This is a genomic window from Stenotrophomonas sp. a6, from assembly GCF_030913325.1.
Lineage (GTDB): Bacteria > Pseudomonadota > Gammaproteobacteria > Xanthomonadales > Xanthomonadaceae > Stenotrophomonas > Stenotrophomonas maltophilia.
This window is the reverse complement of record NZ_CP133161.1, coordinates 1,202,264-1,314,750: the sequence shown is the minus strand read 5'-3', so window position 1 is coordinate 1,314,750 and position 112,487 is coordinate 1,202,264. Positions and strand designations below refer to the sequence as shown.

The 112,487-nt window shown below is 66.8% G+C and carries 109 protein-coding genes and 1 tRNA gene (2 of these 110 running past the window's edge); 54 read left to right on the top strand and 56 right to left on the bottom strand.

All coding sequences use genetic code 11. The features are described 5' to 3' along the window. On the top strand, positions 1-592 hold the 3' portion of the coding sequence (locus Q9Q79_RS06140; RefSeq protein ID WP_005408604.1) for a DUF937 domain-containing protein. Its footprint begins 11 nt before the window's first position; the window shows 592 of its 603 coding nt (coding positions 12-603); its start codon lies beyond the left edge, outside the window; the stop codon is at positions 590-592. A 38-nt stretch (positions 593-630) separates the two neighbouring features. Here Q9Q79_RS06140 and Q9Q79_RS06135 read toward each other — a convergent pair whose 3' ends face one another. Further along, the gene (locus tag Q9Q79_RS06135; RefSeq protein WP_024956742.1) at positions 631-1,038 is read right to left on the bottom strand and encodes an RNA-binding S4 domain-containing protein; all 408 of its coding nucleotides are present in this window, start codon (positions 1,036-1,038) and stop codon (positions 631-633) included. A gap of 9 nt (positions 1,039-1,047) precedes the next feature. Next, the gene (locus Q9Q79_RS06130; RefSeq protein WP_201864046.1) at positions 1,048-1,287 is read right to left on the bottom strand and encodes a hypothetical protein; all 240 of its coding nucleotides are present in this window, start codon (positions 1,285-1,287) and stop codon (positions 1,048-1,050) included. A 62-nt stretch (positions 1,288-1,349) separates the two neighbouring features. Here Q9Q79_RS06130 and Q9Q79_RS06125 point away from each other — a divergent pair, with 62 nt between their 5' ends. After that, a complete protein-coding gene (locus Q9Q79_RS06125) occupies positions 1,350-2,810 on the top strand; it encodes an MATE family efflux transporter (protein ID WP_172711860.1) in 1,461 nt (486 codons plus the stop codon). A 117-nt stretch (positions 2,811-2,927) separates the two neighbouring features. Here Q9Q79_RS06125 and Q9Q79_RS06120 read toward each other — a convergent pair whose 3' ends face one another. The 10 genes from Q9Q79_RS06120 to ffh all read right to left on the bottom strand — a co-directional run bounded on the left by Q9Q79_RS06120 (position 2,928) and on the right by ffh (position 9,947). Then, positions 2,928-3,338, bottom strand: a complete 411-nt coding sequence (locus Q9Q79_RS06120) for a DUF1801 domain-containing protein (RefSeq protein ID WP_012479533.1) — start codon at positions 3,336-3,338, stop codon at positions 2,928-2,930. A gap of 38 nt (positions 3,339-3,376) precedes the next feature. Further along, positions 3,377-3,811 (bottom strand): DUF1801 domain-containing protein, encoded by a 435-nt coding sequence (locus tag Q9Q79_RS06115; protein ID WP_005412655.1) that lies wholly within the window; start codon positions 3,809-3,811, stop codon positions 3,377-3,379. An 80-nt stretch (positions 3,812-3,891) separates the two neighbouring features. Next, a complete protein-coding gene (locus tag Q9Q79_RS06110; protein WP_012479532.1) occupies positions 3,892-4,272 on the bottom strand; it encodes a DUF6404 family protein in 381 nt (126 codons plus the stop codon). An 82-nt stretch (positions 4,273-4,354) separates the two neighbouring features. Beyond that, positions 4,355-4,756 (bottom strand): 50S ribosomal protein L19, encoded by a 402-nt coding sequence (gene rplS, locus Q9Q79_RS06105; protein WP_005408597.1) that lies wholly within the window; start codon positions 4,754-4,756, stop codon positions 4,355-4,357. Between the two features lie 154 nt (positions 4,757-4,910). Beyond that, positions 4,911-5,669, bottom strand: a complete 759-nt coding sequence (gene trmD, locus Q9Q79_RS06100) for a tRNA (guanosine(37)-N1)-methyltransferase TrmD (RefSeq protein WP_012479531.1) — start codon at positions 5,667-5,669, stop codon at positions 4,911-4,913. An 8-nt stretch (positions 5,670-5,677) separates the two neighbouring features. Then, the gene (rimM, locus tag Q9Q79_RS06095) at positions 5,678-6,190 is read right to left on the bottom strand and encodes a ribosome maturation factor RimM (protein WP_005408595.1); all 513 of its coding nucleotides are present in this window, start codon (positions 6,188-6,190) and stop codon (positions 5,678-5,680) included. 44 nt (positions 6,191-6,234) lie between these two features. Then, on the bottom strand, positions 6,235-6,495 hold the full coding sequence (rpsP, locus tag Q9Q79_RS06090; protein ID WP_005408594.1) for a 30S ribosomal protein S16: 261 nt from the start codon (positions 6,493-6,495) through the stop codon (positions 6,235-6,237). A 98-nt stretch (positions 6,496-6,593) separates the two neighbouring features. Continuing rightward, on the bottom strand, positions 6,594-7,406 hold the full coding sequence (locus Q9Q79_RS06085) for an aminotransferase class IV family protein (RefSeq protein WP_201864045.1): 813 nt from the start codon (positions 7,404-7,406) through the stop codon (positions 6,594-6,596). Continuing rightward, on the bottom strand, positions 7,403-8,479 hold the full coding sequence (locus tag Q9Q79_RS06080; RefSeq protein WP_049397947.1) for a nitronate monooxygenase: 1,077 nt from the start codon (positions 8,477-8,479) through the stop codon (positions 7,403-7,405). The genes Q9Q79_RS06085 and Q9Q79_RS06080 overlap by 4 nt, the downstream gene beginning before the upstream one ends. Positions 8,480-8,570: 91 nt before the next feature. Further along, positions 8,571-9,947 (bottom strand): signal recognition particle protein, encoded by a 1,377-nt coding sequence (gene ffh / locus Q9Q79_RS06075; protein WP_005408591.1) that lies wholly within the window; start codon positions 9,945-9,947, stop codon positions 8,571-8,573. A 122-nt stretch (positions 9,948-10,069) separates the two neighbouring features. On the opposite strand from ffh, the gene ccsA reads away from it, so the two are divergent. Next, positions 10,070-10,864, top strand: coding sequence for a cytochrome c biogenesis protein CcsA (gene ccsA / locus Q9Q79_RS06070; RefSeq protein ID WP_065183100.1), 795 nt, complete (start codon positions 10,070-10,072; stop codon positions 10,862-10,864). A gap of 100 nt (positions 10,865-10,964) precedes the next feature. On the opposite strand, the gene Q9Q79_RS06065 is transcribed toward ccsA, so the two are convergent. From Q9Q79_RS06065 to radA, 4 genes are all read right to left on the bottom strand, one after another. Next, positions 10,965-11,429 (bottom strand): hypothetical protein, encoded by a 465-nt coding sequence (locus Q9Q79_RS06065; protein WP_005408589.1) that lies wholly within the window; start codon positions 11,427-11,429, stop codon positions 10,965-10,967. Positions 11,430-11,521: 92 nt separating this feature from the next. After that, positions 11,522-13,828 (bottom strand): tetratricopeptide repeat protein, encoded by a 2,307-nt coding sequence (locus tag Q9Q79_RS06060; RefSeq protein WP_099524808.1) that lies wholly within the window; start codon positions 13,826-13,828, stop codon positions 11,522-11,524. Between the two features lie 48 nt (positions 13,829-13,876). Further along, on the bottom strand, positions 13,877-15,733 hold the full coding sequence (locus Q9Q79_RS06055; RefSeq protein ID WP_005408587.1) for an ATP-binding protein: 1,857 nt from the start codon (positions 15,731-15,733) through the stop codon (positions 13,877-13,879). 121 nt (positions 15,734-15,854) lie between these two features. Next, positions 15,855-17,231: a DNA repair protein RadA gene (gene radA / locus Q9Q79_RS06050; RefSeq protein WP_005408586.1), complete on the bottom strand. Its 1,377-nt coding sequence runs from the start codon at positions 17,229-17,231 to the stop codon at positions 15,855-15,857. A gap of 150 nt (positions 17,232-17,381) precedes the next feature. Between radA and Q9Q79_RS06045 the strand changes: the two genes are divergently transcribed. After that, complete coding sequence (locus Q9Q79_RS06045; RefSeq protein ID WP_005412645.1) at positions 17,382-19,439, top strand: bifunctional diguanylate cyclase/phosphodiesterase; 2,058 nt, start codon at positions 17,382-17,384, stop codon at positions 19,437-19,439. Between the two features lie 657 nt (positions 19,440-20,096). On the opposite strand, the gene cyoD is transcribed toward Q9Q79_RS06045, so the two are convergent. The 4 genes from cyoD to cyoA are packed head-to-tail and all read right to left on the bottom strand — an operon-like array spanning position 20,097 to position 24,113. Continuing rightward, positions 20,097-20,438: a cytochrome o ubiquinol oxidase subunit IV gene (cyoD, locus tag Q9Q79_RS06040; protein WP_005408584.1), complete on the bottom strand. Its 342-nt coding sequence runs from the start codon at positions 20,436-20,438 to the stop codon at positions 20,097-20,099. Beyond that, positions 20,438-21,076, bottom strand: a complete 639-nt coding sequence (gene cyoC, locus Q9Q79_RS06035) for a cytochrome o ubiquinol oxidase subunit III (protein WP_005408583.1) — start codon at positions 21,074-21,076, stop codon at positions 20,438-20,440. Before cyoC ends, cyoD begins: the two co-directional genes overlap by 1 nt. Next, positions 21,073-23,070 (bottom strand): cytochrome o ubiquinol oxidase subunit I, encoded by a 1,998-nt coding sequence (gene cyoB / locus Q9Q79_RS06030; RefSeq protein WP_005408582.1) that lies wholly within the window; start codon positions 23,068-23,070, stop codon positions 21,073-21,075. The genes cyoC and cyoB overlap by 4 nt, the downstream gene beginning before the upstream one ends. A gap of 2 nt (positions 23,071-23,072) precedes the next feature. Further along, positions 23,073-24,113, bottom strand: coding sequence for a ubiquinol oxidase subunit II (gene cyoA, locus Q9Q79_RS06025; protein ID WP_005408581.1), 1,041 nt, complete (start codon positions 24,111-24,113; stop codon positions 23,073-23,075). 353 nt (positions 24,114-24,466) lie between these two features. Between cyoA and Q9Q79_RS06020 the strand changes: the two genes are divergently transcribed. Genes Q9Q79_RS06020 through Q9Q79_RS06010 form a run of 3 tightly spaced genes read left to right on the top strand, consistent with a single transcriptional unit; the run spans position 24,467 to position 25,812 of the window. Beyond that, positions 24,467-25,078, top strand: a complete 612-nt coding sequence (locus Q9Q79_RS06020) for a GyrI-like domain-containing protein (RefSeq protein WP_012479522.1) — start codon at positions 24,467-24,469, stop codon at positions 25,076-25,078. A gap of 39 nt (positions 25,079-25,117) precedes the next feature. Continuing rightward, positions 25,118-25,462 carry a hypothetical protein gene (locus Q9Q79_RS06015; RefSeq protein WP_062606749.1) on the top strand — a complete coding sequence of 115 codons (345 nt, stop codon included), beginning with the start codon at positions 25,118-25,120 and terminating at the stop codon, positions 25,460-25,462. A gap of 23 nt (positions 25,463-25,485) precedes the next feature. Then, complete coding sequence (locus tag Q9Q79_RS06010; RefSeq protein WP_005408578.1) at positions 25,486-25,812, top strand: hypothetical protein; 327 nt, start codon at positions 25,486-25,488, stop codon at positions 25,810-25,812. Positions 25,813-25,838: 26 nt separating this feature from the next. On the opposite strand, the gene Q9Q79_RS06005 is transcribed toward Q9Q79_RS06010, so the two are convergent. The 6 genes from Q9Q79_RS06005 to Q9Q79_RS05980 all read right to left on the bottom strand — a co-directional run bounded on the left by Q9Q79_RS06005 (position 25,839) and on the right by Q9Q79_RS05980 (position 32,127). Continuing rightward, positions 25,839-26,435, bottom strand: a complete 597-nt coding sequence (locus Q9Q79_RS06005) for a hypothetical protein (RefSeq protein WP_062606747.1) — start codon at positions 26,433-26,435, stop codon at positions 25,839-25,841. Then, positions 26,436-26,795: a TonB family protein gene (locus Q9Q79_RS06000; protein WP_024957469.1), complete on the bottom strand. Its 360-nt coding sequence runs from the start codon at positions 26,793-26,795 to the stop codon at positions 26,436-26,438. It lies immediately after the preceding gene. Then, entirely contained in the window at positions 26,796-27,776 is a 981-nt protein-coding gene (locus tag Q9Q79_RS05995) for an RHS repeat-associated core domain-containing protein (RefSeq protein ID WP_224481940.1), read from the bottom strand. It lies immediately after the preceding gene. 252 nt (positions 27,777-28,028) lie between these two features. Further along, positions 28,029-28,104, bottom strand: a tRNA-Thr gene (locus Q9Q79_RS05990). 50 nt (positions 28,105-28,154) lie between these two features. Further along, positions 28,155-29,159, bottom strand: coding sequence for a 2-hydroxyacid dehydrogenase (locus tag Q9Q79_RS05985; RefSeq protein ID WP_060379975.1), 1,005 nt, complete (start codon positions 29,157-29,159; stop codon positions 28,155-28,157). A 97-nt stretch (positions 29,160-29,256) separates the two neighbouring features. Then, complete coding sequence (locus Q9Q79_RS05980) at positions 29,257-32,127, bottom strand: autotransporter outer membrane beta-barrel domain-containing protein (RefSeq protein WP_201863647.1); 2,871 nt, start codon at positions 32,125-32,127, stop codon at positions 29,257-29,259. A 286-nt stretch (positions 32,128-32,413) separates the two neighbouring features. Here Q9Q79_RS05980 and Q9Q79_RS05975 point away from each other — a divergent pair, with 286 nt between their 5' ends. From Q9Q79_RS05975 to Q9Q79_RS05955, 5 genes are read left to right on the top strand one after another with little or no spacing between them, the layout of a single operon-like run. Then, positions 32,414-32,893, top strand: a complete 480-nt coding sequence (locus Q9Q79_RS05975) for an RNA polymerase sigma factor (RefSeq protein ID WP_229295556.1) — start codon at positions 32,414-32,416, stop codon at positions 32,891-32,893. Then, the gene (locus Q9Q79_RS05970) at positions 32,890-33,858 is read left to right on the top strand and encodes a FecR domain-containing protein (RefSeq protein WP_005408571.1); all 969 of its coding nucleotides are present in this window, start codon (positions 32,890-32,892) and stop codon (positions 33,856-33,858) included. Before Q9Q79_RS05975 ends, Q9Q79_RS05970 begins: the two co-directional genes overlap by 4 nt. A gap of 14 nt (positions 33,859-33,872) precedes the next feature. Beyond that, complete coding sequence (locus Q9Q79_RS05965) at positions 33,873-36,659, top strand: TonB-dependent receptor (protein ID WP_201863648.1); 2,787 nt, start codon at positions 33,873-33,875, stop codon at positions 36,657-36,659. Positions 36,660-36,705: 46 nt separating this feature from the next. Further along, on the top strand, positions 36,706-37,662 hold the full coding sequence (locus Q9Q79_RS05960) for a hypothetical protein (RefSeq protein ID WP_065183108.1): 957 nt from the start codon (positions 36,706-36,708) through the stop codon (positions 37,660-37,662). Further along, a complete protein-coding gene (locus Q9Q79_RS05955) occupies positions 37,659-38,378 on the top strand; it encodes a hypothetical protein (protein WP_012479510.1) in 720 nt (239 codons plus the stop codon). The genes Q9Q79_RS05960 and Q9Q79_RS05955 overlap by 4 nt, the downstream gene beginning before the upstream one ends. Before the next feature lie 82 nt (positions 38,379-38,460). On the opposite strand, the gene Q9Q79_RS05950 is transcribed toward Q9Q79_RS05955, so the two are convergent. The 7 genes from Q9Q79_RS05950 to murJ form a co-directional block, all read right to left on the bottom strand. Continuing rightward, entirely contained in the window at positions 38,461-39,126 is a 666-nt protein-coding gene (locus Q9Q79_RS05950; RefSeq protein WP_099530003.1) for a lysoplasmalogenase, read from the bottom strand. After that, entirely contained in the window at positions 39,123-41,006 is a 1,884-nt protein-coding gene (locus Q9Q79_RS05945; RefSeq protein WP_201863650.1) for a M61 family metallopeptidase, read from the bottom strand. The genes Q9Q79_RS05950 and Q9Q79_RS05945 overlap by 4 nt, the downstream gene beginning before the upstream one ends. Before the next feature lie 243 nt (positions 41,007-41,249). After that, on the bottom strand, positions 41,250-42,200 hold the full coding sequence (gene ispH / locus Q9Q79_RS05940) for a 4-hydroxy-3-methylbut-2-enyl diphosphate reductase (RefSeq protein WP_005408565.1): 951 nt from the start codon (positions 42,198-42,200) through the stop codon (positions 41,250-41,252). A 27-nt stretch (positions 42,201-42,227) separates the two neighbouring features. Continuing rightward, positions 42,228-42,752 (bottom strand): signal peptidase II, encoded by a 525-nt coding sequence (gene lspA / locus Q9Q79_RS05935; RefSeq protein WP_005408564.1) that lies wholly within the window; start codon positions 42,750-42,752, stop codon positions 42,228-42,230. After that, positions 42,752-45,583: an isoleucine--tRNA ligase gene (gene ileS / locus Q9Q79_RS05930; protein ID WP_076738842.1), complete on the bottom strand. Its 2,832-nt coding sequence runs from the start codon at positions 45,581-45,583 to the stop codon at positions 42,752-42,754. Before ileS ends, lspA begins: the two co-directional genes overlap by 1 nt. After that, positions 45,580-46,527, bottom strand: a complete 948-nt coding sequence (locus Q9Q79_RS05925; RefSeq protein ID WP_012479506.1) for a bifunctional riboflavin kinase/FAD synthetase — start codon at positions 46,525-46,527, stop codon at positions 45,580-45,582. Before Q9Q79_RS05925 ends, ileS begins: the two co-directional genes overlap by 4 nt. Before the next feature lie 75 nt (positions 46,528-46,602). Further along, positions 46,603-48,207 (bottom strand): murein biosynthesis integral membrane protein MurJ, encoded by a 1,605-nt coding sequence (murJ, locus tag Q9Q79_RS05920; protein ID WP_024957498.1) that lies wholly within the window; start codon positions 48,205-48,207, stop codon positions 46,603-46,605. Positions 48,208-48,324: 117 nt separating this feature from the next. On the opposite strand from murJ, the gene rpsT reads away from it, so the two are divergent. Next, positions 48,325-48,594: a 30S ribosomal protein S20 gene (gene rpsT, locus Q9Q79_RS05915; RefSeq protein ID WP_005408560.1), complete on the top strand. Its 270-nt coding sequence runs from the start codon at positions 48,325-48,327 to the stop codon at positions 48,592-48,594. Between the two features lie 203 nt (positions 48,595-48,797). On the opposite strand, the gene cgtA is transcribed toward rpsT, so the two are convergent. From cgtA to rplU, 3 genes are all read right to left on the bottom strand, one after another. After that, complete coding sequence (gene cgtA / locus Q9Q79_RS05910) at positions 48,798-49,850, bottom strand: Obg family GTPase CgtA (protein WP_099527509.1); 1,053 nt, start codon at positions 49,848-49,850, stop codon at positions 48,798-48,800. Between the two features lie 177 nt (positions 49,851-50,027). Then, positions 50,028-50,291, bottom strand: coding sequence for a 50S ribosomal protein L27 (gene rpmA, locus Q9Q79_RS05905; protein WP_005408558.1), 264 nt, complete (start codon positions 50,289-50,291; stop codon positions 50,028-50,030). An 18-nt stretch (positions 50,292-50,309) separates the two neighbouring features. Next, positions 50,310-50,618 carry a 50S ribosomal protein L21 gene (rplU, locus tag Q9Q79_RS05900; RefSeq protein WP_005408557.1) on the bottom strand — a complete coding sequence of 103 codons (309 nt, stop codon included), beginning with the start codon at positions 50,616-50,618 and terminating at the stop codon, positions 50,310-50,312. A gap of 317 nt (positions 50,619-50,935) precedes the next feature. Here rplU and uvrA point away from each other — a divergent pair, with 317 nt between their 5' ends. From uvrA to Q9Q79_RS05885, 3 genes are all read left to right on the top strand, one after another. After that, positions 50,936-53,929, top strand: coding sequence for an excinuclease ABC subunit UvrA (uvrA, locus tag Q9Q79_RS05895; protein WP_024957497.1), 2,994 nt, complete (start codon positions 50,936-50,938; stop codon positions 53,927-53,929). Then, positions 53,929-54,336, top strand: a complete 408-nt coding sequence (locus Q9Q79_RS05890) for a thioesterase family protein (protein ID WP_060380351.1) — start codon at positions 53,929-53,931, stop codon at positions 54,334-54,336. The genes uvrA and Q9Q79_RS05890 overlap by 1 nt, the downstream gene beginning before the upstream one ends. Before the next feature lie 97 nt (positions 54,337-54,433). After that, positions 54,434-55,159 carry an enolase gene (locus Q9Q79_RS05885; protein ID WP_076738843.1) on the top strand — a complete coding sequence of 242 codons (726 nt, stop codon included), beginning with the start codon at positions 54,434-54,436 and terminating at the stop codon, positions 55,157-55,159. Positions 55,160-55,231: 72 nt separating this feature from the next. Here Q9Q79_RS05885 and Q9Q79_RS05880 read toward each other — a convergent pair whose 3' ends face one another. Continuing rightward, a complete protein-coding gene (locus tag Q9Q79_RS05880; RefSeq protein WP_012479450.1) occupies positions 55,232-55,678 on the bottom strand; it encodes a copper chaperone PCu(A)C in 447 nt (148 codons plus the stop codon). Positions 55,679-55,712: 34 nt separating this feature from the next. Here Q9Q79_RS05880 and Q9Q79_RS05875 point away from each other — a divergent pair, with 34 nt between their 5' ends. The 4 genes from Q9Q79_RS05875 to Q9Q79_RS05860 all read left to right on the top strand — a co-directional run bounded on the left by Q9Q79_RS05875 (position 55,713) and on the right by Q9Q79_RS05860 (position 59,482). Next, the gene (locus Q9Q79_RS05875) at positions 55,713-56,489 is read left to right on the top strand and encodes an enoyl-CoA hydratase/isomerase family protein (protein ID WP_012479449.1); all 777 of its coding nucleotides are present in this window, start codon (positions 55,713-55,715) and stop codon (positions 56,487-56,489) included. A gap of 141 nt (positions 56,490-56,630) precedes the next feature. Next, on the top strand, positions 56,631-57,539 hold the full coding sequence (tesB, locus tag Q9Q79_RS05870) for an acyl-CoA thioesterase II (RefSeq protein ID WP_005412623.1): 909 nt from the start codon (positions 56,631-56,633) through the stop codon (positions 57,537-57,539). Positions 57,540-57,543: 4 nt separating this feature from the next. Next, on the top strand, positions 57,544-58,056 hold the full coding sequence (locus Q9Q79_RS05865) for a hypothetical protein (RefSeq protein ID WP_012479448.1): 513 nt from the start codon (positions 57,544-57,546) through the stop codon (positions 58,054-58,056). Positions 58,057-58,264: 208 nt separating this feature from the next. After that, positions 58,265-59,482 (top strand): sigma-70 family RNA polymerase sigma factor, encoded by a 1,218-nt coding sequence (locus tag Q9Q79_RS05860; RefSeq protein WP_049395529.1) that lies wholly within the window; start codon positions 58,265-58,267, stop codon positions 59,480-59,482. 51 nt (positions 59,483-59,533) lie between these two features. On the opposite strand, the gene Q9Q79_RS05855 is transcribed toward Q9Q79_RS05860, so the two are convergent. Continuing rightward, positions 59,534-60,094: an EF-hand domain-containing protein gene (locus Q9Q79_RS05855; protein WP_005412620.1), complete on the bottom strand. Its 561-nt coding sequence runs from the start codon at positions 60,092-60,094 to the stop codon at positions 59,534-59,536. 156 nt (positions 60,095-60,250) lie between these two features. Between Q9Q79_RS05855 and Q9Q79_RS05850 the strand changes: the two genes are divergently transcribed. Beyond that, positions 60,251-61,006 (top strand): arginyltransferase, encoded by a 756-nt coding sequence (locus tag Q9Q79_RS05850; protein WP_005408547.1) that lies wholly within the window; start codon positions 60,251-60,253, stop codon positions 61,004-61,006. Positions 61,007-61,044: 38 nt separating this feature from the next. After that, positions 61,045-62,259, top strand: coding sequence for an endonuclease/exonuclease/phosphatase family protein (locus tag Q9Q79_RS05845; RefSeq protein ID WP_201863652.1), 1,215 nt, complete (start codon positions 61,045-61,047; stop codon positions 62,257-62,259). A gap of 72 nt (positions 62,260-62,331) precedes the next feature. Here the strand turns inward: Q9Q79_RS05845 and purT are convergent, their stop codons facing one another. Beyond that, complete coding sequence (gene purT, locus Q9Q79_RS05840) at positions 62,332-63,519, bottom strand: formate-dependent phosphoribosylglycinamide formyltransferase (protein ID WP_087802922.1); 1,188 nt, start codon at positions 63,517-63,519, stop codon at positions 62,332-62,334. 137 nt (positions 63,520-63,656) lie between these two features. On the opposite strand from purT, the gene Q9Q79_RS05835 reads away from it, so the two are divergent. From Q9Q79_RS05835 to Q9Q79_RS05815, 5 genes are read left to right on the top strand one after another with little or no spacing between them, the layout of a single operon-like run. Then, positions 63,657-64,538 (top strand): SPFH domain-containing protein, encoded by an 882-nt coding sequence (locus Q9Q79_RS05835; protein ID WP_005408544.1) that lies wholly within the window; start codon positions 63,657-63,659, stop codon positions 64,536-64,538. Between the two features lie 45 nt (positions 64,539-64,583). Then, positions 64,584-64,763: a hypothetical protein gene (locus Q9Q79_RS05830; protein ID WP_005408543.1), complete on the top strand. Its 180-nt coding sequence runs from the start codon at positions 64,584-64,586 to the stop codon at positions 64,761-64,763. Continuing rightward, entirely contained in the window at positions 64,760-64,939 is a 180-nt protein-coding gene (locus Q9Q79_RS05825; RefSeq protein WP_005408542.1) for a DUF4177 domain-containing protein, read from the top strand. The genes Q9Q79_RS05830 and Q9Q79_RS05825 overlap by 4 nt, the downstream gene beginning before the upstream one ends. Positions 64,940-64,942: 3 nt before the next feature. Beyond that, positions 64,943-65,536, top strand: a complete 594-nt coding sequence (locus Q9Q79_RS05820) for a PH domain-containing protein (protein WP_024956285.1) — start codon at positions 64,943-64,945, stop codon at positions 65,534-65,536. A gap of 9 nt (positions 65,537-65,545) precedes the next feature. Further along, entirely contained in the window at positions 65,546-66,355 is an 810-nt protein-coding gene (locus Q9Q79_RS05815; protein WP_099530014.1) for a M15 family metallopeptidase, read from the top strand. Positions 66,356-66,749: 394 nt separating this feature from the next. On the opposite strand, the gene Q9Q79_RS05810 is transcribed toward Q9Q79_RS05815, so the two are convergent. The 4 genes from Q9Q79_RS05810 to Q9Q79_RS05795 all read right to left on the bottom strand — a co-directional run bounded on the left by Q9Q79_RS05810 (position 66,750) and on the right by Q9Q79_RS05795 (position 70,371). After that, positions 66,750-67,121 carry a DUF423 domain-containing protein gene (locus tag Q9Q79_RS05810; RefSeq protein WP_005412612.1) on the bottom strand — a complete coding sequence of 124 codons (372 nt, stop codon included), beginning with the start codon at positions 67,119-67,121 and terminating at the stop codon, positions 66,750-66,752. 104 nt (positions 67,122-67,225) lie between these two features. Then, positions 67,226-68,299: an SRPBCC family protein gene (locus Q9Q79_RS05805; protein ID WP_005408538.1), complete on the bottom strand. Its 1,074-nt coding sequence runs from the start codon at positions 68,297-68,299 to the stop codon at positions 67,226-67,228. A gap of 234 nt (positions 68,300-68,533) precedes the next feature. Next, positions 68,534-69,175, bottom strand: a complete 642-nt coding sequence (locus Q9Q79_RS05800) for a response regulator transcription factor (RefSeq protein ID WP_005408537.1) — start codon at positions 69,173-69,175, stop codon at positions 68,534-68,536. Next, positions 69,175-70,371, bottom strand: a complete 1,197-nt coding sequence (locus Q9Q79_RS05795) for a sensor histidine kinase (protein WP_005408536.1) — start codon at positions 70,369-70,371, stop codon at positions 69,175-69,177. The genes Q9Q79_RS05800 and Q9Q79_RS05795 overlap by 1 nt, the downstream gene beginning before the upstream one ends. 150 nt (positions 70,372-70,521) lie before the next feature. On the opposite strand from Q9Q79_RS05795, the gene Q9Q79_RS05790 reads away from it, so the two are divergent. Genes Q9Q79_RS05790 through Q9Q79_RS05770 form a run of 5 tightly spaced genes read left to right on the top strand, consistent with a single transcriptional unit; the run spans position 70,522 to position 73,545 of the window. Continuing rightward, positions 70,522-71,118: a GNAT family N-acetyltransferase gene (locus Q9Q79_RS05790; RefSeq protein ID WP_005408535.1), complete on the top strand. Its 597-nt coding sequence runs from the start codon at positions 70,522-70,524 to the stop codon at positions 71,116-71,118. After that, positions 71,064-71,909, top strand: a complete 846-nt coding sequence (minC, locus tag Q9Q79_RS05785; protein WP_043034132.1) for a septum site-determining protein MinC — start codon at positions 71,064-71,066, stop codon at positions 71,907-71,909. The genes Q9Q79_RS05790 and minC overlap by 55 nt, the downstream gene beginning before the upstream one ends. 37 nt (positions 71,910-71,946) lie before the next feature. After that, entirely contained in the window at positions 71,947-72,756 is an 810-nt protein-coding gene (minD, locus tag Q9Q79_RS05780; protein WP_005408533.1) for a septum site-determining protein MinD, read from the top strand. Positions 72,757-72,758: 2 nt separating this feature from the next. Next, the gene (gene minE, locus Q9Q79_RS05775) at positions 72,759-73,019 is read left to right on the top strand and encodes a cell division topological specificity factor MinE (protein ID WP_005408532.1); all 261 of its coding nucleotides are present in this window, start codon (positions 72,759-72,761) and stop codon (positions 73,017-73,019) included. A gap of 46 nt (positions 73,020-73,065) precedes the next feature. Next, the gene (locus tag Q9Q79_RS05770; RefSeq protein WP_005412610.1) at positions 73,066-73,545 is read left to right on the top strand and encodes a hypothetical protein; all 480 of its coding nucleotides are present in this window, start codon (positions 73,066-73,068) and stop codon (positions 73,543-73,545) included. 71 nt (positions 73,546-73,616) lie between these two features. Here the strand turns inward: Q9Q79_RS05770 and Q9Q79_RS05765 are convergent, their stop codons facing one another. From Q9Q79_RS05765 to Q9Q79_RS05755, 3 genes are all read right to left on the bottom strand, one after another. Further along, positions 73,617-74,846: a DUF819 family protein gene (locus Q9Q79_RS05765; protein WP_012479439.1), complete on the bottom strand. Its 1,230-nt coding sequence runs from the start codon at positions 74,844-74,846 to the stop codon at positions 73,617-73,619. Positions 74,847-74,987: 141 nt separating this feature from the next. Then, positions 74,988-77,066 carry a S9 family peptidase gene (locus Q9Q79_RS05760; protein WP_043034135.1) on the bottom strand — a complete coding sequence of 693 codons (2,079 nt, stop codon included), beginning with the start codon at positions 77,064-77,066 and terminating at the stop codon, positions 74,988-74,990. A gap of 226 nt (positions 77,067-77,292) precedes the next feature. Then, complete coding sequence (locus tag Q9Q79_RS05755) at positions 77,293-79,257, bottom strand: oligopeptide transporter, OPT family (RefSeq protein ID WP_005408528.1); 1,965 nt, start codon at positions 79,255-79,257, stop codon at positions 77,293-77,295. Positions 79,258-79,534: 277 nt separating this feature from the next. On the opposite strand from Q9Q79_RS05755, the gene Q9Q79_RS05750 reads away from it, so the two are divergent. From Q9Q79_RS05750 to Q9Q79_RS05740, 3 genes are all read left to right on the top strand, one after another. Continuing rightward, entirely contained in the window at positions 79,535-80,077 is a 543-nt protein-coding gene (locus Q9Q79_RS05750; protein WP_236672424.1) for a hypothetical protein, read from the top strand. 91 nt (positions 80,078-80,168) lie between these two features. Further along, entirely contained in the window at positions 80,169-81,317 is a 1,149-nt protein-coding gene (locus Q9Q79_RS05745; protein WP_111196865.1) for a heparan-alpha-glucosaminide N-acetyltransferase domain-containing protein, read from the top strand. Between the two features lie 79 nt (positions 81,318-81,396). After that, on the top strand, positions 81,397-83,151 hold the full coding sequence (locus tag Q9Q79_RS05740; RefSeq protein ID WP_111196867.1) for an oligopeptide:H+ symporter: 1,755 nt from the start codon (positions 81,397-81,399) through the stop codon (positions 83,149-83,151). 54 nt (positions 83,152-83,205) lie between these two features. Here the strand turns inward: Q9Q79_RS05740 and Q9Q79_RS05735 are convergent, their stop codons facing one another. Beyond that, on the bottom strand, positions 83,206-85,173 hold the full coding sequence (locus tag Q9Q79_RS05735; RefSeq protein ID WP_099498125.1) for a prolyl oligopeptidase family serine peptidase: 1,968 nt from the start codon (positions 85,171-85,173) through the stop codon (positions 83,206-83,208). Positions 85,174-85,340: 167 nt separating this feature from the next. After that, complete coding sequence (locus Q9Q79_RS05730) at positions 85,341-85,976, bottom strand: LysE family transporter (RefSeq protein ID WP_005408523.1); 636 nt, start codon at positions 85,974-85,976, stop codon at positions 85,341-85,343. A 138-nt stretch (positions 85,977-86,114) separates the two neighbouring features. On the opposite strand from Q9Q79_RS05730, the gene Q9Q79_RS05725 reads away from it, so the two are divergent. The 13 genes from Q9Q79_RS05725 (at position 86,115) to Q9Q79_RS05665 (ending at position 100,577) form a co-directional block, all read left to right on the top strand. Continuing rightward, positions 86,115-87,020 (top strand): LysR family transcriptional regulator ArgP, encoded by a 906-nt coding sequence (locus Q9Q79_RS05725; RefSeq protein WP_005412604.1) that lies wholly within the window; start codon positions 86,115-86,117, stop codon positions 87,018-87,020. A gap of 169 nt (positions 87,021-87,189) precedes the next feature. After that, on the top strand, positions 87,190-87,636 hold the full coding sequence (locus tag Q9Q79_RS05720; protein ID WP_165710260.1) for a GNAT family N-acetyltransferase: 447 nt from the start codon (positions 87,190-87,192) through the stop codon (positions 87,634-87,636). A 229-nt stretch (positions 87,637-87,865) separates the two neighbouring features. Further along, positions 87,866-89,554 carry a malate dehydrogenase (quinone) gene (gene mqo / locus Q9Q79_RS05715; RefSeq protein WP_087802937.1) on the top strand — a complete coding sequence of 563 codons (1,689 nt, stop codon included), beginning with the start codon at positions 87,866-87,868 and terminating at the stop codon, positions 89,552-89,554. A gap of 354 nt (positions 89,555-89,908) precedes the next feature. Next, positions 89,909-92,101: a TonB-dependent siderophore receptor gene (locus tag Q9Q79_RS05710; RefSeq protein ID WP_076738855.1), complete on the top strand. Its 2,193-nt coding sequence runs from the start codon at positions 89,909-89,911 to the stop codon at positions 92,099-92,101. Between the two features lie 190 nt (positions 92,102-92,291). Continuing rightward, positions 92,292-93,935, top strand: coding sequence for a malonate decarboxylase subunit alpha (gene mdcA / locus Q9Q79_RS05705; protein ID WP_165710259.1), 1,644 nt, complete (start codon positions 92,292-92,294; stop codon positions 93,933-93,935). Positions 93,936-93,945: 10 nt separating this feature from the next. Continuing rightward, entirely contained in the window at positions 93,946-94,266 is a 321-nt protein-coding gene (gene mdcC, locus Q9Q79_RS05700; protein WP_099524220.1) for a malonate decarboxylase acyl carrier protein, read from the top strand. Continuing rightward, on the top strand, positions 94,263-95,171 hold the full coding sequence (locus tag Q9Q79_RS05695; RefSeq protein WP_099524219.1) for a biotin-independent malonate decarboxylase subunit beta: 909 nt from the start codon (positions 94,263-94,265) through the stop codon (positions 95,169-95,171). Before mdcC ends, Q9Q79_RS05695 begins: the two co-directional genes overlap by 4 nt. Before the next feature lie 2 nt (positions 95,172-95,173). Beyond that, the gene (mdcE, locus tag Q9Q79_RS05690) at positions 95,174-95,878 is read left to right on the top strand and encodes a biotin-independent malonate decarboxylase subunit gamma (RefSeq protein ID WP_099524227.1); all 705 of its coding nucleotides are present in this window, start codon (positions 95,174-95,176) and stop codon (positions 95,876-95,878) included. Beyond that, positions 95,871-96,512, top strand: a complete 642-nt coding sequence (gene mdcG, locus Q9Q79_RS05685; RefSeq protein ID WP_005408513.1) for a malonate decarboxylase holo-[acyl-carrier-protein] synthase — start codon at positions 95,871-95,873, stop codon at positions 96,510-96,512. The genes mdcE and mdcG overlap by 8 nt, the downstream gene beginning before the upstream one ends. After that, positions 96,509-97,363, top strand: coding sequence for a triphosphoribosyl-dephospho-CoA synthase MdcB (gene mdcB, locus Q9Q79_RS05680; RefSeq protein WP_111118486.1), 855 nt, complete (start codon positions 96,509-96,511; stop codon positions 97,361-97,363). Before mdcG ends, mdcB begins: the two co-directional genes overlap by 4 nt. Then, complete coding sequence (gene mdcH / locus Q9Q79_RS05675) at positions 97,360-98,280, top strand: malonate decarboxylase subunit epsilon (RefSeq protein WP_099524216.1); 921 nt, start codon at positions 97,360-97,362, stop codon at positions 98,278-98,280. Before mdcB ends, mdcH begins: the two co-directional genes overlap by 4 nt. Before the next feature lie 104 nt (positions 98,281-98,384). After that, positions 98,385-99,752 (top strand): SLC13 family permease, encoded by a 1,368-nt coding sequence (locus Q9Q79_RS05670; RefSeq protein WP_005412592.1) that lies wholly within the window; start codon positions 98,385-98,387, stop codon positions 99,750-99,752. A gap of 105 nt (positions 99,753-99,857) precedes the next feature. Then, the gene (locus tag Q9Q79_RS05665) at positions 99,858-100,577 is read left to right on the top strand and encodes a GntR family transcriptional regulator (RefSeq protein WP_005408509.1); all 720 of its coding nucleotides are present in this window, start codon (positions 99,858-99,860) and stop codon (positions 100,575-100,577) included. Between the two features lie 71 nt (positions 100,578-100,648). Here Q9Q79_RS05665 and Q9Q79_RS05660 read toward each other — a convergent pair whose 3' ends face one another. Next, the gene (locus Q9Q79_RS05660; RefSeq protein ID WP_043034145.1) at positions 100,649-100,981 is read right to left on the bottom strand and encodes a hypothetical protein; all 333 of its coding nucleotides are present in this window, start codon (positions 100,979-100,981) and stop codon (positions 100,649-100,651) included. Positions 100,982-101,132: 151 nt separating this feature from the next. Here Q9Q79_RS05660 and Q9Q79_RS05655 point away from each other — a divergent pair, with 151 nt between their 5' ends. Further along, entirely contained in the window at positions 101,133-102,080 is a 948-nt protein-coding gene (locus tag Q9Q79_RS05655; protein ID WP_004147861.1) for a nucleoside hydrolase, read from the top strand. Positions 102,081-102,084: 4 nt separating this feature from the next. On the opposite strand, the gene Q9Q79_RS05650 is transcribed toward Q9Q79_RS05655, so the two are convergent. The 6 genes from Q9Q79_RS05650 to Q9Q79_RS05625 form a co-directional block, all read right to left on the bottom strand. After that, positions 102,085-103,344 (bottom strand): MFS transporter, encoded by a 1,260-nt coding sequence (locus Q9Q79_RS05650; protein ID WP_201862482.1) that lies wholly within the window; start codon positions 103,342-103,344, stop codon positions 102,085-102,087. A 78-nt stretch (positions 103,345-103,422) separates the two neighbouring features. Next, on the bottom strand, positions 103,423-104,436 hold the full coding sequence (locus tag Q9Q79_RS05645; RefSeq protein ID WP_201862480.1) for a hypothetical protein: 1,014 nt from the start codon (positions 104,434-104,436) through the stop codon (positions 103,423-103,425). 125 nt (positions 104,437-104,561) lie between these two features. Next, positions 104,562-105,875, bottom strand: a complete 1,314-nt coding sequence (locus Q9Q79_RS05640; RefSeq protein ID WP_201862478.1) for a HAMP domain-containing sensor histidine kinase — start codon at positions 105,873-105,875, stop codon at positions 104,562-104,564. Next, positions 105,872-106,612 (bottom strand): response regulator, encoded by a 741-nt coding sequence (locus Q9Q79_RS05635; protein ID WP_005408504.1) that lies wholly within the window; start codon positions 106,610-106,612, stop codon positions 105,872-105,874. The genes Q9Q79_RS05640 and Q9Q79_RS05635 overlap by 4 nt, the downstream gene beginning before the upstream one ends. Positions 106,613-106,669: 57 nt before the next feature. Further along, positions 106,670-107,215 (bottom strand): redoxin domain-containing protein, encoded by a 546-nt coding sequence (locus tag Q9Q79_RS05630; RefSeq protein ID WP_049460064.1) that lies wholly within the window; start codon positions 107,213-107,215, stop codon positions 106,670-106,672. Between the two features lie 3 nt (positions 107,216-107,218). Continuing rightward, entirely contained in the window at positions 107,219-108,013 is a 795-nt protein-coding gene (locus Q9Q79_RS05625) for an alpha/beta hydrolase (RefSeq protein WP_062606698.1), read from the bottom strand. A gap of 342 nt (positions 108,014-108,355) precedes the next feature. Here Q9Q79_RS05625 and Q9Q79_RS05620 point away from each other — a divergent pair, with 342 nt between their 5' ends. The 5 genes from Q9Q79_RS05620 (at position 108,356) to Q9Q79_RS05600 (ending at position 111,923) form a co-directional block, all read left to right on the top strand. Further along, complete coding sequence (locus Q9Q79_RS05620) at positions 108,356-109,000, top strand: DoxX family protein (RefSeq protein ID WP_201862476.1); 645 nt, start codon at positions 108,356-108,358, stop codon at positions 108,998-109,000. 95 nt (positions 109,001-109,095) lie between these two features. After that, on the top strand, positions 109,096-109,572 hold the full coding sequence (locus Q9Q79_RS05615; RefSeq protein WP_062606695.1) for an EF-hand domain-containing protein: 477 nt from the start codon (positions 109,096-109,098) through the stop codon (positions 109,570-109,572). 56 nt (positions 109,573-109,628) lie between these two features. Then, positions 109,629-110,474, top strand: coding sequence for a DUF692 domain-containing protein (locus tag Q9Q79_RS05610; RefSeq protein ID WP_076738858.1), 846 nt, complete (start codon positions 109,629-109,631; stop codon positions 110,472-110,474). After that, positions 110,467-111,201 (top strand): putative DNA-binding domain-containing protein, encoded by a 735-nt coding sequence (locus Q9Q79_RS05605; protein ID WP_201862474.1) that lies wholly within the window; start codon positions 110,467-110,469, stop codon positions 111,199-111,201. Before Q9Q79_RS05610 ends, Q9Q79_RS05605 begins: the two co-directional genes overlap by 8 nt. Before the next feature lie 83 nt (positions 111,202-111,284). Then, on the top strand, positions 111,285-111,923 hold the full coding sequence (locus Q9Q79_RS05600; RefSeq protein WP_043034153.1) for a ferric reductase-like transmembrane domain-containing protein: 639 nt from the start codon (positions 111,285-111,287) through the stop codon (positions 111,921-111,923). 56 nt (positions 111,924-111,979) lie between these two features. On the opposite strand, the gene Q9Q79_RS05595 is transcribed toward Q9Q79_RS05600, so the two are convergent. Then, on the bottom strand, positions 111,980-112,487 hold the 3' portion of the coding sequence (locus Q9Q79_RS05595) for a metallophosphoesterase (RefSeq protein WP_201862465.1). The gene runs 629 nt beyond the window's last position; only the last 508 of its 1,137 coding nucleotides appear in the window; its start codon lies off the right edge, out of view; it ends in the stop codon at positions 111,980-111,982.

The window sequence follows — 112,487 nt, the reverse complement described above, 5'->3', positions numbered from 1 at the left end:
CGACGAACTTCTCGCCAAACTGCAGGGCGCACCGCTGCAGCAGGTGTCGCAGCAGCTCGGCATCAGCGACACCCAGGCTTCCGGCGCGATCAGTGCCGCGCTGCCGGTGCTGATGGGCGCGCTGGGCAACAACGCCTCGCAGCCGCAGGGCGCGCAGGCGCTGCTCGGCGCGCTGCAGAACAACCACAGTGGGCTGGACCTGGGCAGCGTGCTCGGTTCGGTACTGGGCGGCGGTGGCGGTGGTGCCGCCAGCGATGGCGCCGGCATCCTCGGCCACATCTTCGGCGGCAACCAGCAGAAGGTGGAAACCGGCCTGGCCCAGGCCACCCAGCTCGACAGTGGCCGCACCAGCCAGCTGCTGCAGATCCTCGCACCGATCGTGATGGCTTTCCTCGCCCAGCGCCTCGGTGGCGGCCAGGCCGACGCCGGCTCGCTCAGCCAGGCCCTCGGCCAGGAAAAGCAGCAGGTGCAGCAGCAGGGCGGTCTTGCCGGTGGCCTGCTCGGCAGCCTGCTGGACCAGGACGGTGACGGCCAGCTCGGCGTGGGCGATCTGCTGAAGATCGGCGGCAGCCTGCTGGGCGGCAAGCGCTGAGCCAAGGGGGCGCCGGATCCGGTCTGGCGCCCTGCTGCTTACAACGCGTCGATATCGCCGAGCGCGCGGATCAACCGCCGTGCGCGCTTGTCCGGCTTGTGCTCCGGCGGCTGGAAACCATCGCGCGCCGCGATGCGCAACGCGCGCTGTTCGGCACGGCGCGCCTTGGAGGCCTCACTCTCGGCATACAACTGCTGCGCCGTCGGCGCCGGCCCGCGCTGGTCGCTCAGGCCCAGCACCTGGATCTCGAAATGCTCTTCGCCGCGGTCGACCTGCAGCTGCTCACCGACGCGCACTGCGCGTGAGGATTTCGGGCGCTGCCCGGCGACGCTGACCTTGCCGGTTTCGATGGCCTGCTTGGCCAGGCTGCGGGTCTTGAAGAAACGGGCCGCCCACAGCCAGATGTCCAGGCGGACACTGGGCGACAGCGCGGAAAGCTCGGTCATCGGCAGGGACTACTCCGTTCGCTTGTTCAGGGGACGCGGGTTGTCGGGGTCGGTGCGGCAGCCGCTGCCCCCGATCAGGGTGGGAACGCTGGCGGAAAGATCCTGGCGCTGGCTGCCGACCAGGCACTCGGGGCGGTCGGTTGGCCGCACCTGGGTATCGCCCAGCCGGTCACCTGTCGAACATGCGGCCAGCGCGGCGCCGATCAAGGCCAGCGCCAGCCTTCGCTTCACCTGCAGTCGTTGACGCATTGCCACATCCCGCAAACCGGCTTGGTGCTAGTGTGCGCCTCCCGGGATTCGATCACCACTCCATGGCCAAAGCGCCGCTTGACCTGACCTCCGGCCCGATCGGCCGCAATCTCCTGTTGTTTTCCCTGCCGATCCTGGCCGGCAACATCGCGCAGTCGCTGAACGGTTCGGTGAATGCGGTCTGGGTCGGGCGCTTCCTCGGCGAGGCGGCACTGACCGCCACCGCGAACGCCAACAACATCATGTTCTTCCTGATCGGCTCGGTGTTCGGCTTCGGCATGGCCTCGACCATCCTGATCGGCCAGGCGATCGGCGCGCGCGACATCGCGCAGGCGCGGCGCGTGGTGGGTACCAGCGCCACCTTCTTCATCGGCCTGTCAGTGATCATCGCCATCGCCGGCTGGTTCATGGCCCATCCGCTGCTGGCGGCGATGGGCACGCCGGCCGCCTCGCTGCCATTGGCCGAGGCCTACCTGCAGATCATCTTCCTGGCGATGCCGACGCTGTATGCGTTCGCCTTCCTCACCGCCGCGCTGCGCGGTGCCGGTGACTCGCGCACGCCGTTCCGTTTCCTGATGGTGTCGGTGGCACTGGACATCGTGCTGAACCCGGTGCTGATCTTCGGCATGGGGCCGTTCCCCGCGCTGGGCATCGCCGGCTCGGCCTGGGCCACGCTCGTCGCGCAGACGCTGTCGCTGGCCGGCCTGCTGCTGTACATGCGGCACAAGCGCCACACGTTGTGGCTGGGCCGCGCCGACATGCGCCTGTTCAAGCTCGACCTGACCATCCTGAAAGCGCTGGTGCTCAAGGGCGTGCCGATGGGCCTGCAGATGGTGCTGATCTCGCTGTCGGTGATCCTGCTGATGACCATGGTCAACCAGTACGGCACCGACACCGCCGCCGGTTACGGCGCTTCCCTGCAGCTGTGGAACTACCTGCAGATGCCGGCGATGGCGATCGGCGCGGCGTGCTCTTCGATGGCGGCGCAGAACGTCGGTGCACAGCGCTGGGACCGCGTACGCGGCACCGCACGCCAGGGCGTGCTGTTCAATTTCCTGCTGACCGGCGCGCTGATCCTGCCGCTGGTGCTGTTCGATCGCCAGCTGCTGGCGCTGTTCCTGCCGCCGGCCAGCCAGGCGCTGGACATTGCCCGTCACCTCAACCACGTGGTGATCGGCTCGTTCCTGTTCTTCGGCGTCAGCTTCGTGATCTCCGGCGTGGTGCGCTCCACCGGCGCGGTGATCCCGCCGCTGCTGATCCTGGCGGGTTCGCTGTGGGGCGTGCGCGTGCCGTTCGCCGAGCTGCTGCAGCCGCATTGGGGCGCCGATGCGATCTGGTGGAGTTTCCCGGTCAGCTCGCTGGTGTCGATGCTGCTGTCGTTGGCGTATTACCGCTGGGGCGGCTGGCGCAAGGCGAAGATGATGGGCAAGCCCTCGCACGCCGAGGAACTGGCCACGCCGTCGGAAATTCCGGCCTGCCCGCCGTCGCCGGTGGCCGACCCGGATGCCGCACCGCTGCGGTAGTGCCGGCCGCTGGCCGGCAACCTCATGGGCCAGTGAACGCCACGGTAGTGCCGGCCGCTGGCCGGCAACCTCACACCTCTCCAGCAGCATCGCGGCACAGCCGGCCAGCGGCCGGCTCTACCGCTTCTTCTTCTTCGCCGCGTTGAACATGGCCGCCGCGCGCATCAGCGCCTTGAACGCGGCGGCATCCGGCATCGCGCCTTCATGGATATCGATCGCGCGCCGCGTGTTGCCCTCAAGGCTGGCGTTGAACAGTCCCTTCGGATCGGCCAGCGCCGCGCCATTGGCAAACGTCAGCTTCACCGCCTGCTTGTAGGTCTCGCCGGTGCACAGGATGCCGTTGTGCTCCCACACCGGTGTACCCCGCCATTTCCAGGTTTCCTGCACGTCGGGCAGCGCCTCATGGATCAACGCACGCACGCGTGCCAGCGCTTCGCCACGCCAGTCGCCCAGTTCGGCGATGCGCGCATCGATCAGCTCGGCGGCCGGGGTTCCGGCATCGGCCGGGTTGGGTGCATGCGTGGCCATCAGCGGCTCTCGTCGGCAAGGAGATCAGAACGGTGGGCTTACATGTGTTCGCCGGGCAATGCCGCGGCCTGGCGCACCCAGTCAAGAAACCGGGCTTCATCCAGTACGCCATCCTGTGCAATGTGCAGGTAGCGCGTATCGGCACTCCTGGACGGCTCCGGCGGCACCGGTTTCAGCGCAGCGCCGCGGAAGAACGCCACCTTGATATAGCGGGTGAAGCAATGGAAGCTGAGAAACCAGCCTTCGCCCGCGGCCACCGCATACATCGGCGAGTTCCACTTCACCGCCTTGTGCACCCCGGGTACGGCCTGTTCGACCAGCGCATCCAGCCGTGCGCCGATCGGCCGCTTCCAGTCCGGCATCGCCGCGATATAGGCCTGTACCGTGGCATCGCCCTCGCCCTTGGCGATCTGCGGATTACCGCCTGACAACAGCTTGGGCGCAGCGGAAGGTGCGGTTCGCTTGGCAGGCATCGCACGGCACGTCCATCGGGATGATGCCGGCAGCCTACCGCGGCCTGTGCCGGGCGGTCACGGCGCAGTGCGCCATCGGCTCAGTCCGCCTGCCCCGCGCGGAACTGGCGCCACTCCGGTAATTTGCGGTGACGGCGCAGCGAGCGCATCAAGCCGGCCATCACCACGCCGAACAGCGCACCAGCCAACAGGCCGGCCGCCAGCAGCAAGGCCAGCGGACGCTCACTGCCCTGCCACAGCATCAGCCACATCAGTGCGGTCCAGAACAGCCCGAACAACAGGCCCTGCACCAGCGCATTGGTACCGAAGCCGGCCAGGATTGGCGGTGGCAGTGCGATGCCCATGCGCCACAGCAGGCGATGCAGCAACGGCGCCGACTGCACACGCGCCAGCCCCTTGCCGTCGAGGAAGCGCAACGCCGACTGGATCACGGCGGGATAGCGCGGGTTGATGTCGTTCATCACCTGATCGTGGCCGATGCGATGCCGGAAACGCAAACGGCCACCCGAAGGTGGCCGTCGCGGCAACAACCGAAGTTGTTTATCAGGCCTTTTCGGCCAGACGGGCAGCCTTGGCGGCAGCAGCGGCAGCCAGGTCTTCCTTGATGCGGGCAGCCTTGCCTTCCAGGCCACGCAGGTAGTACAGCTTGCCGGCGCGGACCTTACCACGACGCTTCACTTCGACCGAGTCGATGATGGCGCTGTGGGTCTGGAACACGCGCTCGACGCCGTAGCCGTGCGAGATCTTGCGCACGGTGAACGAGGAGTTCAGGCCGGCGTTCTTGGTGGCGATGACGACGCCTTCGTAGGCCTGCACGCGCTCGCGGCTGCCTTCCTTCACCTTCACGTTGACGACAACGGTGTCGCCCTGGCTGAACTTCGGCAGTTCACGGGTGATCTGGGCGGATTCGAATTCCGCGACGATGGACTTGTTCAGCTTGCTCATGGGTTACACCGATTCTTGTTCGGGTGGGCGTGTCATGTAGACAACGTGGGCTCATGCAGTCACCGGACTGTGCTGCACGTTTGTTGTGGATACTGCGCGCGCCGGCCTGGGCTGGCGGTAATTGGCCATGATAGCCGATAAAGCCGGCCCTGCGCTAGGGGTCGGCCTTCTGTTTCTGGACCTGACGGCCCTGTTCCAGCAGCGTGCGGTCGGCCTTGCCCAGCGCCTGTTCATCCAGCAGGTCCGGGCGCCGCTGGGCGGTACGGACCAGCGACTGCTGGCGGCGCCACGCGGCGATGGCCGCATGGTTGCCTGAGCGCAGCACGTCCGGCACGTCGCCCAGAGGGTGCTGGGCCGGCTGGCTGTAGTGCGGACAGTCGAGCAGGCCCAGATCACCTTCGAAGCTGTCCTGGGCCGCTGATTCAGCGTCATTCAGGGCCCCGTCCTGCAGGCGGGCCACGGCGTCGATGATGACCGCCGCACCCAGCTCGCCACCCGACAGCACGTAGTCGCCGAGGGAGATTTCCTCGTCGACATTGGCTTCCAGGAAACGCTCGTCGATGCCCTCGTAGCGGCCACAGAGCAGGACCATGCGCGGCAATGCCGCCAGTTCCCGCACCTTGGCCTGGGTCAACGGCGCCCCCTGCGGGCTGAGATGGATCACCCGCGCCGGGGTCGGATCAGCATCGCGGATCGCCTGCAGGCAGGCCTGCAACGGCTCGATCAGCATCACCATGCCCGGGCCGCCACCGAATGGACGGTCGTCCACCCGGCGGTAGTTGCCTTCGGCGTAATCACGGGGATTCCAGCCATGCAGGCTGAACAACCCCTTCTCCTGCGCGCGCCCGACCACGCCCAGTCCAGCGGACTGGGCGAGGAACTCGGGGAACAGGGTGATGACGTCGAAACGCATGCTCACACTCAGAACTCGGGATCCCAGTCGACCACGACCAGGTTGGCCTCAAAATCGACCGACTTGACGAAGTCCGGCTGCACGAACGGGATCATCCGCTCGCGGTCACCTCGGACCACCACCACGTCGTTGGCGCCGGTGCTGAACAGGTGCGAGACCTGGCCCAGGGCAACGCCCTCGGTGGTCTTCACGTCCAGGCCTTCCAGGTCCACCCAGTAATACTCATCGGGCTTCGGCGGTGGCAGGGCACTGCGGGCCACGTAGATCTCGGTGCCGCGCATCGCTTCGACGGTATCGCGGTCCTCGACGCCGGGGAACCGGGCGACCAGGTGCTTGCCACTGTCGCGGCCACGCACACCTTCAATCGTGGTTTCCACGCCGGACGGGCTGCGCACGATCCACGGCTGGTAACGGAAAATGGCGGAACGTGGCTCGGTCCAGGACTCGAGCTTGATCTCGCCGCGCACACCAAAAGCGCCGACAACCCTGCCCAGCAGGATGCGGCGCTCGATATCTTTCATCTGCTTCAACCAAGAGGGCCACGCCGAAGCGTGGCCCGTCAGGATCAGGCCGCAGCGGCCTGGGACTTGGTCGCTTCCTTGATCAGGTTGCGGACCTTGTCGGTCGGCTGGGCGCCGTTCTTGACCCAATGGTCAACGCGGGCCAGGTCCAGCTCGATGCGCTTCTCGCCGCCCTGGGCGACCGGGTTGTAGAAACCAACGCGCTCGATGTTGCGGCCGTCGCGCGCACTGCGCACGTCGGTGACGATGATGTGGTAGAACGGACGCTTCTTGGCGCCGCCGCGGGTCAGTCGAATCTTGACCATGGTGTTTTTCCTATTGCCCAGTCGCCAGGATGGCGAGGTAAGCGGGCGATTATAGCGGCAGAGTCCGGCCGAGCCAACCCCGGGGGGTTCGCTTGGGGTCAGATCCCTTTTGCGGCGCAAAAGGGATCTGGCCCCAGCCCCTGCCAAGCCACCGCCGCCAGCACCGCCCTGCCCTGTTCAGCCAGCGCCTGCGAGCTTGGCAGGAGATGCCCGTCGATGGCCTCCAGCGCCCACAGGCCGCTGGCGTTGCAGGCAAAAGCGGCCTTCACACTGCCCAGTTCAGCCAGCGCCAACGGCCGCGTCAACTGCGCATCGGGCCAATGCCGCTTCAGCAGCGCTTCGGCCGTACCGCGCAGGGCCGGCGCCTGCGGCCAGAGCAGCCGTTCACCATCGTGCACGGCCAGATTCCAGGTGCTGCCTTCACTCACGTCGCCATCAGCGGTCACGAACAGCACATCGTCGAATCCTTCGGCCATCGCCGCTCGGCGCTCGGCGAACAGGCCAAACGTGCCCACGTGCTTGATCTGCGGCATTTCGCGCTGCCAGACCACGCTGCGCACGCGCTTGGGCGCGACCAGGGCCACCGGCGCTGATACTGCCACCAGCACGTCCACCGGCACCGCCGCCAGCGGGTTGCGGAAATCGAACCGGCGCGAGTACACCGTCACCCGCAGCGAGGCATCGGCCAGGCCGGCCAGTTGCAGGGCCTGTGCCATCCAGGTCTGTACCTGCACCGTATCCAGCTCGCTGCCGAACAGTGCACGCGTCGCCTGTGACAGCCGCGCCAGATGCAGGTCCAGTCCCTGCACCGCGTGGTCGCGCACCTGCAGCGAGGTGAAATGGCCGTAGTTGACCAGCGCCGGCAGCAGATCCTCGACCTGTGCCGGCAGGCCGTTGCAGGTCACCGTCATCGCAGCAGCGCCTGCGCCTGGCTCCACATGCCGCGCAGCACGTCGGCGGCCGGCTGTGCCGGCGCCATCCACGCCGACTGCCCGGCCCAGGCCTGCATCGCCGCCAGGCGGTTTTCCTGCGCGGCCTGCTTGCGCATCGGCGCGGTCAGCCCGCGCTGCACCGGGTACGGGCGTGGCGGCGGGGCGCCTTCTGCGGCAGCGGCGCGCACATAGGCGGTCGCCAGGCCGCGGCCCAGGCGGCCGCTGAAAGCGCGGGTCGGCCAAGTGTCTTCCGGTTCGCTGGCGGCCAGCCCATCGGCCCACGCCGAGGCGATCGCGGCTTCGGGCGTGCGCAGGAACGCGGTGCCGATCTGCACCGCGCTGGCCCCCAGCGTGAGCGCGGCCGCGATACCGCGGCCATCGGCGATACCGCCGGCGGCAATCACCGGGATCTGCAGGTGATCGGCCAGGCGCGGCAGCAGCGCGAACAGGCCGACCAGCTGGCGCTCGGCCATCGCCGGATCGAACGCACCGCGATGGCCGCCCGCTTCCATGCCCTGCGCCACCACCGCATCGGCACCGGCGTCCTGTGCTGCACGCGCTTCGGACAAGGTGGTCGCGCAGGCGATCCAGGCAATGCCGGCATCCTTCAACTGCTGCACGTAGCGCGGCAGCAACACACCCATGATGGTCGAGGCCACCGCCGGGCGTGCGGCCAGCAGTGCGGCGAACTGTTCTTCGAAGTCGGCGGGCGTGGCATCGGCGGCGCTGGCCGGCACGTCCGGGCCCCACTGCGCCAGGAAGGCGCGGCTGGCAGCCTCGGCGGCAACGTCACGGGTCGGCACCGGATCCGGCACCCACAGGTTCACCTGCGCCGGGCCGGTCGAAGCGGCGCGGAAATCGTCCATCCAGCGACCGATATCGGCCGAAGAGGACAACACCGCGCCCATCGCGCCCATGCTGCCGGCATTGGCCAGCGCGGCCGACAGCGGCACCGGGCAGGCACCGGCCATCGGTGCCAGCAGGATCGGAAGCTGCAATGAAAAACGCCGACAGAAGGTGTCGGCGCGTTCAAGAATCGGCGATGCATTCACGCGACATACCTGTTGGAGAAGTCGCCATCCAGCATACGCCAGTCATTGTGACCGGGCCCGCGTCGCAATGCGCGCCGGCCCCGTCGCTGCATCAACGGAACGGCATGCCGCGGCCGCCCATGGCGCCCATCATGCCCTTCATGCTGCGCAACATGCCCTTCATGCCGCCGCCGGCCATCTTGCTCATCATCTTTTCCATCTGCATGTACTGCTTCATCAGCTTGTTGACGTCAGCCGGCGTCACGCCCGAGCCCTTGGCGATGCGCGCGCGGCGCGAGCCGTTCAGCAGGTTCGGGTTGCGCCGTTCCTTCTTGGTCATCGAGCTGATGATGGCGATCATGCGCGGCACTTCCTTGCCCTGGCTGACCTGCTGCTTCAGATGGTCGGGGATGTTGCCCAGGCCCGGCAGCTTGTCCATCAGGCCGCCGATGCCGCCCATGTTCTGCATCTGCTCGAGCTGGTCACGCATGTCGTTCAGGTCGAACTTCTTGCCCTTGGCGACCTTCTCGGCCAGCTTGGCCGCCTTGTCCTTGTCGACCTGCTGCTCGACCTGCTCGACCAGCGACAGCACGTCGCCCATGTCGAGGATGCGGCTGGCGATACGGTCCGGGTGGAACACGTCCAGGCCTTCCGGCTTTTCGCTGACGCCGACGAACTTGATCGGCTTGCCGGTGATGTAGCGCACGCTCAGCGCGGCACCGCCACGGGCGTCACCGTCGGTCTTGGTCAGCACCACGCCGGTCAGCGGCAGGGCGTCGCCGAAGGCCTTGGCGGTGTTGGCCGCGTCCTGGCCGGTCATGGCGTCGACCACGAACAGGGTTTCGGCCGGGTTCACCGCAGCGTGCAGGGCCTTGATCTCGGCCATCATCGCTTCGTCGATGGCCAGGCGGCCGGCGGTATCGACCAGCAGCACGTCGACGAACGACTTGCGCGCGTCGTCGATGGCGGCACGGACGATGGCTTCCGGCTTCTGGTCGGCACTGGACGGGAAGAACAGCACGCCGACCTGCTCGGCCAGGGTCTTCAGCTGTTCGATCGCGGCCGGACGGTAGACGTCGGCCGAGACCACCATCACCTTCTTCTTGCGCTTTTCCTTCAGGTGCTTGGCCAGCTTGCCCACCGTGGTGGTCTTGCCGGCGCCCTGCAGGCCCGCCATCAGGATGATGGCCGGCGCGGGCACATTGAGGTTCAGGTCGCTGGCTTCGGCGCCCATCACCGCGGTCAGCTCGTCGCGCACGACCTTGATCAGGGCCTGGCCCGGGGTCAGCGACTTCAGCACTTCCTGGCCGACCGCTCGTACCTTGATGCGCTCGATCAGGGCCTGCACCACCGGCAGCGCAACGTCGGCTTCGAGCAGCGCGATGCGCACTTCGCGGGTCGCCTCGCGGATGTTCTCCTCGGTCAGGCGGCCACGGCCACGCAGGCGCTCGATGGTGCCGGAAAGGCGCTGGGTCAGGGACTCGAACATGCGGCGCAACCTGTCTGAAAGCGGGGGACAATAAGGCAGACAGTATAACGGGTCCGGCTGTCTCCCCGGACTGCGGCCACGGGGCCGTCGCCACCACCGCAGGGGTATGCGAAACTGCAACGATGACAATCGTTCTCATCGCCGTCCTGCTCTACCTGGCTGCCAGTGCCCTGCTGGTGCGCGCGCTCGGTCGCGATGAAACCACCGGCTCGCCCACCTGGCTGTGGCCGGCCCTGCCGGCGATGCTGCTGCATGGCAGCTACCACGTGATGGTGGCGATGCGCACCAACGGCGGGCCGGACATGCACTTTTTCGCCGCGCTGTCGCTGGTCGGCCTGGGCATGGCCTGGCTGACCTCGCTGGTCGGCGCGCGCGGGCGGATGTCGGCGCTGGGCGTGGTGGTGTTCCCGCTGGCTGCCGTGCTGCTGCTGGCCTACCACGGCTACGGCCACGAACCGAGCAAAGTACTGGGCTGGCGCCTGGCCAGCCACGCCTGGCTGGCGCTGCTGGCCTACGCCACGCTGAGCATCGCCGCGCTGCTGGCAATCATGCTGTGGCTGCAGGAACGCGCACTGCGTCGCCGCGAGTTCCGGCCTTGGCTGCGGGCGCTGCCGCCGCTGGCCGACCTGGAATCACTGCTGTTCCGGGTGATCACCGTCGGCTTCGCGCTGCTGACCCTGACCCTGGTCACCGGCGTGCTGTTCGTCGACGACCTGCTGGCACAGAAGCTGGTGCACAAGACCGTGCTGAGCGTGCTGTCCTGGATCGTGTTCGGCGTGCTGCTGATCGGCCGCCGCCGCTACGGCTGGCGGGGCATGAAGGCGGTGCACTGGACGCTGGCGGCAATGCTGTTGCTGCTGCTGGCGTTCTTCGGCAGCCAGTTCGTGATCGAACTGGTGTTCGGGCATTCCCGATAGCGGCGTGCCGACCAACGGTCGGCATCCACCCCAACATCACCCGGTAGTGCCGGCCGCTGGCCGGCAACTGGACCGCACCCTGCGTGGATGCTGCCGCCGATCAGGGCACCGGCTGCGCCAGGATCTTCCGCACCGAACGGCCGCTGTTGGTGAGGATGTCATCGACCTGCCAGCAGCCCTGGCCCTGGCGCACCATCGGCAACCGGGTCACGTAGGCCTTCTTCCAGACCAAATAGCGCATTTCTACCTGGCCGGTGGTCGCCGAGGCCTCTTTCCAGCTGTAACGCACGGGGCTGTCGATGTCGCCATCCTGCGCATCCAGCCACGGATCGGAATCGATCGTGCAGATGCCCTCCTCGCGCTGCTGGCAGGCACGCTCATCACGCAGCGCCTTGCCGAAGGCCGCGCTGACCAGCGCGGCCGGCGGATCCAGCAGATCACCGTTGCCAGTCGTCGCCTCGTAGAAGGCGCGGGCCACAGCCGCAGGCTCCCGGCAGGCGGGAGCAGCCTGCACGGTGGGGGCCAGCAGCAGCCCGGTGATCACGAGCATCCCTGTCTTTCGCATGTATTTCTCCTTGAGGGAGTGCCGGCCGCTGGCCGGCACTACAGGATATCCCGGTGCTGCCGGCCAGCGGCCGGCACTACCCGATACCCGGCTTACAACCCGTAACGCTCGATCACGTCCAGGTGCGGCTGGCGATCCTGGTTGCAGGCTTCGGCCAGGCGCAGCCAGCAATGCGGATGCGGCCACGTCGCGGTCTGCTGCTGGAGGAAGCGGTGCAGCGCCAGCGGTGCATGGTCCTGCGGCTGGGCCACGGTGAACAGCAGGCCGGGCAGCGTGCCGTCTTCCACATCGGGGTCGGTGACGGTGTAGTCCGGGCGGCTGTGCGACCACACCTTCCAACCCTGTGCTTCGGCCGCCTCGACGAAGACGTTCCAGGCCTCTTCGCCCGGGTGCGCGCCATCGATCATCCAGCTGCGGGCGTAGCCGCCGCGTTCCAGCACATGCACCTGCGCATAGGTCGGGATGAAATGCTCGCGTGCTTCCTCCTCCTCGGGTGCCGGATGCACCAGCGCGGCATCGAACACCACCCAGTCGCCCACCTGCTGGGCGCGGTTGGAAGGCGCGTTCTCGACGATGCGCGCGGTCACCGGCCCGCTGCGACGGGCGTAGTACTCCATCGGCTCACCGTTCTCTTCGCTGCGGATGATCACCCAGCCCCACGGCTCTTCGACCACGCCTTCCAGGCTGGACAGCTCCATGCCGATCGCCTTCGCCGAGCGACGCACGGCGTCCCAATCCCGCGCCGCGCTGGCGGCACTCATGTGGTCCCAATGCGCGGCATTCGGATCTTCCAGCAATTCAACCAGCTGCGCATAGCAGGCCTGTGCTTCGCTGAAGCGGCCGGTTTCCATGTACATGCGCGCCAGCGTGCCGCGCGCGCCGTGCGAGCCCGGAGACAGCTCCAGCAGGGATCGGGCCGCCTGCTCCAGCGCCGGCCAGTCGGACACGCGGCGTGCACGCTGCACCTCGCACCAGTGCGCGAACACCGGCACGCTGCCGCGATAGAGATCGGCCAGCTGGCGCAGGCCATCGTCGTCGCCCTGTTCGGCCAGCCAGCGCATCAACGTGTAGGCCGCGGGACCATCGTTCTGCGCATGGCTGCGTACGAACCGCCACAGCAGCGCGCGCGCCTCGGGCTGCGCGCCGCAGGCATTGAGTGCGCTGGCCGCCATCTCGGCCAGCGCCTCGTCATCGGGCAACTCGGCATGCGCCTGCAGCAACCACTGCGCTTCGCGCTCGGGATCGCGCGACTGGTTCTGTTCGCCCTGCGCGTCCAGCCATGCCAGCAGCTCGCCCGCCGGCACCGGCAGCGGTGCGACATCCGGCAACGCGTCGATGCGCGCGGCCAGGCCGGCCACCAGCGCCGCAGCACCACGATCCTGGCGCAGCTGCGCCAGATGCGTGCGGGCCAGTTCCAGCTGCCGCAGTGCCACCCAGCGCGCACCACGCTGCAGCGCCAGCTCCAGGCTCAGCGCTGCCACTTCGATCAGCAGGCGATGCGATCCGACCCGGGCAAAGTGCTCGATGATCGTGTTGAAGCGCGTGCCCAGATCCCAGGTATTGCGCGCAGGATCCCGCTGGCAGAGCGCGGCGGCGGTGTTGGCCCACAGGCGCCAGTAGTTCGGAGTCAGCTCGCTCCACGGCACCAGCTGCTGCAGCGCCTCTTCGTCGCGGCCCAGCTGGGCCAGCGCCCAGGCCTTGGACAGGCGGCGCGGCACCGTGCAGTTGGCCGGCTCGTATTCTCCGGACGCAGCAACTTCGGCCTCCCGCTTTTCGATCAGTGCCAGTGCCTCATCGGCACGGCCCATTCCCAGCAGGATCTTGATCTGCATCTCCGGGAAGCTGTCGAACACTTCCTTGCCACAGGCCTCCACGGCATCGGCCTGCGCCTGCAGGTAATCCAGCGCCGCCTGGCCACGACCATCATCGAGCAGCGCATCGGCCTTCTCGCAGCTCAGGCACTGGAAACAGGCCCAGCTCGGGTCGATGCGACCCAGTGTTTCATCGCAGACCTCGATGCGCTCGGGCACCCAGCCCGGGCCATCGATGTTGCCATAGCAGGCAGCCAGATCCTGGGTCACGCAGATCGACTGCGGGCATTCCAGCGTGTCCTCACGGTGCGCACGTTCGAACAGCGCCACCGCTTCGCCCAGCGCGCTCTCGCCTTCGACGCGGTTGCCGACGCGGTTGCGCAGCGCCCAGTGGCCGACATAGACGTCGACCCACGGGTTGTCCAGCGCCTTGCCCAGCGCACGCGCTTCGGGCAGCAATGCATCGACGCGGTCGATCTGCAGTTCACTCACCTCGTCGGCGAGACGGTTCAGCAGGTGCGCGTTCTGCGCCTGGCCGGCCTGGCGCAGGTCACCCTGCAGTTTTTCGACCCAGTTCCAGATGTCCATGGGGTAAGTGCTCCTGTCTAGCAAAGGCTGGATGAGAAGGTACGGTGCTCAGCGCAGCATCTGCTGCAGGGCACCGGCAATATCGGTAAAGGCGCCGTTGAGATCCGGGCCGGGCGTAGCGTTCGCGCGTGCCAGCGGGCGGCCCTGCGCGGCGACGATGATCTTCAGTGAGCGCAGCAGACGGGCTGCGGCTTCGGCCTGTGGATGCCCCTCGCGCTGGGCGCGCAGCAGCGCCTGCACTGCCGGGTTGTCGAGATTGAGGTACAGCCGCGACGGCGCGCGCGACTCGATGCGTGCGGTGAACTGCCGGGCCAGGCGCAGCGCGGCCATCGACACGCGCTTGTCGTTCTCGTCGTCTTCCAGGCGCTGCTTCAGCTCGGCTTCGCGGTCGGGCACCACCACCACCGGCAGCGACTCGGGGCTGAAGCGTGCCGGCAGCAACTGTTCGCCGTCGCCCAGCTGCTCGCGCAGCCATGCCAGCTGCGCCTCGTCGAGGCTGTCATCGCTTCGGAACAGTGCACGGTTACCCTGCTCGGTCCCCAGTTCAACCAGGCGCAGGCCCTTGGCCTGGGCCCAGCGACGCAGGAACGGCACGACTGCATAGCGGTGGCCATGCGCGACCGGTACCCCCATCGCGCGGAACAGCATCTCCTCGAAGCCACCGCCATTGTCGAGAATCACATGCACGGCACCACGCGCCGGCAGCGCACTGGCCGGCAGGTCGCCCTGCGAAGTCGGCACGCGCACGTGCTCCAACAGCAGGTCGAACAGGCGGTCATCGCACAGCGCCGCGCCCAGCAAGGCCTCATTATGGCGCGTGAGAACGCGTCGCCAGGCTTCCGGCTGCTGCCGTGCGACGTCGGCCAGGCCATCAATCAGCGCCTCCAGCAGCGCGTGCTGCACGGCCCGGTACTGGTCATCGCGCTGCAGGTCTTCGCGGCTGGCGGTGGGCGTCAGCCGCGAGGATTCGATCACCCCGCCGATGAAACCGGCCCACGGCGGCAGCAGGTCGCGCGCATCGTCGTCCAGCAGCATGCCGCGCACGAACACCGAAAGATTGCGGTTGTCACTGGTGCCGTAGGTAGCGCCATCCTGGACCCACAACAGGCCGGTGGCATCGCTGTCGCCATCCGCGCGCAGTGGCACGGTGACGATCGGCTCGAAATCGTGCTCGAAGCGCGCAGCGAACTGCAGCGCCTGGCGACGCGCCTGTACCGGATGCACGACGACGTCACCCTGGCTGCGCCACGGCGGCGGCTCGGGGTTGAGCGCCTCGGCCGCAGCACCAATGAAGATCGGCTCGGACAGCAGCGCGCAATAGCGGCCCAGCACCTCGTGCAGGCGCGCCTCGTTGGCCAGCGGCAGGAAATCCGAATGCAGCTCCAGTTCCACCTCGGTGCCAACCGCGCGCGCCGGCATTTCGCTGACGGTGTACTGCTCGGCATTGCTGGACACGTACAGATGACCCAGTTCCGGCGTCTGGTACGAGGTGGTACGCACGCTGACCCTGCGCGCCAGCACGAAGGCCGACAGGAACCCGAGGCCGAACATGCCGATCAGGCCTTCATCGTCCTCCCCGCCCTGGCGCAGGCCCCGGGTGTAGCCGACGCCCACGGTAGCCAGGTAGTCATGGATTTCCTGGCGGGTCAGGCCGGCACCGGTATCGGTGATGCGCAGCACGCCGGCAGCGGCATCGACCTGCACCGAGATGCGCGACGGCACTTCGATGCCAGGCTGCTCGATGCGGCGACGGATGATCGAGTCATGCGCGTTCTGCACCAGCTCACGCAGCGCCACCACCGGGGTGGAATACAGGTGCTTGCCCAGCACCGTCATCAATCCATTGAGATCGACCCCTGCGCGACGGATTTCGGCGTTGGGGGCGGTGAGCGTGGTGTCCTGCATGTAATCGTTTACTCCTGGGCACGGAAAGACGCCAGAGGGCGCCTTCGTCGAGCGGGAAAAACTAGCACAGGCAGGCTGACCGTTGCCGTATACGACGCTTGTAGAGGCAGAGCCCCGCGCATCACGCCGCGTCGATGGCCTCGGACAGGCGCTCCACCGCGATCACTTCCATGCCCTTCACCGAACCGCCCTTGGGCGCGTTGGCCTTGGGCACGATGGCGCGCTTGAAACCATGGGTGGCCGCCTCGCGCAGGCGGTCCTCGCCGTTGGGCACCGGGCGGATCTCGCCGGACAGGCCAACCTCGCCAAAGGCAATCGTCTTTTCCGCCAGCGGCCGGTCCTGCAGCGAGGACAGCACCGCCAGCAGCACCGGCAGGTCGGCCGCGGTCTCCTGTACGCGGATACCCCCGACCACATTGACGAACACGTCCTGGTCGCCGACCAGCACGCCGCCGTGACGGTGCAGCACGGCCAGCAACATGGCCAGGCGGTTCTGCTCCAGGCCGACCGCGACACGGCGCGGGTTCGACAGCGGCGATGCATCGACCAGTGCCTGCACCTCCACCAGCAGGGGCCTCGTGCCCTCGCGGGTGACCATCACGCAGCTGCCCGGCTGATGGGTGCTGCCGCCGGACAGGAAGATGGCCGATGGATTGGAGACTTCCTTCAGGCCCTTGTCCCCCATCGCGAACACGCCCAGTTCGTTGACCGCACCGAAGCGGTTCTTGAACGCGCGCAGCAAACGGAAGCGGCTGCCGCTCTCGCCTTCGAAGTACAGCACCGCATCGACCATGTGTTCGAGCACGCGCGGGCCGGCGATGCCGCCCTCCTTGGTCACGTGGCCGACCAGGAACACGGCGGTGCCGGTCTCCTTGGCGAAACGCACCAGCCGCGCCGCGCTCTCGCGCACCTGGCTGACCGAACCCGGCGCGGCGGTCAGGCTCTCGGTCCACAGGGTCTGCACCGAATCGGCCACGATCAGCCGCGGGCCCGCCCTGGAGGCATGCTGCAGGATCGACTCGACGCCGGTCTCGGCCAGCGCGTTGACCCCATCCAGTGGCAGTTCCAGCCGGTGCGCACGACCGGCCACCTGCGCCAGCGACTCCTCGCCGGTGACGTACAGCACCGGCAGTTCGGCCGCCATCTTTGCCACTGCCTGCAGCAGCAGGGTCGACTTGCCGATGCCCGGGTCACCGCCGACCAGCACCACCGCGCCCTCGACCAGGCCACCGCCGAGCACGCGGTCGAACTCGCCGATGCCGGTGCTGACCCGGCGGTGCTCGGTCTGCTCCACGTCCTTCAGCGCGGTGATCTTCGGCGGATCGATCTTGCCCGCCCAACCCGCCCGGCGCGACGCCGGCGCCTTGGCCGCCGCCGCGCTCTCCAGCACGATTTCCGACAGCGAGTTCCAGGCGTTGCACTCGGTGCACTGGCCCTGCCACTTGCTGAATTCGGCGCCGCATTCATTGCAGACGTAGGCGGTGCGGGCTTTGGCCATCGGATGATTTCCAGCAACGGGAACAGGCGTGGCAGGATAGCCGAGCCGGGTCGCAGGTGCTGCGACCGCTCAAGTCCCGCCTGCCCGCGCCGATAGCTGTCGCGGGCGTGCGCCTTGCGGGCGCCCCCTCCCTCCCCCTCTGGATTCAACATGACTGGCAGTTACAGTCAGAGCCTGGTCGCCATCTCCCTGCTGGTGGCCATTCTTGCTTCGTACACGGCGCTGGACATGGCCGGCCGCCTGGCCACCGCCGAGGGCCGCGTGGCCCGCTGGTGGCTGGCCGGCGGCGCGGCGGCGATGGGCCTGGGTATCTGGTCGATGCATTTCATCGGCATGCTGGCCTTCGACCTGCCGATTCCGGTCGGCTACGACCTCGGCATCACCCTGTACTCGCTGGCCGTGTCGATCGGCGCCTCGGCCTATGCGCTGTGGCTGGTGTCGCGGTCCAGCCTGCCCTGGCGACGTCTGCTGGCCGGCGCCGTGCTGATGGGCCTGGGCATTGCCACCATGCACTACCTGGGCATGGCCGCGATGCGCATGCAGCCGGGCATCGACTATCACCCGGGCTGGTTCGCTGCCTCCATCGCGGTTGCCATCGGCGCCGCCGGTGCGGCGCTGTGGATTGCCTTCCGCCTGCGTGCCGAGCAGCGCAACACCACGCGCCTGCGCCTGCTCGCCTCACTGGTGATGGGCCTGGCCATCGTCGGCATGCACTACACCGGCATGGCCGCGGCGCGCTTCCCGGAGGGCAGCATCTGCGGCGCGGTCGGCAGCGGCGGCATCGACACGCGTTGGCTGGCGGTGCTGGTGATCGTCACCACGGTGGCGACCCTGGGCATCGCCCTGGTGGCCTCGCTGTTCGACCGGCAGATGCGCGTGCGCACCGGGCTGCTGGCCGATTCACTGGCACACGCCAACGACAGGCTGATCCAGGCCGCCCTGCACGACCCGCTGACCCAGCTGCCCAACCGCATGCTGCTGCAGGACCGCATCGAGCAGGCCATCGAGAAGGCGCGGCGGCGCAACCAAGCGGTGGCGGTGATGTTCTGCGACCTGGACGGCTTCAAGGCGGTCAATGATGCGTACGGACACCAGCTGGGAGATCGCCTGCTGGTGGCGGTGGCGCAGCGTATCGGCGGCCTGCTGCGGCCACAGGACACCTTCGCCCGCCTCGGCGGCGACGAGTTCGTGATCGTGCTGGCCATCGATGTTCCCGACGATGCAGTGGTGGTCGCCGAGCGGATCATCGCGGCGGCGGGCGAACCGTTCCTGCTGGATGCAGCCGAGCTGCAGGTCAGCGCCAGCCTGGGCATCGCCCTGTATCCGGCTGATGCCGGCAACGAGCGCGAGCTGATGGCACACGCCGATGCGGCGATGTACCACACCAAGGAGACCGGCCGGAACGGCTATACGTTCTTCACCCCCTCGATGCAGCTCAGTGCCAACCGCCAGCTGCGCCTGCTGCAGGACCTGCGCAAGGCCATCGCCCGCGACGAGCTGGTGCTGCACTACCAGCCCAAGTTCCCTGCCGCCGGCGCACCGGCCACCGGCGCCGAAGCGCTGCTGCGCTGGCAGCATCCCGAGCTGGGCCTGCTGGCGCCGGATGTGTTCATTCCCATCGCCGAACGCAGCGGTCTGATCCTGCCGATCGGTGACTGGGTACTGGACCGTGCCTGTGCACAGCTGCGCGCGTGGCACGATGCCGGACATTCCGAATGGTCGATGGCGGTGAACCTGTCACCGTTGCAGTTCGCCTCGCCGGCGCTGCTGGACAGTGTGCGCGAAGTGCTGCAACGGCACCGCATCGAGCCGGCGTGCCTGACCCTGGAGATCACCGAGACCACGGCGATGAAGGACGTGGACGCCAGCCTGGCGATTCTCAACGACCTGACCGCGATGGGCGTGCACATTGCCATCGACGACTTCGGCACGGGCTATTCCAGCCTGCTCTACCTGAAGCGCATGCCTGCCACCGAACTGAAGATCGACCGCGCGTTCGTGCACGATCTGGAATGCAATGAAGAGGATGCCGCCATCGTCTCGTCGATCATCGCGCTGGGGCGCACCCTGCAGTTGCAGGTGGTGGCAGAGGGTGTGGAGACGCAGGCACAGCGCGAGTACCTGAGCGAACTGGGGTGTGATCAATTGCAGGGTTACCACCTGGGCCGACCGATGGACGCCGAGGAATTCCTGCGCCGGGTGGGGTGAGACCCCATCCACGCATGGCGTGGATCTCCTGGTAGAGCCGGCCGCTGGCCGCCTTCCCGCAATTGCCGGCCAGCGGCCGGCACTACCACCCTGTGCCGGCCATGCCAGGTGGGATAAGGCCGATGGCTTTGGGGTCGGATCCCTTGCTGCAGGCAAGGACTCTGACCCCATCCCCGTACAGCGTGGATCTCCTGGTAGGGCCGGCCGCTGGCCGGCTTCCCGCAATTGCCGGCCAGCGGCCGGCACTCCCCCCCGTGCCGGCCATGCCAGGTGGGATAAGGCCGATGGCCTTGGGGTCGGATCCCTGGCCGCAGGCAAGGGCTCTGACCCCATCCACGCATGGCGTGGATCCTGGTAGAGCCGGCCGCTGGCCGGCTTCCCGCAATTGCCGGCCAGCGGCCGGCACTACCACCCTGTGCCGGCCATGCCAGTTGGGATGAGGCCGATGGCTTTGGGGTCGGATCCCTTGCTGCAGGCAAGGACTCTGACCCCATCCCCGTACAGCGTGGATCTCCTGGTAGGGCCGGCCGCTGGCCGGCTTCCCGCAATTGCCGGCCAGCGGCCGGCACTACCACCGCGCGTGCCATTCCCGGTGGGCGCGACAAACAAAAAGGCCGCCCGAGGGCGGCCTTTCTGCGTGGCAACGTCGCGCGGACGTCAGTGCATCATGTGCACGTTCATGTTGTGCATGACCCACAGGGTACCGACCACGATGATGCCGATCACCACCACGGTGAAGGCCGCAGCGTTGACGTTCCAGCGGCTTTCCGAAGAACGGTCCAGGTGCAGGAAGAACACCAGGTGGACCAGCATCTGCAGCACCGCGGTGATGGCGATGACCACACCGTTGACGGTGCGCGAGAAATCACCCGACATCACCATCCAGAACGGGATGACGGTCAGCACCACCGCCAGCACGAAGCCGATCAGGTACGACTTCACGGTGCCATGGCTTTCGCCGCCGGTGCCGTGGTCGTGTGCATGGTTGTCATGTGCCATTACAGGGCTCCATTGAGATAGACGACGGAGAACACGCCGATCCAGATCAGGTCCAGGAAGTGCCAGAACAGGCTCAGGCACGCCATGCGGGTCTTGTTGGTCGGGGTCAGGCCGTACTTCTTCAGCTGCACGAACATCACCAGCAGCCACAGCAGGCCGGCGCTGACGTGCAGGCCGTGGGTACCGACCAGGGCGAAGAACGCCGACAGGAAGGCACTGCGGTCCGGACCGTAGCCCTGGTGGATCAGGTGCTGGAACTCCCACACTTCCATGCACATGAAGCCGAAGCCCAGCAGCCAGGTGATGCCCAGCCACAGGTACATCTGGCCCATCTGCTTGCGGTGCATGGCGATCATGCCCAGGCCGAAGGTCAGCGAGGAGGTCAGCAGCAGCGCGGTTTCCCATGCCACGAACGGCAGTTCGAACAGGTCCTTCGCGGTGGGGCCACCATCGGTGCCGCCTGCCAGCACCACGTAGGTGGCGAACAGCGAGGCGAAGATGAGGCAGTCGCTCATCAGGTACACCCAGAAACCGAAGACGGTGTTGCCGCCGGTGTCGTGGTGCTCGTGGTCGTCATGGCCATGGGCCGCCGCATGCGCGGCGTGCCCGTGGCTCAGGGTCGAGGTATTGGTGCTCATGCCTTCAGCTCCGACTTCACCAGGCCCTGGGCTTCCAGGTGCTTGCGGTGTTCGTTCTCGATGCGTTCCACCTCGGCGGCCGGGACCCAGTAGTCCACGTCCTGGTCGAAGGTGCGGTAGATGAACGTGGCGATCATGCCGACGAAGCCGACGATGGCCAGCCACCAGATGTGCCAGATCATCGCGAAGCCGAACACCAGGCTGAAGGCACCGATGACAACGCCTGTGCCGGTGTTGCGCGGCATGTGGATGTCGGTGTACTTGGCCGGCTTCGGCCAGGCTTCACCACGCTGCTTGCGCTCCCAGAAATCGTCCAGTTCGGTGACTTCCGGCAGGGTGCCGAAGTTGTAGAAGGCCGGCGGCGAAGAGGTTTCCCACTCCAGCGTACGGGCATCCCACGGGTCGCCGGTCAGGTCGACGGTCTTCTTGCGGTCGCGGATCGACACGGCCACCTGGATGATCTGGCACAGGATGCCGGCACCCACGATGAAGGCACCTGCGGCGGCGATCAGCAGCAGCGGCTCGTAGGCCGGGTTGACGGTGCTCTGCAGGCGACGGGTCATGCCCATGAAGCCCAGCACGTACATCGGCATGAAGGTCACGTAGAAGCCGATGAACCAGCACCAGAACGCGCACTTGCCCCAGAACTCATTGAGGCGGAAGCCGAACATCTTCGGCCACCAGTAGGTGATGCCGGCGAACATGCCGAACACCACGCCGCCGATGATGACGTTGTGGAAGTGGGCGATCAGGAACAGGCTGTTGTGCAGCACGAAGTCGATGGCCGGGATCGCCAGCATCACGCCGGTCATGCCGCCGATGACGAAGGTGACCATGAAGCCGATGGTCCACAGCACCGGGGTGGTGAAGTGCACGCGGCCGCGGAACATGGTGAACAGCCAGTTGAAGATCTTCACGCCGGTCGGGATCGAGATGATCATCGTCGTGATGCCGAAGAAGGCATTGACGTTGGCACCCGAGCCCATGGTGAAGAAGTGGTGCAGCCACACGATGAACGACAGCACGCCGATGCAGGCGGTGGCGTAGACCATGCCCTTGTAGCCGAACAGCGCCTTGCGCGAGAAGGTCGCGATGACTTCGGAGAACACACCGAACGCCGGCAGGACCAGGATGTACACCTCCGGGTGGCCCCAGATCCAGATCAGGTTGATGTACAGCATGGCGTTGCCGCCACCGTCATTGGTGAAGAAGTGCGTACCCAGGTAACGGTCCAGGGTCAGCAGCACCAGGGTGATGGTCAGCACCGGGAAGGCAGCGACGATCAGCACGTTGGTCACCAGGGCGGTCCAGGTGAACACCGGCATCTGCATCAGCTTCATGCTGGGGGTACGCATCTTCAGGATGGTGATGAAGAAGTTGATACCGCTCAGCGTGGTACCCAGGCCTGCGACCTGTAGACCCCAGATGTAGTAGTCCATGCCGACGCTTGGACTGTATTCGATGCCCGACAACGGTGGGAACGCCAGCCAGCCGGTGGCAGCGAACTCACCGATCCACAGCGACAGCATGATCAGCACAGCGCCCGACACGAACAGCCAGAAGCTGAGCGAGTTGACGAACGGGAACGCGACGTCGCGCGCACCGATCTGCAGCGGCACGGCCAGGTTCATCAGGCCGGTGATCAGCGGCATCGCCACGAAGAAGATCATGATCACGCCGTGGGCGGTGAAGATCTGGTCGTAGTGGTGCGGCGGCAGGTAACCCTCGGACCCGCCGACGGCGAGCGCCTGCTGGGTACGCATCATGATGGCGTCGGAGAAGCCGCGCAGCAGCATGACGAAGGCGACGATGAGGTACATCACGCCGATCTTCTTGTGATCCACCGAGGTGAACCACTCCTTCCACAGATAGCCCCACAGCTTGAACTTGGTGATCAGGGCCATGACGCCCAGGCCACCCAGCACCGCGCCGACCAGGGTGGTCAGCACGATCGGATCGTGGGGGATCGACTCAAGAGAGAGTTTTCCCAACATGTTCATTCTCCCGAACCCGCGTGGCCAGCATGGCCAGCGTGTTCGTGTTCGGTGGCATCCAGGTTTTCACCCGATTCCTTGGAATCATGCGCGTCACTGGGGGCATGCCCCTCGTGCGCTTCATGGCTGGCGGCATCGGCAGCGGCGGCACCGGCGTGCGAGTGCTTCATGCCGTAATGCTTGTTGTCGCCCATGTGCTTGGCGATGACCCAGTCGAACAGGCCTTCTTCGGTCTTGCCGAAGTAGGTGACCGGATACCACTCGGCGTTGCGTGCTTCACCCAGGGCCTTGAACGAGGCCTTGTCCAGGGTCTGCTCACCGGCACGGACCTGGTCCAGCCACTGGCGGTATTCGGCATCGGTGACCGAGTAGGCGGTGAAGTGCATCTTGGCGAAGCCTGCGCCACTGTAGTGCGAGGACATGCCCGGGAATTCACCGGTCTCGTTGGCGATCAGGTGGAGCTTGGTCTCCATCGCAGCCATCGAGTAGATCATGCTGCCCAGGTGCGGGATGAAGAAGGCATTCATCACCGAATCGGACGTGATCTTGAAGTTCAGCGGCGTGTTGACCGGGAACTTGATTTCGTTGACGACCGCCACCTTCTCTTCCGGATAGATGAACAGCCACTTCCAGTCCAGCGAGATCGCCTCGATGGTGACCGGCTTGACGTCCGATTCCAGCGGACGATACGGGTCCAGCGCGTGCGACGAACGCCAGGTCAGGACCGCCAGCACCAGCACGATCATGCAGGGAATGGACCACACCACCACCTCGATCGCCGTCGAGTGGGACCACTTCGGCTCGTAACGGGCCTTGGTGTTGGAGGCGCGATACTTCCACGCGAAGGTCAGGGTCATGATGATGACCGGGATGACGACCAGCAGCATGAGCACGGTGGCCGTGATCAGCAGGGTCTTCTCATCCTGGCCGATCTGGCCCTTCGGACTGAGGATGGCCACGGCATCGCAGCCGGTGAGCATCACCAGCAACGACAGCAGCAGGCCCGGGCGCAACCAGCGCCCAAGGGTTTTCAACGGAATCATCGGTCGATCCAATTGCGAGGGAATGCCGTTCCCCGTCCTGCCTGTTCCGGCCAAAGCCGGTCCCACCGGTCCGGAAGACAGGTAGGGAGGTGGGTCGAGTCAGCCTTTCAATTTTAGGCCGTCACCCACCATTTAAGAAAGGCATTGACATTGATCGAGCGCAGGAAAGGCCCGATTCTGGCTGCGACACGTTGTCGCACCGCGCGGGCATGACGGGGCGCATGACCCAGGGCGGCATTCCGGCCCTGGACGTTCGCGGGCCGTTCGCCCTCGTTCGGCAAAGTCACCTGAATCGGTTCAGGCGTGCTGACGGGTGCCTGGCATGGGATGCTCGGCACAGGAGGAAGGCCCCGATGGACAAGATCGACTTCAAGAAGCGCGACCGGGCACTCTATCACCCGCCCGCCGGCCAGTTCGTACCGGTCGATGTACCGCCCCTGCCCTACCTGATGGTCGATGGTCGCGGCGACCCGAACACTGCCCCGGCCTACCTGCAGGCGGTGCAATGGCTGTACTCGGTGAGCTATGCACTGAAGTTCGCCCTGAAGGCCGGAGGCCAGGACTACGTGGTGCCACCGCTGGAAGCGCTTTGGACCGCCGAGGATCCGTCGAGCTTTGTGGCACGCCGCAAGGATGAGTGGAGGTGGACGGCGATGATCCGCACGCCGGATGGGATCAGTCCAGCGCAGTTGGAGGCTGCCATTGCCAAGGCGGCGAAGAAACTGGGCGACGTTCCAGCCAGCCTTCGCCACGAAATTCTCGAAGAAGGCCTCTGCCTGCAGACGCTGCATGTAGGCGCCTACGATGACGAGGGTCCGGCCCTGGCCCATCTGCACGACGAACTGATGCCCGCACTGGGTTACACCTTTGCCGGCCCCCATCATGAGATCTACCTGAGCGACCCGCGCAGGACCGACGCGGCGCGGTTGAAGACCGTGCTGCGGCAGCCCGTCCGCGCGGAATGACCGCCTGCGAGCACCGCTCTGACAAGGAGCAGAAGATTCATGCCCCTGATTGATCGTTTACTGCGCTGGACCACCCTGCCCACCGGGCGCCGCGCCTTCGCGCTGCTGTGCAGCGTGTTGTTGCTTGTACTGGCCTGCAATCCCGACCTGCTGCCGCTGCTGTCGCTGATCGATGCACTGGGGATGGATGTGGTGATGTTGCTGCTGGCTGCACAGGTAACGGTGGTACTGCCCTGGCTGCGGGAACGCGCCGGGCGATGGTTCCGGCTGGCCATGCGGATCGCGGCCGGGGTGCTGGCCGGGGTGATCGGCGGCTATCTGCGGCAACTGGTGATGCTCGTGCTCATCAGATCCGGCACCTGCTGCGCTATATATAGGGCTTGATGCCCCGGGCCTGCAGGGAAGACATGAAACAGCTCGCTATCACACTCGGTGCACTGCTGCTGTCCGGCAGCGCATGGGCCGATACACACCAGACCGGAAAAATCACCAAACTGGTTGTCGAATCCACGTTCGTTTCCGTGTGGCTGGAAGGCCAGCCCACCAACAACGAGTGTGCTTCCGACGGGCGCTGGACAATCGATCTTGCCAGCGACAAATCCGGACGGGAAAAGTACGCGGCCATCCTGTCGGCGGCGTCATCGCGGACACCGATCGGCTTCCACGCACTCACCAGCGAAGGTTGCGGCGTGTTCGGAGCAAAGAAGATCTACTATTTCGACCTTGCCTATTGAGACAGCACTCCGCGCAGACGTGCTGCTCAGCGCCTCGGGGCCGGATCTGCGATGCAGACCTTCTCCCCAAGGCGCAGGGACTTGCCGTCCCCGTGCCCTGCCGATGAACGATCAAGCGGCCAAAAGCAGACACTGATACCGGAAAGGTCATTGCCATAGTCTTCGGGGATGCCGGTCATGGCAATGCCCATGACTTCATTCCAGCCCGGCGCGCCACACTTCAGGCAAGCTGCCGCGCTCGCCTTGGCTTTGCCTGGTGTCCATCGCGCGGGCGGAAGGCCCATTCGCCCGGCTTTCCATTCGACATACCGGGAATGGAAGCCAATTGAAAATCCACGCCCCATGTCCACCGTTGTCGTCGAGGCGTCTGCGGGAACCGTCGATTCAACCCGGATCGTCACCGGCCGGTCGGGCAACGTGGCTCCGACCTCAATGCAGTAGGTCGGCGCGCAGGCCTGCGGCACAGAGACAGGTGGCGCAGCGGATGCTGCAGCCGGCAGCGAGGCGGCCAGAATGACGACTGAAGAAGCAATCCGCATGATCATTTCCTCTTGTCGTCCTCGATGAGGGTCTTCAACACCTGCTCGCTGCCGTTGCTGTTTCAGCAGGTTGACCGGGCTCATTCAATCCAGACGTTGGAAATCGAATGTGACCTTCCTGGTGCAGCGGGATGGGACCGGAGGGAAACGCCACTTCGCCACGGCAACCAAGGCTGCGCGCTCATAAGCAGCATTGTCGACCCTCCCCCGGTCCAGCGCTTCAAACTGTGACCGCGTGATGACGGGATTTGTCACCCGCCCATCCTCTTCAACGACGACGGTCGCCACGACAGAGCCACGCACCTGCATCTCAGTCGCGGCGGAAACGACCGGCGCAATGGACTCCACCGGACTGCTTGCCGCCTGGCAAGGCCCAGGGAGCTCCTCACCGGCGCGACATGAGGCACTGGACAAGGCCAACGCAAGCATCAGAACGCGGTTCATTCAACACTCCCGATTGCTGGTGGGGGAGCAGACATTAACCGTGCCGTTCGTGTCGCTGTAGCTCTTCCGGGCAGGCTCCCCCAGCTCACGCGCGGCCCGGGTCTCCACCCCCGTAGCCCGCGCCTCCTCCGAAGATACGCCGACTCGGATCTGCATCACGCCGTTGCTCTCCGAGTTGGACTGTGGCGCAACAAGCGAAGCCTGGAAAGCGGACAATCCAACCCGATCATGCTGGGCAGCATGGCTCACCTCGTGACCGCCCCCCAGAGCAGGAGACTGGATCTCCCCGGAGGATTTGACGCGAAGTCCAGAGGTGACATCAATGCTGATGATTCTTTTGTTCTCGTCATATCCAAAATCACCATTGCGATTGAACTGTATGGTGTAGGTCTCATCGGATAGGAGAATCTGCTTCAGTTCAGAGCTGATGGTTTCTGACTTCATCCAATGGTTGAGCACGGCAGCACCATCACGCAGCGTCGCTCCGCCTTCAAATGCGTACTTGACGATTCGCCCATCTGGATCCGTGAACCTGTAAGGATTCCCGTTCGCATACTTATACCGGTTGAACTGCCCCACCGGCTGCTCATACGCCGTGACCGGATCAACCGACAGGAACACCCCCAACTGCGGATCCATGTAGCGCTGCTGCATGTAGATCAGGCCCGTTGCCGAGTCGCTCACGTGCCCGGTATACCCCGGCCCGTCCGTGACCTGACCTCCCACCACGGCCCCGTACGGCTCGTAGTCATAGCGCTTGATCACATTGCCGTTGGCATCGCTCTCAGCCACGACCGAGCCCAGGGCGTCAGTGTGGATGTACGTCACAGTGGTCTGGGCGACTGCGGTTGGCGACAGGCCAAGGCCGATCAGCAGCACACAACACAGCCAGGCGCCTGATGCCCCCAGCTTGCGAATTCGATCTCCACATCTCCTGAAGCGGGTAAACACGCCGCCTGCAGTTCCCCCGAACCTGCGCATCCTTCCAATCTCTAAAAGAGCCTTGAAGCAAGGCTGGGTATTCATAGCACAGGAATGACCGGCTGCAGTTGCCAGGTCAGGAACTGTGCAAGGAGCCAAGCGCCTGGGAAGCCGGAGGGGCGGGTAGATCGCGAGACTCAGAAATCGCGACCTGCCAGCCATGGGCTGGCACTCCTGGGGTTGCCGGCCAGCGGCCGGCACTACCAGAGCATAAAAAAAGCCCCGACCAAGGCCGGGGCTTTTCATTACAACTGGTGCCGGAAACAGGAGTCGAACCTGCGACCTACGCATTACGAATGCGCCGCTCTACCAACTGAGCTATTCCGGCGGAGCCCGCGATTTTACGGGCTGGGCGCCCCGGCGGTCAATCCACCCGGCTCAGTCCGCCTCTACCCGGTTGGCACACACCCGCCCAGCCGCGAAATCCTGCAGGTTCCCCAGCGTGATCGCCGAGATCTCCTGCAGCGCCTCCACGGTGAAGAAGCCCTGGTGGCCGGTCACCAGCACGTTGGGGAAGGTCATCAGGCGCTGGAAGGCCTCGTCGTCGATGATCTCGCCGGACAGGTCCTGGAAGAACAGCGCGCTTTCCTGCTCGTACACGTCGATGGCCAGGTGGCCGAGCCGGCGCGACTTCAGCCCGCGGATCACTGCATGGGTATCCACCAATCCGCCGCGCGAGGTGTTGACCAGCATCGCGCCCGGCTTCATCCGCGCCAGCGAGGCGTCATTGATCAGGTGCTGGGTATCGGGCGTCAGCGGGCAGTGCAGCGAGACGATGTCAGCGCGCGCCAGCAGTTCATCCAGCGCCACCATCTCGCCGATACCCGCGAAGGCCGGCAACGGGTACGGGTCGTGCCCCAGCACCGTGCAGCCCATACCCTTGAAGATGCGCGCGGTGGCCAGGCCAATCTTGCCGGTGCCGACGATGCCGACCGTGCGTCCATGCAGGGTGCGCCCGAGCAGGCCATCGAGCATGAAGTTGCTTTCCCGCACGCGGTTGTAGGCGCGATGGGTCTGCCGGTTGAGGGTCATCACCAGCGCCAGCGCATGCTCGGCCACGGCCTCGGGCGAATACGCCGGCACCCGGGCGACGAACAGGCCCAGCGCTTTTGCAGCGGCCAGGTCCACATTGTTGAAGCCCGCACAGCGCAGCAGCACCGCACGCACGCCCAACGCGTGCAGCGCACGCAGCACCGCCGCATCCAGCCGGTCGTTGACGAACACGCAGACCGCGGCGCAATCCTGTGCCAGCGCTGCGGTATGCACATCCAGCGCGGCGTCGAAGTAGACGAACGTATAACCCTGCCCCGCCGCATCGCGCTGGTTGGCTTCGTCCAGGAAGCGGCGGTCGTAGGGTCGGGCGCTGAAGACGGCGATCTGCATGGAAGAACCTGGATGGAATGCCATGCCGACCATACCGCAGCCACGCGTCCGTGGGGATGGCACCGGCGATGCGAACATCGCCGGTGCCCTGTGCCACTCAGAACTTGTAACCCAGCCCCAGCATCACGCCGTTCTGGATCTGCCCGTCACGACGCTCGCCCACGTAGTCGGCCATGATCGACAGGCGTTCGCTGGCGCGGCTGGTCACACCCAGGTTCCAGGCCAGCACCTGCTCGCCCACGGCCTGGCTGCTTGCCCCGAACACCAGATCCGGTGCTGCGGCGAAGCCGGTGCTGTAGCGCGCCTGCGAGTCGCCCAGTTCCTTCTGCCAGACCACGCGGGCACGCGGGGTAATGCGCTCGCCGTTGTTGCCTTCGAAGGTCCTGAACAGCTGCAGGCCGGCGCCCACGCGGATGCTCTCCAGGCTGCCGCTGCGACCGACCAGTGCACCCGCACCCTGCCCTTCATTGAAGCGCGTGGCCGAGGTACGCGCGTAGTCCACCACCGGCAACAGCGGCTGGATCACCAGGCCCTTGCCCGTGGTGAATGAGAACGCGTGCTCCACCCGCGCGGAGATCGCATCGTTGCTGTACTTGGCACGCAGCGGCTGCTGCAGGCCATCGATACCGCTGACGCTGCGGCGGGTGTCGTGACGCAGGTCTGTGTAGCGCACCGCCGCCGACAGATAGCCGCGCGAATAGGTCGCGTCCAGGTAGCCGCCCACGTCCAGCGCGCGCACGTCACCACTGAAGTCGGAGCCGTCGCGGCCCTTGGTCGACATATCCGCCGCTGCCACGCTGACGCCCAGGGTGACGCGGTCATCGGCAACGCGGGTATCGGCGCCGACGACGATGCCGCCGATGTTATGGCTCAAGCCTGCCACGCCACCGTCGGCATCGATGCGGCCGTGGCTGGCGAAACCGCGCGCCCACAGGCCATGGTTGCGACCAGAGCCACTGCCTTCACCGCCACCCGCCGCCGGCTCGACCAGATGCATGGCCAGTTGGTTGAACAGGCTGCCGTGGCGCATGCCCGGCTGCGCCGACACCGATTGCGCGGCCTGCGAGGCCAGGCCGTCGGCATCACCACCACTGCGCATCGCGGCCTGGTGCTGCTGCACCACGTTGCCGATGCTGCCCACCAATGCGTTGTCGGCCAGGCGCAGGGTCGCGTGCGCGTCACCGCGCAGGGCACCGGCCTGCTGTGCGATCACGTCACGGTCGGCGAACTGCAGGGCGCCAAGCAGCGACTTCAGGCCACCATCCCTGCGATCGGAAGCGGCCGCCAGCGCGCGGCCCAAGCCATCGCCGGAAGTGCCGTTGGTGAACAGGCCCAGCTGGTCGAAACCCGGGTTGGCGGTCAGCCACAGGCCGTCAGCGGCCTGCTTCACGTTGAAGCTCAGCAGCGAGTTGTGGCGCGGGCGGAACACTTCGCCGCCGGTAATGCTGGCGCTGTAGCCGGTGTCACCCAGACGCACGACCTCTTCGAAGCCGCCCTGGTATATCGGGCCCTGCACCAGGTCACGGCGGAAGTCCTGGCCGTAGTAACCCTGCGCCACGTTCAGTTCGAGGAAGGCCCCTTTGGAGATCACCAGCGCGCCGTCGGTCTGCTTGCTGTCGAAGAAACTGCCTACGCGCAGGCGGCCACTGCCCGCCCCGCCGTTCTCGGTCACATCGAACAGCACCTTCCCGCCCGGCATGATGTTGACGTAGCCATGGGTGACCAGATCGCCGCCGCGCGGCATCAGGGTCCCGTACACACGCAGGCGGTTGAAGCCGTCCTCGCGCCAGGACGGGCGGGTACCGCTGGCCAGCGCACTGAGATCCATAGCGGTGCCGGCCACGTCACCATTGCCGACCAGCATGCCTGCGCCCATTACCCGCACCTCCGAAGCGCGCAGGGCGCCGCCTTCCAGTGCGATGGTGCCGTTGTCGACCAGCATGAAGTCGGCACCGGTGGTCGCGGAGGTCCGCCATGTCGCGCCGCTGGTCACGCGGATCACGCCCATGGAGTTGTCCAGCGTGGACGCATCCAGGTCGCCCAGGCGCAGCTTGGACAGCAGCAGGGCCTTGTATGTGGGATCGTTCTGGTAGTCCTGTACCGAGTTCGCGCCGATGCCCTGCGGACCATTGCTGGACGCGTTGTAGATGCTCTGCGCCAGGTTGATGTAGCTGGACTGCCAGTTGGTGTTCCAGCGCGCGAAGTCATCATCGACGAAGGTCTGCAGCTGGCGACCGGTGCGCAGGTAGCCCGGGTTGATGTCGCCGCTCACGTTGGCGGTGACATTCAACGTATCGCCCGGATCGCGGTAGCCCTTGGCGGTGATGACCCTGTTGCTGTAGATGTCCTGCCCCGGGAACGACTCCAGCTTGCTGCCGCTGCCATCAGGATCGAAAGTGACCGAGGCACCCGTGGTGCGCGCCGGATCGCGGAACACCAGCAGGCCGTTGGGCTGCACGACTTCATACATGGCCTTGTGCAGCAGCCCGGCATCGATGCCACCGCCGTAGTTGCCGGTGTAGATCTGGGTCATCCGCGGCGACGGCGTGTAGATCACTTTGCCGCTGTTGCTGGCCGCGTGGATCTGTACCGAATCGACGATCGGCAGATCACCGGCCAGATAGCGTTCGACGCCACCGGACTGCATGATCGAGCAGGACGAAATGCAGTGGCCGGACACGATGGTGTTCAGGCCGGACGTGCGGATCACGCCCTGCAGCCACTCGCCGGCGATCAGCGCGCCACCATTGGAGGTGCGCAGCACCACTTCGCGGATCGGCCGGCCCTCGGCCTGTGCCTTGGCCAGCAACGCGGGCAACGACACCACATCGGCGTAGGTCACCCCGCCGCTCAGGAAGATGCGATCCCCCTGCACGTGATAACTCATTGCCATGACGTCATCAGCCGCCGCGATGGCGCCAACGGCGATCAGCCCGGCCAGGGCCAGGCTCAACTTCGAATGCTTCATACGTTCTCTCTCTCCACCCGCAACACGCGGGTAAGGAGTCAAACGGCAAAGCGCCGGAATCTCCCCCAGCCCGGTCGGCCGGAAAAAATGAATGCATTCACAATGAGAGAGGGGGCACCACACACTCTTCCCCATCCGGTCATCGTCGCGTAAAACTCGAAGGCGCACCCGTCAACGTCAGCCGAGGCCAGCCCTGTCCGTTCCGTCCCCCCTGATCCACCACGCGCCGGAGCCACCCGCGCCTGCGGACGCCTTCATCGCGTTCGTACGCGAGGAACGCGCGCCACTGTGCGCGTTCCTGCGCACACGGGGCGTCGGGCCGGAGGATGCAGAGGACATCGCGCAGGACTGCATGGAGCGGCTGATCCGCTATCGCGCGCACGGCACCGACGAACTGCGCCTGCTGCTGTATCGTATCGCGCGCAATCGCCTGGCCGATCGCGGCCGATCGCCGCAGTCGCGACCGCACCTGTCACTGGCCGAGCATGATGGTCACGACGAGCCCACCAGCCCGTCGCCGGACCCCTTGCGCCAGGCAGAGTCCGGGCAGATGTTGTCCCTGCTGCGGCAGGCCCTTTTCAAATTGCCCGAGCGTGCGCGCGAGGTGTACCTGCTCAACCGGATCACCGGCATGAGCTATACGCAGATCGCGCGGCACTGTGGAATTACAGCCAAGACCGTGGAAAAACACATCGCCCGCGCCCTGCAGGGCCTGCGCCAGGAGTTGGGACCGGATCCGCTGCACAACGACGGGGATACCGAATGAGCAGCCACCGGCACACGGAAGACGCCTCGCTGTTCGCACGCGCCAGCGCCTGGGTAGCGCGGTTGGAGGCCCCGGACTGCACCCCTGCCGAACGCGAGTCGTTCGAAGACTGGCTGGCTGAAGACCCTGCCCATGTCAAAGCCTGGGCGCAGGCCGAAGATCTTTTCCAGCAAGGCCAGGGCCTGGCTGCGGACCCATGGCTGCGGACGGCTGCGGCGCGTGCGGCACGGCCTGCCCGACGCCGCTGGCTGCCTGCCGCGGCCGCGGCCGCTGGTATCTGCCTGGCCATCGGCGTGGGCTGGATGGTAGCGGTGGATGGCAACCCAGCCCCGCAGCGCTTTGCCAATGACACGCATCAGGCGCAGCGGCTGACCCTGCCCGATGGCAGCGTAGCCATGCTCGATGCCGGCACGACGCTGCACGCACGCTTTGGCTGGCGCCACCGCGAGCTGGACCTCGAACGCGGCCGCCTGCAGTTGCAGGTCGCGCCATCGAACAAAGCACTGCAGCTGCGCGCCGGCACCAGCACCATCCGCGATATCGGCACCACCTTCCAGGTCGAGCGCCTGCACGATGGCCTGGTCGAGGTCGCGCTGCTGGAGGGTGCGGTGGAAGTCAGCAACGGCGCCGCCCAGCACACCCTGGCCCCTGGCCAGCAACTGCAGGTACTCCCCTCCGGGCGCATCCAGCCCGGTCCAGCGCTGTCCTCCACGGCAGCCGCCGAGGGCTGGCTGCATGGGCAGCTGGTCTTCGATGCCACCCCGCTGTCGATCGTGGTCGAACGCATGAACCGCTATGGCCATGCACCGCTGGTGATCGCCGACCCGGAGATCACCGATCTGGCAGTCAGCGGCACGTTCCGCGCAGGCGACGCACAGGAGTTGCTGTCCGCGCTGGAACTTGGCTGGTCCATTGCTGGCCAGACGCGCCCGGATGGCGCGCTGGAACTGCGCCGCACGTACTGAGGAGGCCTGCGGTGATGGCAGGACCAGGCGCGCTGCGGTGGGGGCTGCTCCGCCCCCTGCTGTGCCTGGCGCTGCTGGTCGCCGCGCCGCCTGCCGCCCTCGCAGGCGATCCGGCTGCCACCCACGACTACCGCATCAACGCTGGCCCGTTGCCCTCGGCATTGCAGCAATGGGCACGGCAAAGCGGCATCGCTCTGGTGTTCGATGCCCGGGAACTGGCGGGGCTCCATGCCAACGGCACCCATGGCCAGGCCGATCCAGCATCGGCCCTGAAACAACTGGTCGCCGGCATGCCGGTGACCATCCTTCGAACACCGTCCGGTGGCTTCGTGGTCCGCCGCATCCGCGTCGCGCCCGCCGTCGCGCCGCCGGTTCCGGCAACGGTGGCGCCGCGCCCGCGCATGCCCCCGCAGTCGCCCCCCCAGGTGGACCTGGCGCCGATCCATGTCACCGGCAGCCGGTTGCCGCGCACCTCCGTGCAGACCACCCTGCCGGTGACCACGATCGATCGCGCAGATATCCTGCGCAGTGGCTACGGCAGCCTGTTCGACCTGCTGCGACACCTGCCCGGCATGAACGGGCTGCCAGCGATGAGCAGCGCACGCAGTGGCGATTCGCAGTACCTGCCTGTCGGTGCGGCCGCCACCACCAGCCTGGATGGCATGGGACCGCGCGCCACCCTGTTCCTGGTCAATGGCCGGCGCCTGCCCCGTTATCCAATGGTGTCCCTGGAACAGGGCGGGCTCACCGACCTGGGCGGCATTCCACTCAGCTTTGTCGAACGCATCGAACTGGTGCGCGGCGGTGCTTCGGCCATCTACGGTGCCGATGCCATGTCCGGCGTGGTCAACATCATCCTCCGCGACCAGGCCGACGGCCCGGAGGCAACGCTGCAGACCGGTCTGAGCAGTCGTGGCGACGCTGGCCAGTACCGCGTGCAGGCCGCCACCGGAGGCCTGCGCGGGAGCGGCGACCGCTGGTTCGCAGGCATCGACCTGCATCGCGTCGATCACCTGGCGGGGGACCAGCGTGACTGGCACGCAGAGACGTCGCAGTACCTGATCGGCGCCTTCCGCGATAGCGACTACTGGCCCGCTACGCGCTGCGACGGACCATTGAAACGACGCAATGGCGCCTGCTGGTTCGACAGTTCGCGCCCTCGTTCGCTTCAACCGGCCTCCGATACCGCCTCGGCCTATCTGCGCTACCGGCATGAGCGTGGCCAGGGACGCTACGTCTATGCCGAAGCCCGCGCCAGCCACAACCGGCAGCGTTTCGATCTGGGCCCGACCGCCGTCGCCCTCGGCCTGTACGGCTACACCTTCAACAGCGTCCTGCGCGAAGCCGGCAATGTGCGTCCCCAGGTACGTGCCACCGACGCCGATCTCACCCTGGGCATCGGCCGGGACCAGGGCAGCCACAGCTGGGACGCCGGCATCAGCGCGCAGCGCAGCGACGTCACCCTGGCCACGCCGGGCACCGTGCGCGCCGAACCGTTCATCGAGGCGGCGCAGTCGCTCAGGTTCCTGCCAGGCTTCGATGCATTGCCCGCCGATGAAGCCACCTCGCTGTTCCCATCGATCCGCAACCGTGGACTTACCGAGCAGTGGCAGGGCTGGTGGGGCATACAGCGCGCATTGATGCCGATGCGGGGCGGCAATGCGCAGCTGGCTACCGGCATCGATCTGCGCCATGAACGCTGGACGTCGCACCCGGACACCCTGCTGAGCCAGGGCGATCTGGCACTGGGGCTGCCGCAGCAGCAGCGGCGCCTGTCGCGGCAGAGTGGCGGCGCGTATGCGGAACTGGGCCTGCCACTCACGTCGGAACTGCGCATGGACCTGGCCGCGCGCTGGGACTACGACGGCGACTACACGGCATTCTCGCCCCGTGCCGGCCTGCGCTGGACGCCAACACCGCACTGGTCGTTCCTGCTGGCCAGCGGCCGCGGCTATCGCGCGCCCAGCCTGTTCGAACAGCGCCGCCCGCCAGGACAGTTCGGCACCCTTACCCTGCCCGTCTCAAGCGCACTGCCACCTTGTGCACAGAGCGAGCCGGACGGCCGCTGCGTGGTCACTGCGGATGTGGAGGAGAACAACGCGCTCAAGGCCGAGAGCTCACGCAGCCATTCGCTGGCGGCGACCTGGTCACCCAGCGATGCGTTCTCGCTTTCGCTGACCCACAACATCGTCGAGCTGCGCAACGAGATCCTCGCGCTGCAACCGGCCGATGCCGTGTGGAACCGTGACACCTGGCAATTGGATGAGGATGGCAACCTGAGCAGCCTCCGCCTGTCGTTCGACAATATCGGCCGCACCACTTCCCGCAACTGGGTGCTGCGTGGCGAATACCGGGTCGACACCGGCAGCACCGGCCAGTGGTTGTTCTCGCTGGACGCGCTGAAGCAGCAGGAGCTGCGCCGCCGTCGGGACCATGAGCCGGCGATCGACCTGCGCGGGCATGTCACGCCCGAGATGGCGGCGGTCCTCAACGTGCAATGGCAGAACAGCAACTGGGACATCGCCCTGCGCGGCAACCAGGTGGGCCGCACCCGCGCATGGCTGCCCGGCGCCGAGTGCCCGCAGCGGCAGATCGAACAGAACCACTGCATGAATCCGCGCCAGCTGCGCTGGAACCTGCACCTGGCGCGCCGTCTGGGCACACGCGTCATCGCGGCGCTGGACGTGCACAACGTGCTTGATGCGCAACCGGTGAACTACCTGGTCGGCAATGGTGGGCAGATGCCGGGGCTGGACGATCCACTGGGTCGCTACTACCTGCTTACCCTGCAGTTCCGCTGAGCGTAGTACGCTACGCGGCCTGTTCCACCGGTCTGCCACCTTCCCCATGAAAGCCTATCTCTGGTTCTGGGGCGCGTTCCTGCTGTTCTTCGCGTTGCCCTTCCCCTGCATCCTCTATTTCGGAACCTCCTGGCCGGTGGCGCTGGCTGATCGCAGCGCGCCATGGCTGTCCCTGCTGCTGCTTGTGCTGTCGCTGGCTGCATGGCTCTCTCTGCTGTTCGCGTTCCTGCATTTCCTGCTGCTCGGCCCACCGCGCGCCTTGCATCGCGTCCGCTCGATCCTCGCCGATGGCGAGCCGCGCGATGCGCTGATCGAACACGCTGAACAGACCGGCGTACAGGTGCGTGGCTTCGCGCAATGGAAACTGCAGCTGTCCTTCAAGAACCTGTCCGGCACGCCGATCCGCGAACAGCTGCTGGTGGTCGACAGCAAGCCGCAACTGCAGCGCTTCGGCGTCGGCAGGCACGTCGATGCACGCCTGAGCCAGGTGCCGGGCGCGTTCCCGAACGTGGTACTGGACGGTGCCCAGCCCGAACTGGATGTCGCCAGCCTGTGGCGGCGAAGCATCGGCGCAGCGCTCTGCATCTTCCTGGTAGCCGCTGCCTATGTGGCGGCCTACCGGCTGCAGAGCGAGGGTCTTGGCTGGACCTTCCTGTCCTTCGGCCACCCGCTGCTGGTGTGCCCGCTGGTGCTGTGTGGGTACATCTTGGGGCTGCGCCTGCTTGGCCGCCTGCTGCAGGCTGATGCGCGCGGCGACGCGTTGAAGTACCGCGGCATCGGCGTGGAGGCCAGGGTGCTGAAGGTGCGTCAGACCGGCACCTACCTCAACGAACAGCCGCAGGTGGAGTTCCAGCTGGAGTACACCGATCGTGACGGCCGCGTACAGCAGGTGAGCGTGCGCCGCTTCATCCCGCTGATCGATCTAGCCAACATCCCGCGCGAAACCGTGACCCTGCTGTACGACCCCGATGACCGTGGCAACGTGCGCCTGGAGGGCGTATGAAACAGCCGCCCTCCACCCGCGCCGTGTTCCTGGTATTGCTGCTGGTTCTGGCGGGCGTGGCCGTTGCCGGCGGCGCGGTGCAGACCATCAGCGAAACGCTGGGGCATTCGGTACAGCCGGACCGGTTGCCACCCTCCGTCTCGTCTCAGTCGCCGCGCGAGCAACCCGCATCGCTTGTGCCGTCCCCGGCCGCCTTCCCCGCGGCGAGTACCGCTGCGGCGCCCGAACGCAACAATCGCCTGTTCGATGCGGACTACCTGCAGGCTGCGCGCCAGGCACTGGAGCAGCTGCCGGCACTGGCTGGCCAGAGGCTGACGGTCTTCCATAGCATCCACTTCTACGACGATGGCCGCATCAACCTCGATCTGGTCGACCCGCAACAGCCGGGTCACGTCGACAGCTACCACTTCGAACGTGGCCAGTGGCGCAAGGGCAATCCGGTGAACCCGCAGCAGTTCGCGCCGACCATCAGCCTGCAGCGCAGCAGCACACCCCTGGCCAGCATCGATTTCGAGGCCGTGCCGCGCGTGGCGCAGGCACTGCAGGAACAACGCGACGCGCTGCAGAACCCCGCATCCGAAGTCGGCCACGTCTACGTGATCGTGCGCAAAGGCGGCAAGCTGGTGTGGCTGCCGGATGACGTCGCCGGTGACCGCGAATCCGTGCGCCTGCAGTTCGATGCGCAGGGCACCCTGCGCGGCGTGAACCGCCGATAGGCCACAAAAAAAGGGGACGGAGGGGATTAAGTCGCATGTGCCTTGGTGCGGATTGCGACTTAATCCCCTCCGTCCCCTTTTTCTATTTCACCGAGCGGGCTATGGCGTACTGCGCGCCGTAGTACGTGGACAGCACCAGCACGCTGGCCAGCGGCAGGCCGCCGGCGAAGCGGTCCCAGGCCAGCAGTGAATCGCTGGCGACGAACAGCAGCGCGCCGGCGGCCGCCCAGCGCGCGCTGCCGGCTTCCACGGCAGCGGGCTGTGGCCGGCGCCACTGGCGTGCCAGTGCCAGCACCGCCATCGAGGCCAGCACCACCACATACGCCAGCACCGGAATGCGCATCGGTGCGGGCAGGTGCGGCCACAGGCCAAGTACGTTGAGCACGGCAAACGTCGCCAGCAGGACGCTGGCCGCCAACAGCCCACGCCCCGCACGCAGGCCGTCGCGGAAGGCCACGATGTAGCAGAGGTGGGCCAGCAGGAACGCGACCAGGCCCGGCACGAACGCATCCATCGGCAGCATCAACGCGATGTCACCCACGCACGACAGCAGCATCCCGGCCAGCACCGCGCGTCGATAGAACGGCTGCGCGGGATCATGCACGCGCCAGACGATGGCAGCGATCAGCAGCGTGGTGGTCGGCTTGGCCAGCCAGTGCAGCCAGCGCCCGTCACCGTGCAGGAACGTGCCGACGATGGCCAGGATCGCCATCAGCAGGATCACGCCATCGCGGGCGCGTGGCTTCATCGCGCCTTCCACAATTCTGCGAGGCGGTCAGGCTTGCCGGCGATACGCTCCAGCACCGGGTACTGCAGGCCACCGTGGTAGGCGATGCTCATCGTTTCGATGCGGTCGAACTGCTTCACCAGCAGCACGATCGGCGCCTTGTCCTTCGCTGCCGCAGCCACCGCGTCCTTCAAGCGCTGGCTGCTGTACTCACGGCCGCCAACCGCGATCACCTTCATGCCCGGTGCAAGACCGGCGTTGAACGCCGGGCTGTCCCAGATCACATCGCCGACCGTACCGCTGTCGAGTACGGTCGCGCCCAGCGAATAGGCCAGCAATGCCGCCTTGGCGCGTTTTTCCTGTGCCTTGTAGGCGTCGTTCGGCGTATCGCGGTAGACCAGCTTCCAGCCCGCCAGCTCCAGGCCGCCGGTCAACGAACCGTGGCCGTCCAGGCGCCCGCGCAGGAACGTCGCCCAGTCGTACGGCGCGATGCCGTTCAAGGTCGCGACCACATCATCGAAGGTGTACGGGTTGACGTCCCAGTCGCCATTGCCGACGCCGAAGAACGCACGCGCGAAGTCGTCCAGGCTGCGGCGGTTGCCGCTCAGTTCGCGCAGCTTGCCCTCCACTTCCAGCCACAGCATCTGGCCGCCGGAGTAGTAGTCCTCGCTCATCTGGTAGTTGCGGTAGGGCAGCGTGCGGCGCTGGGCGATGGTCGGATCGTTGGTAGTGTCCTGCAGCGGCCGCCAGGCCAGGCCCGGTCGGCCACGGTCGTAGGTCGCGGCCACATTGGCCAGCATGTCGCGCGCCTGCGCGGCCGACCACAGCCCCGAACGCGCCGCCAGCACCTGGCCCCAGAACTGGGTCTGGCCCTCGTACACCCACAGCAGGCTGTCGCCCATCGGCACGTTGAAGTTGGTGGTGGCCAGGTCGGCGCCGCGACGGTACTTGCCGTTCCAGGAATGGGTGTACTCGTGCGGCAACAGATCGCGCATCCACGCGTTGCTGTCCCACTCGGTGAAGTAGCCCGGATCGGCGCTATTCTCGCTGGAACGGTGATGCTCCAGGCCGATGCCACCGAGGCGGTCGGTCAATGCCAGCAGGAACTCATAGTGGTTGTAGTGGCGCGCACCGTAAAGCTTGTCGGCCTGCTGCACCAGCGCGCGATGCATGGTGATCTGTGCCTCGCTCGGCTTCAGCGATTTGGCGTCGTCGGCAAACACATTGAGGTGCACCGGCACCTTCGCGCCCGGGTCGAGATCGATGCGCTGGTAGTGCTCGCCGGCGAACAAGGGCGAATCGACCAGATGGTCATACGAGATCGGCTTGAACACCACGGTGTCACCGTCGCGCCGCGCGGTTTCCAGCGCGGTTGCGAACGACCAGCCCTTGGGCAGGGTCACGCTGGCCTGCGCCTGCAGGTCGCGCGCATCGACGCCGGCCGGATACAGCGAATTGGCGTTCCACTGCAGGTTGAGCATTTCCGGGGTCATCACCACCCGGCCCTGGCTGCCGCCCTGCGAGGACAGGAAGTCGAAGTGGGCGACGATCTCGCTCACGCCCTCGGGCACGTTCACCTTGAACGCATAGACGTTGAACTGGTCACGCTGCCAGGCCAGCGGCTTGCCGTTGGCGGTCACGCGCAGGCCGGCCAACTTGTCGATCGGGCCGGTGGGCGAATGGTTGCCGGGAATCCACTGCGGGTACAGCAGGGTCATCGGGCCGGGCTTGGCCGGCACCGTAGCGGTCACCTTGAAGATGCGCCGGGCCAGATCGCGCGCGTCGACGTCGATGCGCAGCAGGCCGGGGGCCACCGCGTTCGCCGGTGGCGAGGTCTGCGCCAGTGCAGGCGTGGCCGCCAGCGCGAACAGCAACGACATCGCCAAGGCTCGGGTCTTCATCGGGCAGGTTCCAACAGCGGAGAATCTTCCGATGCTAGGCCTGTAACGTGCCCTGCCCCATGGCCAAAGGTCATGGGCGGGCCGCCCATCCTTGCGTGCGAAAAAGCGTGCGAACCAAGGTTCGCACCCACCTTGTGCTGGTTCGCCCCACCTTGTGCTGGTTTGCACCCACCGTGTGCCAGTTCGCACCCACCAGAGCAGTTCCAGTAGATCCACGCCATGCGTGGATGAGGCGCTTCCCGGTCAGTCGACCAGGCGCAGGCGCAGTTCCTTCGGCAGCGCGAACACCATCGATTCCGGTTCGCCGTCCAGCTCGCCCACGCCGGTGGCGCCCAGTTCGGCCAGGCGCGCCAGCACGCCATCGACCAGCACCTGCGGTGCAGAGGCGCCGGCGGTCACGCCGATGTGCTGCTTGCCTGCCACCCATGCCGGGTCGATCTCGTGCGCGCCGTCGATCAGGTACGACTCCACGCCCTCACGGCGGGCCAGCTCGCTCAAGCGGTTGGAGTTGGAGCTGTTCGGCGAACCGACCACCAGCACCAGGTCGCAGCGCTTGGCCAGATCGCGCACGGCATCCTGGCGGTTCTGCGTGGCGTAGCAGATGTCGTCGTTCTTCGGGCCCTGCATCGCCGGGAAACGCTCGCGCAGCGCATCGATGATCCCGCGCGTGTCATCCACCGACAGCGTGGTCTGGGTGGTGTAGGCGAAGTTTTCCGGCTGGTTGATCTGCAGCGTGGCAACCTGCTCCACGTCTTCCACCAGGTAGATCTGGCCGGTGCCGGCTTCGCGGTTCCACTGGCCCATGGTGCCTTCCACTTCCGGGTGACCGGCGTGGCCGATCAGCACCACGTCACGGCCGGCACGGCAGTGGCGGGCGACTTCGAAGTGGACCTTGGTCACCAGCGGGCAGGTGGCGTCGAACACCTTCAGGCCACGGCGCTCGGCTTCCTGGCGCACGGCCTGGGACACGCCATGGGCGCTGAAGATCACCGTGTTGTTGTCCGGCACTTCGTCGAGTTCCTCGACGAAGATCGCCCCGCGCTGCTTCAGGTCGTCGACCACGAAGCGGTTGTGCACCACTTCATGGCGAACATAGATGGGCGCGCCCAGCGTTTCGATCGCGCGCTTGACGATCTCGATCGCACGATCGACACCGGCACAGAAACCACGCGGGTTGGCGAGCAGCACATCCATCAGTTCAATCTCCCGGCAGCGGCCGGCTTACGGTTTCGGATTGGCATTATCCGCCTTTTTGGCGGACTTGCCGTCGAACAGGCCAAACAGGGCGATGCCGATGGCACCCACCACGATGGCCGAGTCGGCGATGTTGAACGAGGGCCAGGTGTAGCTGCCCACGTACCACTGGATGAAATCGACCACGTGGCCGTGCACCTGGCGGTCGATCACGTTGCCGATGGCGCCGCCGATGATGAGCGCATACGGCACCGCGGCCTTCCAGTTGCCGCGCGCGGTGCCGCGCAGCCACCACGCCATCAGGCCGCTGATGGCGATCGCCAGTGCGGTGAAGAAGTACTTCTGCCAGCCACCGGCGTCGCTCAGGAAACTGAATGCCGCGCCGGTGTTGTAGGTGCGGTACCAGTTCCAGAAGCCGTCGATGACCACCACCGGCTGGAACTCCGGCAGGCTCGACAGCACCCAGGCCTTGGACCACTGGTCCAGGCCGATGATGGCGGCCGACAGCAGCAGCCAGACCAGGGCGTTCGGATGCGGACGGGGCGCGGCCATCAGAACCAGCTCCGCACTTCGCCGGCGCCGGTCACGTTGCTCACGCAACGGCCGCACAGTTCCGGATGGTCGGCGTTGCGGCCGACGTCGGCGCGGTGGTGCCAGCAGCGCACGCACTTGGCCTTGGTGGTCGGCTGGGCGCTGACGAACACCTCGTCGGTGGTCGCCGGGCGCACCTGCACGTCGCCACTGATGAACAGGAAGCGCAGTTCATCGGCCAGCGGCTGCCACTTCGCGGCCTGCTCCTCGTTGGCGGCAATGGTGATCTCCGCTTCCAGCGCGGCACCGATGGCGCCGTTGGCACGCATCGGCTCGAGCACCTTGGCCACCTGCTCGCGCACAGCCAGCAACTGGTCGAAGTCGGTGGCGTTGAGCTGGGCATCGGCCGGCAGCGGCGCCAGGCCGTCGTACCAGGTGGTGAACAGCACATGGCCAGCATGCTCGCCCGGCAGGTAGCCCCACAGCTCGTCGGCGGTGAAGGTCAGGATCGGCGCCACCCAGCGGGTGAACGCTTCGGCGATGTGGTACATCGCGCTCTGTGCCGAACGGCGACCGTGCGAATCGGTCGGCATCGTGTACAGGCGGTCCTTGGTCACGTCCAGGTACAGCGAGCCCAGGTCCACGCTGCAGAAGTTCAGCAGCAGCTGCACGATCTCGGCCATGTTGTAGCCGTCGTAGGCCGCCTTGATCTTCTCCTGCAGCTCCCACGCGCGATGCACGATCCAGCGGTCCAGCGCGACCATCTGGTCGAGCGGACGCAGGTGCTGGGCCGGATCGAAACCGTCCAGGTTGCCGAGCAGGAAGCGTGCGGTGTTGCGCAGGCGGCGGTAGGCATCGGCGTTACGCTTCAGGATCTCCTGCGACAGCGACATCTCGTTGCTGTAGTCGGCCGAGGCGATCCACAGGCGCAGGATGTCCGCGCCCAGCTTGTTCATGATGTCCTGCGGCTCGATGCCGTTGCCCAGCGACTTGGACATCTTGCGGCCGTGCTCATCCACGGTGAAGCCGTGGGTCAGGCACTGCTTGTACGGGGCGCGCTTGTCGATCGCCACGCCGGTCAGCAGCGAGGACTGGAACCAGCCGCGGTGCTGGTCGGAACCTTCCAGGTACAGGTCGGCCGGCTTGCCGAAGCCTCGCGCCGCAAGCACGCCTTCATGGGTCACGCCCGAGTCGAACCAGACGTCGAGGATGTCGGTGACCTTCTCGTAGTCGGCGGCTTCAGCGCCCAGCAGTTCGGCGGCATCCAGCGAGTACCACACGTCGATGCCCTCGGCTTCGACGCGGTCGGCGACCTGCTGCATCAGCTCCACCGAACGTGGATGGATCTCGCCGGTCTGCCGGTGGGTGAACAGTGCGATCGGCACGCCCCAGGTGCGCTGGCGCGAGATGGTCCAGTCCGGGCGACCGTCGACCATGCTCTGGATGCGCGCCTTGCCCCAGGTCGGGAACCAGCCGACGGTGTCGATGGCGGCCAGCGCATCGTTGCGCAGGTTGGCCTTGTCCATCGAAATGAACCACTGCGGGGTGGCCCGGAACACCACCGGCGTCTTGTGGCGCCAGCAGTGCGGGTAGCTGTGGCGGATCGGATGGAACGCCAGCAGCGAACCGTTGTCGCGCAGCACGCCGACGATGGCTTCCTGTGCCTTCCACAGGTGCTGGCCAGCCAGCACCACGTCACCGGCCGGCGGGGTCGATTCCAGGTACACGCCACGGCCGTCGATCGGGGTCACCTGGCCGGCGTTGTACTTGTCCAGCAGGCCGTACTTCTGGCTGACCACGAAGTCTTCCTGGCCGTGGCCGGGGGCGGTGTGCACCGCACCGGTACCGTCCTCGTCGGAGACGTGGTCGCCGTTGAGCACCAGGATCTCGCGCTCCGGGTAGAACGGGTGCGCCAGCAGCTGGTTCTCCAGCGCCGCACCGGTGGTTTCACCGTGCAGCACCACGTTTTCGACGCCATAGCGCTGCAGCGCGCGCTCGGCCAGCGCCGCAGCCAGCACCAGCCAACGGCGCTTGCCGTTGTGCGCCGGGCCTTCGGCCAGCACGTAGGTGATCTCCGCGCCCAGCGACACCGCCAGCGAGGCCGGCAGCGTCCACGGGGTGGTGGTCCAGATCGGTACGGCCACTTCCACGTCGGCCGGCACGCTCACGCCGAACGCCTGGCCGATGGCCTGCGCATCGCGTGCGGCGTAGGCCACGTCGATCGCCGGCGATTCCTTTTCCTGGTACTCGATCTCGGCCTCGGCCAGCGCCGAGCCACAGTCGAAGCACCAGTACACCGGCTTGGCGCCACGCACCAGGTGGCCGTTGGCCACGACCTTGGACAGTGCACGGATCTCGTTGGCTTCGAAGTCGAAGCTCAGGGTCTTGTACGGGTTGTCCCAGTCACCGGTCACGCCCAGCCGCTTGAAGTCCACGCGCTGGATGTTGATCTGCTCTTCGGCGAACTCGCGGCACTTCTGGCGGAATTCAACGGCGTCGAGCTTGGTGCCGACCTTGCCCCACTTCTTTTCCACCGCGATCTCGATCGGCAGGCCATGGCAGTCCCAGCCCGGCACGTAGGGCGCATCGAAGCCGGCCAGGTAGCGCGACTTGACGATGATGTCCTTCAGGATCTTGTTGACCGCGTGGCCCAGATGGATGCGGCCGTTGGCGTACGGCGGGCCGTCGTGCAGCACGAACAGCGGGCGGCCGGCGGCGTTGTCGCGCAGCTGCTGGTAGAGCCCCTGCTCTTCCCACCGCGCCAGAATGCCCGGCTCGCGCTTGGGCAGGTCGCCGCGCATCGGGAATTCGGTGGCTGGCAGGTTCAGGGTGGTCTTGTAGTCCTGGCTCACGCAGTGGCTCGCAATCTATGTTCGGAAAGGATGGCGCGCGCCTGTTCGGCGTCGCGGTGCATCTGGTCGGTCAGCGCCGCCAGATCATTGAATTTCTCTTCGTCGCGCAGCTTGGCGACGAACTCCACATCGATGTGGCGCCCGTACAGGTCGCCCTGGAAATCGAACAGGTGGGCTTCCAGCAGCGGCTCCACGCCCTCCACCGTCGGGCGGGTGCCGAAGCTGGACACCGACGGCCACGGTTGGTCGAACACGCCATGCACCCAGGTCGCGTAGATGCCCGACAGCGCTGGGGTCTTCGGGAACCGCAGGTTGGCGGTGGGGAAGCCCAGCGTACGGCCGAGCTGGCGCCCGCGCACCACCCGGCCGCTGATCGCGTACGGACGGCCCAGCAGGTCGTTGGCACGGGCGAAGTCGCCCTGCTGCAGCAGCTGGCGGATGCGGGTGCTGGAAATGCGTTCGCCATGCAGGTCAACCGCTTCAATTTCGCCCGCAGTGAAACCCAGTTCGGCACCCATTTTCTGCAGCAGAGCCAGGTCGCCACGGCGGCGGTTGCCGAAGCAGAACTCCGGGCCGATCCAGACCTCACGCGCACTCAGGCGCTTGACCAGCAACTGGCGCACGAAGGTCTCGGCCGGCATCGCCGCCATCGCCGCGTCGAATCGCAGCAGGCCGACCGCATCGACACCGAGCTCGCGCAGGATCTCGACCTTGCTGCGCGCCAGGGTCAGCCGCGGCGGCGGTGTGCCCTGGGCGAAGAACTCACGCGGCAGCGGCTCGAACGCCACGGCCACGGCGGCGACGCCCAAGGCGCGCGCGCGGGCAACCGCGTGGCGGACCAGCGCACGATGGCCCAGGTGGAGGCCGTCGAATGCACCGATACAGACCACGCTTCCGTTGGGGAACAGCTCCCCGCCCTCGACGCTTCTGAACAGCCTGCTCATCAACTCTCGTTCCGGCCCGACCGGGGCCGCCGCTTCAATGGTGTAACCCTGAAGTATAGCCGCCACAAGCCGCGATCAATGCCCACGCAGATCGCGCGGGCGGAAGCCCATCGCCAGCATGGCTACCGCGTAGGTGACACCGCCACCGCCGACCAGCAGCGACAGGCTGCCGATCCGCTCCCACACGCTCATCGCCGAGAAGCCTGGCAGCCAGTGCAGCAGGGCCAGCAGCACACCAACCATGGCCGCACAGGCCAGCAGCAGTCGCAGCAGATAGCCGCCCCAGCCCGGCCGGCGCTGGTAAACGTCGGTCTTGCCCAGCCAGTACCACAGCAGGCCCAGGTTCAGGTAACTGGACAGCGCGCTGGCAATGCCCAGTGCCAGATGCAGGCCCGGCTGCTTGCCGATGGCCGCCATCACGCCCTGCGCCTTCAGCTCGTCCGGCACCATGACCTGGTACAGCACCGCCAGCAGGGCGAAGTTGAACACCATGTTGGCCACCAGCGCGGCCACACCCGCGCGCACCGGGGTCTTGGTGTCCTGGCGTGCGTAGAACGCGGGCAACACCACTTTCAGCAGGGCGAACGCCGGCAGGCCGAAGCTCAGGCCGTACACCGACAGCGCGGTCATGCGGGTATCGAAGGCACTGAACTGGCCGTGCTGGAAGATGGTCGCAATCAGCGGTTCGGCCAGCAGCAGCAGGCCCAGCATGGCCGGCACCGAGATCAGCAGGGTCATGCGCAGGCCCCAGTCCAGCGAGCGCGAGAAGCCCTCGCGGTCGGTGCTGACGTGGTGACGGGCCAGCGCCGGCAGGATCACCGTGCCCAGCGCCACGCCGAACACGCCCAGCGGCAGCTCCAGGAAGCGGTCGGCCAGCGACAGCCAGGACTGCGAGCCATCGGTCAGCTTGGCCGCGATGACGGTGTCCAGCAGCAGGTTGATCTGCGCCACCGAGGAACCGAACAGGGTCGGCACCATCAGCGTCATCACCTTGCGCACGCCCGGATGGCTCCAGCCCCAGCGCGGCAGGGTCAGCAGGTTGATGCCCTTCAGCGAGGGCAGCTGGAACAGCAGCTGCAGGATGCCGGCAGCCAGTACCGCCCAGCCCAGCGCCAGGATCTGCTTTTCCGGGGTACCGCCCAGCCGCGGGGCCAGCCACAGCGCGCCGGCGATCATGCACAGGTTGAGGATGACCGGGGTCAGCGCCGGCATGGCGAAGCGCTGGAAGCTGTTCAGCGCGCCGCCGGCCAGGGCGGTCAGCGACACGAACAACAGGAACGGGAAGGTCAGGCGGAACAGGTCGACCAGCAGGCCCTGCTTGACCGGATCGGTATCAACGCCACTGGAGAAGACCGAGGCCAGCTGCGGCGCGAAGATCAGCGCCAGCGCAGTGACCAGCATCAGCACCCCGCCCAGGGTGCCGGCGGTGCGGGCCATCAGTTCACGCAGCTCGGCGTGGCTGCGGGTCTCCTTCACTTCCGTGAACACGGGCACGAAAGCGGTGGCGAAAGAGCCTTCGGCGAACAAACGCCGCAGGAAATTGGGTACCCTGAAGGCGACCCAGAAAGCATCAGTGATGGCGTTGGTGCCGAACGTGGTGGTCACCACGAAGTCCCGGACAAGTCCGAGAACGCGCGAGACCATGGTCATGCTGCTGAACGACAGCAGGCCCCGCAACAACTTGGGTGAACTCACTCAGCGTCCCTCTTGACAATCGACTTGACGTGCATTTCTTACGCCATCATACTAGCTAGCTTGCTGTTCCCATAACACCGATTTTTTCAGGAAACCACCACCGTGGCCAATATCAAGTCCGCCAAGAAGCGCGCCAAGCAGACCGTCGTGCGCAACGCGCGCAACGTGGCTCAGCGCTCGATGCTGCGCACCGCTGTCAAGAAAGTGATCAAGGCGCTGGACGCCAACGATGCCGCCGGCGCCGAAGCCGCCTTCGCCGTTGCCCAGCCGATCCTGGATCGCTTCAGCGCGCGTGGCCTGATCCACAAGAACAAGGCTGCTCGCCACAAGAGCCGCCTGAACGACCGCATCAAGGCCCTCAAGGCCGCCTGATCCGGCGTTGCCGCCCTGCCCTCCGGGGCCGGGCTGCAGACAAGAACCCGGCCCCGGCCGGGTTTTTTGTTGCCAGCGATCCGGTAGTGCCGGCCGCTGGCCGGCAACCCCGAGGAATGCCGGCCAGCGGCCGGCACTACCGGAAAATGAAAAACCCGGCCGAAGCCGGGTTTTTGCCAACGTCAGTCGACTGACAGTCGACTCTACTGCGCGTTACGGGCTTCCTGCTCTTCTTCCTTCTGGCGATCGAAGAAGGCCATGATCCGGCTCATGATCGGGAAGGTGCCTTCGCGGCCCAGCGCGGAGACCAGGAACCACGGCTCCTTCCAGCCCAGCTCGGCGACGATCTGCTCGGCCGCAGCCTTCGCTTCGTCCTCGAACATCAGGTCAGCCTTGTTCAGCACCAGCCAGCGCGGCTTCTGCAGCAGTTCCGGATCGTGCTTTTCCAGCTCGCGCTCGATGGCGCGCACCTGCTCGACCGGAGAAATGCCTTCCACCCCACCCTCCATCGGCGAGATGTCCACCAGGTGCAGCAGCAGGCGGGTGCGCTGCAGGTGGCGCAGGAACTGCGCACCCAGGCCGGCACCGTCGGCCGCGCCTTCGATCAGGCCCGGGATGTCGGCAATCACGAAGCTGCGGTAGTTTTCCACCTTCACCACACCCAGGTTCGGGTACAGCGTGGTGAACGGGTAATCGGCCACCTTCGGCGTCGCCGCCGAAACGGCACGGATCAGGGTGCTCTTGCCGGCGTTGGGGAAGCCCAGCAGGCCGACGTCGGCCAGCAGCTTCAGCTCCAGCTTCAGCGTGCGCTCCTCACCCGGCTCGCCCGGCAGCGCCTGGCGCGGCGAGCGGTTGGTCGAGCTCTTGAAGTGCATGTTGCCCAGGCCACCGCGGCCGCCCTTGGCCACCAGCAGGCGGTCGCCGTGCTGGGTCAGGTCGCCGATGACTTCATCGGTGGAAACGTTGATCACCACGGTGCCGACCGGCACGGTGATGGTCAGGTCTTCGCCGCCCTTGCCGTAGGCCTGGCGGCCCATGCCGTTCTCGCCCCGCTGCGCCTTGAAGATGCGGTCATGGCGGAAGTCGACCAGGGTGTTCAGGTTTTCGTCGGCGCGGATGTACACGCTGCCGCCCGCACCGCCGTCGCCGCCGTCCGGGCCGCCGAGCGGAATGAACTTCTCGCGACGGAAGCCAATGCAGCCGTTGCCGCCGTTGCCGGCGAACACTTCGATTTCTGCTTCGTCTACCAGTTTCATTGTTTCGATGCCTGCGATGGGCGCGGCCTGCCGGCCGTCACCTTGAATGTTATGCCTGCCGATGGCCGGCAGCCCGGCCTGGCCGGTCTTGCTTCAACTCTAACGAAAAGCCCCGCCGAAGCGGGGCTCTTCATGCAGCACCCCCATGCCGAGGCACGGGCGCCGGCGATGCCTGGATCAGGCGTCGGCCGAGACGATGCTGACGGTGCGACGCTTCTTGGCGCCCTTGACCGAGAACTCCACCTTGCCGTCCACGAGGGCGAACAGGGTGTGGTCACGGCCCAGGCCAACGCCGGTGCCCGGGTGGAACTGGGTGCCGCGCTGACGCACGATGATGTTGCCGGCTTCGATGGCCTGGCCGCCGAAGATCTTGACGCCCAGGTACTTCGGGTTGGAGTCGCGACCGTTGCGCGAGGAGCCTACGCCCTTTTTATGTGCCATGACTGCTTCTCCTGATGCTTAGCCGGCGATGCCGGTGATCTCGATTTCGGTGTAGTACTGACGGTGACCCTGACGCTTCATGTGGTGCTTGCGGCGACGGAACTTGATGATCCGGACCTTGTCAGCACGACCCTGGGACAGGACCTTGGCGGTGACGGCAGCGCCCTTCAGCGCATCGCCCAGCTTCACGCCGTCGCTGTCACCCAGCATCAGGATGTTGTCAAACTTGATCTCGCTGCCGACTTCGACTTCGAGCTTTTCAATGCGGAGCTTTTCGCCCTGCGCCACGCGGTATTGCTTACCGCCGGTGACCAGTACTGCGTACATGACCAGGCCTTCCTCTGTAGTTATTGTGGTCTGAGCTGCCGCCATCGAGGGCGGACAGGAGCGGAATTGTACGCAGATCAGCGGGCGCGGGTCAAGTCAACCCCTGAACGTCGAAGGAGACGGCACCGGAAAGGGGTCAGAAGCATTTTCACGCCGTGAAAAGGGATCTGACCCCTGGCTGACGGCCTGTCTCACAAGGTGAGACACCGGGCTGGCATTGTCGCCCATTGCCCCCATCTGGTCACCTCGGTAGGCTGACCGATTGCCGTTCCCTGCTGGCCCGGCACCCAGCCAACGCCCCCACAACCGGATCCCCCATGGCGATGGATTTCATCCGCATCCGCGGCGCGCGGACGCACAACCTGAAGAACCTCGACCTCGACCTGCCCCGCGACAAGCTGATCGTGATCACCGGCCTGTCCGGCTCGGGCAAGTCCTCGCTGGCGTTCGACACCATCTATGCAGAAGGCCAGCGCCGCTATGTCGAGTCGTTGTCGGCCTATGCGCGCCAGTTCCTGAGCGTGATGGAAAAGCCGGACCTGGACCACATCGAAGGCCTGTCCCCGGCCATCTCGATCGAGCAGAAGTCGACCTCGCACAACCCGCGTTCGACCGTCGGCACGATCACCGAGATCTACGACTACCTGCGCCTGCTGTACGCCCGCGTCGGCACCCCGCGCTGCCCGGACCATGGCTACCCACTGGAAGCGCAGACGGTCAGCCAGATGGTCGACCAGGTGCTGACGCTGGACCCGGAGCAGCGCTACATGCTGCTGGCGCCGGTCATCCGCGACCGCAAGGGCGAGCATGCGCAGGTGTTCGACCAGCTGCGTGCGCAGGGCTTCGTCCGTGTGCGCGTGGACGGCGAGCTGCATGAAATCGACGCGGTGCCGCCGCTGGCACTGCGCCAGAAGCACACCATCGAGGCGGTGATCGACCGCTTCCGCCCGCGCGAGGACATCAAGCAGCGCCTGGCCGAGAGCTTCGAGACCGCGCTGAAGCTGGGCGACGGCATGGCCTCGGTGCAGAGCCTGGACAACACCGAAACCGCGCCGACGCTGTTCTCCTCCAAGTATTCCTGCCCGGTCTGCGATTACTCGCTGCCGGAGCTGGAACCGCGCCTGTTCTCGTTCAACGCACCGATGGGCGCCTGCCCCGGCTGCGATGGCCTGGGCATGGCCGAGTTCTTCGACCCCTCGCGCGTGGTGGTGCATCCCGAACTGTCGCTGGCCGCCGGTGCGGTGCGCGGCTGGGATCGCCGCAATGCCTACTACTTCCAGCTGATCGCTTCGCTGGCCAAGCACTACCGGTTCGACGTCGACGCGGCGTGGAACTCGCTGCCGGCCAAGGTGCAGCAGGCCGTGCTGTACGGCAGCGGCGACGAAGCGATCACCTTCACCTACTTCACCGAAGCCGGTGGCCGCACCCAGCGCAAGCACCGCTTCGAGGGCATCATTCCCAACCTCGAACGCCGCTACAAGGAAACCGAGTCGCCGGCGGTGCGCGAAGAACTGTCCAAGTACATCAGCGAGCAGCCGTGCCCGGAATGCCATGGCGCCCGCCTGAACAAGGCGGCTCGCAACGTGTTCGTGGCCGACCGCCCGCTGCCGGACCTGGTAGTGCTGCCGATCGACGAGGCGCTGAAGTTCTTCAGCGAGCTGAGCCTGCCGGGCTGGCGTGGCGAAATCGCTGCGAAGATCGTCAAGGAAATCGGCGAACGCCTCGGCTTCCTGGTCGATGTGGGCCTGGATTACCTGACCCTGGAGCGCAAGGCCGACACCCTGTCCGGTGGTGAGGCACAGCGCATCCGCCTGGCCAGCCAGATCGGCGCCGGCCTGGTCGGCGTGATGTACGTGCTCGACGAGCCGTCCATCGGCCTGCACCAGCGCGACAACGAACGCCTGCTCGGCACCCTCACCCGCCTGCGCGACCTGGGCAACACGGTGATCGTGGTGGAGCATGACGAGGATGCGATCCGTCTGGCCGACTATGTGCTGGACATCGGCCCGGGCGCGGGCGTTCATGGCGGCGAGATCGTCGGCCAGGGCACCCTGCAGGACATCCTGGAAGCCCCGCGCTCGCTGACCGGCCAGTACCTGTCCGGCAAGCGCGCGATCGAGATTCCGGCGCGCCGGCACAAACCGAACCCGAAGATGACCCTGCACCTGCGCGGGGCCAGCGGCAACAACCTGAAGGGCGTGGACCTGGCGATTCCGTCGGGCCTGCTGACCTGCGTGACCGGCGTGTCCGGCTCGGGCAAGTCGACCCTGATCAACGACACCCTGTTCTCGCTGGCCGCCAACGAGATCAACGGTTCCTCGCACCCGATCGCCCCGTACAAGGAGATCGATGGCCTGGACCTGTTCGACAAGGTGGTGGACATCGACCAGTCGCCGATCGGCCGCACCCCGCGTTCCAACCCGGCCACTTACACCGGCCTGTTCACTCCACTGCGCGAACTGTTCGCACAGGTGCCTGAAGCGCGCGCGCGTGGCTATTCGCCGGGCCGCTTCAGCTTCAACGTGCGCGGCGGCCGCTGCGAAGCCTGCCAGGGCGACGGCCTGATCAAGGTCGAGATGCACTTCCTGCCGGATGTGTACGTGCCGTGCGATGTCTGCCATGGCAAGCGCTACAACCGCGAAACGCTGGAGATCCTGTACAAGGGCTTCAACATCAACGACGTGCTGGAAATGACCGTCGAGGATGCGCTGAAGCTGTTCGAGCCGGTGCCGTCGATCGCGCGCAAGCTGGAAACGCTGGTCGACGTCGGCCTGAGCTACATCAAGCTGGGCCAGAGCGCGACCACGCTGTCTGGTGGTGAAGCGCAGCGCGTGAAGCTGTCCAAGGAACTGTCGCGCCGCGATACCGGCCGCACCCTGTACATCCTCGACGAGCCGACCACCGGCCTGCACTTCCACGACATCGAAGCGCTGCTGGGCGTGCTGCACAAGCTGCGCGACGAGGGCAACACGGTGGTGGTGATCGAGCACAACCTGGACGTGATCAAGACCGCCGACTGGATCGTCGATCTGGGCCCGGAAGGCGGGCATCGCGGTGGCACCATCCTGGTCACCGGCACGCCGGAAGACGTGGCGGCCTGCCCGCAGTCGTACACCGGCCAGTTCCTGGCCCGCATGCTGCCGTCCACCAGCGCGCGCCCGGAACAGCCGGCCGCCGTGGCCAACAAGCCCGATGCCCGCCCGCCGCGCAAGGTGAAGCCTGAGAAGCCGGCCAAGGTGGCGAAGAAGGCGGTGGCTGCCAAGAGCACCGGCAAGGCCAGCAAGAGCACGACCAAGAAGAAGGACGCCTGATGAGCAGCGAACACAAGATCCTGGCCCGCATCCCGATCAGCGTGCGCTGGCGTGACATGGACAGCATGGGCCACGTCAACAACGCCAAGTACATTTCCTACCTGGAGGAAGCGCGCGTGCGCTGGATGCTGGGCGTGGACGGCGTGTCGATGACCGACCGCATCGCCCCGGTGGTGGCCGCGACCAACGTCAACTATCGGCTGCCGATCGTGTGGCCCAACGACATCCTGGTCGAGCTGTTCGTCGAGCGCCTGGGCAACAGCAGCGTGACCATCGGCCACCGCATCGTCGATCAGCAGGACGATTCGAAGCTGTATTCCGATGGCAACGTGGTGGTGGTCTGGATGGATACCCAGACCGGCAAGAGCGCACCGCTGCCGGAGGCGATCCGCAGCGCCTCTACCTGACGCGCCCTGGTGGGTGCCGACCTTGGTCGGCACGCATTGGCTGCAATGAGGTTGCCGGCCAGCGGCCGGCACGACCGACACTGATCAAAGGACTGACATGATCCACAAGACCGAACTGCGCGACCTGCTGCCCGGCATGGTCCCCTTCCCCACCGACGTCTTTCCCGCCGACCAGGCCTGGCTCGGCCAGCACCTGCTGCCGCTGCTGAAGATCGACCTGGGCGTGCTGCGCCCGGAACTGGCTGGCCAGGTGGCAACGATGCTGTGCCCGATCGAGCCGTACGACGGCTGCATCGGCGAGACCACCGAAGAACACCACAACGATTTCACCGGCACCAACTGGATCGCCTTCGAACTGACCGCCGGCAACCAGATGCGCTTCCTCGGCAACGAGGGCTATTTCATCGGCGATGCGGTACAGGACAAGGACGCACAGGAACACATCGCGCAGATGCGCGAGAGCTACGCCAAGGCCCGCGACTACCATGCCACGCACGGCCGTCTCGCCTGCTACTCGCGCTACGGCAAGGGTGAGGCCAGCGAGCGCGATTATCTGGATACGCTGGGTGGCCCCATTGGTTTCGGCAACTGGACCGAGACCGCGGAGATTCCCGCAGCCTTCGAACTGGGCTTCACCGAGGCGGCCGATGACCCCAATGCTGCGGACGATGCCGAAACGGTGATCATCACCCGCGATGGCAACAAATTCTTCGCCGTGGCCGACGTAGCCGGCTACAACTGGTGCGCCACCGGTGCCGACGCGATCGTGATGCTGTACGAGCCGGTCAGCCGCACGGTGCTGTTCTCTTACGACTGGTCGTAAGCCTGTTTGGTAGTGCCGGCCGCTGGCCGGCATTGCCCGTGCTGCCGGCCAGCGGCCGGCACTACCCGACCGTCATTTCGCAGCCTTGCGCACGGTCAGCGTCGCGCTCGCTTCACCCCCCCCTTCCAGCTGCAGCCGCAGCGGCAGCACCTGCCCTTCCTTCAGCGCGCCCTTGCCCTGCATCAGCATCAGGTGCAGGCCGCCGGGCTTGAGCTCGGCACGCGCGCCGGCTGCCAGCGGCAGGCGCTCGATCGCGCGCATCCGGCTGACCCCGTCGACAATCGTGGTCTCGTGCAGCGACACATCACCGAAGCTGCTGCTGGTCGCGCCGGTGATCGCCACCGCCATACTGCAGCGATTGTGGATGACGCCGTAGCCGGCGGTCATCGGCATTGCCGGATTCGGAGGCAACCGCGCCCAGCCCTGCTCCACCGTGACGCACGCCGGTTCGGCGGCCGAGGCCGATGCTGCGGTCGCACACAGGACCCACAGTACGCCAACGAATGGTTTGGTTATCATCGCCCAGGTTCCTTCTTCGCAACGAGACCGCAGCATGACGACGCTCATCGAGGTGATCAACCATGGCCCCATCCGCGAACTGCGCCTGGCACGGCCGCCGGTCAACGCACTGGACACCGAACTGTGCCGGCAGTTGATCCATGCCATCGAGCTGGCCATGGCCGAAGACGCGCATGGCATCGTGCTGTCGGGCAGCGAGCGCGTCTTCACCGGCGGCATGGACGTGCCGCACCTGCTCTCGCATGGCGATGACAAGCACAAGTTGTTGGACACCTGGAACGCCTTCTTTGGCGCCGTGCGCACGTTGGCCGAGAGCCGCATTCCGGTGGTCGCGGCGATCACCGGCCACGCCCCGGCGGGTGGCTGCGTGCTGGCCCTGTGCTGCGACTACCGGGTGATGGCGCGCAGCGCCGATCCGTCGCGGCCGTATGCCATCGGCCTGAACGAGGTGCAGGTCGGCCTGATTGCGCCGGAGGGCATCCAGCGCCTGCTGCGCCGTGCGGTGGGCGTGCACCGCGCCGGTGTGCTGCTGACCACCGGTTCGCTGGTGCCGGCCGAACAGGCGCTGCAGATCGGCCTGGTGGATGAGCTGGCCGAGGGAGACCTGGTGGTGGCACGCGCCATCGCTTGGCTGCAGAACCTGCTCAAGCAGCCGCGCCAGCCGATGCTGCTGACCCGCGCGATTGCCCGTGCCGACCTGCATGAGGCGCTGCACCCGGACCTGATCCAGCTGGACCGCTTCGTCGAGGCCTGGTTCGCCCCGGACGCACAGAACGCCCTGCAGGCACTGGTAGCCCGGCTGGGCAAGTAAACGGTAGTGCCGGCCGCTGGCCGGCAACCAGGCAATCCTTCCGGGACGCCTGTGGCTGCCGGCCAGCGGCCGGCACTACCGATGATGGGCTGGCCTGCACCGGTATAATCGGGGCCTCTTCACTGCTGTGGCCGCCCCCCCTTGAACGACACGCCCGAACCCGTCGTCTCCGAGCTGATCGACCTGCTCACGCTGGAGCGTCTGGAGGACAACCTGTTCCGCGGGCAGAGCCGCGACATCGGCACCAAGTACGTGTTCGGCGGGCAAGTGCTGGGCCAGGCGCTGGCCGCAGCGCAGGCCACGGTCGACAATGGCCGCCACGTGCACTCACTGCACGCCTATTTCCTGCGCGCCGGCAACATCGACCACCCGATCGTCTACGACGTGGACCGTACCCGCGACGGCGGCAGCTTCTCGGTGCGCCGGGTCACCGCGATCCAGCACGGCAAGGTGATCTTCTTCTGCGCGGCCTCGTTCCAGCAGGCCGAGACCGGCGCCGAGCACCAGCACAAGATGCCCGAAGTGCCACAGCCGGAAGACATCGAGCCGAATCGTCCGCTGCCGGCGGAAGTGCTCGAACGCCTGCCGATCAAGGTGCAGCGCTGGCTGTCGCGCGGTGGCCCGTTCGAGTTCCGCCACGTGTACCCGCGCGACGAACTGAACCCACCCAAGCGCCCGCCCTACCACCAGGTGTGGCTGCGCCTGAGCGAACCGGTGGGCGATGCGCCGGAGCTGCACCAGGCGCTGCTGGCTTACGCCTCCGACTTCCACCTGCTGGGCACGGCGACCTTCCCGCACGGTATCAGCTACTACCACCCGCACGTGCAGATGGCCTCGCTCGACCACGCGATCTGGTTCCACCGCCCGTTCCGCGCCGACGACTGGCTGCTGTATTCGCTGGACAGCCCCAGCGCGCAGGATTCGCGCGGCCTGGCCCGCGGCCAGTTCTTCACCCGCAATGGCGTGCTGGTGGCCAGCACCGCGCAGGAAGGCCTGATCCGCGTCGTTCCCGACCAGGCCGCGGCCGCTGCCGTGCCAGCCAAGGAGTAACCCCATGCGCCAGATCTTCAGCAGCCAGCGCGTGGAAACCGTCGAAGGCGTGGCCGAGCTCCTGCGCGAGCATGGCATCGACGTCAAGGTGACCAACGGGCGCTCGTACAAGACCCGCCGCCGCGGTCAGTTCAGCTATACCGACCTGGGCAACGCCAACGCCTATCCGGCGGTGTGGATCGTACGCGCCGACGACCAGCCGCGCGCGCGTGAAATCCTGCGCGAGGCGCGCCTGCTCGACACCACCCGTCGCGACCACCCGACCGCCGAGTTCGCCTTCCGCGACGCGCCGGAACCGGGCAGCGGCGGCCGCAGCTGGGCCTGGCGCATCCGCATCGCCCTGCTGGTGGTGATCGCCGGCGTGGCGTTGGTGATCGGCCTGCGCCATCGCGGTGCCCCGGCACCGGTCGCACCGGCCCCTGCGCCGCAGGCCCAGCCGCAGCAGGTACAGCCGGCACCGCAGGCCGCGCCGGAAGAGGAAGAAGAAGTCCGGGTCCGCATCCAGCCCTCAAAATGACGCACGGGTAGTGCCGGCCGCCGTCCGGCAGCCACAAAAAGGGGACGGAGGGGATTAAGTCGTTTGAGGCACAAACGACTTAATCCCCTCCGTCCCCTTTTTTGTCATGAGGATGGCGGCCAGCGGCCGGCACTACCGCACAGAAAGTCGGTCACATTGGGCGCGCGGCTCCGTCATGGGACACAATCCCAGCAGGAGAGCCGCCGCCATGACGACGTTCGCCGCATCGATCGACCAGACCCTGGAACGCGAACTGCCGGCCGCCGCCAGCGGTTGCCAGCACGCCTATGGCCGCATCGTGCTGGCTTGCCAGAACACGGTCACCGCCATCGCGCTGGCCATCACCCGCGACCGCCAGGCCAGCGAGGACATCGCCCAGGAAGCCTTCGTCAAGGGCTGGCAGCAGCTGCACCAGCTGCGCAGTTCGACCAGCTTCCTGCCCTGGCTTCGGCAGATCACCCGCAACCTGGCCCGCGATTGGCTGCGTGCACAACGTGGCCGGCCGCTGACCGGCGAGGCCGCCGAGGTGGCGATGGGCATGGCCGCCGACCCTTCACCGGGCGCGGCCGACCGCCTGCAGCGGGTGGAAGAAGAGATCGCCGCCGAGGACATCATTTCAGCGTTGCCGGCCGACAGCCGCGAAGTCCTGCTGCTGTACTACCGCGAAGGGCAGCGCTCGCAACAGGTCGCCGATCTGCTCGGGCTCAGCGATGCGGCCGTGCGCAAGCGCCTGTCACGTGCACGTGCCCTGGTGCGCGACGGCCTGCTGCAGCGCTTCGGTGAGTTCGCGCGCAGCAGCGCGCCGAGCGCCGCATTCGCCACGGCGGTGGCTTCGATGGTACTGGTGGCCGCGCCCGGCACCGCCAGCGCCGCGATCCTGCTCGGCACCGGCGTCGGCGTGGGCGGCAGCAAGCTGGGCCTGGGCGGCGTCAGTGCCGCAGGCGGGGCTGCCATGGGTTCACTGACGGCCGCCGCCAGCCAGCTGCACCTGATTCCCGCCAGCGACTGGGCCACCGTTGCCGGTGGCGTCGTCGGCGGCATCATCGGCAGCTATCTGGGTGGCCGCTTCCTGCTGCGCTTCGCAGACACCCAGCAGGAACGAACAGCAGTGCGGCGCTTCGTGCACCTCAATACGTTCACCGCGATGGTCGTCTGCACCAGCCTGCTGATCTCGCAGATGCTGCAGGTGCCAATCTGGCTGCAACTTGCGATTCTCGTCATCGGCCTGGGTACGGTGAACTACCAGTGCCTGGTGCCGCTGCAGCGCGTGATGGCACCCATGATCGCGCGCGATTCAGCGCGGCGCGGCCGCAGCGGAACCAACTGGAAATATGAATCCGTGTACGGGCGCACCGGCATCATCGGGGCGAACGTATTCGTGATCGGCCTGGTGGTATATGCGCTGATGCGCAACGGAAACGTGTAACGGACAACGCCGGCAGTACGCCGGCGTTGTCATCAATCACTGCATTGAACCTCAGCGCTGCGGCTTCGGCGCAGCGCCATCACGCGGACCGCCATGGCGCGGGCCACCGTGCATCGGGCCCTTGGCAGCGTCGAACTCGGCCTTGCTCAGCTGGCCATCCTTGTTGGTGTCGGCGGCAGCGAACCAGGCATCACGATGCTGCTTCATGCGCAGCTCGCGGTCGGCCTTGTCCAGGTAGCCGTCCTTGTTCAGATCAAGCTGGTCGAAGCGCGCGGCCAGGCGCGGATCGGCCTTGGCTTCCTCGCGGCTGATGCGGCCGTCCTTGTTGACGTCCAGCTTGGCCCAGCGCTCACCGCCGTGGCCACGTCGCCCATGCTGCCAGCGCGGCAGCTCATCGCGCGAGAGCTTGCCGTCCTTGTTCTTGTCCAGCTCGTCGAACTTCGCGGCCAGGCGCGGGTTGGCGGCCGCCTCGCTGCGGTCGATGACGCCGTCGCCGTTGGTGTCCAGCCTGGCCGGGCGCGGCGCGGGCGTGGTCGGGGTGTCAGCGGCCAGCGCGATACCGGAAGCGGAGGTGCCCAGCAGCAGGGCCAGCAGCAGGGGGGTACGGATCATGAGGTCACTCCTGGGGATGGGAACAGCGTCGGGGTGATCACTTCACCCTCGGGGGACAACAACGCCCGGGCGCGACGTCGGTTGACGCTACTGCCGATTCCATTCATCCGCCGGACAGTCGCCGCCACTGCGACAACCTGGGGCTATGCTGTGCCCATGGCGATACATGGCGACAGAGACGACGAACTGCGACTTTTCCAGACCGGCGAGCACCCCTGCGGGTACTGGTCGGACCGGGTGGCACGCGACCTGGTGCTGGACCCGAACGACCGCCGCCTCGGTGCGCTCTATCCGCTGGCACTGAGCTGGGGCTTCCGCCGCAGCGGCGACCTGGTCTACCGGCCGCATTGCGCGCACTGCCAGGCCTGCGTCGCAGTGCGGATCCCGGTGGCACGCTTCGCTCCGGACCGCAGCCAACGCCGCTGCGCCGCCCGCAATGCCGACCTGGAGGTGCGGATCACCGCCGCCACCGCCCGCGACGACCTGTTCGCGCTGTATCACCGCTACCTCACCCACCGCCACGCCAACGGCGGCATGGACGACCATGGACCGCACGAGTTCGAGCAGTTCCTGATCGGCAGCTGGTCGCACACCCGCTTCATGGAAATGCGCCTGCCCGGCCACGACGGCCAGCCCAGCCAGCTGCTGGGGGTGGCGGTGACCGACGTCACCGAGCACGGGCTGTCGGCGGTCTACACCTTCTTCGACCCGGACCATGCCGCGCGCGGGCTGGGCACCTTCGCGATCCTGCAACAGATCGAATGGGCGCGCCGCGAGGGGCTGCCGCACGTGTATCTGGGCTACTGGATCCGCGGCCACCAGAAGATGGACTACAAGCGTCGCTTCCATCCGCTGGAAGCCTACGATGGCCGCCGCTGGCACGATTTCGACAATGATCTGGACGGGCGCTGACAAACCGCTGACACCGGGCCGGGTGCACAATACGGCCCATGAACATGACCCGCCGCCATCCCCTGATCCTCGCCCTGGCCCTGCTCTGCGGCGCCACCGCCCCTGCCTTCGCCACGTCCCCCGCGATGACCGAAAAGCCGTCCGCAGCGCTGCGCCTGGCCACCTACAACACTTCGCTGTACTCCGACGACGCCGGTGGCCTGATCAAGGAACTGGAAGGCGACAGCGAGCACGCGCGCAAGATCGCCGCAGTGCTGCAGCAGGTGCGCCCGGACCTGGTGCTGCTGAACGAATTCGATTTCGACGACGCCCATCGCGCCGCCGACCTGTTCCAGAAGCGCTACCTGGAAGTGGCCCAGCCTGGCGGCGGCAAGCCGCTGCACTTCGCCTACCGTTACCTGGCGCCGGTCAACACCGGCGTGCCCAGCGGCCTGGACCTGGACAACAACGGCGTGGTCGGCGGCGAAGGCCGCAGCCGTGGCAATGACGCGTGGGGCTACGGCCTGCACCCGGGCCAGTACGGCATGCTGTTACTGTCGCGCTACCCGATCGATGAAGCCAAGGTGCGCAGCTTCCAGCTGCTGAAGTGGAGCGCGATGCCCGGTGCGATCCGCCCGGTCGATCCGCGTACCGGCCAGAGCTTCTACAACGACCACGTGTGGTCGCAGCTGCGCCTGTCGTCGAAGTCGCATTGGGACGTGCCGGTGAAGACCCCGGCCGGCGTGGTGCATGCGCTGGTCTCGCATCCGACCCCGCCGGTGTTCGACGGTCCGGAGAAGCGCAACGCGGCGCGCAACCACGACGAACTGCGCCTGTGGCAGGGATACCTGTCCAAGGGTGACAAGCCGTGGCTGTGCGACGACAAGGGCCAGTGCGGCGGCCTGGCGCAGGACGCGCGCTTCGTGATCCTCGGCGACCTCAACAATGACCCGGTCGATGGCGATGGCCGCCATGAGGCGATCGTCGAACTGATCGAGAACGCCCGCGTGCTGCGCTACCCGACCCCGCGCAGCGTCGGCGGCGAGCAGACCAGCCTGGCCTATGCGGCCAAGGGCATCGAGCGCAAGGGCGCACCGTTCCACGCCACCGGCGACTTCGGCCCGAAGTCCGGCACCATGCGCCTGGACTATGTGCTGCCCTCGACCGGTTTCGAATACGTGGGCAGCGGTATCTTCTGGCCGGCCAATGAAAGCCCGGAAGCGAAGATCGCCGACGGCAGCGACCACCACCTGGTGTGGGTGGACGTGCGGTAGAGCAGCGTACCGACCAACGGTCGGTACCCACCGGGTTTCGGTAGGCGACGACCGTTGGTCGTCGCTCCTTTTTTACGGGCGCAGCTCGACGCCGATGGCGTCGGCGGCATCACGCGCGATGGCTCGCGCTTCGTCGATGCTTTCCGCGCGCGCCAGGGTCACACCCACGCGGCGATGGCCGTGCACACTCGGCTTGCCGAACAGGCGCACGGCGGTGTCCGGCACCTGCAGTGCGGCGGCGACGTTGTTGAAGTACGGCACGCCTTCGCCATGCGCCAGCAGCGCGCACGATGCCGACGGGCCGCTCTGGCGGATCACCGGGATCGGCAGGCCGAGGATGGCGCGCGCGTGCAGCGCGAACTCGCTCAGTTCCTGCGATACCAGCGTCACCAGGCCGGTGTCGTGCGGGCGCGGCGACACTTCGCTGAACCACACCTCGTCGCCCTTCACGAACAGCTCCACACCGAACAGGCCCCAGCCGCCGAGGTCGTCGGTGATCGCGCGCGAAATCTCTTCGGCACGCGCCAGTGCCGCGCTCGACATCGGCTGCGGCTGCCAGCTTTCGCGGTAATCACCATCTTTCTGCAGATGGCCGATCGGCGCGCAGAACGAGGTGCCGCCGGCATGGCGCACGGTCAGCAGGGTGATCTCGTAATCGAAATCGATGAAGCCTTCGACGATGCAGCGGCCGGCACCGGCACGGCCACCGGTCTGCGCGTACTCCCACGCCGGGGCGATGTCCGCCTCGCTGCGCAGGGTGCTCTGGCCCTTGCCCGAGGACGACATCACCGGCTTGACCACGCACGGCAGGCCGATGGCGGCCACGGCAGCACGGTATTCGGCCTCGGTATCGACGAAGCGGTACGGCGAGGTCGGCAGGCCCAGGGTCTCGGCGGCCAGGCGGCGGATGCCTTCGCGGTCCATGGTCAGGCGCGCAGCGCGCGCGGTCGGGATCACCCGCAGGCCCTGTTCCTGTTCCAGCTGGACCAGGGTTTCGGTGTGGATGGCCTCGATCTCCGGCACCACCAGGTGCGGCTGCTCCTGGGCGATCAGCGCACGCAGGGCCATCGCGTCGAGCATGTCGATCACGTGCGAACGGTGCGCGACCTGCATGGCCGGCGCATCGGCATAGCGATCGGCGGCGATCACCTCCACGCCCAGCCGCTGCAGCTCGATGGCCACCTCCTTGCCGAGTTCGCCCGAGCCCAGCAGCAGCACGCGGGTGGCGGAGGGGGACAACGGAGTTCCAAGCTTGGCCATGGCGGTTCCAGCAGCGATGTGAAGGCGGGTGGGCATTCTAGCTGGCCGACCGCCCCGGCCACGGCATCCGACGAACGGTAGCCGACAAGTGATATCACTTTGATATCTTAATTCCGAACCCTCAAGGACGTACCGCCATGAAAGAGAAGTCGCTGTCTTCCCTCAACGGCCTCGGCACGCTGGCCGGCGCCCTGCTCGTCGCCCTCGCTGGCGCCGCCCTGTTCGTACTGGGAGTGGCAGCCAAGGCCAGTGCCGGCTCGCCCAACCTGTTGCTGATGCTGCTGGGCGCCCTGCTGGTGGCGCTGGGCGTGTTCATCCTGGCAGGCCTGTACACCATCCAGCCCAACCAGGCGGCCGTGCTGAGCCTGTTCGGCAAGTACGTGGGCACGGTCAAGGACAACGGCCTGCGCTGGAACAACCCCTTCTATGCCAAGCGCCGGGTCAGCCAGCGCGTGCGCAACTTCGAGAGCGGCAAGCTGAAGGTCAACGAGCTGGACGGCAGCCCCATCGAGATCGCCGCAGTGATCGTCTGGCAGGTGGTCGACGCCTCCGAAGCGGTCTACAACGTGGACGACTACGAGAGCTTCGTGCACATCCAGTCCGAATCCGCGCTGCGCGCGATGGCCACCAGCTATCCCTACGACCAGCACGAGGATGGCCAGCTGGCCCTGCGCAGCCACGCCAGCGAGATCTCCCAGCACCTGAAGAACGAGCTGGCCGAGCGTCTGGCCGACGCCGGCGTGCAGGTGATCGACGCACGCATCAGCCACCTGGCCTACGCCGCTGAAATTGCCCAGGCCATGCTGCAGCGTCAGCAGGCCAACGCGGTGATCGCCGCTCGCACGCGCATCGTGGCCGGTGCAGTCGGCATGGTCGAAATGGCCCTGGCCGAACTGCAGAAGAACGGCGTGGTTGAACTGGACGAGGAACGCAAGGCGCACATGGTCAGCAACCTGCTGACCGTGCTGTGCTCGGACCGCGGCACCCAACCGATCGTCAACGCCGGTTCGCTTTACTGAGCCATCCTCGCAACGGGGTGCCCCACCGCCCCGCCAGGAGTTTTCATGAGTGAGAAGAAAGCCTATCCGCTGCGCATCAATGCCGAGGTCCTGGCCGCGGCACAGCGCTGGGCTGACGACGAGCTGCGCAGCCTCAACGCGCAGATCGAATACGTACTGCGCGACGCCCTGCGCAAGGCAGGACGCCTGCCGAAACCCACGCCATCGCCGGAGGACAAGGAATGAGCAAGCGCTGGAGCTACCAGACCATCGAGGTCAAGACGTCCATGATGGGTGTACTCAAGCCCGAGGACGTGCAGGCCGAACTCAGCCGCCAGGGCCAACTGGGCTGGGAACTGGTCAACATCATCATCCCGGCGCCGATGCGCCCGGCGATGCTGGTGTTCAAGAAGGAGGCCTGAACCATGGGCGGCAGCGACCCGAAACCCTTTGACGTGGCCGAGAGCTCGCCGCTGCGCGTGCTCTGGATCGTGCTGCCGCTGCTGGCTGCCTTCGTGGCCTGCCTGTATGCGCAGCTGTACAAGGCACCGGCGAGCGCACCCTGGATCGAAGTAACGCTGTCGCCGCCCTGGTTCCGGATGGGCGGCAGTGCGGCATGGAGCCTGCTGGTGATTGCCCTGCTGGGCATTGGACTGGGCACGGCCTTCTTCCGCCGCCGGGTGGAACTGGCCGGCGATGTGCTGGACGTGCGTTCAACGATGTACCGGCGGCGGGTGCCGGTGGCGCAGTTGCGGCTGGACCAGGCCGAGGTGGTCGACCTGCAGCGTGACCGCCGCTACGGCATCCGTGTCAAAACCAATGGCTATTCAATGCCGGGCTTCTACTCGGGCCACTTTCGCCTGCAGGGAGGCGGCAAGGGCTTCGCCCTGGTCACCGACCGTGCGCGTGTGCTCGCCCTGCCGGTCAGTGATGGCAGCACGCTGCTGCTCAGTGTGGACCGGCCGCAGGCGCTGCTCGATGCGCTGCGCAAGGTGGCCGCGTCGGCGCCACGGCAGTAAGCTGCGGCGATGCAACGACGCGCCCCCCTGCTGATCAATACCGAGGCCATCGAATTGTGGCCCGCCGACTTGCTGCGCGCGCGCAGCAACCTAGACTCACGCCTGCTGTCACAGGCGCAGTGGGTGCTGCGGCGCAAGCGTGATGGCCGCTATCTGGCGGTGGTACTGGCGCAGGGTGTGCACGCCATGGTGCCGCGCCTGCCGCGCGAACCCGGGGTCGAGGAAGCATTGGCACTGCTGGATGCCGCAGCTGCACGGCCCTTCGGCGCCGGACTGGAAGATCAGTGGCTGCCGCTGGCCGGGTTGCAGCAGCGCCTGCAGCAGCTTGGCCTGGATGCACAGCGCTATGCCGACGACAGCGGCCTGCCGCTGGAATCCGAGCCGTGCCTGCTGCACTTCGCCGGTCGCGACCGCTTTGCACGCCCATTGTGGCTGCGCCGTGGCGCCGCGCAGGGCTGGCGGCGGATGCGACTGCACGCGGCACAGGATGGAATTGCGCTGGACGCCATCTCCGGCTTCCGCAGCCATGCCTACCAGTTGGGCATCTTCGAACGGAAGCTGGCGCGCGGCTTGAGCGTGGCCGAGATCCTGAAGGTGAATGCCGCACCGGGTTTCAGCGAACACCACAGCGGCCACGCGCTGGACATCGGCACACCGGGCGACGCCCCGGCCGAAGAATCATTCGAAACCACTGACGCGTTCGCGTGGCTGCAGGCGCATGCCGGCGGGCACGGCTTCCATCTGAGCTACCCGCGCGACAACCCGCACGGCATCGTCTACGAACCGTGGCATTGGTGCTGGAGACCGGCCAACGGCTGAGCCCCTCGTGGCGGCCGCAGGGCGAAATTCATGGAGCTGTCCGGGCGGATTCCGCGCGCGCCCTCCACGAGATGGAACAAGAAGGCAAAGACAGAAGCCGGTCGCTTCGCTCGAAGCCTCTATAAGGGATCAGCGCGCGGCTGTTGGGTCCGCCTTCAAGCGAGCCGAGCACCGCAGGTCCGGCGAGGGCGAAGAGGTGCGGGTGTCTGAGCGCAGCGAGTTCCCGCACCGCCCCTCGACGGGCCGAGGAGCGCAGGGGACCGGTGCACAGCACCGGCTCGCGGCCGGCGGCGCGTTTCTTTTGGTTACTTTTCTTTTCGCGCGAAAAGAAAAGTAACGCCCATGGACGGTGCAGATCGCATCAGCATGGATCGAAGAAACAACCTCGACTCAGTCACCGCCTCAACGCATTGATCGCCAGCAACACCCATCCGGCCATCATGCTGGTGCCCCCGATCGGCGCCATCCGCGTCGGCCACTGCCACAACGCACCACCCACCAGGCTGCCAGAAAACAGCAACACGCCCAGCAGCAGCACGTACAGCGCCAGGTGCGCGATCGCCCCCTGCGCACGCGGGCCAAGCGCCACCAGCACCGCGCCATGCGCGAACGCATACAGTGCCGCCATGTTCAGGTGCTGCTGTGCCAGCGGGTCGGCCACAGCGTGCGATGCGTAGGCGGACAGGCCGATCGAGGCCGCCGCCAGCAGCGCACCAAGACAGGCCAGCAGGGAAGGCTTACGTGCGCGACGTTCCAGGTTGAACATGGGGGCTCCTTGCACAGCGCCCTTTCCGGGCGCCAGATGAAAAAAAAACGCGCCGCAATGAGCGGCGCGTTTTCGTGTCCAACACTACATGGGTCAGCCGAGGCTTACTTGACGGCCCAGTAAATGTCGTAGGTACCTTCCGGGGTGAACGACTTGTCGATGCCATCCTTCCAGGTTTCGTACGGACGGTCGATCACTTCGTTGCCGGAGGTCACAGCCCAGGCGCGCAGGCCGTTGCGGGCAACGTCCAGACCCGCCATGTGGCCGGTGTAGGCCGCATGTGCCGAGCGGTGCGGAGCCACGTGCACATACTTCACCGGAGCGCCACCGTCGATCTTGACGGTCAGGGCTTCAGCGGTGGCACCTTCAGCACCCTTCTTCTTCACCGGCTGGGCGATGTCGAAGGCGTACTTCTCCTGGCCGAAGTCGGTGGTGATGATGCGGAACGGACCGGCGGCTTCAAGGCCATTGGCCTCCATCACGCGCTTGATCCACTCCTGGTTGTCCTTGATGGACTTGGTGATCGTGTCCTGACCGCGGTCCACGTTACCGGCGTTGACGACCAGCAGATCCTCAGCCGGCACATCGACGATGGCCAGATCGGTCAGCGGGGCTTCCGGCGTGCGGTAGTCGACGTTCGGGACGGTGGCCAGCATGTTGGCCATGCGCGACAGGCCCATCTTGATGTCGTCGCCGATCTGGCGGCTGACATACAGGCCTGCATAACGGCCGAACAGGTCGAAGCCGTACTTCACCGAGTAGTCCTGGGTGATCTTCACGTTGCGGCCACCCTTGCCGGTCGGCTCCAGGGTGAAGGTGGTGACCTTGTCGTGACCCTTGGTGGCGTCTTCGATGGCGATCGCAACGCGCTTGTTCTCTTCGGCGTCGGTGATCTTCCAGGAGCCGGTGCCCAGGTCCTTGGAGGTGAAGTCCAGGGTGGCACCCTTGCCGGAGGCCGGGCCGGACAGCTTCAGTTCAACGGCGGGATCGCGCAGTACCAGCGGGTTCCAGTCCTTGAAGCGGCGCAGGCTGCTGACCGTGTCGTACACGATCGTCATCTTGCGGTTGGTCTCGATGCTTTCGGTGATGTGACGCTCGCCCGGCAGACATACGCCAATGATGACGAACAGGCCAGCCACGATCCCCAAGGCGATCAGGAACTCGATAATACGGGTCATTCAGAGAGTCTCCGGGGCCGATCCCACGGCCGGGTTGATTGAAGCGAAGCGCCAATCCTAGCAGGCTTCGCGGGCATTGTTTATCGGGATTGGCGCACCGGTTTCCCTGCCGGCTGCGTATTTGTATGGACAAAGAATTCGAAGGGTAACGCATACCGCTGCCCGGCAAGTAGGGGGGCACCTTGGCCGGAACCCCCTGCCACCACCCAAGTCTTTGTACCGAAACGATTTTCCTCAGACCAGCTGGAGTTCGAACGCCTTCAGTACCGCGCGCGTACGGTCGCGCACACCCAGCTTGGAGAGGATGTTGGACACGTGGTTCTTGATGGTGCCCTCGGCCACGCCCAGCGAGTTGGCGATCTCCTTGTTGGAGAAGCCGCTGGCCATCAGCCGCAGGATCTCGGTCTCGCGGTCGGTCAGCGGGTCCGGGCGGTCCAGGCTGACGAACTCGTTGCGCATGTGCTCCAGGCCCGACAACAGGCGCTGGGTCACCGCCGGCTGTACCAGCGAACCACCCTCGGCCACGGTACGGATGGCACCGACCAGCTGTGCCAGGGTCACATCCTTGAGCAGGTAACCCTTGGCACCGGCCTTGAGGCCAGCCAGCACCAGCTGATCGTCATCGAAGGTGGTGAGGATGATGGTCGGCGGCAGCTGTTCCTGCCGCGACAGCACCTGCAGCGCTTCCAGTCCGGACATCACCGGCATGCGCATGTCCATCAGGACCACGTCGGGGCGCACCTGCGGGATCAGCTCGACCGCCTGCCGGCCATCGCCGGCCTCGGCCACCACCTCGATGCCATCGTCGAGCGCCAGCAGGGAGCGGATTCCCTGCCGCACCAGGGTTTGGTCATCGACCAGGCAGACGCGAATCATCAACGTACTCCTTCAGGAACCTTGGTAAGGGCGGCCACCAGCACCGTTGCCGGCACCGTTGCCCGCAGGCGGAAGCCTTCACCGGGACGGGTCTCGATCTGCAGCTGGCCACCACATTGTTGCAGGCGCTCGCGCATGCCGCGCAAGCCATTGCCCACATTGACCATGTCCGCGCCGACACCGTCGTCGCGGGCCTCCACCACCACCCGGTCCGGGGCTTCACGGTACACCTTGATCCACAGGTGGCGCGCACCGGCGTGGCGCACGGCGTTGGTGATGATCTCCTGCGTGCAGCGCAGCAGGACGTGGGCCCGCTGGGGATCTTCCACGTTCAGCGGATCCTCGATCTCCAGCTGGATGTCCAGCGAGGGCACGTTCTCGGTCAGCGGGCGCAGCGCCGCGGCCAGGTCGATCGCGCCGGTCTCGCGCAGCTGGCTGACCACCTCGCGCACGTTGCCCAGCAGCAGTTTGGCCAAGGTGTGGGAGCGCTTCACGTGCTCCAGCGCCTGCCCTTCGGCCAGGTGCCCGGCCACTTCCAGGTTCAGGGTCAGCGCGGTCAGCTGGTGGCCCAGCAGGTCATGCAGCTCGCGCGAGATGCGGGTGCGCTCATTGACGCGGGCACTCTCGGCAAGCAAGGCGCGGGTGGCACGCAGCTCTGAATTGAGCCGGCGCTGTTCGTCGCGCGCCTCGGTCTGCTGCCGGGCAACCAGGCTGGTCACGAAGATGAACATGGAAAAGCCGCCGTACAGCAGCGACTGCATCACCGCTTCGAACAACGGGAAGCGCAGCAGCAAGTAGTAGACCGGGGCCACCGCCAGTTGGCTGACCAGCAGCCACAGCACGCCCAGCCGCACCGACAGCATCCACGGGATGACCCCGGCGGCCACCATCATCAGGATGCTGCCCAGGCCCGAGCCGCTGAGGAAGCTGACGCCCAGCGCCGAAATCGTCAGCAACAGCAGCAGGCCGCGGTCCAGCCAGCTGGTGGGGCTGTCGCTGCGCAGGATGCGGGTCAGCCAGTAATAGGAGGTGCCGAAGGACAGGTAGGCGACGAACAGCAGGACCGCCCAGCCGCCCATGTCACCGCGGCTGTGCAGGTTCTCGAACTGCGAGTACGCCAGGGGCAGACCGACCATGACCCAGGTGAACAGGCCGGCCAGGCGAAGGACGCGGGTATGGCTGAGGACTCCCAACATGCCAGCACTCTACGGGCCCGGCCTGCACACCGCACCCCACGGAAGTCATGCCTGCCCGGTCGCCTGTTCATGCCGCAGCCCACCCCGGGCATGCAATAATCGTGCGCAGGGTCCCTTGATGGACCAACCGCGTTACCCCACGGAGTCACAATGTCGATTGTCATCCGCGACGTGCGCGAGCACGAGCTCGATTCCGTCCTGGCTTTGAACAACAACGCTGGCCTGGCCATCCTTCCCCTGGATGCGGCCCGCCTGCGCCTGTTCTATGAAACCGCTGAGTATTTCCGCGTCGCCGAGCGCGACGGCAACCTGGCCGGCTTCCTGATCGGCTTCGGCAGCGACAGCCAGCACGACAGCAGCAACTTCGCCTGGTTCAAGCAGCAGCTGGACACCCCCTTCTTCTACATCGACCGCATTGTGGTCGCCAGCCGCCGCCGCGGCGGTGGCGTCGGCCGTGCGTTCTATGCCGACGCGCAGAGCTTTGCCGAGCTGCGCTACCCGCAGATGACCTGCGAAGTCTTCCTCGACCACGGCGCCGATGCCGCCCTGCTCTTCCACGGCAGCTTCGGCTTCCGCGAGCTGGGCCAGAACACCATGGCCCAGGTCGATGTGCGTGCCAGCATGCTGGCCAAGGAACTGTGCAGCTACCCGTGGGTCCAGGAGACCTACGGCGGCAAGCTGCCGGATGTGGCATGGACACGCGCCCGGCAGCTGCCGGCGCAGGCACAGCGGCCGACGGGGACCTGAGCGTGGCGGTGAATTTCGATTACGAACAGGCCGGTGAACTGAAGATCGGCCAGGTGGGCATCGCCAACCTTCGCATCCGTACCCTTGATGTCGAACGCCTCGTGCAGGAAATGCGCGAGCGCGTGACCCGTGCGCCGAAGCTGTTCGGCCGCGCGGCGGTGATCCTCGATTTCGGCGGCCTGAGCCAGGTTCCGGACGTGGCCACCGCACAGGCGCTGGTCGATGGCCTGCGCAGCGCTGGCGTGCTGCCGGTGGCGCTGGCCTATGGCACCAGCGCGGTCGACCTGCTCTCGCAGCAGCTCGGCCTGCCGCTGCTGGCCAAGTTCCGCGCCCAGTACGAACGTGCCGAGGCCGAAGCGGCTCCGCCGCCGCCCGCGCCGGAACCGCGCCGCGCCGCGCGCGCCGAACCGAAGCCAGCCCCGGCCGCACCGGTAGCCAAGATCGCAGATGCAGCCGCGCCGCAGCCGGGCCGCATGCAGCTGGGCAACGTGCGTTCGGGCCAGCAGCTGTACGCGGAGAACTGCGACCTGACCGTGATGGCCACCGTCGGCGCCGGCGCCGAGGTCATCGCCGATGGCAGCATCCATATCTACGGCACCCTGCGCGGCCGCGCGCTGGCAGGGGCCCAGGGCAACACTGCGGCACGCATCTTCTGCCGTGATTTCCATGCGGAACTGGTGGCCATTGCAGGCCACTACAAGGTACTGGACGATGTTCCGGACAACCTGCGCGGCAAGGCCGTGCAGGTGTGGCTGGAACAGGACCAGATCAAGATCGCTGCGCTGGACTGACGCAGCCCCAAACTAATGCAGAACCAGGAGAAGTCCTTTGGCTGAAATCATCGTAGTCACCTCCGGCAAGGGCGGCGTGGGCAAGACCACTTCCAGCGCGAGCCTGGCCTGTGGCCTGGCGCGGCGCGGCAAGAAGGTGGCGGTGATCGACTTCGACGTCGGCCTGCGCAACCTCGACCTGATCATGGGGTGCGAACGCCGCGTGGTGTACGACTTCGTCAACGTCGTGCATGGCGAAGCCACCCTCAAGCAGGCCCTGATCAAGGACAAGCGCTTCGACAACCTGTATGTGTTGGCCGCCTCGCAGACCCGCGACAAGGACGCACTGACCCAGGAAGGCGTGGGCAAGGTCCTGAAGGACCTGGCCGCCGATGGCTTCGATTACATCATCTGCGACTCGCCGGCCGGCATCGAGAAGGGAGCATTCCTGGCGATGTACTTCGCCGACCGCGCCGTGGTGGTGGTGAACCCGGAAGTGTCCTCGGTGCGCGACTCCGACCGCATCATCGGCCTGCTGGACTCGAAGACCCACAAGGCCGAATCCGGCCAGAACGTGCCTGCCTTCCTGCTGCTGACCCGCTACACCCCGCTGCGTGTGGAAACCGGCGAGATGCTCAGCATCGCCGACGTCGAGGAAGTGCTGGGGCTGAAGGCCATCGGCGTGATCCCCGAATCGGGCGACGTGCTCAATGCCTCCAACAAGGGCGAACCGGTGATCCTGGATGTCGAATCCGCTGCCGGCCAGGCGTATGACGACGCCGTCGCGCGCATCCTCGGCGAAGATCGCCCGATGCGCTTCACCAGCGTCGAGAAGAAGGGCTTCTTCAGCAAGCTGTTCGGAGGGTAAGCATGGGCCTGTTCGATTTCCTCAAAGCGAAGAAGACCACCGCCGAAACCGCAAAGAACCGCCTGCAGATCATCATCGCGCAGGAACGCAGCCACCGCGGTGGCCCGGACTACCTGCCGCTGCTGCAGCGCGAGCTGCTGGAAGTGATCAAGAAGTACGTGAACATCGACGTCGATGCGGTGAAGGTCGACCTGGTGAAGGATGGCCAGCACGATGTGCTGGACATCTCCGTGGCGCTGCCTGAAGGCCCGGACAAACCCTGATGCCCCGCCCCGCCCGTGCCTGCATGGGCGGGGCCGCGTGACCTGCATGACCGATACGACAACCGCCGTGGACATCACCTGCGTGGGCGACATCGCCTTCGCCGACGCGCAGTGCCTGCTCGCCGCGCATGGCCTTCGCCTGCACCACGTGGCCGCAGGCGAACCGATTCCCGGCAGCTACTGGGGCGAGCCCGAGGCGGGCATCATCGCCAGCAATGTCTATGTGCGCGATGACACCCCGGTGCATTCGATGCTGCATGAAGCCTGCCACCTGATCGTATTGCCGCCGGAGCGGCGCGCGCAGGTGCACACCGACGCCACCGATTCGGTGGCCGAGGAAGATGCCACCTGCTACCTGCAGATCGTGCTGGCCGGGCAGCTGCCCGGTGTTGGCAGTGCGCGGTTGATGGCCGACATGGATGCCTGGGGGTACACGTATCGGCTGGGGTCGACACAGGCGTGGTTCGAGCAGGACGCCGAAGACGCGAAGGCGTGGTTGATCGAACGCGGGTTGCCGGTGGCGTGATTCACCGGGAACCGGGGTCAGATCCCTTTTGCGTCGCAAAAGGGATCTGACCCCATCACCCCATCGCCGTATCAGCCCTGCCCGGCCAGCGCGCGCAGGGTGATGCCGACGATGTAAGCCAGGTAGGTGCCGGTGGCGTAGCCCATCGTGCCCAGCAGCACGCCCACCGGCGCCAGTGCCGGATGGAACGCCGCGGCCACCACCGGCGCCGAGGCCGGTCCACCGATGTTCGACTGCGAACCGATGGCGAAATAGAAGAACGGCACCTTCAGCAGCTTGCCCAGGCACCACAGCAGCACGATGTGCACGGCAATCCAGATCAGGCCGAGCAGGAACAGCCACGGGCGGTCCAGCAGCGCCACCAGATCCATCTGCATGCCGATGCAGGCGATCAGGAAGTACAGCAGCAGCGAGCCCAGGCGCGATGCGCCCGCGCCTTCCAGCGTGCGCGCACGGGTGAAGCTCAGGCTCAGGCCCAGCGTGGTCGACAGCACCACCACCCACACGAACGGCGCGTCCAGGCTGAACTGCGAGGCCCAGCTGACGTTGGCCTTGAACCATGCTGCGAGCGGCGCGCCGATGGCGTGCGAGAGGCCCACGCCGCCGAAGGCCACCGCCACGATCAGCATCAGGTCGGTGAGGCTGGGAATGCGCTCGTGTTCGGCCTGGAAGCGCGCGATGCGCTCCTTCAGTTCATCGATGGCCGAAGTATCGGCGCCACTGCGCGCGTCGATCTTCGCTGCCCGCCCCGCCAGGAAGATCAGTGCCGCCATCCACACGTAGCCGACACCGACATCGACCACCGCGAACTGGCCGAACGTGGTCGCATTGACGTCGAATACTTCGCGCATTGCCAGCATGTTGGCACCGCCACCGATCCAGCTGCCTGCCAATGCGGCCATGCCGGCCCAGGTGTCACCGGCCACGGTTTCCGGATGCAGCGCGCGCATCGCCAGGAACGCCACCACCGCACCGAGCATGATGCTGGCCGAGGCGCCCAGGTACATCAGCACCAGCTTCGGGCCCAGCCGCAGGATGCCCTTGATGTCCACCGCCAGGGTCAGCAGGATCAGCGCTGCCGGCAGCAGGATGTCGCGTGCGATCGGGTTGTAGAGCTTGGTGTTCTGCCCATCGATCAGGCCGACGGTGTTGTAGATGCCGGGAATCAGGTAGCACAGCAGCAGCGCCGGCACGAACGTGTAGAAGCGCTTCCACAGGCCCTGCTCGCGCGAGGCGGTCCAGAACACGGCGCCAAGGGTGGCGGCGATCAAACCGAAGACGACGATGTCGTTCTGGATCATGCAGGTGCTCTGGGTAGAGCCGGCCGCTGGCCGGCTGCTGTTGGCGGCGGATCATGAGGGTGTGCCGACCAACGGTCGGCCCCCACCGGTAAAGCAGATGGCGAAACAAAAGCGCCGCCCCGAAGGGCGGCGCTGCAGTCATCAGTTGCCGATGTGCTGCTTCAGCCAGGCATTGACGGTGTCATGCCACAGGATGCTGTTGTTCGGCTTCAGCACCCAGTGGTTTTCATCCGGGAAGTACAGGAACTTCGATTCGATGCCCTGACGCTGGGCAGCGGTGAACGCGGCCAGGCCCTGCTCGACCGGAATGCGGAAGTCCTGCTGGCCGTGGATGACCAGGATCGGCTTCTTCCAGTCCGCCACGTGGTTGACCGGGTTGAACTTCTCGTAGTTCGCGGCCTTCTGGTACGGCGTGCCGCCCTGCTCCCACTCGGTGAACCACAGCTCTTCGGTGGCGTAGCCCATCATGCGCTGGTCGAACACGCCGTCGTGGTTGACCAGGCACTTGAACGGGCTGTTCCAGTTGCCGGCGATCCAGTTGACCATGAAGCCGCCGTAGCTGGCGCCCAGCGCACAGGCCTTGTCACCGTTGAGGAAGGAGTACTTCTTCAGCGCCGCGTCCCAGCCCTTCTGCAGGTCTTCCAGCGGGCGGTCGCCCCAGTGCTGGCTGATCGCATCGGTGAAGGCCTGTCCGTAGCCTGTGGAACCGTGGAAGTCGATCATCACCACGGCGTAGCCCTGGCCCGCGTAGGTCTGCGGATTCCAACGGTAGCTCCAGCCATTGCCGAAGCTGCCCTGCGGGCCACCGTGGATCAGGAACGCGACCGGGTAGGACTTGCCTTCCTGGTAGTTGTGCGGCTTGACCACATAGCCATGCACGGTGTCGTTGTTCCAGCCCTTGAACTCGAACTGCTCGTAGTCGCCGAAGCTGACGTCCTTCAGCACCTCACCAGCGGCCGGGGTCAGCGCGCGCAGTTCGCCGATGGCCTCGCCCGCAGCCGGCAGCAGGCCGACCAGCACCTGGTCGTTGCTCTTCAGGCTGTTGCGGGTGATCGCCACGCTGTTGCCGGCCACATCCACCGAGGTCACGCTGCCGTCGCCGATCAGCTTGGTGGCCTTGCCGCTGGCCACGTCGATCTGGAACAGCGGGTGTTCGCCAAGGTCATCGGCCGTGGTGTAGATGCTGGCACCATCGGCGGACAGGGTGATGCCGCCCGCCGAGCGATCCCACTGCGGCGCAATTTCGCGGGTCTTGCCGCTGGCCAGGTCCATCGCCATCAGGCCGAAGCGGTCGGCCTCGAAGCCCGGGCGCTTCATCGCACGGTAGAACAGGGTCTTGCCGTCCGCACTGAACACAGGGCCGGCATCCCAGGCCGGGTTGGAGGCGGTCAGGTTGACCGGTGCCTGCTTGCCGGCGGCGTCGAAGCGGTACAGGTCGAAGTTGGTCGACCACGGCTCCTGCTTGCCGGCCACGCGGATGCTGGCCACCACGCTGGCGCCGTCCGGCGACCACGCGAAGTCATCATTGCCGCCGAACGGCTTGGACGGCGCATCACCATCGATGGTCGCGCTCAGCGCCGACGCGCCCTTGACCGCACCGGCCTTGGCCGTCGGCAGCGGAGCGACGAACAGGGTGTTGCGGCGACCGTCGTTCCAGGTGTCCCAGTGGCGCACGAACAGCGAATCCCACACCTGGCCGCTGGCCTTGGCGTCCTTCTTTTCCTTCAGTTTCTTCTCGGTGCAGGCCAGGTCCGAGGCACAGTCCTGGAACACGCCGGCGCTGAACAGCACGCGGTCGTCCTGCGGCGACACGTGGTAGCTGTCCACGTCGACCGGGAAATCGGTCAGCTGGCGCGGAGCACCGCCGCTGATCGGCTGCGCGTACAGCTGCTGGCTGCCGTTCCTGGCACTGAGGAAATACACGGTCTGGCCATCGGCCGACAGCGAAGCGGAATTGACGTTCCAGCCGGCCGGGGTGATCTGCTTCGGCGGCGCTGCATCGCGGGTGCGCAGGTTGCGCGCGAACAGCGCGGTGGAGGCCTTCAGGTTGGCATCGACGCTGCGCTTGGCGAACACCACGGTGCCACCGTCAGCGGTCAGCACCGGCGCGGAGACGCGGTCCATGGCCACCATGTCGCGGACTTCCAGGCCACGGGCAGCGGCGACGCTGGGCAGGGCGGCCAGCAGGCTCAGTGGCAGCAGGGCATGACGCAGTTTCATCGGGGTCTCCGCAGGACGGCAAAAACCCGATGGTAGGCCCGTGCGGCCGGGGCTGCCAAGGCCATCGGTCATGGCTGCAGACGGACAATCGCCAGAAACAGCAAACCCCGCCGAAGCGGGGTCTGCGGTAGTGCCGGCCGCTGGCCGGCAACCAGGGGTATCACGGGATTCCGGGATTGCCGGCCAGCGGCCGGCACTACCCGTTGAACCCAGGGGCAGAGCCCCCTTACGCCTTGGCGTACTTGCCGGTGCGGTAGATCAGCCAGCCGACCAGGAACAGCACGGCCAGGCCGATCCACTGCGCGCCCGGCAGGTGGAACGGCACGGCCAGCACGTCGGCGCGGCTGCTGACCACGATCGGAATCGCGATGGCGATGCCCATCAGCGCTTCGCCGGTGATCAGGCCGGCGGCGAACAGCACGCCCGGCTTGTGCACGCGGTCGCGGCCTTCTTCGTCATCGGCGCGCACCTTGTGGAAGCGCTCGACCAGGTGGGCGATCAGGCCGCCGAGGAAGATCGGCACCATCAGTTCCAGCGGCAGGTAGATGCCGATGGCGGCGGCCAGCACCGGCACGCGGAAGCGGGCGTTGCGCGCCTTCAGCCAGCTGTCGAAGGCGATGATGGCGGCACCGACCACGGCACCGATGCCGATGAAGGTCCACGGCAGTTCACCACCGAACAGGCCCTTGGCCACCGAGGCCATCAGGTTGGCCTGCGGTGCGGCCAGCGCGTTCGGGTGCAGCTCGGACTTCACGCCGATGCCGTAGGCGGTGGCCAGCAGGTTCAGCACCGGGGCCATGATCAGCGCACACGAGAAGGCACCGATGCCCAGCATCAGCTGCTGCTTCCACGGGGTGGCGCCGACGATGTAGCCGGCCTTGAGGTCCTGCAGGTTGTCACCACCAACCGCAGCGGCGCAGCACACCACCGCGCCGATCATGATGGCGGCCACGGCGCCCAGCGGCGCGCCGCCGGCACCGACCGGCTTCAGGCCGTCGGCGCCCAGCAGCACGACCAGCACGGCCGAGGCGAACAGGATGGTGGAGATGGTGATGCCCGACACCGGGTTGTTGGACGAACCGATCAGGCCGGCCAGGTAGGCCGAGACCGAAACGAACAGGAAGCCGGCGACGATCATGATGAGGGTCATCGGGATCGACACGTGCCACTGGCCGACGATGGCCTGGTACAGGGCCAGCAGCGGCAGCACGAAGACCACCAAGGCCACCAGCATCCACTTCATCGGCAGGTCGCGCTCGGTGTGCGCCAGCACCGGGCCACCGCTCTTGCGGGCGGCGGCAAAGCCGCTCTTGACGCCGTTGAGCAGCGACTTGCGCAGCGAGATCAGGGTCCAGATGCCACCGATCAGCATCGCGCCGACACCCAGGTAGCGCATCTTCGCGCCCCAGATGGCGAACGCCGCCTCGGTGGACGAAGCCGCGGCAACCGACGCGGCCAGTGCCGGATCGGTGTTCATGAAGAACGCCTGGTAGATCGGAATGGCGATGTGCCAGGTCAGGATCGAACCGGACACCACCACGATGCCGACGTTGAGGCCGACGATGTAGCCCACGCCCAGCAGTGCCGGCGACAGGTTGGTACCGATGAAGGCGGTGACCTTGGAGCTGCCGACGTAGGCCGAGGTGGCCCAGGCGTCCGGGATCAGGCGCATGCCGCTTTCCGCGGCCAGCTTGACGAAGGCACCGATCACCGCCGACAGGCCGAGGATCTTCAGGCCCGGGCCCGGATTCTCACCGGCCTTGAGCACTTCGGCCGCAGCCTTGCCTTCCGGGAACGGAAGCGGGTCTTCGACGATCATCGAACGACGCAGCGGCACCGAGAACAACACGCCCAGCAGGCCGCCGAGGCCGGCGATGCCCAGCACCCACCAGTACTTGAAGTCCGGCCAGTAGCCCATGATCACCAGCGCCGGGATGGTGAAGATCACACCGGCGGCGATCGACGAACCGGCCGAAGCGCCGGTCTGCACGATGTTGTTTTCAAGGATGGAGCCACCGCCCAGCAGGCGCAGCACGCCCATGGAAATCACCGCGGCGGGAATGGCGGTGGCGATGGTCAGGCCTGCGAACAGACCGAGGTAGGCGTTTGCGGCCGACAGCACCACCGCCAGCACGATGGCCAGGGCCACTGCGCGGAAGGTGAGCTGCTTGGGCGCAGCGTCGTGGTTCATGGAAGCCCCTGCTGGCAAAAAATCCCTTGCACGCTAGCGTTCAGGAGGCAGCAAGTCCAGTGCGGTTCGGGAGGGTTGCGGCCAGGTCGGCAGTGAGATAGTCGCTTCTGGCCAAACTCGGCCAACGCATCAAGCGCATGGGGCACATCCCGGACGGCTGCCGGGCCTCGCGGTCTCTTTGTCCTGCAGGGGCCCGGCCAACCAGTACTGCAGCATCCCAGCCATCATCGTTTGAAGTGCCTCAACGCCCCTTGCATCGTGTTCATGATCTGAACCGATGACGCTGAGCCGCCCGATGAACACCCCACTGCGGATCCGCCCGATCAAATCACCGGTCGTGGCTGTCGTGGCCCTGATCTGCCTGATGCCGCTTTGCGATTACGCATCTGCCTGGAGCCGCATTGGCGCAGTCGAGATCACCGACCACGCCGGTAAACCTTGTTTCGGACTACCCAGGAAAGAGCGCAAGCGTATCGGTAAAACTCCGGAGGTGTTTGGTGTGGAGGTGCATGACGCAATTACTCCACCGCTGCGGCGGCAATGGTCGTTCTACTTTGCCCATCCCGCATCAATCCCACTTCCACCCGGAGCCTGCGTGGTCTACGGAGAAGTGCCAGCCAACGCCATTTCAAGGCAGACGGCGATGCCGCTGCAGCCCGGACGCCTGTACGATGTTTCGCTGTCGGCCACCAGGACCGGCGCCACGCAACACCACAGCGCCCGATTCTGCTTGAAGGCCAACCCCGACGGGAGCCTGCGAGCGATCCAGGTCCACTACGACGAGGCGCTGGGCTGGAGCCCCTCGGTTTGCCTGCCCTGAGCCGACGCGCGCGCTCGTCGGAACCGCCCAGCACACGCTGGAAAGACGCAATTGTAATGTTATATCCTGTCACGCCGACCGAACCTCGCACGTGGCCCCTTCCCCCGCTACCCGCCTGGCCTCCATCGACCAGCTGCGCGGCACCGTGATGCTGTTGATGTTGCTCGACCACGTGCGCGAGACCTTCTTCCTGCAGCACCAGGTGAGCGACCCGATGGACGCGGCGACGGTCTCCCCCGCGCTGTTCGCCTGCCGTCTGCTGGCCCACCTGTGCGCACCCGTGTTCGTCCTGTTGACCGGCCTGTCGGCCTGGCTGTACGGCCAGCGCCAGGCGGATCCGCGCCGGGCCACGGCCGCGTTCCTGCTCAAGCGCGGGCTGTTCCTGGTCGTGCTGGAACTGACCCTGGTGAATTTCGCCTGGACCTTCCAGCTGCCGCCGGAAACCCTGTACCTGCAGGTGATCTGGGCCATCGGGCTGAGCATGATCGCGCTGGCCGGGCTGCTTTGGCTGCCATGCCCGGCCCTGCTGGTGCTGGCAATCGCGGTGGTGGCCGGGCACAACCTGTTCGACGGCTTGCGGGTGCAAGGCGATGGCCTGCTGGCGGTGCTGTGGAAAGTGCTGCACCAGCGCGACTGGATCGAGGCCGGCGCGCTGCGCCTGCGCACCTCCTATCCGGTGCTGCCGTGGATCGGGGTGATCGCCCTGGGTTATCTGATGGGGCCATGGTTCGCCCGCGAGCGCGACCCGACGCAGCGCCAGCACTGGCTGCTGTGGGCAGGCGTCGGTGCGCTGGCCATGTTCGCCTTACTGCGGTTCGCCAACGAGTACGGGGATGCCCCTTGGCAGTACCAGACCACAGCACTGCGCACCTGGCTGAGCATCCTCAACATCACCAAGTACCCGCCGTCGCTGCAGTTCCTGCTGTTGACCCTGGGCGTAGGGCTGTTGCTGCTGCGCCTATACGAATGGCCGCCACTGGCGCGTGCGCTGCGCCCGCTGGCCGATATCGGCGCCGCGCCGATGTTCTTCTACCTGCTGCACCTGTATGTGCTGAAGGCGCTGTACCTGGGCGCGCTCGCGGCCTGGGGGCCGACCCATGGCGAGTTGTATGCCCTGGATTCGGTCAGCGGCCTGCTGCTGGTGGCCTGTGCGCTGGCGGTGGTGCTGTACCCGCCGACCCGGGCATTCGCGCGGTTCAAGGCGCGAAGGCGTGACCTGGCGTGGTTGCGGTACCTGTGATCGCCCAGGCCAGTCCGGCAATCCACGCATGGCGTGGATCTACTGAAAGCGGATCAGGCCACAGGCCTATAATTCCGCGATGAATTCCACCGCTATCGCTTCCGACGACTTCCTGGGCCACCCCAAAGGCGTCTACGTCTGCTTCTTCACCGAAATGTGGGAGCGCTTCTCCTTCTACGGCATGAAGGCGCTGTTGCTGCTGTACCTGACCAAGTACCACCTGTTCGGCGACAAGGCCGGCCTGGACCTGCTCGGCGCCTACGGTGGCCTGGTGTACTGCATCCCTGTATTCGGCGGCATGCTGGCCGACCGCTGGCTGGGCATGCGCCGGGCCGTGCTGTTCGGCGGCATCCTGCTGGTACTCGGCCACCTCGGCATGGCCTTCGAAGGCCACGCTGCGTACCGGGTGAACGGCGACGTGGTGCGCGACACCTCGGCACTGGCGGTGACCTACCTGTCGCTGGCGCTGATCATCATGGGCGTCGGCTTCCTCAAGCCGAACATCTCCACCATTGTCGGCAAGCTGTACGCCAAGGACGATCCGCGCCGCGATTCGGGTTTCTCGCTGTTCTACGCCGGCATCAACCTGGGCGCGCTGTTCTCATCGCTGGTGTGCGGCTTCCTCGGCGAGGCCTACGGCTGGAAGTACGGTTTCGGTGCGGCCGGCATCGGCATGCTGGCCGGCCTGGCAATGTTCCTGTGGGGCCAGAAGTACCTGCAGGGCCACGCCGAGCCGCCGCAACCGGCGGCGTTGAAGCAGAAGGTGCTGGGCCTGCCGCGCGAATGGCTCATCTATCTGTGCGCGGTGCTCGGTGTGTTGCCGGTGGCGTGGCTGATGTGGGCGGCCGGCAACGGCGCGTTCGCGCTGGGCGGTGAAATCAGCCTGGCACTGATGTTGATGGTGGTGGTGCTGGGCGGCGTGCTGGTCTGGTTCGCCTGGTTCACCGGCAGCAAGTGCACGCCGGTACAGCGCCAGCAGATGATCGCGCTGATGGTGCTGATCTTCATGGCGCTGGTGTTCTTCACCATGTACGAGCAGTCCTACGGCTCGTGGGTGACCTTCACCGACCGGCTGCTGACCAAGGACATCGTGCCCTCGCTGGTGATCACCGGCGGTACGCCGCTGCCGTGGTCGATCCTCTCACTGCTGCTGGCACCGCTGGGCTTCGTGGTCAGCGCGCGGTTGTCCGAGCGTCGTCCGGGTTCGGCTGCGCCGCGCACGTTCTTCGCCGCCATCGTCGTGCTGATGCTGGTGCTGCTGGTGCGCGACTGCCTGGTGATTCCGCAGACCGCTGGCTCGCTCACCTATCTCGGCGGCCTGTTCCTGGTGCTGCTGGCACCGGCCTTCGCCGCGCTGTGGACGTGGATGGACCGCCGCGGTTGGGAACCAGGCAAGCCGGTGAAGTCGGCCTGGGGCCTGGTGATCGGCGCACTGTCGTTCGTGCCGCTGGCACTGGCCGCGCAGCAGGTCGGCGCTACCGGCGAGATGGCCAGCGTGTGGTGGCTGGTGCTGGCCTACTTCCTGCTGGCCAGCGGCGAGATGTGCCTGTCGCCGGTCGGCCTGTCGGCGGTGACCCAGTTGGCCGTGCCGCGGGTGATGAGCCTGATGATGGGCACCTGGTTCCTGGCCACCGCCTTCTCGGAGACGCTGGCCGCGCTGTTCGGCAAGCTGGCCGCGATCGAGGTGCCGGAAGGCGAATCGCTGGACATGGTGGCCGCCGCCGGTGCCTATGCGCACCTGTTCTGGCTGCTGATGTGGATCGGCCTGGGCTGTGCGCTGGCCGCTTTCATTGCCGCGCCACTGTTGAAGAAGATGATGCACGGGGTGAAGTAAGCCCACGCACAGGCAGGAACCGGGGCGCCGGTTGGATCATCCGCCGCCGTTGCGTTACGGCGCCCTGCCCTTGCCGTCCGCAGCCGCAGTCGTGGCGGTCTTGCCACCCAGGCTGCGCGACAGGAACGCCAGCAGCTTGCCGTAGTACTCGCTGCGATGGGCCTGGGTATAGAAGCCGTGCCCTTCGGTCTTGTAGTACAGGCTTTCCACCGGCGTACCGGCACGCTTGAGCGCCGCTTCCATGCGCTCGGTGTGCTGGATCGGGGCGCGCTTGTCCTGACCACCGGCCGCCAGGAACACCGGCACCCTGATCCGCTCGGCCAGGTTGACCGGCGAGACCGCACCCAGCGTGGCCGGATCACCCAGCCACTCGCGCAGGTAGCTCATTCCGGAATCGCGGTCCTGGATATCGCCGCCAGTAAACATCAGCGGCAGGTCGTAGACGCCCACATAGCCGGCCGCGCACTGGTACAGCCCCGGTTCGCGCGCGGCGCCCATCATCGCCGAGTAGGCGCCGTAGCTGGCACCGTAGATGCAGATGCGCCGGGCATCGGCGATGCCTTCGCTGATCGCCCAGCGCGTCGCGTCGGTCACGTCGTCCTGCATCGCGCGCCCCCACTGTTTCAGTGCTGCCCGGCTGTGCGCACGGCCGTAGTTGCCCGAGCCGCGGAAATTGATCTGCAGCACGGCGTAGCCGGCAGCGGCCAGCAACTGGTTCTCGTGGTCGAAACCGCCGTTGTCGAATATCCCGATCGGCCCACCATGCGGCACCACCACCATCGGCAGGTCACGGCCAGTGCTGCCATGCGGGACTGTCAGGAATCCATGGAGCTCCAGCCCGTCACGCGCCTTCAGCAGGACCGGCCGCACCGACGCAGTGGTCTCCGGATCAATCCATTCGCTGCGCGCCATCAGGAAGCGTGCCTGGTTGCGGTCGCGGTCGTAGAGGTAGAACTCGCCCGGATTTGAACCGGACCCGGTTTCCACCAGCAGCCGGCGACCGTCGCGGGTACTGGAGGTGATGAATACTGCACGCCCGGGGAAGGCCGCCTCCAGGCTGCGGTACAACCGTGCCTCGTCCGAGCTTTCGTCGAAGAACCGGGTATGCGGCGTGTTTCCCAGGAACAGCGCACCGACCGGCACGGTGCTGCCCGGGCTGCGGATCAGTCGTGCCGGATCGACAACCTCATCGCGCAGCACGACCTTGCGCTCCTGCGTGGCCGGGTTCCAGCTGACGATGGCATCGGGGCCGCTGGGCTGCTCGCTGAGCAGGTAGGCCAGCTGGCCGTCGGCGGAAAAGCCCAGCGCCGCCTCGCTGCGACCACTCCGTTTCTCATCGTTGACCAGCGCCCAGTCGCCACCGTTGCGGTGGTAGAGCCGATGGACGTTGTCAGTACCGGCGCCCTGTACGAAACGTACGTCGCCGCGGGCATCCACCACATAGGAGGCACCCGGCATCGGCGCGCGGGCCAGCAGCCGCTGCTTGCCGCTTGCCAGTTCCAGCTGGGCCGCATAACCGTTGGCATCCAGCCGCGATCCGCCTACTGCGATGACCACGTGCGCATCGTCGCCAGGCAGGGCGTCACTGAGGAACGCCGCGGCCGACGTCCGGTACTTGGGCCGCACGCGCAGGCCAAGGTCGCGGTAGCCCACCAGTAGTTCCGGTCGTCCGGTGCGTGCATCCAGTGTCAGCAGCTCGCCGGTGGCCCACGGCGCATCGCGGGTACCGAACTTCTGCGCCAGACCGAACATCACCTGATCGTTGTTGACCCAGTGCAGGCCGAAGACATGCGAATTGAGTGGTGGGCGCAGGTTGCCCACCGGCGTGTTGTCGTCCGTACGAAGGATGATCACAGCGGTGAAGCCGTCCGCAGGCACGGTCGCGGCCAGATAATCGCCCCCGGGAGACAGCATGACATCGCCGAACTTGTCCGCTCGCACATAGGCGCCCAGATCGATCGCAGCAGCGGTTCCACACCACAATCCCGCCACGACGATGGCGGCCAGCCAGCGCTTGTGCATCCTTCTCTCCCCCTGCCTGGACCCCTTGTCCCGGCTGGCCGATTCTAGGCAGGCCAGTGCCCGGCCCGCCAGTGGCGTACAAAAAACGACGGCACCGTTGCCGGTGCCGTCGTTACCACTACCTTGGAGAGAGAGTCAGGACGTGGGTTCGGGGGGCGTGCGCCGGGTCAGTGGACCCCGCGCACCGCCAACGTGAGGGCCAGGATGCTGAGGATCACCGCGATGGTGCCGTCGAGCACGCGCCAGGTGCTGGGCTTGGTGAACAGCGGCGCCAGCAGGCGCGCGCCCAGGCCCTGCGCGGTCAGCCACAGGCAACTGGCGGTGACCACACCGGCAGCGAAGGCCATGCGGGCGTTGCCGAAGTTCTCGGCGATCGAACCGATCACCATCATGTCCAGCCAGAAGTGCGGGTTGATCAGCGAGAAACCGACCGCCGCCATCAGCACTGCGCGGCGGCTGCCGTCGTCGCTGTCAGCCTCGCCCATGCCGCCGCCACCGGCGATCGCGCGGCGCGCCGACTTCATCGCGTACCAGGCCAGGAACGCCACGCCCGTCCACAGCACGGCGGTGGTCAGCCACGGCAGCGCCGAAGTGAGCGTGCGCAGGCCGGCCACGCTGGCAAAGATGAAGATCGCATCGATGGCCGCACAGGTGGCGACCACCGGCACAATGTGCTTGCGCAGGATGCCCTGGCGCAGGATGAAGGCGCTCTGGGCGCCGACCACGGCGAACAGGCCGATGCCGGTAGCTGCACCAGAGAACCAGGCACCGAGGCCGGTGCTGGCGGAGATGACCGAGAACATGGGATTCACTGCCTTTACTTGCTTGGGGGGACGGTGCCTCGCGAAGGCGGACAGCACCGGAACGGGCGCCATTGTCGCGCCGCAACATGAAAAAGACGAGCTAAACTTCCTAAACCAACATTAGCGAAACTTAATTCGATGCGTATCGACCATGCCCAGCTGCGTGCCCTGGCCGCAGTGATCCGCGAAGGCAGCTTCGACCGCGCCGCGCAGTCGCTGAATGTCACCCCGTCCGCCATCTCGCAGCGGGTCAAGGCGCTGGAGGACCGGATCGGCCGGCTGCTGGTCAAGCGCGGCACCCCGGCCACCGCCACCGCCGAGGGGCAGTTGCTGGTGCAGCTGGCCGAGCAGACCGCCCTGCTCGAGCACGATGCGCTGCACCGGATGGGCCTGGCCGACGAGGACCTGCCACAGGCCAGCATCCCGGTGGCGGTGAACCACGACAGCCTGGAAACCTGGTTCCCGCAGGCGGCCTACCAGTTCGCGCAGACCACCGGCACTACGCTGGACCTGCGCGTGGAAGACCAGGACCACACCGTCGAACTGCTGCGCCAGGGCACGGTGCTGGGTGCGGTGACCACCCTGGACGAGCCGGTGCAGGGCTGCCAGATCCATGCACTGGGCAGCATCCGCTACGCGGCCACCTGTACACCCGAATTCCGCGAGCGTCATTTCGCCAAAGGTGTGACCGCGCAGGCGCTGGCGCAGGCCCCGGTGCTGGTGTTCAACCGCAAGGACGACATGCAGTCGCGCTTCGCCCGGCGCATGGCCGGCGACGACCTGCCCAGCACCGCGCCGACCTGGTGGATTCCGTCCACGCGCGCCTTCGTGCAGGCCAACCTTGGCGGCATGGGCTGGACGATGAATCCGTTGCCGCTGGTCAAGCGGCACCTGGACGCGGGCCGCCTGGTCTACGTGCGCCAGCGCGCGTGGGAAGACGTGCCGCTGTACTGGCAGCATTGGAAGGGAGACGTGCAGACCATGGCCCTGCTGACCCGCGCGGTGCTGGATGCCTCCTCCGCGCTGATCCGGCGCAAGCGCTGAAAAGGGGACGGAGGGGATTAAGTCGTATAAGGCCCAAGCGACACATCGGGCAAAGACGACTTAATCCCCTCCGTCCCCTTTTTGCTCCATCCAATCTCCATCAACCCTCCACACCGGGTCCATGCGTGATGCGGATACTGGCGGGCCAATCACTACAAGGGTGTCCTGTATGCCGATAGCCGTGCGCGATGCGCGCCCCGAAGATGCCGCCGCCTGCATCGACCTGCGCGGGCGCACCCGCGAAAACGCCTTCAGCGCCGCGCAGTTGGCAGAGCTGGGCATCACCGAGGACAGCTGGGCGGCCGGCATCGCCCAGGGCGATTCGATCGGCCGCGTCGCCTGGGAGGGCGAGCGCATGGCCGGATACTGCTTCGCCGACCGCGACAGCGGCGAGGTGCTGGTGCTGGCCCTGCTGCCCGAGTATGAAGGCCGCGGCCTCGGTCGGCAGCTGCTGCAGGACGTGGTCAGCCTGACCCGCGATGCCGGCCACCAACGCCTGTTCCTGGCCTGTTCGGCCGACCCACGCTCGCGCTCGCATGGCTTCTACCGGCGCCTGGGCTGGCGCCCGACCGGGCAGGTCGACGAGGCCGGTGACGAGATTCTTGAGCTGGTCTGAGTGAAGCTGTCGCCAGGGATGGCCTGACGCTGGCAAGGCTTCGTTCGCCGGGTATCACCCGGCGCTAGCGGGTGAGGATGGCGCGAAACGCCGGATGCTGCGTTGCATCAAAAACAGACCGGATCCGGTTAGAATCGCATATGGATGCTGCAAGGCGTTGTTTCTTCACGCCCTTTCCCTGTCCCACGCGCATCCTGACCCCTTCCCCTCCGCCAACGATCCCGCCCCCATGAAGAAATTTGGCAAGGCTCTTCTCGCCCTGCTCGTGCTGCTGTTGCTGGCCGCCGCGCTGTTCCTGTACTGGCCGCTGACCCAGCGCTCGGTGCCCGCCGCCAGCAACGACAAGCCCGTCGACGTTGTGCTGGTCGGCGCCGGCATCATGAGCATCACCCTGGCCACCTACCTGCAGGAACTGCAGCCGGACTGGAACATCCAGGTCTACGAACGCCTCGACGGCGTCGCCGGTGAAAGCTCCGACGGCTGGAACAACGCCGGCACCGGCCACTCGGCCTTCGCCGAACTGAACTACACCCCGGAACTGCCCGACGGCAGCATCGAGACCAAGCGCGCGGTCGGCATCGCCGAATCGTTCGAGGTCTCGCGCCAGTTCTGGTCGCACCAGGTGAAGGAAGGCCGGCTGAGCCAGCCCAGCGACTTCATCAACCCGACCCCGCACATGAGCTTCGTCTGGGGCGATGACAACATCGCCTACCTGCACAAGCGCCAGCAGGCCCTGGTGAAGAATCCGCTGTTCTACGGCATGCAGTACTCCGAGGATCCGGCCCAGATCAAGCAGTGGGCCCCGCTGCTGATGGAAGGCCGTGACCCGAAGCAGAAGGTTGCCGCGACCTGGATGCCGCTGGGCACCGACGTCAATTTCGGCGTGATCACCCGCCAGCTGACCGCCGGCCTGCAGCGCAGCCCGAACTTCAGCCTGCACCTCAACCACGAAGTGAGCGCGCTGCGGCAGAACGCCGACAAGAGCTGGAACGTGACGGTGAAGGACCTCAAGGCCGGCACCGAGTCCACCACCCACGCCCGCTTCGTGTTCATCGGTGCCGGTGGCGCTGCACTGAAGCTGCTGCAGATGTCCGGCATTCCGGAATCGAAGGACTACGCCGGCTTCCCGGTCGGTGGCCAGTTCCTCGCCTTCCAGGGCCAGGACGTGACCTCGCGCCACGGCGTGAAGGCCTACGGCATGGCCGAGACCGGCTCGCCGCCGATGTCGGTGCCGCACCTGGATGCGCGCAAGCTGGACGGCAAGCCGGTGGTCCTGTTCGGGCCGTTCGCGCTGTACAGCACCAAGTTCCTCAAGCACGGTTCGTGGTGGGACCTGTACTCGTCGGTGAACCACAACAACGTCGGCCCGATGCTGGAAGTGGGCAAGGACAACCTGGACCTGGTGCAGTACCTGATGGGCCAGGCGCGCCTGAACGATGCCGACCGCCAGGCCGAGCTGGTCAAGTACTTCCCCACTGCCAAGCCGGGTGACTGGAAGCTGGTCACCGCCGGCCAGCGCGTGCAGATCATCAAGCGTGATCCGCTGAAGGGCCCGGTGCTGCAGTTCGGTACCGAGATCGTGACCGACAAGGACCACACCATCGCCGCCCTGCTCGGCGCTTCGCCGGGTGCGTCGACCTCGCCGCCGATCATGCTGGACCTGATGGCCAAGGCCTTCCCGGACCAGATGAAGGCCGGCTGGGAAGCCCGCCTGCGCGAGATCGTGCCGTCGTACGGGCGCAAGCTCAACGACAGCGCCGCGCTGGTCAACGAGATCCGTACGCTGACCAGCCAGACCCTGCATCTGCCGTATCTGGAGGTGCCGGTGGATGCGAACGCGGCATCGCCTGCTGCGGCTGCAGTGCCGGCAGCGGCCAAGGAAAAGCGCAACGCCAACGAGGAACTGCAGGCGCTGTAAGCCCGCAGTTTGCTTTCGATGGAGACGGACGGCCACCTTCGGGTGGCCGTTTGTTTTTGTGCGAAATGGGTCGGATTCCTCCCGCACGGGAGGGCTCTGACCTGCACCTGGCCGCCGATGATGGGGTCAGAGCCCATTGCCTGCGGCGACGGGATCCGACCCCGGCCCGCCACTGCTCTGCGCCGGAAAGTCCCTGCGAATGACGCGAATTGTAATGTTGTTAAGAATTATTTACATTTGCGTCCTGTGCAGTGATCGCACCTCCCCAGATGGACCTGACCGTGCCCGAAGCCGCCGCCCCGGGTGCTGGACGACTGTTGCCGCCCTTCCCCGCTTCCGAGCCTCGAGCCCACCATGTCCCTGATCCTCCGTAACCGCCTGCCCCGCCGCGCGTTGCTGCCGGCTGCCCTGCTTTCGTCGCTGACCCTGCTGGCCGCGCCCAGCGCGTTCGCCGCCGCCGATGGCACTGCCGATGCCAAGACCCTGGACAGGGTCAGCGTCCGCGCCGAACAGTCCGCACCACCGTCGAGCACCACGCGCCTGCCGATCACCCTGCAGGAGACCCCGCAGTCCGCCACCGCCATCAGCCTGCAGCGCCTGCAGGACGAATCACTGTTCAGCATCAACGATGTGATGCGCAATGTAACCGGCGTGAGCGTGTCCTTCTATGACACGCAGCGCCCGCTGTACTACGCGCGCGGCTTCGCCATCACCGACTTCCAGGTCGATGGCATTCCCACCTACAGCGGCTCCACCAACCAGGAGTACGACACCGCCTTCTACGACCGTATCGAAGTGATCCGCGGCGCCAACGGCCTGCTCAGCGGCGCCGGCGTGCCGTCGGCCACGGTCAACCTGCTGCGCAAGCGCCCGGGCAAGGAATTCGATGCGTCGTTCGCGGTCAGCGCCGGCAGCTGGGACTACCGTCGCATGGAGGCCGACGTGACCGCGCCACTGACCGCCGACGGCCGCTTCCGCAGCCGCGTGGTCGCCGCCTACACCGATCGTGGCCTGTATTACGACCGCTACGACGAGAACAAGATGGCCGGCATGGCGGTGCTGGAAGGCGACGTCACCGACAGCACCACGATCACCCTCGGTTACCAGAGCCAGGACAACAACCCCACCGGCTCGACCTGGGGCACCGTGCCGTTCTTCGACAACCAGGGCCATTTCGCGCACTTGCCGCGCTCGACCAACCTGTCGCCGAAATGGAGCTACTGGAAGCGCGAGAGCAACACCGCCTTCGCCAACCTGGAACAGCGTTTCGGCGACAACTGGCTGTTGAAGATCAACACCGCCTATACCCGTGGCAACGTGCAGAACGTGCGCCTGTACGGCACCGGCAACCCGGACCCGGTGACCGGCGCGGGCATCTACCTGCGCGCGGCCGCCGGTGATTCGAAGGACACCCGCCGCAATGTCGATGCCTACCTGACCGGCAGTTTCGATCTGTTCGGCCGCGACCACGACGTGACCCTCGGCGCACAGTGGTCGGACCTGGAAGGCACGACGAATACCCTGGCACTGAACTTCCCGAGCGACTGGGCGCGCTGCGGCGGCGAGCGCTGCTACTACATTCCCAACGTGTACAACTGGAACGGCGACATCTCCGAGGTGACCTACCGCCGCACCGGCGCGCGCCGCGTGGCCAAGACCACGCAGAGTGGCGTCTACCTGGCCACCCGCCTGCGCCTGGCCGATCCGCTGTCGCTGATTGCCGGCGCACGCCTGAGCCGCTGGGAAACCCTCACCCGCTCCTACAACGCCGCTGGCGCCTACACCGGCACCAGCGGCGCGTACAAGGTGAGCGATGAAGTCACTCCCTACGTGGGCCTGGTCTACGACATCACCCCGAACGTGTCGGCCTATGCCAGTTACACCGAGATCTTCAACCCGCAGAACTTCAAGGACCGCAACGAGAACCTGCTGGCACCGGTGCAGGGTTCGAACCTGGAAGCGGGCATCAAGACCCAGTGGCTGGACGGCCGCCTGACCGCCAACGCCGCCGTGTTCGAGGCCAAGCAGGACAACTACGCCGTGCGCGACATGGGCGTGCCGGAAGGTTCGCTGAGCGATGGCACCTCCGCCTACATCGGCGTCAACGGCACCAAGGCACGCGGCTGGGAAGTGGACGTCAACGGCGAGATCCTGCCGGGCTGGACGGTCAATGCCGGCTACACCCACGTCAAGGTCACCCGCGCGGCTACCGACCTGCTGTACGCCAACCCGCCGAAGGATCTGTTGCAGCTCAACACGCAGCTGCAGCTGCGCGGTGCGCTGGAACGCCTGAGCGTTGGCGGTGGCGTGCAGTGGCAGAGCAAGGTGCAGGGCTACAACATCGCCTATCCGCTGGGCGGCACGGTGACGGTGAACCAGCCGGCCTACATGCTGGTGCAGTTCAATGCCAACTACCGCATCAGCGACAGCTGGACCGCAACGCTGAGCGTGCGCAACGCACTGGACAAGACCTACTGGGCGAATCTGGACTACAACAACTACGGCGAACCGCGCTTCGTGTCGGCCAGCCTGCGCTGGAAGTTCTGAGCAAGCCGCGAACCGGTGGGTGCCTGCTGGGTGCCGACCGTTGGTCGGCACGCCCTCCGCCACGACCCACGGTCGTGGCCTACCTGAATGGGCCCGCCTCCGCGCGGGCCCTTCCTTTTGCTGCACTGCAGGTTGCGGCGTCCTTCGTAATTATGTCGTAATTACATCGACACCAATCGGAAGCCGGTCGATGAACCCGAGCTGGGATACGTTGGAACGCAGCCGCCAGGCCCGCCTGGAACGTGCCGCGCCGTGGGCCCGGGGACGCGAGGTCGCCGCCGGCGACGTAGGCGAGCTGCTGCACGCACTGCTGGAGCCAGGCGACAAGGTCTGCCTGGAGGGCAACAACCAGAAACAGGCCGATTTCCTCGCCCAGGCCCTGGCCGATCTTGACCCGGCCCGCGTGCACGACCTGCACATGGTGCAGTCGGTGCTGTCGCTGCCGTCGCACCTGGATGTATTCGAGCGTGGCATCGCGTCGAAGCTGGACTTCTCGTTCTCCGGCCCGCAGTCAGTGCGGTTGGCCAACCTGGTGGCTGAAGGGCGCATCCAGATCGGTGCCATCCACACCTACCTGGAACTGTTCGGCCGCTACTTCATCGACCTGACCCCGCGCGTGGCCCTGGTCGCCGCGCAGGCCGCAGATCGGCACGGCAACCTGTACACCGGGCCGAACACCGAAGACACGCCGGTGATCGTCGAAGCCACCGCCTTCGGTGGCGGCATCGTCATCGCCCAGGTCAACGAGATCGTCGACGCCCTCCCCCGCGTCGACATTCCCGCTGACTGGGTCAACTTCGTGGTGCAGGCGCCGAAGCCGAACCATATCGAACCGCTGTTCACCCGCGACCCGGCGCAGATCTCCGAGATCCAGGTGTTGATGGCGATGATGGCGATCAATGGCATCTACGCCGAGTACGGCGTGAACCGCCTCAACCATGGCATCGGCTTCGATACGGCGGCCATCGAACTGCTGCTCCCCACCTACGCCGAATCGCTCGGCCTGAAGGGAAAGATCTGCCAGCACTGGGCGTTGAACCCCCACCCGGCACTGATTCCGGCAATCGAATCGGGCTTCGTCAGATCGGTGCATTCGTTCGGTTCGGAACTGGGCATGGAGAAGTACATCGCCGCGCGAGGCGATGTGTTCTTCACCGGCGCCGATGGCTCGATGCGTTCCAACCGCGCCTTCTCGCAGACCGCCGGCCTGTATGCCTGCGACATGTTCATCGGTTCCACATTGCAGATCGACCTGCAGGGCAACAGCTCCACCGCCACCCGCGACCGCATTGCCGGCTTCGGTGGCGCACCGAACATGGGCTCGGACGCACGCGGCCGGCGCCATGCCAGCGAGGCCTGGATCAAGGCCGGCCAGCAGGCCGCGCGCCCGGGTGAGATGCCGCGTGGGCGCAAGCTGGTGGTGCAGATGGTGGAAACCTTCCGCGAGCACATGGCGCCGGCCTTCGTCGAGCGCCTCGATGCCTGGGACCTGGCCGAACGCGCGAACATGCCGCTGCCGCCGGTGATGATCTACGGCGACGACGTCAGCCATGTGCTGACCGAGGAAGGCATTGCCAACCTGCTGCTGTGCCGCACCCCTGAGGAGCGCGAACAGGCGATCCGTGGCGTGGCCGGCTATACCGCCGTGGGCATGGGGCGCGACCGCGCGATGGTGGAGAACCTGCGCGACCGCGGCGTGATCCGCCGTCCCGATGACCTCGGCATCTCCGTGCGCGATGCCAGCCGTGACCTGCTGGCGGCGCGTTCGGTGAAAGACCTGGTGCGCTGGTCCGGCGGCCTGTACGACCCGCCCAAGCGCTTCCGCAACTGGTAAGGGGCTGAGCATGGAAACCCTCGACTATCGATTCGAAGGACACGCTGCGGTGCAGTTTCCGCGCGATGCGGTGCTGGTCGGCGTGCTGGCCTCGGGCAACCTGGAAATCCTGCTGGAGCCGGCCGCACTGGACGGCGCAATGACGGTGCGCATCATCACAGCCGCGAAGGGCTTCGGCAGCGTGTGGCAAGCGGTGATCAGCGACTTCGCACAGCGTCATCCGCTGCGCGATGTACGCATCTCGATCAACGATGCCGGCGCGACCCCGGCGGTAGTCAGCCTGCGTCTGGACCAGGCCGTGGAAACCCTGCGTGCTGGAGATCCACGATGAACCGGACGCAGCGCTACAGCTACTACGAAGCCGATGCGCGCGAGCGTATCGCCAGCCTGGTCGACGCCGGTTCCTTCAGGGAATTCCTCGGCCCGGCGCGGCGGATGATGAGCCCGCACCTGGCACAGCTCGACCAGCCCGCGGCGTTCGACGACGGCATCGTTGTCGGCGAAGCCACGCTGCGTGGCCGACGCGTGCTGCTGGCCGCGCAGCAGGGTGAATTCATGGGCGGCGGCGTGGGCGAGGTGCACGGCGCCAAGCTGACCGGGCTGCTGCGCCGCGCAGCCGAAACACATCCCGAAGGTGTGCTTCTGCTGCTGGACACCGGTGGTGTGCGCCTGCACGAAGCCAATGCAGGGCTCATCGCCATTTCCGAGATCATGCGCGCCACCCTGGACGCGCGTGCAGCGGGTGTGCCGGTGATCGCGCTGATCGGCAGCGGCAACGGCGCCTTCGGCGGCATGGGCATCGTCGCCCGCTGCTGCAGCACGGTCATCATGTCCGAAGAGGGGCGCCTGTCGCTGTCCGGCCCGGAAGTGATCGAAACCGTGCGCGGCGTGGAAGAGTTCGATTCCCGCGATCGCGCGCTGGTCTGGCGCGTAACGGGAGGCAAGCACCGCTACCTGATCGACCAGGCACAGGTGCTGGTGCCCGATGCCATCGAGGCCTTCGCGCAGGCGGCCAGCAACGCGCTGCAGCCTGATACCAGCAGCACCGATCCGGATACTGCACTGGCTGCGCTGCAGGAACGCCATGCGGCATTGAAGGCGCGCGTGAAGGCCTGGGGCGATTGCCGCGATGGCCTGGAGATCTGGGCGCGGCTGGGCATTGCCCACCCCGAACGCCTGCCACTGCTCGACACCGATGAATTCCTCATCGCCACCGCCGACCGGAGCCTGCCATGAGCATGCCGTTGCAGACCCTGCTCGATGCGTTGTTCCCGCATGGGCATGCCGTTGCGGTGAACGATTCGGTGCTGACCGGCAGCGCCACCACCGACGACGGCGACGTGACCTTGATCGGCACCGCCGACAGGCTCGAGGTGGGCGTGGACCACGTACTGGTACTGGCCGAAACGGTGCTGGCCAGCACCGCCGCGCATCCGCAGCAACCGATCGTGATGCTGGTGGATACCGCCGGACAGCGCCTGGCGCGGCGCGACGAACTGTTGGGCATCAATGGTTACTTTGCGCATCTCGCGCAGACGCTCGATCTGGCACGCCGCCGTGGTGCGCGCCTGATCACCCTGGTCTACGGCGAATCCGTCAGTGGCGGCTTCCTCTCATTCGGCCTGATGGCCGACCACATCCACGCCCTGCCCGATGCACAGGTGCGGGTGATGGACCTGCGCGCAATGGCGCGGGTGACCAAGCAACCGCTGGAGAAGCTGCAGGCGCTGAGCCAGAGCTCGCCGGTATTCGCGCCGGGCGTCGCCAACTACGTGGCGATGGGTGCGGTGGACTCGTTGTGGGAAGGCGATCTTTCCCAGCACCTGCTGCAGGCCCTGCGCACACCCGCCGAAGGCGACCTGCGTGCCGCACGCGGCGCACAGCGCGGCGGTCGCATGCTGGCCGCACGCGTGGCTGAAGCGGTGAGTCAGGGCGATGCCTGAGCGGCTGCCCCGCCATACGCTGGTCTGGCTGTCAGCGCACGCCGGCTGGCAGGCGGACATCGCCGCGCATGAGTCGCGCCTGGCCGACTGGTTTGCGCAGGGCCGGCCGGCCATCGTCGCGCGGCGTGCCGCCGACGATGCCGATCCACGCCTGCGTCTCGGCGTGCCGCTGCCACCCGCCGAGGGCAAACTGCGCTTGGCCCTGCGCATGCCGGCACACGATGTGCTGCGCACCGCAGCGCCACCGACACTTCAGGCGGTGCTGGAAGGCGACCTTGTGCAGGACTGGCAGCGCCCGCTGCAGGCATTGCAGGACATCGCCGCAGCGCGTGTATTCGGTGCCTTCGCATGGCAGCACCTCACGGGCCTGCACTATGTGCACGCGCGCTCGGACATCGATCTGCTGTGGCGGATCGACACCGCCGCACAGGCCGATGCCCTGGTCGCACGGCTGCAGGCATGGGAGACCGAACACGGCCGGCGGGTCGATGGCGAACTGTGCCTGGTGGATGGTGGCGCGGTGAACTGGCGCGAATACGCCGGGCGCAGCCGCGAGGTACTGGTCAAGCGCCTTGATGGTGCCGCACTGGAACTACGTGATGCGTTGTTCGCCTCCACCGGGGTGAGCGCGTGAACGCCCTCGTGCAACCGGCGGTCAGGCCAGCTGCCGTCGACAGCGCGCGTCTGGGGCGCCTCGCCATCGCCAGCCTGCACGCCGAACTGGCCCTTGCACCCAAGCCTGGGTTGGTCACGCCATTCGACAGCGGCAGCCATCACGACATGGACGCCGGCACGTTCCTGCGCAGCCTGTTCACGCTGCGCCACTACTTCATCGCCGTGGCCGACGCCGGTGCCAGCGCGGCACCGTTCCAGACGTTGCGCCGGCACGGCATCGCTGCGGAGATATCGATGCTGCACGCCACTGCGGGCATCAACACTCATCGCGGCGCGATCTTCAGCCTTGGCCTGCTGGTGGCGGCTTCCGCTGCCTGTTGGGGCCGCGCGGGCGGTGCCATCGCAGCCGATCAGGTCTGCCAGGAAGTGCGCCGCTGGGCTGCCGAGCTCGCCGACGCACCTCTGGATGCGAACAGCCCTGGCCAGCGCGCGCGCGCGCGGCACGGCGTGCAGGGTGTGCGCGAACAAGCGACCGCCGGCTACCCGCTGCTGCGCGAGGTGGCACTGCCTACCCTGCGCCACGCGTTGGCCAGCGACCTGCCACGCGAGGCCGCGATGTGCCAGACCCTGGTGCAGCTGATCGCGTGCGTGGATGACCTCAACCTGCTGCACCGTGGCGGCGCCAACGGCCTGCGCTGGGCCCAGCAACAGGCGCGAGGCTTCCTCGATGCCGGCGGCGCCTTCGTACCCGGCTGGCAGGCACGCCTGCACAGCATCGGCAATGGATTCGTCGCACGCCGGCTGAGCCCCGGCGGCAGTGCCGACCTGCTGGCCTGTGCCTGGTTCCTGCTGCAGCAGGAGGTCGCATGAGCCTTGCCCTGCTCTGCCCCGGCCAAGGTGCGCAGCATGCGGCGATGTTCGACCGCGTACGCGATCTGCCCGCCGTGCGCGACGTACTGGAGACCGCCAGCGCAGTGCTTGGACGCGACGTGTTCGCGGCAGCTGCTGACGAATCGCGCTTCGACAATGCTCTGGCGCAGCCCTTGCTGTGTGCAGCCAGCCTCGCGCATTGGCAGGGCCTTCGCGAAGCGGTGCCTGCACCGGTGCTGGCGGCCGGCTACAGCATCGGCGAGCTCGCCGCGCACGCCATCGCCGGCAGCTTCGATGCCACCACCTGCCTGGCGCTGGCTGCGCAACGTGCGCAGTTGATGGACGGCGCCAGCCCCGCCGATGCAGGCCTGCAGGCGGTGCTCGGGCTGGATCGCCGCAGCCTGCAGTCGCTGTGCGATGCGCAGGGCACCTACGTGGCCATCGCCAACGGGCAGGACCATTTCATCGTGGGCGGCACGCACGCCTCGTTGCAGCGGCTGGCCGATGCAGCGCGGGCGCAGGGCGCGGACATCCGTCTGCTGCCGGTGCGCGTGCCCGCACACACACCATTGCTGGCGGCGGCGGTCGCACCGTTCGCTGCCGCACTCGATGCATCGCCACTGCAGGCCCCATGCCTGCCGCTGCTGGCCGGCATCGATGCGCGACCGGTGCGGGACCGCGCAACGGCAGTCAGCACGCTGTCGTTGCAACTGGCGCAGACCATCGAATGGGCGCAGGTGATGCGCCAGGCCTTCGAGCGCGGCGCGCGCGTGTTCCTGCAGCTGGGCCCGGGCAACGCGCTGGCGCGCATGGTCGCGCCGGCCTATCCGTGCTGCGAGGTGCGCGCGGTGGAAGAGTTCCAGAGCCTTGAAGGCGCGGCGGCCTGGGTCCGCAGCGCGCTGGAGCGGCTGCAGTAACGGGTTCGAGCAGTACGTATCACGCAACACGCCGTACGTCGCCTTACCCCGGGATGGCGGGTCTCCATCCGCGCTGTACGTGAGTCACGTGTCTGGGAGGGCGCATGAGTCCACAAATCGCAACGATCATCGGTCTGGTGATCATGTTCATCGTCGCCACGGCGATGCCGATCAACATGGGTGCCGTCGCCTTTGCGCTGGCCTTCATCATCGGCGGGCTGTGGGTCGACATGGGCGGCAAGGAGGTCCTGGCCGGCTTTCCCGGCGATCTGTTCCTGACCCTGGTCGGCATCACCTACCTGTTCGCCATCGCGCAGAAGAACGGCACCATCGACCTGCTGGTGCACTGGGCAGTAAAAGCCGTGCGCGGCCATATCGTGGCCATTCCGTGGGTGATGTTCGTGATCACCGCAGTCCTCACCGCGTTCGGTGCGCTGGGCCCGGCGGCGGTCGCGATCATCGGTCCGGTCGCGCTGCGCTTTGCCAAGCAGTACAACATCAATCCACTGATGATGGGCCTGCTGGTCATCCATGGTGCGCAGGCCGGCGGCTTCTCGCCGATCAGCGTGTACGGCAGCATCACCAACGGCGTGGTGCAGAAAGCCGGGCTGGAAGTGACCGAGATGGCGGTATTCCTGACCAGCCTGGGCTTCAACTTCATGATGGCGACGATCTGCTTCTTCGCGTTCGGCGGCATCGCCCTGCTGCGGCGTGGCTCGATCACCGCGGCCGGAACGATCGGCAATGCCGAGCTGGCGATGGCCGGTGGCCCGCAGGCATCGTCGCGGCAATTCGCCATCGAAGGCCATGGCGCGCTGGTCGCAGCTGGCGGCGGCACGCTCAGCAATGATCCGGCGGCACTGGATGCGGTGAGCCTGACCCGCGAGCGGTTGTTCACCCTGATCGGCCTGCTCGGCCTGGGCGTGGCCGCGCTGATCTACAACCTCAACGTCGGCCTGGTCTCGATCACCGTGGCTGTCGCGCTGGCACTGCTGTCGCCACAAAGCCAGAAGGGCGCGGTGGATGGCATCAGCTGGTCCACCGTGCTGCTGATCTGCGGTGTGGTGACCTACATCGGCGTGCTGGAACATGCCGGCGCGGTGGACTTCATCGGCAATGGCGTGTCCGACATCGGCATTCCGCTGCTCGGCGCGCTGCTGGTCTGCTACGTCGGCGGCATTGTCTCCGCATTCGCCTCGTCGGCTGCGGTGCTGGGCGCCACGATTCCGCTGGCGGTGCCGTTCCTGATGCAGGGTCACCTCAGCGCCGCCGGCGTGATCTGCGCGCTGGCGGTGTCGTCCACCATCGTCGATGTCAGCCCGTTCTCAACCAATGGCGCGCTGGTGGTGGCTTCGGCCGCGAAGGAAGAGCGCGAAACCCTGTTCCGCCGCTTCCTGGTCTACAGCGGCCTGGTGGTGGCCCTGGGGCCGCTGCTGGCCTGGCTGGTATTCGTGGTACCGGGCTGGATGTAACCACCCAACGGTAGGGCCGGCCGCTGGCCGGCAATCCCATGAAGTCATCCAGCGATCATGGGTTGCCGGCCAGCGGCCGGCACTACCTGGCGGTACACTTCCTCCATGGCTATTGCCCCTGCCCCGCGGTCACCGAAGAAGCGCGCGCCTCTGTATGAAGAGGTTGCCGAACACGTGCGCGAACGCATCTACGATTACCGCCTGCCGCCGGGTGAGTGGATCGACGAGCCCGCGCTGTGCGAAGAACTGGGCATCAGCCGCACACCGCTGCGCGAAGCGCTGAAGCTGCTGGCCGCCGAAGGTCTGGTGCAGATTGACGCGGGTCGTGGCAGCAGGGTCACCCGACTGACGCTGGAAGACCTCAACCAGCTGTTTCCGGTAATGGCGATGCTGGAAGGCCGCTGCGCGCACGAGGCGGTCAGGCACATCGACGATGCCGGCGTGCAGCAGCTGGAAGACCTGCATGCCGCGATGGAAACCGCGGCAGCCGAGGGCAACATCGCCGAGTACTACCGCAACAACTACCTGATCCACGAAACCGTGCAGCACTACGCCGGCAACCCGTGGCTGATCCGCATCACCCACGATCTGCATCGCATCCTGAAGATGCATCGCGGCCGCCAGCTGCTGACACCGGGGCGCACCGCGCAGTCGCTGGCCGAACATCGCGAGCTGATGGAGTGCTTCCGCCGCCGCGACGCGCAGGCTGCCGAACGCACCATGGAGCGCCATCTGCTCAGCCAGGGCCAGGCGCTGGCCGCCTATGTGGCGGCAGGCGGGCTGTTGAACGTGCCGGCGCCGTTGCCGACCGAAGGCGGCGGTTGAGCGGATGAGGTTGCCGGCCAGCGGCCGGCACTACCAGGACGTGACCTTGGCCGGCATCCTGGAACATCTCGTCAATCGCCACCACCGCAGCTGCCGCCGTCACCACCCCCACCGCTGTCGCCGCTTCCGCAGTCGGAGCTGCTGTAGCTGTGATGGCTGTGGTTGTCACTGGAATAGCCAACGGAGGTGTCATGGCTTCCGCCGCCATCCCCCCGGCTGCCCGAGCCATCGGCCGTGGCCACCGCCATGCACAGGATGGCGCCGACCAGCGGCAGCAGCCAGACCAGCAGCAACTGCACCGTCCGGCCGCCTGCCGAGAGGCCATCGCGCCTGACGATCACCACGGTAGCCACCACGTTCAGGCCCAGCACCAGCAGGACCAGCAGAAGGGCAACGATCAGCATTCGGCGGTTCCGTGCCTGGACTGGGGGCATTATGGCCTGCCTCCCCGGCAATGGCCCTGCCTGTCATGAAGATGGGACAATGTAGGGCGCGCCGGCCTGCTTCCGGGCCGCCGGCGCCCCCCGCACCACACGGAAGAAGAAGAACAACAACATGCTGAAAGTCATTTTCGATACCGACCCGGGCGTCGACGACGCCCTGGCCCTGCTGTACCTGCACAAGCACGCCCAGATCGACCTGATCGGCGTCACCACCACCTTCGGCAATGCCTCGGTGGAGTCGACCACGCACAATGCGCTGTACCTGAAGCAGGCCTGGGGCTTTGCCGCCCCGGTCGCACGCGGTGCCGGCGGCCCGCTGCAGCCGGAAGCCACCCCGGAAGCCTGGCCGGTGCACATCCATGGCCACAACGGCCTGGGCAACCACCCGGTGCCGGCCAGCCTGGACGTGGCGGCCGATGCGCGCCCGGCCCACCAGCTGATCATCGACCTGGTCCGCGCCCATCCGGGCGAGGTGACCCTGGTCGCGGTCGGCCGCATGACCAACCTGGCCCTGGCCCTGCAGCAGGCGCCGGACATCGCCGGCCTGGTGCGCGGCGTGGTGATCATGGGCGGCGCCTTCCACGTCAACGGCAACATCACCCCGGCCGCCGAGGCCAACATCTGGGGCGACGCCGAAGCGGCCGACGTGGTGTTCACCGCCAGCTGGCCGGTCACCGCCATCGGCCTGGACGTGACCACCCGCGTGGAAATGGACCGTGACGGCCTGGACAAGCTGGCCGCCATCGGCGGTGCCGATGCCGAACTGGTGCGTGCGCTGTCGCAGGATTACGTGGACTTCTACCTGCAGGCCGGCCACAAGGGCATGGTCGTGCACGACTGCTGCGCCTGCATCGCGCTGACCCGTCCGGAGCTGTTCCAGTTCGAGCGCGCCAGCGTGCGCGTGGCCACCGACGGCGTCGCCCGCGGCATGACCATTCCCAAGCCGGAAGGCCTGGCGTTCGGCCCCAGCGTGTGGGACGGCCACGTGGTGCAGTCGATTGCCATCGGCGTGGATGCGGCCGCCGTGCTGGCCGACATCGAGCAGACCCTGAAGGTCTGACCCGCTAGCGCTTGGCCCTGCCCGGGACCGTCTCGGGCAGGGTCCACAGCACCGGCAGCACCAGCACCGCCACCAGCTCGATCATCGCGCCTGGCGCTGCTGCCCAGCCGCTGCGTTCCACCCACCATTGCGCCAGCCATGGCGTTGCACCGCCGAACACGGCCGTGGCCATGGTCACCCCCAGTGCCAGCCCGCTGACCCGCCCTTCGCCGGGGAACTGCTCGGCCGTGGCCGGGGCCGCCACCGCGCTCACGCCACCGGCCACGCAGGCCAGCAACACCGCGGCCAGCGCGATGCCCAGCGGCGTCGCCTGCGCCATCCACGCGAACAAGGACAGCGGCAGCAGCGCTGCCAGCACGGTCAGGCCCAACAGCACCGGCCGTCTTCCGACACGGTCGGACAATGCGCCGCACAGGGGCGTGATCGCGATCACCGCCACGGCCGCAATCGTCGACAGCCACAGCGCATCGCCCTCATCGTGGCCCCGCGCATGCAGGAATGCGGGCACATAGGTGATGCCGACGTAGTAAGTAATCGAGCCCAGCGCCGAGATCGCGAACGTGCGCGCCACCGCCAGCGGATGGTTGCGCAGCACATGCTTCAGCGGCGTCGCGGGAATGCTGCCCTCGCGGCGCTGCCGCTCGAACTCCGGCGACTCGTGCATGCCCGAGCGCGCGACCAGGATCACCAGTGCCAGCGCCGCGCCAACGAAGAACGGAATACGCCAGCCCCAGCTGTCCAGCTGCGCGGGCGCGAGCAGCGCCACGGTAACCGCGGAGATCGCCACCGCCAGCAACGCACCCACCTCGCTGGCTGCGGACGCCAGCGAGGTCACCAGGCCACGTCGCTGCGCCGGTGCGCTTTCCAGCAGGTACGCCACCACCCCGGTGTACTCACCGCCCACCGAAAACGCCATCACGCAGCGCAGTACCAGCAGCAGCACGCCCGCCGTGGTGCCTGCGGTGGCCGCGGTTGGCAGCAGCGCGGTGGCCAGCATTGCCGCCGCCATCAACGCCATCGAAGCCAGCAGCATCCAGCGCCGGCCCAGGCGGTCGCCAAGGTGGCCGAAGCACAGCGCGCCCAGCGGGCGCATCAGGTAGGACACCGCGAAGCCTGCCAGGGTGGCCAGCAGCGCCTGTTCGCCGCCGCCGAAGAACACCCGCGACAACACCGTGGCGAAGTACAGGTACAGGGTGAAGTCGTACCACTCCACCACCGTGGACAGGCCCGCCACCCACATCGAGCGCTGCCGCGCCGCGGTCATTGCGTATTCGCCTTCAACAGCCTCGATCCCGGTTGCGCAGGTTCCGCGCAGCGTGGCATGGACGGGGTGAAATACCGGTCATCGGCTGTCTGCTGCCTGCATGTACTGGGTTTCATGGCCGGTGAAACGCTCGCCGTCAAAGCCGAAGCAGAAGCGCCCCTCCTCGAACACGCGGTAGACCAGCAACGCGCCATCGAGGCAGAACTGCGGCTGGTCCACGCCCGTTTCCAGTGTCCCGTAGCCGGTAGCATCACCGCCCTTCCCCGCCGGCCCGGTGAAGGCATCGAACGGCAGTGGCGTCGCCCTGCCCGTGCGGGTATCGACCAGCACCAGCGTGCGCTGGAAGTACTCGGGTCGATCATCGACCTGCACCAGCAGGTAGTGCTTGTTGAAATCGGGTTTCCGGGTCTGGAGCGCATCTTCGATGGCTCCGCGGTGCCGCGCATCGCAGAAGTCCACCGGGCTGTAGCGGTAGCTGCAACCGTCGTGGTCGTAGGGCAGGTTCATGCCCGAGTAGCTGACGCCTGCCTGGCTGCCCAGGTCGTCTCCCGGTTCCGGAATGCTGCACAGCAGCCACGAACGCTGCGCATCCTCCGGGTCGGCCAGCAGCTTCGGCTCGCGGCCCTCCTCGTAAGCCACACCACCCGGGAATTCCTGGCCGAAACGCTGGCGGACGATGGGACGTGCCTTCTCCAGCGGCAGGCCGATCCTGGCCCCACGGAACGAGACGAAGGTCATCGTCGGCAGGATCACTTCCTCCACCGGCAGCCCCTTCCATTGTCCCTGCACGCAGAACGTGGCGATCTCGTTCTCTTCGTCCACCTTGCAGGGCTTCGGTGCATTCGTGGCCAGCCAGGGGTGGGCCGGGCGGGCGGTCTGCTGATCGATGTACCAGCCGTCCAGCGCGCAGGTCGGCAGGGCATCGAGCAGCGGAGAGAGCTCTGTTGCGGTGGCCGGGGCGGCAAGTGGTGCGCCCGCTGCGGGTGCCCCGGTCGGCGCATCCGTTGTGCGCTGGCAGGCCGCCAGCGCGAGTAGACCGACCAGCAGCGCGACGTGGCGCGGGCGCCGGATTGAATGCTGCGTTCCCTGCATTGCGTGTTTCCTGGTTTCCACACTCCCTGCAGATGATCGCCGATCCCGAAGCCGTGCAGGAACGTCGCAGATCCCACATCGGGGTCAGCGCCCTTCGCTCCCGCAAAGGGATCCGACCCCGCCCGTTACCCCGGCAGCTGCAGTTCCGCCCGCAGGCCGCCGCCCTCGCGGTTGTGCAACGTCAGCGAGCCGCCCAGCGACTGTGCCAGCTGCACCGCGATGGCCAGGCCCAGGCCAGTGCCGCCGGTATCGCGGTTGCGCGAGCTTTCCAGCCGATGGAACGGCGCCAGCACTGCCTGCAGCTGGTCCTCGGGAATGCCAGGGCCACGGTCGGAAATGCTGATCCACACTCTGCCGGCGTCATCACGGCCCGCCTCGACCTCGGCGGCACCCGCGTAACGCAACGCGTTGTCGACCAGATTGCCGACCACCCGGCGCAGCGGCTGCGGCCAGGTCTGCACGACCAGTCCAGCGGGCGCACCACCGCTGACCGGCTTGCCCATGTCCTCGTAATCGCCGACCACACTGGCCAGGAACGCGCCCAGGTCCATCGACACCGGTGCGCCACTGGCGACGTGGCTGCTGCGCGCATAGGCCACGCCCTCACGCACCAGTTGACCCAGGTGGTCGAGGTCGTCCAGCAACCGCTGCTGGGTGCTGTCTTCAGGCAGGGTCTCCACCCGAAGCTTCATGCGCGTGATGGGGGTCTGCAGGTCATGCGAGATCGCGGCCAGGATCTGCAGACGCTCAGTGACATGGCCACGAATGCGTGCCTGCAGTGCGTTGAGCGCGGCCGCCGCGCCGCCCACTTCCGCCGGGCCATCTTCAGGCAGTTCGGGCCCGTCCTTGCCCGGCTGCAGATGCTCCACCGCATGCGACAGCTGCTGCAGCGGGCGCATGGCCAGGCGCACCGCCAGCCACGCGCACACCAGCAGCAGCGCCAGCTGCACCAGCAACACGGCGGGCAGCCAGCGCGCCAGCGGCAGGCCCGACGGGGTGACTTCGATGGTCAAGGGGGTGCCGTCGTGCAGGCGCAGTTCCACCTCGAACCGCTCCGGCAGGCGAGCCACCTGGCGCGCCTGCAACGGATAGCGGCGCTGCAGGCTGTCGTCGATGATCGCGGTGACCTGGCGTGCACGATCGGTCTGCAGTCCCGGCCCAGCCGCAGCCGGGCGCAGCAGGTAACGGTAGGTGCGCCGCTCCAGCCGCGGCACCCAGGCCGCGCGCTGGCCTGCGGGCAGGTGTTCCAGCAGCGCGACACTCACGGCCACGTCTTCGTCCAGGTTGCGCAGCATCATGCTGCGGGTGGACTGGTAGCGTTCGAAGAACAGCAGGCCGAAGGACAGTGCGTGGGCCAGGGTCAGTCCGCCCAGCAGCACCAGCAGCAGCCGCGCCGACAGCGTGCGCGGCCAGCGTGGGCGGTGTGCGGTGGTGTTCATTCGTCCGGCCCCAGCAACTGCACCGGCACGCTGAACACATAGCCTTCGCTGCGCACGGTCTTGATGTAGGTCGGCTCGCGTGCGTCGTCACCCAGGCGCTGCCGCACGCGGCTGACCAGCAGATCGATCGAGCGGTCGAACAGTTCGGCATCGCGGCCCTGGGTGAGGCTGAGCAGCTGGTCACGGCTGAGCACCCGATTGGCGTGATCGAGGAATACGCGCAACAGGCGGAACTCGGCGCCACTGAGCGGATGCGCGGTGTCCTGCGCATCCAGCAGATGGCGTGCGGTGGTGTCCAGGCGCCACTCGCCGAAGGCCAGCTGGCGACCTGCTTCGCTCACCTGCAGATTCGGCGGCAGCATCTGCGTGCGGCGGATCACCGCATTGATGCGTGCCAGCAGTTCGCGCGAAGAGAAGGGCTTGGTCACATAGTCATCAGCGCCCATTTCCAGGCCGATGATGCGGTCGGTCTCGTCGTCGCGGGCGGTCAGCAGCACCACCGGCACCGCACGATGCTTGCCGGCGCGCAGGTTGCGGCACAGGCTCAGGCCGTCCTCGCCCGGCATCATCACGTCCAGCACCACCAGATCCACGGCATGGGTATCCATCAGCGCGCGCATGGCCCGGCCACCGTCGGCCTGGCTCACGCGCAGGCCGTTGCGCTGCAGGTAATCGGCCAGCATCTGGCGGATCTCGCTGTCATCGTCGACGACCAGAATATGCGGTACGTGGTTCATTGCGTTCTCGATGAAGACGGAGGTCAGGGCCGCGCTGCGCGGCCATGGTAGCGCGGCTCAGGGGTTGGCCAGCAGGCGCTGGATCTCGCTTTCGGTACGTGCGTAGTCGCCCTCGCCGTAATGGCGGTAGACCACCCGCCCCTGACGGTCGAGCAGGTACAGCGCGGGCCAGAAGCGGTTGCGCCAGGCGTTCCAGATCCGGTACTGGTTGTCCTGCACCACCGGCCAGGTGATGTCCAACCGTGCGATGGCCTTGCGCACGTTGCCGGGCAACCCTTCATAGGCGAACTCCGGCGTATGCACGCCGATCACCCTCAGGCCCTGCGACGCGTAGCGTGCATGCCACTGGTGGACATGCGGCGCCACGTTGAGGCAGTTGCGGCAGGTGTAGGTCCAGAACTCGACCAGCACCACCTGCCCCCGCAACTGCTTCAGTGTGAGCGGTGGGCTGTTGTGCCAGGGCCCGCCACCGTCGAACCCCGCCATCGGTTCTGCATCGAGCGGTTGCGCGCCGGCATCCGCGCCGGGCCATGCCAGCAACAACGCCGCTCCGCCCAGCAGGGCCAGCAACAGCGGCAATGCGTACCCTCGCAGTGCGGCCATCGCTCAGCCCCCCTGCTCGGCCAGCGGCAGTTCCGCCGGCTTCACCCCCGCCGCTTCCAGGATGCTGTCGGCCACCTGCGCCGGATGCGAAAGCAGCGACACATGGCTGCTGCCGATCGATTGCAGCTGCGCGCCAATGCGCTTTGCGGTGGCGGCCTGCAGCTGCGGCGACAGCATGCGATCGTCACGGCTGAGCACGTACCAGCTCGGCTTGCTGCGCCACGCCGCAATGTTCACTACTTCGCCCAGCGCGCTGGCCTTCAACGGGACCTGCGTGCTGTACAGCAGTGCGGCCGATTTTTTCATCACGTCCGGCGCGAAGTCCTGGGCGATGGCATCAGCCGGCAAGGTCAGGTAGCCGTCCCTTTCCTGCAGTCGGGCCAGACCCGGACCGACCGGGAAACCTTCGCCCTGTTGCGCCGAAGATTGCCCTGCATCCGGTGCGAACGCCGCCACGTACACCAGCGCCTGCACCTTCGGGTCATTGCCCGCTTCGGTGATGACCGTGCCACCCCAGCTGTGGCCGACCAGCACCACCTTGCCAGGCGCAGCGGCAATCGCACGACGGGTGGCGGCGACGTCGTCGGCCAACGAGGTGAGCGGATTCTGTACGGCCACCGCCGGCAGCTTCCAGTCATGCAGGGTACTGATGACCTTGCTCCAGCTGGAGCCATCGGCGAAGGCGCCGTGCACCAGGATGACGGTGGGCGGTGCAGCGGTATCGACCTGGCTGGCGAAGGCGGGGGCGGCTGCGCCGGCAAGGGCGAGAGCAGCGGCAAGCAACGAGGTACGGATCATGGGTGGCACTCCGGTGTTGGGAGTGGCCATTTCCGCCTGCCGGTGTATCACCGCTGTTTCTCCGCTGCGCGGAGTTGTACCGGACTGTAGGGCGCAGGCGGGTTTCTACAGTGGGATACATTCGCGCGCCGGTCCTGGCTGGGCGCTTTCGGGTGAATATCGCTCCCCGCACGCGGGCGCGCAACGCCCCGATGTGCGTCAACGCATCGTCTTTGTATCTGACTGTACGAAACCCCGGCCGCGACCACAGTCGCTGACAAAACCCCGGGCAACGGCACACGTTGCCGATACCTGCGCCGCCTGGAATGGCCTCCATCGACCACTGGCCCGCAGGACACCACCATGATCAGCACCGCCTCTTCCGTGTATACCCCCCGCTTGGACGCCGTCGGCCGCTGGCTCTCGCCATTGGCGCTGCGCACCCTGCTGGCCTGGGAGTTCTTTGAATCCGGCCGCGAGAAGCTGGGCGGCCAGAACTGGTTCGCCGACCTGGAAGGCCGCTTCCCGTTCCCGTTGTCCGCCCTGCCCGCATCGCTGAACTGGCAGCTGGCGACCTGGCTGGAACTGGTGGGCGCGGTGATGCTGCTGCTCGGCCTGGCCACGCGCTCGGTGGCCTACGTCTTCTGGGTCCTCACCATCGTTGCCATCGCCACCGTGCACTGGCCCGACCAATGGAACGGCCTGGGTGAGCTCTGGCAGGGCTATGCGATCACCGACCAGGGCTACGGCAACTTCAAGCTGCCGCTGCTGTTCCTGGCCATGCTGCTGCCGCTGATCCTCAACGGCGGTGGCGCGCTCAGCGTGGACCGGCTGTTGGCCGGCTCACAGCATGCCGCTGTCGGCAATGACGGCCTGGGCTGGGGCGTCAGCCTGATCGCCCTGCTGCTGCCGGTTGCCGCGCTGCTGCCCGGCATCGGCTTCGGCGGTGCCCTGCTCGGCGGCGTGCTGCTGCTGGGCTATCTGCTGCGCCGTCGCCACGCCGCCTGAGCTGAATCCCCTGTTCCCGCGCCTTTCGCTTTCCGTCGCCTCCTCGGCGGCGTCCATCCCGCACGCCCCGCGTGCTTTCCCAAGGAGTCATCACCATGTCCATCTCGACCAGGAACACCCCCTCCTCCCGCCTGCCGCGCATCGGTGCCATCGGCATTGCCCTGGCCGGTGGCCTGCTGCTGGCCGGCCAGGCCGCCGCGATCCAACCGCTGGCGATCAGCGCGGTGGCCATGAGCGCCACCGCCGAAGGCAAGTGCGGTGAAGGCAAGTGCGGGGCCAACAAGGCCACCACCGGCAAGCCCGCCGGCAAGGCCAAGGTGGCCGAGGGCCAGTGTGGCGAAGGCAAGTGCGGCGACGCCTCGTTTGCCCGCACTGACCGCGACCACGACGGCAAGGTCTCGCGTGCCGAGTTCAACGCTGTGGCCGCCAAGCGCGCCGCCGAGTTCGACCGCATCGACACCGACCACGACGGTTACATCAGCGAGCAGGAAGCGCACGACTACCTGCGCAGCGTCTACACCGCCAACGGCAAGCCGATGCCGAAGGGCCTGTTCTCCCGCGTTGCCGATTGATCGACGTTCACCCGGCGCCGCCTTCAAGGCGGCGCCCTCTCCCTGGAGCATCCACCATGTCCCTGCCCCTGCCCGCCCATGCCGCCGGTCTTGGCCTGCGCCGTGGGCTGATCGACGAACTGCTGGCCATGCCGGCCGGTGCCATCGACTTCCTCGAAGTCTCCCCTGACAACTGGATCGGCGTCGGCGGTGCACACGGCGCCGCGCTGCGCCAGCTCAGCGAGCGCCATCCCCTGACCTGCCACGGCCTGTCGCTGTCGCTGGGAGGTCCTGATCCGCTGGACCGCACCCTGCTGGCACAGACCCGTGCCTTCCTCGACCTGCACCAGGTGCAGCTGTACAGCGAACACCTGAGCTACTGCGCCGCCGGCGGCCATGTCTACGACCTGCTGCCGCTGCCGTTCACCGCCGAGGCCGTTCACCATGTCGCCGGTCGCATCGCCCAGGTGCAGGACATGCTGGGCCGACGCATCGCCGTGGAGAACATCTCCTACTACGCCGTTGCCGGCGCGGACATGAGCGAGATCGACTTCATCAACGCCGTGCTCGCCGAAGCCGACTGCGACCTGCTTCTGGACGTCAACAACGTTTTCGTCAACGCCTGCAACAACGGCTACGACGCCTTCGAATTCCTGGCCCGCGTGCCGGCCCACCGCGTCGCCTCGCTGCACGTAGCGGGCCACTTCGATGAAGACGATGGCTTCAAGATCGATACCCATGGTGCGCCGGTGAAAGGCGTGGTCTGGGCACTGTTGCGCGAGGCCTATGCGCGGGTGGGCGTGCGCCCCACGCTGCTCGAACGCGACTTCAACTTCCCCCCGCTTGCCGAATTGCTGGCCGAGGTCGGTCAGATCCGCCAGGCGCAGGCCGAGGCACGTTGGCCCGAGGTGGCCCATGGCTGAGTCGCTGGCTACCCTGCAACGGCGCTGGGCCGATCATGTGCGCGCCCCTGCAAAGACCGCACCCGATGGCATCGAGGCGCGGCGGATGGCGGTCTACCGCCGCCTGTGCATCGACAGCTTGGACACCCTGCTGGCGGGCAGCCTGCCGCGACTGCAGCAACAGTTGGGCACGTCGCGCTGGCGCGACATCGTGGAGCACTACTATGCCAGCCACATCTGTCACACCCCGTTGTTCCCACGGATCGCCGGCGAGTTCGCGGCCTGGCTGGCGGTGCAGGACACGCTGGCGCTGCCGGGCTGGGCAGCGGAACTGGCGCACTACGAGAGCACGCAGCAGTCGCTGCACATTGAAGCGCGTGACGGCGGGCGGCCGCTGCAGCGCGCTCCCGTAGGCAATGATGTGCTGGCGGTTTCGCCATTGGTGCGGGTGCTTGGCTACCAGTGGCCAGTACATGAGGACGGGGCGCTGGAGCCGGTGTTGAGCACGGCTCCCACGCTGCTGGTGATCCAGCGCCTCGCCGATTTCAGCCTGCAGACCGAGGAACTGTCACCGCTGGCCTACGCGCTGCTGTCGGTGTTCGGTGACGACAGCGCGTCGGTGGATGAAGCACTGCAGCTGCTGTCCGAAACACATGGCGTGGCAGCGGACGCATTGCGCATGGCCTGCTTGCCTGTTCTGGGCGAGCTGTGCGCGGCGGGCGTGCTGGTTGCATTGCCTGCTTTCTGAGGGTGCCGGCCAGCGGCCGGCACTACCCGTTCCTTGGCCGGCCAGCGGCCGGCACTACCGTCCCCCTACTTCGAGGTCTCATCATGGCTCCTTCCAACACGTCCTTCCTGCATGGCTGGCGCCTGTTCGTGGCCGTAGCGGTGGTCCTGATCGCCTTCGCGCTGGCGGCCTTCGCCCTGTATCCCGATGCAGCCGAAGGCAGCCGAGCCGCGATCCGGGTCACTGCGCGCACATCGTTCCTGCTGTTCCTGGCAGCGTTCACGGCATCGTCGTTCGCCAGCCTTCTGCCAGGCCCGTTCACCCGCTTCCTGCTGCGCGAACGGCGCATCATCGGCCTGTCCTTCGCGTTCTCGCACCTGTTGCATGCAGTCGCGATCACCAGTTTCGGCGTCCTCAACCCGGCGTTCTGGCCAGCACGATCCGCGCTGGCCAACCTCCCGGGCACGGTGGGCTACATTGCCATCCTGGCGCTGGCCATCACCTCGCACCGGGGGCTCGCCCGGCGCATGGGACCCACCGCCTGGCGTCGCCTGCACGTCACCGGCATGTGGATCATCGCGGCGGTGTTTACCTACTCGTACTTCAAGCGCGTTCCGGGCAACTTCTGGTATGCGGTGCCGTCGGCGCTGCTGTTCACCGCCTTCGTGGTGCGCTGGATTGCCAAGCGGGCGCAGGCGCTGCGCCGAAGTGCGCATGTGCGGCCGCCGCTGCGGGCGGCCTGAGGGGCTGGGGCCAGATGCCTTTACCTGCGGGAATGGGATCTGACCCCCACTTCAGGTCAAGGCGCGCGGCGCAGCGTGATCAGGGTGATCTCCGACGGCACACCGATGCGCGCCGGGAAACCTGCCCAGAGGCCCGCACCGTTGCTCACGTACAGTGTCATCCCGTCCACGTCGTAGCGGCCGGAGACATAGCCGCCGTTGGCTCGTTTCACCAGCTGGTCCATACCAAAGATCTGCCCGCCGTGGGTATGCCCGGACAATTGCAGCTTCACACCGCGCGCGGCAGCTTCACGCGCATTGCGCGGGCGGTGATCGAGCAGGATCACCGGTGCAGAGGGATCGGCGCCGGCCAGCGCGGTTTCCAGATCCGGCAGCGGCAGGCCATAGCGTGCCGCCACCGGATCGGTGACGCCGGCGATGGTCAGCGCAGCATCGCCGCGCCGCACCTGCAGGTGGCTGTTCTCCAGCACCTGCATGTGCAGCGCGCGGAACGCCTGCATCCACGCCTGGTACTGCGCGTAGTACTCGTGGTTGCCGGTGATGGCGACGACGCCGTCCGGCGCC

Coding starts and splice junctions, on each gene's coding strand:
- Q9Q79_RS06135 (WP_024956742.1), bottom strand. CDS start 1,038: ATGACCGAGCTTTCCGCGCTGTCGCCCAGTGTCCGCCTGGACATCTGG.
- Q9Q79_RS06130 (WP_201864046.1), bottom strand. CDS start 1,287: ATGCGTCAACGACTGCAGGTGAAGCGAAGGCTGGCGCTGGCCTTGATC.
- Q9Q79_RS06125 (WP_172711860.1), top strand. CDS start 1,350: ATGGCCAAAGCGCCGCTTGACCTGACCTCCGGCCCGATCGGCCGCAAT.
- Q9Q79_RS06120 (WP_012479533.1), bottom strand. CDS start 3,338: ATGGCCACGCATGCACCCAACCCGGCCGATGCCGGAACCCCGGCCGCC.
- Q9Q79_RS06115 (WP_005412655.1), bottom strand. CDS start 3,811: ATGCCTGCCAAGCGAACCGCACCTTCCGCTGCGCCCAAGCTGTTGTCA.
- Q9Q79_RS06110 (WP_012479532.1), bottom strand. CDS start 4,272: ATGAACGACATCAACCCGCGCTATCCCGCCGTGATCCAGTCGGCGTTG.
- rplS (WP_005408597.1), bottom strand. CDS start 4,756: ATGAGCAAGCTGAACAAGTCCATCGTCGCGGAATTCGAATCCGCCCAG.
- trmD (WP_012479531.1), bottom strand. CDS start 5,669: ATGCGTTTCGACGTCATCACCCTGTTCCCCGAGTTCCTCGCCCAGTCC.
- rimM (WP_005408595.1), bottom strand. CDS start 6,190: ATGAAAGATATCGAGCGCCGCATCCTGCTGGGCAGGGTTGTCGGCGCT.
- rpsP (WP_005408594.1), bottom strand. CDS start 6,495: ATGGTCAAGATTCGACTGACCCGCGGCGGCGCCAAGAAGCGTCCGTTC.
- Q9Q79_RS06085 (WP_201864045.1), bottom strand. CDS start 7,406: ATGACGGTGACCTGCAACGGCCTGCCGGCACAGGTCGAGGATCTGCTG.
- ffh (WP_005408591.1), bottom strand. CDS start 9,947: ATGTTCGAGTCCCTGACCCAGCGCCTTTCCGGCACCATCGAGCGCCTG.
- ccsA (WP_065183100.1), top strand. CDS start 10,070: ATGACAATCGTTCTCATCGCCGTCCTGCTCTACCTGGCTGCCAGTGCC.
- Q9Q79_RS06065 (WP_005408589.1), bottom strand. CDS start 11,429: ATGCGAAAGACAGGGATGCTCGTGATCACCGGGCTGCTGCTGGCCCCC.
- Q9Q79_RS06060 (WP_099524808.1), bottom strand. CDS start 13,828: ATGGACATCTGGAACTGGGTCGAAAAACTGCAGGGTGACCTGCGCCAG.
- Q9Q79_RS06055 (WP_005408587.1), bottom strand. CDS start 15,733: ATGCAGGACACCACGCTCACCGCCCCCAACGCCGAAATCCGTCGCGCA.
- radA (WP_005408586.1), bottom strand. CDS start 17,231: ATGGCCAAAGCCCGCACCGCCTACGTCTGCAATGAATGCGGCGCCGAA.
- Q9Q79_RS06045 (WP_005412645.1), top strand. CDS start 17,382: ATGACTGGCAGTTACAGTCAGAGCCTGGTCGCCATCTCCCTGCTGGTG.
- cyoD (WP_005408584.1), bottom strand. CDS start 20,438: ATGGCACATGACAACCATGCACACGACCACGGCACCGGCGGCGAAAGC.
- cyoC (WP_005408583.1), bottom strand. CDS start 21,076: ATGAGCACCAATACCTCGACCCTGAGCCACGGGCACGCCGCGCATGCG.
- cyoB (WP_005408582.1), bottom strand. CDS start 23,070: ATGTTGGGAAAACTCTCTCTTGAGTCGATCCCCCACGATCCGATCGTG.
- cyoA (WP_005408581.1), bottom strand. CDS start 24,113: ATGATTCCGTTGAAAACCCTTGGGCGCTGGTTGCGCCCGGGCCTGCTG.
- Q9Q79_RS06020 (WP_012479522.1), top strand. CDS start 24,467: ATGGACAAGATCGACTTCAAGAAGCGCGACCGGGCACTCTATCACCCG.
- Q9Q79_RS06015 (WP_062606749.1), top strand. CDS start 25,118: ATGCCCCTGATTGATCGTTTACTGCGCTGGACCACCCTGCCCACCGGG.
- Q9Q79_RS06010 (WP_005408578.1), top strand. CDS start 25,486: ATGAAACAGCTCGCTATCACACTCGGTGCACTGCTGCTGTCCGGCAGC.
- Q9Q79_RS06005 (WP_062606747.1), bottom strand. CDS start 26,435: ATGAGCCCGGTCAACCTGCTGAAACAGCAACGGCAGCGAGCAGGTGTT.
- Q9Q79_RS06000 (WP_024957469.1), bottom strand. CDS start 26,795: ATGAACCGCGTTCTGATGCTTGCGTTGGCCTTGTCCAGTGCCTCATGT.
- Q9Q79_RS05995 (WP_224481940.1), bottom strand. CDS start 27,776: ATGCGCAGGTTCGGGGGAACTGCAGGCGGCGTGTTTACCCGCTTCAGG.
- Q9Q79_RS05985 (WP_060379975.1), bottom strand. CDS start 29,159: ATGCAGATCGCCGTCTTCAGCGCCCGACCCTACGACCGCCGCTTCCTG.
- Q9Q79_RS05980 (WP_201863647.1), bottom strand. CDS start 32,127: ATGAAGCATTCGAAGTTGAGCCTGGCCCTGGCCGGGCTGATCGCCGTT.
- Q9Q79_RS05970 (WP_005408571.1), top strand. CDS start 32,890: ATGAGCAGCCACCGGCACACGGAAGACGCCTCGCTGTTCGCACGCGCC.
- Q9Q79_RS05965 (WP_201863648.1), top strand. CDS start 33,873: ATGGCAGGACCAGGCGCGCTGCGGTGGGGGCTGCTCCGCCCCCTGCTG.
- Q9Q79_RS05960 (WP_065183108.1), top strand. CDS start 36,706: ATGAAAGCCTATCTCTGGTTCTGGGGCGCGTTCCTGCTGTTCTTCGCG.
- Q9Q79_RS05955 (WP_012479510.1), top strand. CDS start 37,659: ATGAAACAGCCGCCCTCCACCCGCGCCGTGTTCCTGGTATTGCTGCTG.
- Q9Q79_RS05950 (WP_099530003.1), bottom strand. CDS start 39,126: ATGAAGCCACGCGCCCGCGATGGCGTGATCCTGCTGATGGCGATCCTG.
- Q9Q79_RS05945 (WP_201863650.1), bottom strand. CDS start 41,006: ATGAAGACCCGAGCCTTGGCGATGTCGTTGCTGTTCGCGCTGGCGGCC.
- ispH (WP_005408565.1), bottom strand. CDS start 42,200: ATGGATGTGCTGCTCGCCAACCCGCGTGGTTTCTGTGCCGGTGTCGAT.
- lspA (WP_005408564.1), bottom strand. CDS start 42,752: ATGGCCGCGCCCCGTCCGCATCCGAACGCCCTGGTCTGGCTGCTGCTG.
- Q9Q79_RS05925 (WP_012479506.1), bottom strand. CDS start 46,527: ATGAGCAGGCTGTTCAGAAGCGTCGAGGGCGGGGAGCTGTTCCCCAAC.
- cgtA (WP_099527509.1), bottom strand. CDS start 49,850: ATGAAACTGGTAGACGAAGCAGAAATCGAAGTGTTCGCCGGCAACGGC.
- rpmA (WP_005408558.1), bottom strand. CDS start 50,291: ATGGCACATAAAAAGGGCGTAGGCTCCTCGCGCAACGGTCGCGACTCC.
- rplU (WP_005408557.1), bottom strand. CDS start 50,618: ATGTACGCAGTACTGGTCACCGGCGGTAAGCAATACCGCGTGGCGCAG.
- uvrA (WP_024957497.1), top strand. CDS start 50,936: ATGGCGATGGATTTCATCCGCATCCGCGGCGCGCGGACGCACAACCTG.
- Q9Q79_RS05890 (WP_060380351.1), top strand. CDS start 53,929: ATGAGCAGCGAACACAAGATCCTGGCCCGCATCCCGATCAGCGTGCGC.
- Q9Q79_RS05885 (WP_076738843.1), top strand. CDS start 54,434: ATGATCCACAAGACCGAACTGCGCGACCTGCTGCCCGGCATGGTCCCC.
- Q9Q79_RS05880 (WP_012479450.1), bottom strand. CDS start 55,678: ATGATAACCAAACCATTCGTTGGCGTACTGTGGGTCCTGTGTGCGACC.
- Q9Q79_RS05875 (WP_012479449.1), top strand. CDS start 55,713: ATGACGACGCTCATCGAGGTGATCAACCATGGCCCCATCCGCGAACTG.
- Q9Q79_RS05865 (WP_012479448.1), top strand. CDS start 57,544: ATGCGCCAGATCTTCAGCAGCCAGCGCGTGGAAACCGTCGAAGGCGTG.
- Q9Q79_RS05860 (WP_049395529.1), top strand. CDS start 58,265: ATGACGACGTTCGCCGCATCGATCGACCAGACCCTGGAACGCGAACTG.
- Q9Q79_RS05855 (WP_005412620.1), bottom strand. CDS start 60,094: ATGATCCGTACCCCCCTGCTGCTGGCCCTGCTGCTGGGCACCTCCGCT.
- Q9Q79_RS05850 (WP_005408547.1), top strand. CDS start 60,251: ATGGCGATACATGGCGACAGAGACGACGAACTGCGACTTTTCCAGACC.
- Q9Q79_RS05845 (WP_201863652.1), top strand. CDS start 61,045: ATGAACATGACCCGCCGCCATCCCCTGATCCTCGCCCTGGCCCTGCTC.
- purT (WP_087802922.1), bottom strand. CDS start 63,519: ATGGCCAAGCTTGGAACTCCGTTGTCCCCCTCCGCCACCCGCGTGCTG.
- Q9Q79_RS05835 (WP_005408544.1), top strand. CDS start 63,657: ATGAAAGAGAAGTCGCTGTCTTCCCTCAACGGCCTCGGCACGCTGGCC.
- Q9Q79_RS05830 (WP_005408543.1), top strand. CDS start 64,584: ATGAGTGAGAAGAAAGCCTATCCGCTGCGCATCAATGCCGAGGTCCTG.
- Q9Q79_RS05825 (WP_005408542.1), top strand. CDS start 64,760: ATGAGCAAGCGCTGGAGCTACCAGACCATCGAGGTCAAGACGTCCATG.
- Q9Q79_RS05820 (WP_024956285.1), top strand. CDS start 64,943: ATGGGCGGCAGCGACCCGAAACCCTTTGACGTGGCCGAGAGCTCGCCG.
- Q9Q79_RS05815 (WP_099530014.1), top strand. CDS start 65,546: ATGCAACGACGCGCCCCCCTGCTGATCAATACCGAGGCCATCGAATTG.
- Q9Q79_RS05810 (WP_005412612.1), bottom strand. CDS start 67,121: ATGTTCAACCTGGAACGTCGCGCACGTAAGCCTTCCCTGCTGGCCTGT.
- Q9Q79_RS05805 (WP_005408538.1), bottom strand. CDS start 68,299: ATGACCCGTATTATCGAGTTCCTGATCGCCTTGGGGATCGTGGCTGGC.
- Q9Q79_RS05800 (WP_005408537.1), bottom strand. CDS start 69,175: ATGATTCGCGTCTGCCTGGTCGATGACCAAACCCTGGTGCGGCAGGGA.
- Q9Q79_RS05795 (WP_005408536.1), bottom strand. CDS start 70,371: ATGTTGGGAGTCCTCAGCCATACCCGCGTCCTTCGCCTGGCCGGCCTG.
- Q9Q79_RS05790 (WP_005408535.1), top strand. CDS start 70,522: ATGTCGATTGTCATCCGCGACGTGCGCGAGCACGAGCTCGATTCCGTC.
- minC (WP_043034132.1), top strand. CDS start 71,064: ATGGACACGCGCCCGGCAGCTGCCGGCGCAGGCACAGCGGCCGACGGG.
- minE (WP_005408532.1), top strand. CDS start 72,759: ATGGGCCTGTTCGATTTCCTCAAAGCGAAGAAGACCACCGCCGAAACC.
- Q9Q79_RS05770 (WP_005412610.1), top strand. CDS start 73,066: ATGACCGATACGACAACCGCCGTGGACATCACCTGCGTGGGCGACATC.
- Q9Q79_RS05765 (WP_012479439.1), bottom strand. CDS start 74,846: ATGATCCAGAACGACATCGTCGTCTTCGGTTTGATCGCCGCCACCCTT.
- Q9Q79_RS05760 (WP_043034135.1), bottom strand. CDS start 77,066: ATGAAACTGCGTCATGCCCTGCTGCCACTGAGCCTGCTGGCCGCCCTG.
- Q9Q79_RS05755 (WP_005408528.1), bottom strand. CDS start 79,257: ATGAACCACGACGCTGCGCCCAAGCAGCTCACCTTCCGCGCAGTGGCC.
- Q9Q79_RS05750 (WP_236672424.1), top strand. CDS start 79,535: ATGACGCTGAGCCGCCCGATGAACACCCCACTGCGGATCCGCCCGATC.
- Q9Q79_RS05740 (WP_111196867.1), top strand. CDS start 81,397: ATGAATTCCACCGCTATCGCTTCCGACGACTTCCTGGGCCACCCCAAA.
- Q9Q79_RS05735 (WP_099498125.1), bottom strand. CDS start 85,173: ATGCACAAGCGCTGGCTGGCCGCCATCGTCGTGGCGGGATTGTGGTGT.
- Q9Q79_RS05730 (WP_005408523.1), bottom strand. CDS start 85,976: ATGTTCTCGGTCATCTCCGCCAGCACCGGCCTCGGTGCCTGGTTCTCT.
- Q9Q79_RS05725 (WP_005412604.1), top strand. CDS start 86,115: ATGCGTATCGACCATGCCCAGCTGCGTGCCCTGGCCGCAGTGATCCGC.
- Q9Q79_RS05720 (WP_165710260.1), top strand. CDS start 87,190: ATGCCGATAGCCGTGCGCGATGCGCGCCCCGAAGATGCCGCCGCCTGC.
- mqo (WP_087802937.1), top strand. CDS start 87,866: ATGAAGAAATTTGGCAAGGCTCTTCTCGCCCTGCTCGTGCTGCTGTTG.
- Q9Q79_RS05710 (WP_076738855.1), top strand. CDS start 89,909: ATGTCCCTGATCCTCCGTAACCGCCTGCCCCGCCGCGCGTTGCTGCCG.
- mdcA (WP_165710259.1), top strand. CDS start 92,292: ATGAACCCGAGCTGGGATACGTTGGAACGCAGCCGCCAGGCCCGCCTG.
- mdcC (WP_099524220.1), top strand. CDS start 93,946: ATGGAAACCCTCGACTATCGATTCGAAGGACACGCTGCGGTGCAGTTT.
- Q9Q79_RS05695 (WP_099524219.1), top strand. CDS start 94,263: ATGAACCGGACGCAGCGCTACAGCTACTACGAAGCCGATGCGCGCGAG.
- mdcE (WP_099524227.1), top strand. CDS start 95,174: ATGCCGTTGCAGACCCTGCTCGATGCGTTGTTCCCGCATGGGCATGCC.
- mdcG (WP_005408513.1), top strand. CDS start 95,871: ATGCCTGAGCGGCTGCCCCGCCATACGCTGGTCTGGCTGTCAGCGCAC.
- mdcH (WP_099524216.1), top strand. CDS start 97,360: ATGAGCCTTGCCCTGCTCTGCCCCGGCCAAGGTGCGCAGCATGCGGCG.
- Q9Q79_RS05670 (WP_005412592.1), top strand. CDS start 98,385: ATGAGTCCACAAATCGCAACGATCATCGGTCTGGTGATCATGTTCATC.
- Q9Q79_RS05665 (WP_005408509.1), top strand. CDS start 99,858: ATGGCTATTGCCCCTGCCCCGCGGTCACCGAAGAAGCGCGCGCCTCTG.
- Q9Q79_RS05660 (WP_043034145.1), bottom strand. CDS start 100,981: ATGCTGATCGTTGCCCTTCTGCTGGTCCTGCTGGTGCTGGGCCTGAAC.
- Q9Q79_RS05655 (WP_004147861.1), top strand. CDS start 101,133: ATGCTGAAAGTCATTTTCGATACCGACCCGGGCGTCGACGACGCCCTG.
- Q9Q79_RS05650 (WP_201862482.1), bottom strand. CDS start 103,344: ATGACCGCGGCGCGGCAGCGCTCGATGTGGGTGGCGGGCCTGTCCACG.
- Q9Q79_RS05645 (WP_201862480.1), bottom strand. CDS start 104,436: ATGCAGGGAACGCAGCATTCAATCCGGCGCCCGCGCCACGTCGCGCTG.
- Q9Q79_RS05640 (WP_201862478.1), bottom strand. CDS start 105,875: ATGAACACCACCGCACACCGCCCACGCTGGCCGCGCACGCTGTCGGCG.
- Q9Q79_RS05635 (WP_005408504.1), bottom strand. CDS start 106,612: ATGAACCACGTACCGCATATTCTGGTCGTCGACGATGACAGCGAGATC.
- Q9Q79_RS05630 (WP_049460064.1), bottom strand. CDS start 107,215: ATGGCCGCACTGCGAGGGTACGCATTGCCGCTGTTGCTGGCCCTGCTG.
- Q9Q79_RS05625 (WP_062606698.1), bottom strand. CDS start 108,013: ATGATCCGTACCTCGTTGCTTGCCGCTGCTCTCGCCCTTGCCGGCGCA.
- Q9Q79_RS05620 (WP_201862476.1), top strand. CDS start 108,356: ATGATCAGCACCGCCTCTTCCGTGTATACCCCCCGCTTGGACGCCGTC.
- Q9Q79_RS05615 (WP_062606695.1), top strand. CDS start 109,096: ATGTCCATCTCGACCAGGAACACCCCCTCCTCCCGCCTGCCGCGCATC.
- Q9Q79_RS05610 (WP_076738858.1), top strand. CDS start 109,629: ATGTCCCTGCCCCTGCCCGCCCATGCCGCCGGTCTTGGCCTGCGCCGT.
- Q9Q79_RS05605 (WP_201862474.1), top strand. CDS start 110,467: ATGGCTGAGTCGCTGGCTACCCTGCAACGGCGCTGGGCCGATCATGTG.
- Q9Q79_RS05600 (WP_043034153.1), top strand. CDS start 111,285: ATGGCTCCTTCCAACACGTCCTTCCTGCATGGCTGGCGCCTGTTCGTG.